This is a genomic window from Paraglaciecola sp. (genome assembly GCF_039943935.1).
GTDB lineage: Bacteria > Pseudomonadota > Gammaproteobacteria > Enterobacterales > Alteromonadaceae > Paraglaciecola.
The window spans coordinates 1-115,343 of the sequence record NZ_JBDUZQ010000021.1 but is presented as its reverse complement, the minus strand read 5'-3'; the positions used below and the strand labels follow the sequence as shown (position 1 = coordinate 115,343).

The window sequence follows — 115,343 nt, the reverse complement described above, 5'->3', positions numbered from 1 at the left end:
GTACAAGTCACGCGCGAAAACGGCCCAGAACAATTAATTGTTGCAAGTGATTTGGTTGCGGATTGTATGCAACGCTTTGGTTTTGAAAACTTTGAAACGTTAGGGGTATGTAAAGGGCAAGCATTAGAATTACAAAAACTTAACCATGCATTTTACGATTTTACCGTTCCTGTCATTTTAGGTGATCACGTTACTACTGAGTCTGGAACTGGATGTGTTCATACCGCGCCAGGTCATGGTGTTGATGATTTTAATGTTGGTAAAAACTACAACCTAGAAGTGGCGAACCCAGTTGGTGCGAATGGCGTTTACCTTGAGGGGACGGAGTTGTTTGCCGGTGAGCATGTCTTTAAGGCTAATGATCATGTTGTTGATGTATTAAGAGAGCATGGTGCGCTATTGCATCATGAAGTGTACAACCATAGTTACCCCCACTGCTGGCGTCATAAGACGCCTATTATTTTCCGCGCGACCCCACAATGGTTTGTGAGCATGGATAAAAATGGCTTACGTGAAGAGTCTATTAAAGAAATACACAATACTCAGTGGATCCCTGAATGGGGAGAAAGCCGTATTGAAACTATGGTAGCTGGACGTCCTGATTGGTGTATCTCTCGTCAACGTACTTGGGGCGTTCCCATTGCTTTATTTGTGCACAAAGACACTGGGGACTTACATCCTCGTACAGATGAACTAATTGAACATGTTGCAAAGTTAGTTGAGAAAAAGGGCATACAAGCTTGGTGGGATATAGACACCGAAGAGCTACTTGGAAAAGACGCAGAAACGTTTGTTAAAGTTCCAGATACTCTAGATGTATGGTTTGACTCTGGCGTTACCCATTACTTTGTTGTAGATGCACGAGATGATATTCCTGCATCAGCAGATCTATATCTAGAAGGCTCGGATCAGCACAGAGGTTGGTTTATGTCTTCCTTAATGACATCTGTAGCGACAAAAGGAAAAGCCCCTTATAAGCAAGTGTTGACCCACGGCTTTACAGTCGATGGTGATGGCAAAAAAATGTCAAAATCATTAGGTAATACAATAGCGCCTCAACATGTTACGGGTAAGTTAGGTGCTGATATTTTACGTTTGTGGGTAGCCTCCACCGATTACCGAAGCGAAATTGCTGTTTCTGATGAAATTTTAAATCGTTCTGCAGATGCTTATCGCCGTATCCGCAATACCGCTCGCTTTTTATTAGCTAATTTAAACGGCTTTGACCCTAAGAAAGATCTTGTGGCCATTAATGATATGGTTGAGTTAGATAAGTGGGTTATGGGCAGGGTGTATGATATTCAACAAGATATTATTGGCGCTTACGAAAAGTATGACATGTTAGTGGTAACACAGAAGTTAATGCATTTTTGCTCGATAGAACTTGGTAGCTTTTATTTAGATATCATTAAAGATAGACAATATACTGCGAAAAGTGACAGTCACGCTCGTCGCTCATGTCAAAGTGCCTTGTATCATATTATCGAAGCTTTGGTTCGTTGGATGGCACCAATTACTAGCTTTACTGCTCAAGAGTTATGGCAAGAAATGCCATGGCAGCAAGAAGAGTTTGTATTTACTGGCAAGTGGTATAAAGGGTTGCAAGAAGTGAAGTTATCTGGTGAGTTTGATAATCAATTCTGGCAGCAAATATTAACGGTAAAAAATGAAGTGAACCGTTGTATAGAAGCCACCCGTAAAGAAGGTAATATAAAAGGCTCATTGCAAGCAGAGGTTACGTTATACGTGACTAGTGATTTGTTTGCGACACTGTCAAAGTTAGAAGATGAGCTGCGTTTTGTATTGATCACTTCAGGCGCAAGTGTTGAAGAGGTGACTGAAGCACCAAACGAGGCATCTAAAACAGAGCTTCCGGGCTTGTGGGTAAATGTAGCCGTCTCTTCTGCTGAGAAGTGCAGTCGTTGCTGGCATCATAGAGAAGATGTAGGGCAAGATGAAGCTCATCCAGAATTATGCATTCGTTGTGTTGATAATGTAGAAGGAGAGGGTGAAGTTCGATCTTATGCTTAAACTGTTTAAACTAACAGGTTGGCGATTTCTATGGATTTCCGCTTTGGTATTTGCAGTTGACCAGTCTACCAAAGCTTTAGTTCTGAGAGATATAGAGTTGTATCAGGCTATTCAGGTTCTGCCTTTTTTTAACTTAACTCATGTATATAACTATGGGGCTGCTTTTAGCTTTTTACATGATGCTAATGGGTGGCAACGCTGGTTTTTTACGGTGATAGCTTTCGCGGTAAGTGGTTTTGTTCTTTGGTGGTTAAAACAAACAACTAAGTCGCAGATACTGTTGCCGGTAGCATTTAGTTTAATTATAGGTGGGGCATTAGGAAATGCTTATGACCGCTTGTTTTTGGGTTACGTAATAGATTTTTTAGTATTGTATTACGAGCAATGGCAGTGGCCTGCATTTAATGTCGCCGATAGTGCAATATGTCTGGGAGCTTTGTTATTGCTCATTGATATGTTCAAAAATAAAGAGGAAAAAGATGACTGAATGCGCGAAGAGTGCGATAACTCAAGGAAGTGAAGTTGTGCTTCACTTTGATTTGAAGTTAGCCGATGGTTCTGCTGCTGATAGTACTAGAGTGAATGATAAGCCTGCAAAACTAGTGATGGGGGATGGAAGTTTAACTGCTAGTTTCGAGGCGTGTTTATTAGGCTTGATTACGGGCGATAAAAAATCTTTCACTTTAGAAGCTGATGATGCGTTTGGTATGCCTAATCCAGATAACATTCACCATTTAGAGCGGAGCAAATTTGGCTCTGATACACCAGCTGAAGAGGGAATGATTATTGCCTTCGCACAGCCAGATGGCAGTGAACTGCCTGGTATTGTAAGGGATGTGACGGGTGACTCTGTGACCGTTGATTTTAATCATCCATTAGCTGGACAAGTCATCACTTTTGATGTGGAAATATTGTCAGTTAGCTAAACTCTATTGAGTCGAAACTCACTTTTACATTATTTATTGAGGAATATACATGCACATTCATCTAGCTAACCCTCGGGGATTTTGCGCTGGTGTTGACAGGGCGATAACCATAGTAGAGCGCGCCTTAGAAATGTTTCCTGCTCCTATTTTTGTTCGTCACGAAGTTGTTCACAATAAATTTGTAGTTGATGGCTTAAAAGAGCGTGGAGCTGTCTTTGTTGATGAATTGTCAGAAGTGCCGGATGATTGTATTGTCATTTTTTCTGCTCATGGTGTCTCTCAATCAGTCAGAGTTGAAGCTGCTTCTAGAGGATTGAAAGTGTTTGATGCTACTTGCCCGCTAGTGACAAAAGTGCATATGGAAGTGATGCGAGCTAGCCAAAAAGGCATTGAATGTGTTTTGATTGGTCACAACGGTCACCCTGAAGTGGAAGGAACTATGGGGCAATATGCTAATGCTGAAGGAGGAATTTACTTAGTAGAGTCAGCTGCTGATGTAGTTGGTTTAACCGTTAAAAATGAAGCTGAGTTGTATTATTGCAGTCAAACTACTTTGTCTGTAGACGATACTGCTGATGTGATTGATGCGTTACGCGCTAAGTTCCCAGCTATTAAGGGGCCACGTAAGGATGATATCTGTTATGCAACGCAAAACCGCCAAGACTCAGTTCGAGAGTTAGCCTCTGATTGTGATTTGTTATTAGTAGTGGGGGCCCAAAATAGTTCGAATTCAAATCGATTAAGAGAGTTAGCTGAAAAAATTGGTGCGAAAGCGCACCTAATTGCAGACGCTAACTGTATTCAGAAAGAATGGCTTGAAAACTCTAAAAATATTGGGATTACAGCTGGGGCGTCGGCACCTGAAGTGTTAGTCCAAGGCGTGGTTGATAGATTAAAGCAATGGGGCGCTAGAAGTGCTACCGAAAGAGCCGGGCGAGAAGAGAATATTGAATTTGCAGTTCCGAAAGAGTTAAGAGTAAAACAAATAACTTAAATACAGATAGCCCACCTACTAAAAGCATTCCTTGGGTGTTTTTAGCATAGACTGATCAATACTAATATTTATACATTGAGCATCGTCAATTTGCATGTCAATGGCAGTGGCGGTCAATGTGTACTCAGTTGCTGACTCATTACTTACACTAAACTTATAATACTTACTGACAGGCAGGGTTAGTTCTGTTGCGGTTGCGTAACGAATGTTTTCCAACCTGAATGCTTCTTGTTGAATCTTTAATTGCAACAATTGTGTGATGCCATCACCTCTCCTAGAGGTCAGTATCTGACTGTGAAAAGATGGATAAGCGATTGTTGTTATTATCCCAATGATAACAACGACAAACATTAATTCCAATAACGTCATACCCATTATCGGGTTCAGTGAATAACTTTCCGTGTTTGAGGTTTTTCTTCGTTTTAGTGACATTTCCCTTCCTGTGTTATGCCTTTTTTAAGAATTGAACTATTGTTGAACCAATGGATTGATTAAATTATAGGCTTATTTTTTATAAGCGCTAATGCATGGATGCTTATTATGTTCAAATATCAAGGTTTAACACTTCTTGAGCTTCTAGTTACTATTTCGATACTTGCCTTACTAGTGACACTTGGGATACCAAGTATTAATAGTGCTCAAAAGAGACTGCAGTTAAAAGGGGCTGCTGAAACTTCTTATTTTGCTTTTCAAAAAGCTCGCTCGTTTGCCATCGCTAAAGGTATCGATATCTCCATTTCATTTAGAGAAGGGGATGAGTGGTGCGTTGCGTTGAGCAAAGTTGGAGAGTGTGATTGTTTAATAACTACAGAGTGTTTAGTTGATGATATCGACTATTCAGTCAACGCTAGTGATTATGGCTTTATTTCAATGCAGCAGCTTAAGTTTGGAAAGTTAAAACTCACTACCTTTGATGCCGCGAGAGGACTTTCGATAGGACATGCAGGTTCACTGGTATTTTCTGATGGTATAAATCAATTAAAAGTTATTTTAAGCAATATGGGACGAGTTCGAATATGTTCAGTAGGCAATGCTTGGGGAGGGTATGCCAAATGTTAAATCAACAATTTAAACAAAACGGCAATAGCCTAGTTGAATTAATGATCTCCATTACTTTGGGATTTGCATCTATGACAGCAATGTCATCGTTGGTAGGACATGGTATTGCTTTAAACAGTCAATTAATGACGAAGTCTAGATTGAATGCAGAAGTAAATGCTGTTTTAGCTGTTATAAGTCAAGACTTGGGAAGGGCTGGTTATCAAGCTTTTACTAAAGAGTTATTAGATGATTCAAATACCTTTATTAATCCATTCCATAAATCTGTGGCGCTGTCCGAGTATGAGAATGAGTCAGTTAACAGCTGTATAACATTTGCTTATGACAGAAATAAGAATGGAAAATTGGATGTCATAAATACTAACGAAAACTATGGTTACCGGTTGAGGGATAATGCGATAGAAATGAGAATTGATGGACTAGGATGTGATAAAGGCGGCTGGCAAGACCTTACTGATTCTTCTCTCATTAAGATAAATACTTTGAGTTTCGAGTCATACAAAATTGCTCATAATAACATTGAACAAACTAGGGTTACGATTCAATTGGAAGCCGAACTACTAAGTGAACCAGACCTGTCTCGTTCTGCTAAGCTAAGTGTCAGTGTTAAAAACTATGATTAGTCGCCTAACGTCAACAGCCATGTTTAGCTTGAGGTTTCAGCGAGGTGCAATTGTCCTTTTAACGGTTACTTTGTTATTGATAATTGTAAGTCTGGTTACACTTTATACAGGCAAAATTCAAACCTTTGAACATAAAATCACTCTTAATGAACAGAGTCTAGTTTTAGCAAAAGCAAAATCAGAGGAAGGCCTGCAAAGAGTCATAGCCCTTCTAAATGCTGATAAAGCTATTGTTACAACAATTTCAAATTCGGCAATAGTTTCTGATGGTTTTACAGCTGTTTATGGAACGGTAGAAACAATAACTAACAATAGACTTTTGGTAAGTTTAACTTCTTATGGGACATCTCCAGATGGCTTGGCATCAGTAAATACGCAGCAACAAATTTTGATTTATCCATTAATGTTCAATAACCTTATTTCACCGCTCATAGTTCAGGGAGGGGTTTTAAATGAAGGAGAAATCGAAGTCGTAGCTAATCCCGACGGCTTAGGAGTTGGAAAGCCTCTGAGTATATGGTCTGATTTATCCATCGATTTTATATCGAGTGACCATCACTCTTGCTTAAAAAGTGAATTTGATCATGGGCAATGCAGCAGCTCAAGTATTTCTAATAAGGTGATACAAACGACTGATTTGGTTGAGTCTTCGGTGACTTTTCCAGGAAGTTTGTCAGAGTATCTTTTTAATATCGAAACTACAGATATATTGGAATTAAAATCACAAGCTAAGTTTGTTTTTTCTGGGTGTGAGCATCTCTCTGATATGAGCTACGGCATGATATGGATAGAAGGAGATTGTGAAGTGGATTTTAGTACCACTGTGGGAAGTCCTTCAAAACCAGTTGTGATGATCGTGATGGATGGGGACATTAATTTATTGGATGATGCGACTATATATGGCCTAGTGTGTTCATTTCGTTCCAGTAACTCAGTTTTGAGTTTATCGGTGAATATGCATTCAGGTGCATTGATTAGTGGAGGACTTGTATCTAACCATGCCTTAGGCGTTCACAGTACCACTACTCGGGTTGTTTATGATGCTCAGGTTGCCAATGCATTAGTTACTTTAGATAGTTTGCAAATGTTGGCTAATGTCCCTGGTAGTTGGAACAACTTTTAGAGGATAACATGTTCAATCATAAGGGCTTTTCTTTGGTCGAAGTATTGGTCGCGTCACTTGTAATTGTTCTGGGGGTGACAGGTTATGTTACGTTACAAAGTCAATATGTGGTTGCCAATTCCAATCTAAATTTACGAAGTATAGCTATTCGACTTGCTACGGATAAACTTTCTGATCTGCAACTTTTCGAGCAACTAGGAGGCTCCGGTTTAAGTTATAGGTCAGTAGGTGATAATACCGGTGGCAGCATACCGTTTGGAGACAAAGATATATTGTTATCGGCTAATCTGGCACAAGCCCACTCATTTAATATTAGTTGGCAAGTAAACGAATACTTTTATGTAGATAGTGATTTTGATGGCTTTTGTGATAAGTGGGTTAAAAGTGGTGAACAAGGCTATCCTGATCCTGAGCCGCAGTATTCAGACTTAAAATCTGTCGATGTAATTATAGAGTGGATGGATTTGGCTGGGTCGCAAAAAACATTTCTACTTTCTGGAGTTGTACCCTCTGTAGCCCCGGGAAATAGCTTTCAAGCTTTATACAAAACATCAAGCTCAACGGCACTTCCTTAGTTCATTAAAAGAGATAGCCTTCTCTTCTTTGCTATGTCTATTATGAAGGTAAATTTTGATCAGATAAAAATATATACCTTTAGACGGTCCCTCATAACTTAAATTTAAAAATTTTAGATAATATAGTTCAAGTAAGACAGGATATGCATGTCTTTTATTTTACTTTGAGAGTGGACTGTGAAAAACAAACAAAAGACAAATTCCAAACGTGCTCAATATGGGCTGGGTATGATCGAAGTGCTAGTCACTTTGTTTATACTATCAGTTGGCTTGTTAGGTGTGGCGTATTTGCAGTTTGTTGGCTCTTTTACAAATTCAGAAGCGCTGAGCCGGTCTCAGTCTGTGTTAGTTGCACAGCAACTTACAGAAAGGCTGCGGGCTAATGCTACCTTTTCTGCAATAGGCAATGGATTGATTGTTGACAACACCTACTTTGATCAAGATATCTACAACTTTGAGACCTTAAGTTGCACTTCTGGTCTTCCTCATGAGTGTTACTGTCTCGCGCGGCCTTCAGCCATTCCCAACTGCAATGATAATACGTGTACTGAAGCGGAAGTTGCTGAGTTTGATGGATATGAGGTTTCATGTTCTGCTGTCGCAGCTAATCCAGAACTAGAGATATCTTTAAGTTGTGAAGACAACAATAATGGTGATTCGGCAGCTTGTAGCGTGGGCTCCAAACATATAGTGAAATTAACTTGGCCTGTTGAAAACTGGCAAAATATAGACCGTACTGTTAATAGTGAATGTAACTCCAGTAAAAGTACTCCACATGAGTGTGTTTTGGTTGAGGTAACATTGTGAGAGAAAAAAGGAAGCAATCTGGTTTTACATTAATTGAGTTAATGATAGCCCTTGTTCTTGGGTTAATTCTATCTTCATCTATCATTCAAATTATGATTAGCAATAATATGACAGAACGCTTGAATAGAGCTATTGCATCTGCACAAGAAAACGGTCGTTTCATTATCGCAAGAATGCGAAATGAGCTATTGATGACAGGGCGTTATGACACTTTACAACCTACACTGAACGCGGATGTTGATACGATAGTTGAATCTGCTTTTGTTAAGAACAACCCTGTGCCTTTAGTTGGTGACTTTACAAATGCAGCAACAAAAGGGTCGATTGAAGGTGCTGATGGAGCCAGTGACATTCTAATGGTTGGCTTTCAGGGATTACAAGATTGTCATGGAAACAAGCATAGCTATTTAACTGATGAAGAGTTTTATGTTGTAAATGAATATTTTGTTGAAGATAGTACTTTAAAATGTCGGGGATACGACGGTAGAGTTTTAAGAGGCCTTAAAGCCTCTGCATCTACAAATGATTCGTATGCAATTTTAGACGACGTATATAGCTTTCAAGTACAATATGGTGTGACTGATACACTTACATCTCAAGACAACTCTGCCCGTCCTGTTAAGTTTATTGACGCTGACACCTTAGGTGCTGAAAAAGCCGCGGGATCGCAAGTTGTAGCTATTCGCTTAGCTATTTTGTTGAAAGCCGATTCAGAAGTGTTAATTGATCCGGTTCCCCTCTTTAAACTGTTTAGTGAAGATTCAATACAACCTTCAGAGCAAAGGCTCTATAAACAATTTGAAACCACTATCACCTTGCGTAATAGCAAAAATTTTATTCGAAGTAGAAATATATGAATTATGTACCCTTAAAAAAACAGTCTGGCATGGTAATGGTTTTTGCTCTTTTAATTTTAATGAGTATGACCATTTTAGGCGTTTCTTCAGTTTCAAGTAGTTTAATGCAGAGTAAAATGGCGTCATCTATGCAAAGTCGCTCTCTAGCATTTGACGCCGCAGAATCAGCCATCGCTGGCGTCATGTTTGAGTCAGAAGATGAAGTTATTCTCAGTGACGATGATTTAAATGACCCTCTCTCAGAGGCTCGTTCAGGCGTAGCGCTTGACCTAGAAATCCAAGAGTTAAGTTGTTTTGAAGATGCGACATGGACAAATAGAAGTCTTACAAAAGATGGCTTAACTCAAGGTCAACAACATGTTTCTCAAGGCAATTACTCTGATTCGCCTAAAGTAAATAGTTGGTCTAGAGCTGCATTTGTAAGAGAGCAACCTTGTGTTGGTTCTAGTAATGTTATAGGTGGAAGTAACATTAATTGCCATGTGTTTATAGTCAAAGGATGTGGACAGCTAGAAGATAGTAATTATGCAGTCGCAAACTCTGTAAATGCTTCTGTTTTTGCTCCGGCAACTAATTAAGTGGAGAACGATATGACTTTTAATAAAATGCTTGGAGTTGTGCTGTTAACATGTTCATTTTGTTCTTTTATAACTTTGGCGGATGACTTAGAAATATACTTGGGTACCGCTGGAAATGAGGTGACGTACGATCCAAATGTTTTGTTTATAATGGATACCTCGGGCAGTATGACTGGTAAAGACGGAACCTCAGAGACTAGGATGTTACGGGTACAAAATGCTCTTAAAGAAACTCTGAATTCAGTAACAAATATTAACGCTGGGCTAATGAGGTTTTCAGATTACGGAGGACCAGTTTTATATCCTGTTAGACCAATAGATGATCCTGTATCCCCTGAGATAATTACGTCAATAATTCAAAGTACTGATGATGCATACGAACTATCATCATATGTTGATACTAGTAGTAACATATTAAAAATGTCCGAAGGTTTAAATAAAGTTACTTTGGGGCTTAGGTTTCAGGCACTTAATATCCCAGCGGGTGCAACTATTACCAACGCTTATATTCGGTACAACTCTGAAAATTTTGATAGCAGTGCAACTAATTTAACGTTTAGTGGGGAGTTGGTTGGGGATTCAACGACCTTTACTACTGCGAATAATGATATTTCTAACCGTACAAAAACAAGTAACTCAGTGATATGGGAAAATGGCAATGCTTGGCCTGTTTCAGGCGAAACCATTTCTAGTCCTGACTTGAGCAGTGTGATTCAAGAAATTGTAAATCAGTCTGATTGGTGCGGTGGTAACTCTCTTAATATTATTGTAGAGGGAGAAGGACTTACTTCAAGTAGTGCAAGATTAGCTACTGCGTTTGAAGAGGGGAATGGTTTAGGGCCACAGCTTGTTGTTGTATATGATGACGATACGGCGACAGGTTGCGTAACAGGAAGTTTAAGTTATCAGGTGGCTTCACAAAATGATAATGCTGAAGAACGTAATGATGGTTATGAGTCTACGGGAACCGAGCTCACACTTAAATCAAGCTCAAATGCATATATAGGAGTGCGTTTTAATAATGTAACCCTACCTCAAGGAGCTACTGTTTCGAATGCTTATCTTGAGTTTACAGCATATCAAACGAGCTCTTCAACTACTGCTAGTTTCAATATATCCGGTGTAGATGAAGACGATCCTAATAACTTTAAAAGCTACTCTAGATATCTATTAAAAAATAAAAGTAAAACAGCATCGGTGCCGTGGACAAATATTTCCAAATGGACAAAAAATTATAGCTATCAAAGCCCTTCTGTTGCCTCAATTGTCGAAACTATTGTAAGTCGCCCAGGATGGAATTCTGGCAATGACATGATGTTTGTTTTTTCTGATTTCGTTGGAACGCGAGGTGGGTTTACATACAATGGTAAGCCCTCCGGAACAGTTCGTTTGATTATAGAATATCAAGGCGCTGCCACACCAGGTAGCACCTCTACTGTAAGAGAATATCTAGTTAGTCAGGTAGACTCTCTAGCTGCCAGTGGTTTCACTCCCATTGTTGATACCTTATATGAAGCAGCCAGTTACTATGGTGGTTTAGATGTTTATTACGGGTTAACCAGAGGTCAAAGTGGTGTCTCTAATACTGTTAGAAAAAACACTAGAGTAAGCCATCGTCTTTCATACGCGGGGAGTGATTCTGTATTACCTAATGGCTGTACTGAAGATAACCTGAGTAGTAGTGATTGTATAAATGAATATATTCCAAGTGGCGCTAAATATATTAGCCCTGTAGTGGATAAAGTCTGTCAGACTAATAATCACATAGTATTGCTTTCAGATGGTGTCGCTAACTATAACCATAGCGTAGGAGAAATTGAGTCGTTATTGGGGCAATCATGCTCAGGTAGTGGTGGTGAGGAGTGTGGGGTAGATCTCATAAAAAATATTGGCGATGGTGATGACTCTAAAATTGAAACACGAGTGTTCACACATACCATTGGGTTTGCTGCTAGTAACACTGCAAATGACTTTTTGAGTGACCTTGCGCTACATGGAAATGGTGGATTTTATACTGCCGATAATACGGAAGACTTGGTCACTGTTTTTCAATCTATTTTAAAAACCGTAAAAGATGTTAATGCTACCTTCGTTTCGCCAGGTGTGGCTGTAAACCAATTAAATAGGCTAACTCATAATGATGAGTTGTATTTTGCTTTGTTTAAACCTGCAGAAGGGTCGCTTTGGCCTGGTAATGTTAAACGTTATCGTTTAGATGGCTCAGACATACTCGATAAAAATGGCTTGAATGCCATTGATAGTGTGACAGGTTTTTTCAACGATAATGCACATAGTTTTTGGTCATTACTAGAGGATGGTAATGATGTACGTGAAGGTGGTGCGGCGGGTCAAATGGACTTACCAAGGAATGTGTATACCTTTGAAGATACCGGAACCATAATTAAAACAACTAATGTGTTAGATGAAGATAACAACGAAATTACGATTGATGATTTGGCTGTAGGAACAACAGCTAACCCTGAAGAAACCCGAGAAGTTTTATTGAAATGGGCGCGGGGCGTTGATGTCAAAGACGACGATAATGACGGTAGTGCTACCGACGTTCGATTATCTATGGGCGATCCTATACATTCTCAACCTGTAATCGTTAATTACTCTACCACAGATAGTGCAGTGTTAGTGGCTACTAATCATGGTTTCTTGCACTCATTTGATCCTGATACAGGTGAAGAAAATTTCGCCGTTATTCCCAAAGAATTATTAATAAACTTGTATGACCTCTACCAAGATTCATCAACGTTTAGTCACATATATGGCTTAGATGGCGATATGGTCTTACGCACAGAAGGTTCAAATATCTACCTGTATGTTGGGATGCGTCGTGGCGGTGACAATTACTATGCTTTCGATATCACAAACAAAACTTCACCAAAGCTCATGTTCAAAATTGATGGTGGTGTTGGTGACTTTGCTAATTTAGGGCAAACCTGGTCTAAACCCACTATTACTAAAGTTAAAGTTGGGACGGCAATAAAGAATGTTTTGATATTTGGTGGCGGCTACGATGAAGACCAGGACAGCAAAGCTGTACGAAGCGCCGATTCAGTAGGTAACTCTGTGTTTATAGTCGATGCTGATAGCGGTGATTTGATTTGGTCTGCAGGCAAACAAAATGCTGACCTCATCCTAGATGATATGGAATATAGTATTCCAGCACGAATTTCAGTTATTGATAGAAATAATGATGGATTGGCTGATCATATGTATGTTGTAGATACAGGCGGGCAGTTGTTTAGGTTGGATATTATGAACGGCGAGTCGGTGAGCGACTTAGTTAGCGGCAGCTTACTTGCTGACTTTGGTGGTGAAACCGAAGAAGACAATAGGCGTTTTTACTATGGTCCAGATGTCGCTGAAATTAATCTTAGTTCAGATTTATACTATGCAGTAACGTTGGGGTCTGGGTACCGAGCTCATCCATTAGATGACGTTATTAACGACCATTTTTACATGGTAAAAGATACAGGTATCTTTAATTTCGATGAAAGTGGGTATTATACCTATCCAAGTACTGCAATTGGATTAAGTGACTTATATGATGCAACAGACCACTTGCTTACTTCCTCTGATTCAGCAGCGCAGCAATTGGCTACAGACGAGTTTGCGGATTTAGATGGTTGGTATATACGACTAGACTCTGGTGGAGAGAAAGTACTAGCATCTCCATTAATACTCGACTATCAGGTGGTGTTTACCACGTATCTGCCAGCTACAGCTAATGAAAGTTCATGTGCGCCACCAACAGGTAATAGCAGAGCCTATTTGGTTGAACTTACTAATGGTAATGCTGTTGTTGACCTCAATGATGATACGTATACAGAGCACGAAGATAGATATGCATTATTGAAGCAAACAGGTATCGCTCCAGAAACAAAGATCTTAATAGAAGACATTATAAATCCCGTCATATGTTTAGGCACTGAATGCGCATCCACTGTAATTGAGCTAGATGAAGATGGTAATCAAGTTAAGTGCGGGTCAGATTTCGAGTGCCTTGCAGAAAACATATACAGTAACTTTGAAAGAGTGCAGCAAAGTAGCTGGAAAACAGAGACAGAAAGAGAGTAATTAATAAAATGAGACCAAATAATAAAGTAAAAATGAAAGGGTTCACCCTAGTAGAGCTGATGATTACAGTTGCAATTGTTGGGATCATTACCGCCATTGCATTTCCTAGTTATCAAGGCTTTATAACAAGCACTAACCGAGGTGCAGCCCAAGCTGATTTAATGAGTTTAGCATCAGCTCTTGAAAGGCATAAAGCAGCATCATTTACCTACAAAGCGGCGGCAGAGTCATCTGCTGATACAGGTAAACCAGAGATCTTTCATCAACATTCACCATCGAATGAACCTTACGATGACCGTCAGTATGACTTATATATTAGTGAGGCAAGTGGCAGTGCTTATGTTATAGATGCTCGACCTGTTACCGGTAGCCTTCAGGCTTCAGATGGCAAGCTTGTTTTTTATAGTGATGGCAGAAGAGCGTGGGACGAAAACAACAATGGTAGTATTGGTAGCGATGAATATTGTTGGAATTGCTAACTGACAAGTACTAATTTTTAGCTGTGGATAGCTTGAACGCGACCCACAGCACCATCTTCAAGTTTAACTTTTATTCCATGGGGGTGTTGTGGTGAATATTGTTAATATTCTTGCTACATAACCTTCTGTTAACTTGCCACTGCTTTGATCTTGTTTCATAACAATAGAAACCATATCACCTATTTTTATATTTGCACGTTTATTACCTTCCATTTATATACCCCTTTAATCGTCGCTTGTTTTATCTTTAAATTCACACAAATCTTCTATGATACAACTACCACAGCGTGGTTTACGGGCAACACAGGTATACCTACCATGTAATATTAACCAATGATGAACGTCAACTTTAAACTCAGCAGGCACCACTTTCAGTAGTTTTTGTTCTACTAAATCGACGTTTTTACCCATAGCGAATTTAGTACGGTTAGAAACACGGAAAATGTGGGTGTCTACCGCTATGGTAGGCCAGCCAAAAGCAGTGTTCAGAACGACATTAGCAGTTTTGCGTCCCACACCAGGCAGAGCTTCTAGGGCTTCTCGGCTCTCGGGCACTTCACCATTATGCAAGTCTACAAGCATTTGGCAGGTTTTCATGGTGTTCACTGCTTTGGTGTTAAATAAGCCAATGGTTTTTATATAGGACTTTAAGCCCTCTAGCCCAAGATCTAATATGGCTTGAGGAGTATTGGCAATCGGGTATAGCTTATCTGTTGCTTTATTTACCCCAACATCGGTAGCTTGTGCCGATAAAAGCACTGCTATAAGCAGTTCGAAAGGGGTGCTGAAGTTAAGCTCTGTTGTAGGGTGAGGATTGGCATCTCGCAAGCGAGTTAATATTTCTAGGCGTTTTTGTGTATTCATGTTTTAGTCTATATTTAACTGCTTTTCGTCTAGTTTTCTGTTGTTACTCTAGCCCGCTCAACTACTTTTGTTTCTTTGTTCACTGCAAAAAGGTTTTCCATATGGCTATCAAGTACATTTTTTAAGGCGATTAACAAACCCATACCTAGGAACGCCCCTGGTGGCAAAATAGCTAATAAAAATGGACTATCTGTTTCAAACACGGTGACTTTTAAGCTGGTGGCCCAATCACCCAAAAGTAGATTCGCCCCATCAAATAAAGTACCGTAGCCCAATACTTCACGAAACCCACCAAGTAATATTAATACCGAAGTAAACCCCGTCCCCATCATTAAACCATCAAATGCTGATTTACCAACAGTATTTTTAGATGCGTAGGCCTCCGCTCGGCCAATAATGGCGCAGTTTGTCACGATAAGGGGGATAAATATCCCTAAAGCTTGATATAACTTAAAGGTGTATGCGTTCATTAAGAGTTGAACTATGGTTACAAAAGCAGCAATTATCATTACAAAAATAGGTATTCTAATTTCACTCGGAACCCAGTTTCGTATTATAGATACACACGTGTTGGAACCAACTAGCACTAAGGTCGTAGCAAGCCCTAACCCCAAACCATTGGTTAGCGTTGCTGTAACCGCAAGCAATGGACACAAGCCAAGTAATTGCACCAAGGCCGGGTTGTTTTTCCAAATGCCTTGCCAAGTTAACTCTTTAAGCTCATTCATCGTTAGAAACCTTTTGAGTGGCCTGCTGGGTAATTGAGCAGCCATTTACCTTGCTTGAGATATCTATTTGATTAGCGAGGTAATATTCGACGCTCTTTTTAACTGCATTAACAACTGCTCTTGGGGAGATAGTTGCTCCTGTAAATTGATCAAATTGACCACCGTCTTTTTTAACATCCCAATTTGACGATAACTCGTCTGAAAAGACTTTTTCATTAAAAGACAATACCCAGTCATTTATTCGTAAATCAATTTTATCTCCTAAACCTGGCGTTTCTTTGTGCTTGATTACGCGGACTCCGGTCACCATAGCTTCACCTGCAACAGTTGCTGCCTTTATGCCTACCAATAACTCTATTTTTCCGCTATATCCATCAGGCGCAGTAGTCTCAATGGCTACTGCTGTAGGCTCACCTTCTAGTGTTGCTCGATAGATGTGCTTTGGTAACTTATCACCGAGTAAAGGAGCTGAACTTACAATAACGCAATCAAACTGTATCTGGTTATCATAAGAATCTCTGTCAATTACAGCATTCAGTGTAGCTAATAATTTCTTTTGTTTTTGAGCGGCAATTTGTTCTACTGTCCCAAAATAAGTGATAGATATTAAAGCCGTAGTAAGTAGCGCGAATAACGCTAAAATAATGCCATTTTTCCCCATGGAGTTCTTGATAGTAGTGGGCGTTTCTGGTTGTGCCTCCACTTGATCACTTTCATGTTCATTCATTATTTGCACCTCGCTTCTTAGTGTTGCTATGACCATAAGTACGAGGTCGTGTGTAATAATCGATAAGTGGCACAGCCATATTCATTATCAAAACGGCAAAAGCCACTGCATCTGGGTATCCGCCCCAGGTGCGAATAACGTATACCCAAAAGCCAATTGCGGCCCCAAATACTAATCTACCTTTGTTGGTTGTACACGCTGATACCGGATCTGTTGCAATAAAAAATGCACCAATAATGATACTGCCATTTAAAAGGTGAAATATGCCAGAAGGGTAAATATCAGCGTCAAAAATTGACATCATAACCGCACAAATTAATGTCGCGGCCAACATACCCGCAGGTATGTGCCAAGTAATGACTTTTTGCTTGATAAGATATAAACCACCTAATAAATACCCCAGGCTTATCCAGCTAGACGCGACTCCTATGCCAGGGACTAAGCTATCAAAAATTGGCAGCTCGATACTTTCAGAGTAAGTTAAATTCTGTGCAATGGCTGTTTTTACTGTATCTAATGGTGTGGCCATGGTGACACCATCATAATTAGTTTTTAGTTGCGCAATACTAAAACCGTCTACACTAAAGCTTGTAAAAATAACATATAAGGCATCATGAAAATTGTGACCATACTGTGCCAGCCCTGTAGGAGGGATCCATTGTGTCATTTGAACCGGAAACGAAATAAGCAGCATGACGTAAGCTGCCATAGCGGGATTAAATACATTAAACCCTAAGCCACCATATAACTGTTTAACGATGGCTATTGCAAAAAAACTACCAATTATCACAACCCACCAAGGGGCAAATGGAGGGAGGCTTATCGCTAGTAACACGGCTGTTAAAATAGCACTGTAGTCTTTAATCGCACTTTCAAAATCTTTCTTACGTAACTCCAAAATGGCAGCTTCTGTCACCACTACGGTAATAATTGCTAACATTATTTGAATTAGGGTTCCCCAACCAAAAAACCAAGTTTGCAATAAGATCCCTGGCACCAAGGCAATAATAACCAAGCGCATTACCTGACCGGTATTTCTGCGGACATGTTGGTGCGGAGAGCTGGCTAATTTAAAATTCATGATTTATCGTCTTCTGTATTCTGTGAAGCATCTTTTAGGGCTTTTTTTGCTTTTGCTTTTGCCACTGCTGCTGCAATTCTGTGTTTCTTTAACGCTAATGCTTGTGATTCACTATGAGTATTTTCACTTTGTTCTGGTGTTACGGATTTTGATGTCGGCTTTATCTCTTTTGATTCTGAGCTTTCTATAATTTGTTGCTTTGCCTGTTTTTTTGCCTTAGCTTTAGCGACGGCAGCGGCCACTCTTTGTTTTTTAAGTGTTAGTTGCTGAGCTTCAATATCTTCAACTTCTTCAACCGGTGAATCATTTACCTGAGTTGCTTGTAGGTCTTGTCCAATTCTTTGGGCTTGTTTCTTGGCTTTCGTTTTGGCAATAGCAGCTGCAATTTTTGCTTCTTTATCAATAGCTTTTTTTTCCGATATTTCTTTCGCGTCAGCTGCTTCATCAGAACTGCGTTCTATATTTTTGCCTTTAGGAAAACTTTCTTTTTCCTTAGTTTCAGCATTTGACTCGTCTTTAGTGAGTGTTGTTGACGCTAAAGCTTGTTTAGCAGCCTCTTTTTTAGCCTTAGCTCGAGCAATAGCCGCTTGAACTCTTTCGTTAGAGCTTGCTGGCGTGACAGTTTTACTTTCAGGCACATCATTCATTTCTGTTTCAGCTGCCATACTCGACTTATTTTCTATTGTTACGTTTGCTGAATCCAATTTTTTGGCTTTGGCTCTTGCCAAAGCGGCAGCAATTTTATCTTTTGCGTTATTGCCATTATCAGACATAGCTTGTTTTCTTGCTTCAGCTGCTAGGCGATGTTTTTCATCTCTGGCTTTTTGTTCAGAGATTAATCTAGCCGCTCGTTTTTCAAAGCGCTCTCTGGCCTTGTCTGCTTTGACTCGTTCTTCTTGTTCTATTTTTATCTCTGATTTCGCCACTCGGTAGTAATGAACTAGAGGGATATCACTTGGGCAAACATAGGCACATGCGCCACATTCAATACAATCAAATAAATTGTAATCTTGCGCCTTGTCTAATTCTTTGCCCTTAGCATGCCAAAATAGCTGTTGGGGGAGTAAATTTGCTGGACAAACGTCTGCACACGCACCACATCTTATACAGGCTTGCTCCTTTCGTGTTTGGCTTTCTTTGGCGTCAGGTAACAAAATGCAGTTAGTAGTTTTCACCACAGGGACATTTTCATCTGTAATACTAAAGCCCATCATAGGGCCACCCATAATGGCTTGGGTCGCTTCTTGAGCCTTACTGTTGTAGTTTGCTTCATCAAATAAATGAGACACAGGTGTGCCAATAGGAGCCCAAAAATTCCCCGGGGTTTTGGCTGCTCCACCGGTTACCGTTACGACTCTTTGTACTAAGGGTTTCCCTGAAAAAATCGCATCAGAAACTGCAAAACAGGTGCCCACATTATGCATGAGAACCCCCACATCAATAGGTAAGCCTTTTGCTGGAACTTCTCTGTTGGTTAACACCTGAATTAGTTGCTTTTCGCCACCAGCAGGATATTTAGTGGGAATAGTAACTACTTGATAAGTAGAATTTTCTTTACAGGCCACTTCCATTGCTTCTATGGCTTCAGGCTTGTTATTTTCTATGGCAATAACAACACATTTTGGCGTTAGTAGGTGACACAAAATATCAATCCCTTGCCTAATTTGCCACGCGTGTTCTCGCATTAATCTATCATCGGATGTAATGTAAGGTTCACACTCGACACCATTGATAATTAAAAATTCTACAGGCTTAGTTGTGCCTATTTTTATGTGAGTTGGAAATCCTGCTCCTCCCATGCCGTTGACCCCGGCATTACAAATGGCAGCAATTACGTCCATCTTAGATTGTTTTTGATAATCAACCATAGGCTTGAGTGGCAACCATTTGTCTTTTTGATCAGTCTCAATTGTTATCGTTAATTCAGGCAACCCAGAAGGGTGGGCAGAAACATGTTCACCTATAGATATTATTTTACCAGAACTTGGGGCATGTACTGGCACCGCAAAGGGGTTAGAACTTTTAGTAAGTGGTTCACCCTTTAAAACGACTTGTCCTTCACAAACAATCAGTTGGCCTTCGATGCCTATATGTTGTTTAACCGCCACATACAAATATTTAGATAAGGGTAACTGTGCAATAGGGGTCTGATTCGAAAGTTCTTTCTGCTCAGCAGGAAAGACCCCTCCATGAAAATCCCAGAGCTCGTTTTTATCTAACTTTTTAACTATATCATCGAAGTTATTTTCCATACTTATACTTAGTTCACCTGCTTAATGGGTATACTTTTATCGATATCCCAGCGCCAAGTTGCAGTGCTAGGTGGAACAGGAACCATATCAATACAGTCTACAGGGCAGGGGGCAACGCATAAATCACAGCCGGTACATTCATCAGCTATAACCGTATGCATTTGTTTAGCTGCACCTAAAATGGCATCAACCGGGCAAGCTTGAATACATTTAGTACACCCTATACATTCATTTTCACGGATAAAAGCGACTTTTTTAACATCTTCTGTGCCATGGGCTTCGTCAAGAGATTTAGCCTCAACTCCCATCAAGTCAGCAAGTTTTTTAATTGTGGCCTCACCACCTGGTGGACACTTGTTAATATCATCGCCATTGGCGATAGCTTCTGCATAAGGCTTGCAACCAGGATAACCACATTGCCCACATTGGGTTTGTGGTAGGATTTCATCTATTTGTTCAACTAACGGATCCCCCTGCACTTTAAATTTTACAGCGGCATATCCTAATACTAAACCAAATATCAGGGCTAAGATCCCAATGGCACACAATGCGGTAAAAATGGCAAAACTTAATGACATTAAAATTTCACCAAGCCAGTAAATCCCATAAATGCTAACGACATTAACCCTGCTGTTACCATGCCTATAGATGCTCCCTTAAAAGGTTTTGGTACATCTGCTATAGCCAACCTTTCACGCATAGCTGAAAATAATATGAGAACTAAAGAAAAGCCTACTGCTGCACCAAAACCATAAATAATAGACTCTACAAAATTGTGATCGTGATTGATATTAAGCAAGGCCACCCCAAGCACGGCACAATTGGTAGTAATTAGTGGTAAAAATATTCCTAGTAGACGATACAAGGTGGGGCTGGTTTTATGCACTACCATTTCAGTAAATTGTACAACAACAGCAATAACAAGAATAAAGCTTAAGGTGCGTAAATAGCCCAAACCTAGAGGCAATAAAACGTAATGTTCTACTAAATAACTAGATAAAGAGGCAAGGGTGAGAACAAATGTTGTTGCCATGGACATACCGATAGCCGTCTCTAGCTTTCCTGACACTCCCATAAATGGGCATAAGCCGAGAAATTGTACTAATACAAAGTTATTGACTAGAACTGTGCCGATTAAAAGTAGTAAAAATTCACTCATCTTAAATGGTATGTGCCTGAGGTTGTTATTTAGTACCCATTATCTTTATTTCAGAGCATATTAACAACTTGATATTCAATTGTTTATTTGGAAAAGTCGAATAGTGAGAAAAAATTGTAATTTATTAAGATAAAGACGATTGTGACTGGAGTGTAGAAACTTGAATTGGCTCCCCCTCCCCGACTCGAACGGGGGACCTGCGGATTAACAGTCCGTCGCTCTAACCAGCTGAGCTAAGGGGGAATTCAATTTGCGTTGAATACAAATTATAAAATTTATTTTCTGTTTGCGATAATTGGCTCCCCCTCCCCGACTCGAACGGGGGACCTGCGGATTAACAGTCCGTCGCTCTAACCAGCTGAGCTAAGGGGGAACATATATCGCCACTTCAAAACAGGTGATTAGTAAACCAAGCTGCTTTTCAACGGTGGCGAATCTTAATGAGCATACCGCTCCCTGTCAATACTCGGTGGCAAGTATTTTAATGTTTTTAATGAATTAATTTTTTATGGCAAAATCATTGTTTTATTTTTGTGCAAATCGTTTAAATTCTAAGTGTTTTTACATAAAGACTATTTTTTTATTTTGTTATAGCTATTTGTTATTAATAATGTGTTGAGTGCTGTAGTTAAATACAGTGTTTAACGAAACTGTAACCTTTGAAGGCACTGCAAAAGGTTAGTGATTACCAACTTAAATTTTGAGGTAACCTATCTTCACGCAGCGTAATATAAAGAGCCTAGGCAGTTATCCACTTAACCTGTGGATAAGCCTGTGTATTAAATTGTAACTGGATCGAATTAGATCACTGATTCCTTGTCAATAGATCAAATTAAAAAGATCTTATTTATTTTAAAAACCCTTTAAAATCAATGGTTTAATTTTTTTTAAGAAACAGGTATGAATAAAAAATAAAGATTATATTTTTATTTACAATTTCTTGTGTGTTGTTTTTAAAGAAAAAAATAAAAGTTGAGTTATATCTGCGTTTTAAAATTCGAGATTAGGGGTGTCTTTTTTGGTCATTTTATAATATGCCTCTGCCACTTAACCTAAATAGTATAAAAGTGTCAAAAATTAGACATAAATTATGTCTTTCATTTGCTACACTTTAGTTGTTTTTTAAATTAACAATTAAATAACATTATTTACTATTAAATTTGCCAATAATTCAGTCTAAATCGCGTATTATAAATCACAATTATCATGTCTCGCTGTCATTAGACAGATTTGAAATTTAACTAGCCATTTTACTGTCATATATATGATCCGATCTTTAGTTCTATTTCTATATAAAACCTATTCAAAATATAGTGAGTATCTTTAGTCTTGAAAACACAAACCAAGCAGCCCCCCGATTTGTTAAATAGCAATATTACTGTCACGCTCCGAAAAATGACCACGCCTATGATAATTGGCATGGTAGTGATGATGACATTTGGTTTAGTTGATACTTTTTTTATCGGTATGTTGGGCACCCAGGAGCTTGCTGCGATTAGTTTTACTTTTCCTGTTACTTTTACTGTGATTAGCTTGAATATTGGACTAGGCATAGGCACTTCTGCAGTGATTGCAAAGTTATTAGGAGCAGGGAAGCAAAATCAAGCAAAAGAAACAGCTAGCGGTGCATTGATGTTGACTATGTTAATGGCTGTTGTGCTTGCATTAGTCGGTGTATTCACTATTGACCCTATTTTTAGACTAATGGGTGCAGATGATTCTCTATTAACATTTATTCGAGAGTATATGGTGGTTTGGTATGGCGCTGGTATCTTTCTATCAATACCTATGGTGGGTAACAGTGTACTTAGGGCCGCAGGTGATACAAAAACTCCAAGTATTGTTATGGCAACCAGCGGTGTTATTAATGTGATTTTAGACCCTATTTTAATTTTTGGTTTTGGACCAATATCAGGAATGGGAATTCAAGGGGCAGCTCTTGCGACACTTATAGCGTGGGCGCTGGCGGTTGTTTACATACTCTATATTTTGGCGATACAACGACAGCTAGTAGAGCCTAGGTTGCTTAGTTGGCAAGAATTGAAACGTAGTTCAGGTGATATTTTGAAAATAGGCCTGCCGGCTGCAGGTGCTAATATGCTGACACCCATTTCAACGGGCGTGGTAACGGCGATTGTTGCGGGGTATGGTCCTTTCGCAGTTGCAGCCTGGGGAGTAGGGGGGAGGTTAGAGTCCATAGCATCGATAGTTGTATTGTCTTTGTCCATGTCACTGCCTCCTTTCATTAGTCAAAATTTAGGGGCGAATAAATTGGAGAGAATAAGTGAGGCTTTTTCAGTATGTGCTAAGTTCGTGTTGCTCTGGCAGGCACTTATTTTTATATTGATTGCATTACTGTCTAAGATGATCGCTGATATTTTCACTTCTGAGCCAGAAGTCGTCACAATTATAGTTTTATTTTTAGTTATTGTCCCTCTTGGCTATGGTTTCCAAGGACTTACAATTCTAGCAAATTCGTCTTTTAACGCGATGCATATGCCAATGTCTGCTCTTCTTCTCAACATTATTAGACTCTTTGTATTTATTGTACCTTTTGCTTTTATTGGTAGTTATTACTTTGATTTAGTTGGGCTATTTTGGGGGGCTGTCGCCGCAAATGTTATTATTGGATGTATTGCGTTTATATGGTTTAAAAAAGTATTAAAAACACATATGGCAGTTGAAAATATGAAGAGAGAGTTAATATGAGCAGAGCATTTGAAATCTCGTCAGACTATTCACCAGCAGGGGATCAGCCTTCCGCCATAAAAGCGTTAGTTGAAGGTTTGGAAGATGGACTTGCTCGGCAAATTTTACTAGGAGTAACTGGGTCAGGTAAAACGTTCACCATGGCAAATGTTATTGCGAAGGTGCAACGGCCTACTTTAATCCTAGCCCACAATAAAACATTAGCGGCACAGTTATACGGTGAAATGAAAGAGTTTTTTCCGAACAATGCAGTAGAATATTTTGTCTCTTATTATGATTATTATCAGCCAGAAGCATATGTACCCTCCAGTGATACCTTTATCGAGAAAGATGCCTCCATTAATGAACATATAGAACAAATGCGTTTGTCAGCTACAAAATCGTTAATGGAAAGACGAGATGTCATTATTGTGTCAAGTGTTTCTGCGATCTACGGTTTAGGTGATCCAGAGTCTTATATGAAAATGTTAGTGCATTTTCGTCAAGGCGATATTATGAATCAAAGGGATATCTTAAGACGTTTAGCTGAAATCCAGTATACCCGCAATGATATCGCTTTTGAGCGTGGCACTTTTCGTGTTCGTGGTGATGTAATTGATGTTTTTCCAGCAGATTCTGAACGTCATGGTATTCGTGTTGAATTGTTCGATGAAGAAATAGAAAGGATCAGTATTTTTGATCCCTTAACTGGAGCAGTAGAAAAAACAGTTACACGTGCGACTGTGTTTCCTAAAACTCATTATGTGACACCTAGAGAAAAGATTCTAGATGCTATAAAACATATAAAAGTCGAGCTAAAAGAACGTCAAGAGCAGCTTAAGTCTGTTAATAAACTTGTGGAAGAGCAAAGAGTATCGCAGCGCTGTCAATTTGATATGGAAATGATGCAAGAGCTAGGTTATTGCTCTGGTATTGAAAATTACTCTCGTTATTTGTCAGGCAGAAATCCTGGCGATCCTCCTCCTACACTAATTGACTATTTTCCTGCTGATGGTTTGATGTTTATAGATGAGTCTCACGTTACTGTTTCTCAAATTGGAGCTATGTACAAAGGTGACCGCTCACGCAAGGAAACATTAGTTGAGTATGGTTTTCGTTTGCCATCCGCCTTAGACAACCGGCCGTTAAAGTTTGAAGAGTTTGAACAAATTACACCACAGACTATTTATGTGTCTGCTACCCCAGGTAAATTTGAACTAGCTGCTGCTCCAGACGACATTGTAGAGCAGGTTGTAAGGCCTACTGGGTTAATTGATCCCGAAATCGAAATACGTCCAGTTGCGACTCAAGTTGATGATTTACTCTCTGAAATTCATATTTGTGTTGCTAAGAATGAGCGAGTTTTAGTAACCACGTTAACCAAACGTATGGCCGAAGATCTCAGTGATTATTTAGACGAGCACGGTGTGAAAGTTCGCTATTTACATTCAGATATAGATACAGTTGAACGTATTGAGATCATTAGAGACTTACGTATTGGTAAGTTTGACGTGTTGGTGGGTATTAACTTACTTCGAGAGGGGCTAGATATGCCAGAGGTGTCATTGGTTGCAATACTTGATGCCGACAAAGAAGGTTTTCTGCGCTCTGATAAATCACTGATACAAACTATGGGAAGGGCCGCTAGGCATATTAATGGTCGAGCTATTTTGTACGGAGATAGAATTACAGGGTCAATGCAGCGTGCGATTGAAGTCACAGAAGAGAGGCGTGAAAAACAAATTGCTCATAACCTAGCTAATGGAATTACGCCGCAACAATTAAATAAACCAATTACCGATATAATGGATTTAGGAGATGGCTCCTCTGATAACAAAGTCAAACTCAGGTTGGTTGCCGAAACTAGTAAAAAGTACCAAGCTTTAAGTACGCCACAGATTTTGCAGAAAATTACTGAATTAGAGAAAGTCATGTTTAAGGCTGCTAAAGAGCTAGAATTTGAAAAAGCGGCTAGTTTGCGAGATGAAATTGAAGCATTTCGGGCTCAAATTGTAAAAAATGCATAATTTTTTTTATTCCTCTAATGCTATATAGAACGGGACTTGAGTAAGATTTTAGGCACTTAGAAGTAGGAGAGATTACATATTAAGCTAAAATTTACGTTGTAATCCTCTCAAGCCTTTTTTAATATGGGTATTAGTATCAATAAACATACCTATATATGGATGCGCCATGTTAAATCGCCTTCAAGAATCAGATATCAAATTACTACGAGTTTTTTATGCCGTAGCCTCATGCAATGGTTTTACTGCTGCTGAGCCAGTGCTTCGTATGCAGCGTCCTAATATTAGTGCTGCAATTAAAAAATTAGAAGAACGTTTAGATTTAGTATTGTGTCACCGCGGTCGTGGTGGCTTTCAAATGACAAAAGAAGGCGAAGTGGTTTTCCAAGAAACCAAACGCATATTCAACTCTTTTGATAATTTTGTGTTTAACTTAAAGAGCTTGCACGATGATTATTCTGGCCATATTACATTGGTAATGATGGCTGGTTTTCCATTGTCATACCATCTGGCAGTTAGTAAGTCTGTTAAAAGTACCATGAAAAAGTTTAATGACATTCATGTCAATATTCAGACTAGATTGTATAATGAAGTAGAGCATGTTGCTCTGTCAGGTGAGTGCCATCTTGTACTGTCAACTTATGATATGGTTAAACCTGAATCGGTCACGTTCCATCCTGTTGACCTTGCATGTAAAGGCCGCTTGTATTGTGCGCCGTCACACCCTCTAGCAAAATATAAAGATGGTTTGCCAGCCAGCATTAATATTAGTGATTATCCTGCGATAGGTATTTCTGGCTTGTCATCTGCAAATTATATTAGTGATGATATACGTATGGGTATACAAACATTTTCTGATTCCTATGATGCGTGTTTATCGGCAGTTATGACTGGTGAATATGTGGGCTTGTTACCTGACTATATGTTAACGAATCAAGCCGCCGGATTAGGATTGGTGCCAGTTGGTGGTAATATGTTCGAATTTAGTCATGACTTGTTTGTGATGAATGGCAAAAATACTCGTTTAAATCCAGTGCTTAGGCATTTGATTAAAGAAATCACTTACTTTATTCAGCAAGTTTAAGTTCATTCTAAACTTTGTAGAGTGTTAACTTCTGTAACACTCTACAGACTCTCTACTTCTTCGCCTCTCTGCAGGTAGTAATTCTACTTATCGAATATAAATAACTGATGTGAATATTGATTATTTTAGTCACCTCTTCTGCAGCAACTTCAGTATACTGATGACCCCATTTTATGTACCAAGGAAACACTGTGCGTATTAAGTCGCCTGATAATATTTTGTCGTTAGATAATATTTTACCTGAAGAGCCTCTACTTATGATGGGAGCCGGACCTGTGCCTATTCCTGCCAGAGTTGCGGCGGCTAATGGTATTGTTATCAATCATTTAGGTGATACCATGGCGCAAATTATCGAGCAAGTTAAACAGATGTCTAGATATGTTTTCCAAACCGAAACTGGGCATATTTTAGGGGTGGCTGGCCCGGGGTCTGCTGCGATGGAAATGGCTGTGGCCAATTTAGTGATACCGGGTAGTAAAGTATTAAGCGTGTGTAATGGTTTTTTTAGTGGCCGTTTAGCTGAGATGGCTGAACGTGTCGAAGCAGATGTAGTTCGTTTAGTGGTAGAAGAGGGGAAAAGTGCAGATCCTCAAGTCGTTGCTAAGTATATTGAAAAGCACCAGCCGCAAGTTTTAACCATAGTCCAAGGTGAAACCTCGAGCACAGTATGTAATTCTCAGTTGGCCGCAATAGCAGCTACAGCAAAAGAGCACAATTGCTTAGTGATTGTTGATGCCGTGTGTACCCTAAGTACCATGGAGTTCGATATGGACGCTTGGGGAATAGACGCAGTTATTACCGGAGGGCAAAAGGGTTTGTCGTGCATACCTGGGGTGTCACTTATTGGGTTTTCAAATAAAGCGTGGGAGCATATCCAATCTCGTTCAGATCAATTACGTCATTGGTGTTTAGATGCTAAGTTGGCTGACCAGTTTTGGTACAAAAAGTCTTATCACTATACCGCACCCGTATCTGGTATTTTGGCCATTCATGAAGCGTTGCGTTTAGTTTGCACTGAGACTCTAAAAAGTAGATTTGATAGACATCAACGTAGTTCTTTAGCCCTGCAGGTTGGTATAGAAACAATGGGATTATACTTATATGTTAAACCCGCTGCCAGACTCAACTCAGTGGTAGGGATCACTGTACCAAATGGAATAGATGCAAAACAGCTATTAAGTACTATGTCTAACCGATACAAGGTTGAAATATCAGGTTCTTTTGGTGCAAATATAGTGCGTATAGGGCAAATGGGAGAGCAGTGTAGGGCCCATAATCTGTTTCGAACCCTACACGCTTTTGGTACGAGTTTTAATGCCCTTGGTCACAAACTCGATGTGCCTGCTGGCATGGCGGCTTTAGAAAGCTCATTAGATAAAAGTGGCTTTGTGGATCACATCTGATTGTTGAGGTAGGCCACTAATTTCTGGCCTGCCTGACTAATATGTTGTTTCAGAATTTGTTGGGCTTGACCTAGTTGCTTTTTCTGCAAGGCATTTAATAATTGATAGTGTTCTTTTTGACTGTTTTTTTGATAGTTTAATTCCATATTTTGAAAGCCGATATATCTAGAACATAATTGATGTAAGTTGTTTATATTATTAAAAAGTGTGGGCCTGTTTGCAGCTTGATACAAGACCCCATGAAACTGCCAATTCAATTCACCATGGGTTTGTATTGTGAGCCCAGGCTCTTCTAATTGCTCTAATATGTCGGTTGCTTTGCCAATTTTTTGATGATTGAGATGGGCCATTGCGTAGCTCAAAATAAGAGGCTCTAAGTGGCTACGCATTAGATATAGGTCTTCAGCTTCAGTGGCGTTTAGTGGATTAACCATTGCCCCTCTTTTACCACTCGTAATAAGCCAACCTTCATTTTTTAATCGTTGCAATACATCTCGTATGGGAATTCGACTTACCCCATATTGATTTGATAGTTGCTCTTGCTTTAGGGGCGTTCCAAGGGGCAGTTTATTGTCTCTAATATCTTGCTTCATCTGTATGTAGAGAGTCTCTGCAGGTTGTTTAGATATCATCTGACTATCCTTTATTACTCAATGCCAAGGCGGCCAAGCCGATTAATATTCCCCAGAATGCCGATGCAACATCAAAAAATGATACCCCAGAGGCAGTCACCAAAAATGTGATGAGTGCCGCATCTCGATATTCGAGCGCTTGAAACGTCCCATGCAAACTGGCACTGATTGTACTAAGTAATGCTAAACCGGCTAAAGCAGAAATCATGGCAGTGGGAAACGCTGCAAATAGGCTAACAACAGTGACACCGAAAACACCAAACAAAATATTAAATAGGCCAGCAAATACCCCTGCAATATAACGTTTTTCTGGGTTGAGATGGGATTCAGAGCTGGCACAAATGGCGGCTGTTATCGCTGCTAAGTTTAAAGAAAAAGCCCCAAATGGTGCAAATACTATATTAAGTAAGCCTGTCCAACTAAGTATCGGTGATATGGGTGTTTGCTCATAATTAGCAGAGCGCAAGATAGCAACACCGGGCATATTTTGTGATGTCATAGTAACAATAAATAAGGGGATCCCAACACCTATTAGTAAGCTTAAATTAAAACTAGGTGTAGTCCAAATAGGAGTAGATAGTCCCCATTTTACTTGATTCAAATCGACTAAATTAAAAAAGTAGGCACATATAAAGCCACTGAGAAGCACCGCTAGAATCGCATATCTAGGTAACCACCTTTTAGCAATGAATAAGGTGAAGATCATGATCCCTACCATAAGCGGTTCGGCTTGCAAGGATACAAATGTATTTAGGCCAAATTGCACTAAAATACCCGCTAGCATTGCTGAAGCAAGTGGCATAGGGACACGTTTAGTCAGCGCGTCAAACCAACCAGATAGGCCAGTCAACAAAGTTAGAGCGCCAACAAAAACAAAAATACCCAATGATTCAGAGATAGTTGTTCCCGTTAAACTGCTCGCTAATAATGCCGCTCCCGGAGTAGACCACGCAATAATAATAGGGCGTTTGTAATATAAAGATAGCCCTAAGCAGGCTAGGCCCATACTGATACCCAAAGCCCATATCCAAGAATTTATCATTGCTTGGCTTGCACCGGCGGCAACCGCAGCTGTATATACAATAACCCAAGCACTTGCATAACCCACTAATACAGCTATAAACCCTGCACTTATTGCAGATAGACTAACGTCCGAAATCAACTCTTTAATTTTCATTTTGTATTCAAATATTAAAAATGTATACAAAATTTAACATTGATTTGTATATGAATAAAGTAAATGGAAGAAAAATCATGAACCATTCGCTGCGACCCCATTACGTGCTTATATGCTGCAGCCATTTTGAATAACTCCTGAGGGTTTTAAAGCTATTCATTATTGTCACGGTTGAATCCGCTTTTCACCCTTCCTTGCTGTTTAAGTGTTTCATTGGCAAACGTTAGTTTTGTAACTAATGTTGACGAAGCAGCTAAATAAATTGGTGTTAACGAAACTGAATTATAAGCGCCACGGCGGCCTCCCAAATAAAACTTTTTACTTCACTGTGAGAGATTTTGCTTGGTACTGGTGCTTGGTGTGTGCAAAATGTTTGTATCGTAAAGTCGTAGTTAATTTTTTAAGGAAGTATGTTTTTGACTTCTCATATCCTATTTCGAGGCCCACAAGACCGTAATGATTGTTGGCGGGCAATGTTCGCAGATGCTTTACCTAATTTAGTATGGCAACACTGGCCTAATGTAATAGACAAGGCCGCTATCGAATTGATGATTGCTTGGAAATTACCAAGAGATTATCAACAAGATTACCCCAATTTAAAAGTCATATTTTCAGTAGGGGCAGGGGTCGACCAACTCGACTTAGCCACGGTACCTGAGCATATTCAGATAGTGCGTATGCTTGACTCTGGGATAGCAAAAGGTATGTCTGAGTTTATTGCGCTACATGTGCTCAATATTCATCGGGGAACGTTCCAGTACATCAAAGCAAACTCAACCGCGACCTGGAAGCAATTGCCTACATTAGCTAATTCACAAAGGCGAATAGGAATACTGGGCTTAGGGAATTTAGGGCAAGCTGCAGCTAATACCCTATTAAACCTTGGCTTTAGTGTTAATGGTTGGAGTCGAAGTGCAAAACAGCTAGACGGTCTCAGGTGCTTTAGCGGTATGGAGCAACTTGAGGATTTTTTATCGCAAACTGACGTTCTGGTTAGTTTGTTGCCCTTAACTAAACAAACTCAAGGTATCCTCAATAACAAGACCTTAAGTCAATTACCCCAAGGGGCCAGTATTATCAATGTGGGGCGCGGTGAGCAATTGGTATCAGAAGATCTACTTACATTACTTGATGAAGAGCATTTGAGCTTTGCGGTATTAGATGTGTTTGATACCGAGCCTTTACCTGATTCAAATAGATTGTGGCAACATCCTAATGTATTAGTTACCCCACATATTGCTGCCATTACCCAAAATGAAAGTGCTGGTAAGGTGTTAGTAGAAAATGTGCTGCGTTATATCAAAGGCCAAGCCATGATAGGCACAGTGGATAGAGCTGTAGGATACTGAACTAAGTGATTGTCTTATGGCTGGCTACTTAATTATTGAGTCACTTGTTTGTTAGCGCCAAATTCAAAACAAAATTTACTATTTCCAGAATGCTTGATGAAGCGCGGCTATTTCAGGTACGACTTGGTCTATAGGGCCCCAAACACGGATTGCCTTTTGACCTTTTGAAAAGACATATCTGCTGGGTACATCAAGTGTCGGGTTTTGCTCGTGATTACCTGTAAAATCAAGAAGTTGTCGCTCCAACATGCCATAAACTAGCCTACCTATATTCGCCCAATACTGTGTGCCTGCGCACATAACACAGGGCTCTGCTGTAGAGTAGAGGGCCATACCCCATAATTGCTCAGGGCTAAATTTCTCGGCGGCACGTTGTGCTAGGGTCGATTCTGCATGAGCCACAGAGCTTACATTTCCTTGCTCAAGCACAACCGCTTTATTGTCTGCATCAATCAGTACAGCTCCGAAAGGATGGTGCCCATTTTTAACTGCTGTATTTGCCACTTCATTTGCTCTTCGCAAGTGCTTAATCATCTGCTGAAACGGTAGGGCTAACATTTTCAACTATTGGGTTCCTCGCTGAGTCACTAGAACCAGCATTATCCCCTGAACTACCAGAGCCTCCACCACAGCTGCTTAGAATAAAAATCAGAGCTATAACCTTGACGCTCAGATCTAGATGTCACGAAATCATACCGCTTAGGCCCATTTGTCTTTCCTTATTATCTTTACGACAGCTTTTAATAAAATTAACACATAAAAAATAAAGTCTTGGGTGGGCTATAGGGCTTTAATATTTCATTTGCTCATTCACGATTATAAAGACCTAACGCACAGCGCACGGGCATTATTATCTTTTGAGCCATTACTCCAATGGGCAGTGCCATTACCATAAACTTTATAGGCATTTAATGGATTATCAGGTGGCTCAGTAATTGACCATAGTGGAGTTATGGAAACATTTTCTTCTACAGTGAGCATAAATAACGGTTCTTCAGCAAACTGCAGTGCAGCTCTAAGCTCTTCTATTCGGGGTAAACGCCAGTCTTGGTTTGCATTTAACGTTAATTCCTCGCAATATGTTACAGCGCTATACCAATTAATCTCAGGCCCTTCAGATAACTTGTTGTCTTCCCATTCTATTAATGCGTCTGGGTTATATGGTTCAACCACGGCAACATTAAGGCCAGACAAATCAATAACTTGTTTCTCGAAATTAGTTTCAACAATTATAGAAGCATACACCCCAGTCAACCCGACACGCTCGATTGATATTGAACATTCATCTCCAACATCCAACGTGACAGCAGTGCATGCATCGGTTTTTACTTCAAATGCATCAGCATTTCTGCCAGTCACTTGTACTGAAGTAACTTCACTTTGTTCTGCTTTTACGTTTTTAACAGAAAACGTTTTCTCTAAATCATCAGGGTCAGAAAATTCGTAAACACGTTGGGGGGCAACAGCAAATCTTGGTACATCTATCTTGATGTCAGCAGCGAGTGAGCTACCGCTTCCATACAAAGACTCTACAGAAAAAGAGACCCCTCTATACTCATCGACATAATCTAATCCTACGTCGAATAAAGTTGCATATTGATACAAATCTCTTAGATCATCGGTGCCATTAAAGTCTGAGAATCTAACTATAAACTCATAATCACGAAGAAATGTATCTAGCTTTTCATTGTCAAACACACCAGATTTATTACGTAATTCCAAATAGTAATAAAGCGGCTGTTCATGTAGCCCTGTCCCAATTGGAATTTTAATTAATTTAACCCCTGATGAAGACGACGAGGACTGTTCAATAGTATAGATACCAGATTCTTCTACAGTCACAACTTGTGAATCCTCAAACCACCCAGCCTTGTCTCTCCAAACATTAGCAATCATTGGGTTGTAGGTATCCCCCCCCATAGTGTCGTAAAAATTTGAATAAGAGTCGAAGAAACTACATTTTCCCAAATAGTCCGTGTCGAGAAAACTGACTGGGCTCACACCATCACACCAATGAGAGCTTGAATGGTCAAATCCAAAGGTATGTCCAAATTCGTGAGCTATGCGGCCAGCTCTATTACAACTCATGTCATAACCACCAGTTACAGTTAGATACCCTGTAAATTCATCATTGTTACCCAATGTAATAGGGGTTTTATATGCATAACAACCAGGATTTCCAAGGTAGCCATCTTTTACTATAAGCATAATTCTATCAATATTAGTCAGATCCGTTATTTGGCTCAGTTTGCTAATAGAATCATTATGGAAATCGTCTTTATAATAACCAAACTCTGCGCTGAAGTAGCTTGAAGAGTTTCGCTCTAACGTAGTCCAATCTACAAATTCAGTTTCAATCCAAGTTTTTCCGTTCGAGTTTTTGATCAAGAATTGGTTTAAAGAATCGTCATTGTCGCGAATTAAGTTTTTCATATCCTCTAAAGACATGGTCTCATCTTTATTATCAGGAAAGTTAATTAGTGCAACCAGTGTTCTTTGCGCACCGATCTTGTCTGAGGTGGGCTCCTGCTCGTTAGGTGTAAAAGTCGCATCAACTGAACAATCTTCACTATTAGATTGATCAATTTCAAAAATGTTTCCTTCTAATGTGCCAGTACAACCTAATACAGAATCAATGGCATAACCTGCATCAGAAGTTAATGTGAAATATGCTGTTTCACCTGATTTAAGGGTTTTTATTGAAGGAGTTATCAATCCACCCGTTGACGAAGAAGTTGAAATTTCGTAATTAGTAGCCTTGAAATTAACAGTGATAGTGCAATTTGCTGTAATCGCGCTAGTAGTGTAAGTGTTGTCAACCAATGAGCCTTCACACCCATCTATCATGTCAATAGTGTAACCCTCATCTGGTGTTACAGTGAAAGAGAATGCAGTTTGAGCATCCACAGTCTGAGCAGACGGGTTAATAGTCCCCTCTCCAGCCACAGATGATATAATTGTGTATGTTGTAGGCGTTTGAGTAGAGCCTCCTGTCGCTGTTCCTCCCGAATCACCAGAGTCACCGCCACAGCTACTTAGTATCAAAATCAGAGCTACAACCTTGACGCCTACACCTAGAAACCTCGAAACCTTACCGCTTAGGTCCATTTGTCTTTCCTCATTATTTTTACGACGGCTTTACATAAAATAAAGACCATGAAAATGTTAATTGTGTATATTTACGGAGCTTATTAATTCTTTATTTAACAAGCTCTGTGGTGACATAAATCATTAATGTCTCTCATTTAATGGAGTGATTTATTTTATTGTTTGGCTGAATGCCTATAAGGAATAATTAAACAATTGTATGAGAAGCGACATTTCATAGGTTTCCTTTTAGTATGTGATATTCAAAAAATTTCAAAGTTTGGAAAATAAAACTACTTGTAGTGTTGGTATAGCTGAACTGGAAGATAGTGCTTCTACAAAAAAACGAGCTTATCGTTAGAGCTGATAATGCACTATACGTTTCTGTAAGCAGAGTGAAGAACCGAGTCATAGTATGGTCTTCTAATTTGTCAGAACACTAAAAGACTTTTTGAAACTTACATATGATCATCACTGTGAAAAATTCTACTATGGATAATTTCTAGGTACACTCTAGTTACATTTTACTTTAGTCGTTATTGGTTTAAGGAGAGTTATATGTTTAGCCATGTCATGTTAGGTGCTAATGATATTCAAGAGTCTAAAAAATTTTACGACGCAATTCTGGGTACATTAGGTTACGAAGAGGGAACAATAGATCCTAAGGGTCGTTGTTTTTATTTTACTAAAACTGGAGTGTTTGGGTTAAGCGTACCCATTAATGGTGAGCCAGCTTGTCACGGTAATGGCAGTACCCTAGGGTTTGCAATTGAAAATGAAGAACAGGGGTTGGCATGGCACCAAGCGGGTCTAGCAAACGGTGGCACGGCCTGTGAAGATCCTCCGGGTGTTAGAGAAGGAGGCGATTTAAAATTGTATTTAGCTTACCTAAGAGACCCAGCAGGTAATAAAATTTGTGTGATGAAAAAAGTGAATTAGTCAACTTTGAACACAACAAAAGTAAGTTAAAGAAAGGGCCAATGAAGGCCCTTTTCGTTATAAAAAATGAACACGATGTTTAGTGCAAATTAACAGTAGGGCATTTAACTTAATATCCGGTCTTTGAACATATTAGCGACATTGTGTAAAGTCTGTTTACGAGAAAATAATCGAGGTACTAAAGAGTTGAGGTAACTAGCTAACCCAGACACTTTATATGTTTTCCCTTTGGCAAAGGCTGTTAATCCATCTTCGACTACTTTACTCGCAGGGGAAAACTTCATGGTCGAGGTGTCAGCTTTGGCTTTAGACATAGAATTTGATTCAGTGAAACCTGGGTATAACGGCATCACTTTTACCTGCGACCCTAGTAACTCACCCGTTAAAGCCTTAGAAGCACCATATACCGCTTGGTAAGGTAAAGGCGTCGAGGCTACATTGATGATGCCACCGCTATGGGTTTGTTTCATTGTGGGTAAAAACAGGTAATGCAACTTGGTTAGGTCATGAATTTTACCCAAATATTATTATGACGTGTGGTTAACTGTTGCGACAGTGCGTTAAGCTCGTGCTTAGAACGTGCAGTAATGATTAAGTTTGCCCCTTTACTTGCAAGTTGTGTGGCACACTCTTTACCGATATCTGAAGAAGCACCTGTTATCAATATTGTTCTATTTTTAATGTTCATTGTAACTCTCTCATAATGAAAGAGCGTACTGTAAACCTTGCCCGTAAGGGCAGAGTCAAGGCACTTTTGAGTAATTCTATTTTGAACTTTTTGAGTTACTTAGCTTGCTCTATTAACTCCATAGCTTGGGTATTTCAGAAAGATACTTTCCTATCGATTCGTGAGTTAATAGGGGCAAAGGGTCCGGGCTCATCTGCTATTTTGGGGGACACCACTTAGTTTAACTCAGCTAAACCCTAAGGTTTGTGCTTTGCGGATCATCGCAATGACTGTAACATCATGTTCATCATAGATTCGATAACTGCCACTTCGTTTAGGCGGGTTGATTAACCCAATAGATTCATAATGGCGAATGGCTTTTCTTCTGGCTCCCGTTAATTCTGATACTCAACTAATAAACATATACTCACGATTTAACCTTTCATGTTGTTCTGTGGGCCAGTATGTGTAATTAACTCATTTTAGCCAGCATACTTAGAGGGGCAATTTTTGCTAAATATCTAAAGAGTGCCCACGGCCATGTGGGTACAAAACTATTAGCGACCTCTTTTTCAATGTCTTTTACCATTGCTTGGCAACCTGTCTCTAAGTCGACGATAAATGGGACTTTTTTAACTTTCTCGTTAATTTCAGTGCGAATAAACCCGGGGTGAATAGTGGTTACTTTGATAGGAGTATTTAATACATCTATGCGGATCCCTTCTGTTAAGGCACTTAACCCCGCTTTTGTGGCGGCATAAACGGTAATGGCGCGTCGAGCCCCACGAATTGCACTCATAGATGAGATAGTCACTAGGTGCCCAGCATTTTGTTTACGAAGCACTTCCATCGCAGCCTCACACTGGGCCAACGCGGATACAAAATTGGTTTCTGCGGTTTGTTTATTGGCATAAAAACACCCAGTACCTACTGGTGCTCCTTTTCCAATGCCTGCATTAATAATAACTCTATCGATAGATCCCATATCTTCAGCAAACCCGTGGATCACCTCAAATACTTGCTCGTGATTATCTACGTCAAGTTGGCGTATAAATACGTTAATATCGGGGTTAATGTTTAAAAGTTCTTGTTTTAGGTTTTCTAAGTTTTCAAGACGACGTGCGCATAAGGCTAGGTTTCGTCCTTTTCTTGCGAACACAATCGCCATGCCTTTTCCTAAGCCTGAACTGGCTCCCGTGATTAAAATATTCTGCCTAGTCATGGTGTAATCGCTTTTTATCAATGTGATTAAGTGATGGTGCGCTTCATGTTACATGAAGCGCTTTTAAAGGGCGGTGTGACTTATTGGTATTTTTTAAGTTCTAACCGAGCAACCATTCCTTTATGAACTTCGTCTGGCCCATCAGCTAAGCGCAATGCTCTTGCTCCTGCGGCAAAACGCGCCAGTGGGAAATCATTACACATGCCAGCACCACCATGAATTTGTATGGCCATGTCTATAACCTCTTCAAGCATTTTAGGCACCGCCACCTTAATTGCAGAAATATCTACCATGGCGTTTTTCACACCTAGATTGTCTATTTTCCATGCGGCTTCAAGGGTTAATAACCGAGCTTGATTGATAGCAATGCGAGCTTCGGCGACCCGCTCTCGGTTGCCCCCTAACATCATTAACGGTTTACCAAATGCAGTACGCGACATACCTCGTTGCATGGCTAATTCTAATGCCTTTTCAGCGCCACCAATTGAACGCATACAGTGATGAATTCTGCCTGGCCCAAGGCGGCCTTGAGCAATAGCAAATCCTTTCCCCATGCCCACTAAGAGGTTTTCTTTAGGAACTCGTACATTATTAAAATGCATTTCGCCATGCCCAAAAGGTGCATCATAATCCCCAAAGGCTTGTAACATACGCTTGATTTCAATACCTGGTGTATCTAAAGGCACGATAACTTGGCTATGCTGATTGTGTTTGTCATTTTCAGGGTTAGATAGGGCCATAAACATAGCGACTTTAGCGTTGGGGTGACCAAGCCCAGTAGTCCACCATTTTTTACCGTTGAGGACTAATTCATCGCCATCTACCTCAACTGTTGCTTGTATATTGGTTGCGTCAGATGAGGCAACATCAGGCTCCGTCATACCAAATACTGAGCGTATCTCTCCGGCAAGTAGCGGCTTGAGCCATTTATCTTGTTGAGCTTTATTTCCAAAATGATAAAGCACCTCCATATTTCCTGTATCGGGAGCGCTGCAGTTAAATATTTCTGAGGCAAATAACACACGGCCCATTTCTTCAGCCAAAGGAGCATACTCTAAAGTGGTTAAGCCTTGACCTAACTCTGCATCCGGTAAGAACAAGTTCCAAAGTCCCGCAGCTTGCGCTTTTTTCTTTAATGGCTCGATAAGCGGGTGAACTTGCCAGTTTTTCCAGTCACCGCCAGGGTTGAGTCTGTGAGTTTCTGAGTAAATTTGTTCTTCAACGGGGTAAACGTGCTCTTGCATAAAAGCTCGCACTCTATTGATGTAGTCTTGTGTTTTTTCACTATGAGAAAAATTCATTCTGGCACTCTGGCGTATTAATAATTGAGTGGAGAATAGTGCTTCTATTCGATTGAATGAAATGAAAAATACTATATGGTTACTGTGAATTTAATTCATTGGTGGTGAGTGTGGCTGATTATAATAAGATCCAGCAGTTAGATCTTAACCTATTAAAGATATTTGAAAGTATCTACCAAGAACAAAATATGTCCCGAAGCGCTGAAGTGTTACACATTACCCCTTCAGCCGTTAGCCATGCATTAAAGCGGTTAAGAGAGTGTTTAGGAGATCCTTTATTTCAACGCAGTAATAATAGGATGTTGCCCACACCCGCATGTCAGCGTATGGCGCCACAGATTATTGATACCTTGAGCAGGCTACGGCAAATTTTACAGCATTGGGGGGATTTTCAGCCTAAAAGTAGTCGACATCATTTTAAGTTGGGAATTCACTATGCATTAGAGCCGTCTATTTTACCGAAATTAGTAAAGCGTTTAGCAGAATTAGCACCTAACACTACATTTGCAAGCATAAAGGTAAATAGAGAGAACCTGACCCGTGAATTAGGAGCGGGCCACATAGATATGGCCTTTGATGTAGCATTGCCCATTAAACCTCCTGTATTTCACACTAAAGTCATTGATGACTCTTTTAGTGTCTTGATGCGCCAAGGCCATCAACTGCAAGAAAGCTTAAGTCAAACTACCTATTTAGATTCAAAGCATGTGGGGGTCTCAAATCGCCCAAGTGGGGCAGCGGTAGAGGACTTATTGTTTCAACAGCAGGGATTGTCTCGACATATCAGTATACGTTGTCAAAATTACTATGCAGCTAAGGCTATGGTTGCAGAGTCTGACTTTTTGTTAACATTACCAACCCAGCTGGGGAGAGAGTTATTAGGCGGGGCAAATCAAACTCATGATTTAATCTTATTAACTATGCCAATAGCGCTAAGTAATATTGAAACCCACCTTTATTGGCATCAAAATACCGAGCAAGATGAAGCCTTAAGTTGGCTTAGGCAAATACTTATTTCACTCACCTAAAGATTATCAGTTATATTAGCCATTAATCACTTTTGTACTTTCTAGAATAGTTTTAGGTAACCTCAAACTGTTGACTTTGGGCGATGGTATGACGTTCTCTGCATGAACAGAGCATGTCTTGGCCATTGTAGCATTTAAAAAGATGCTCCTGAATTCAACATCTAACTGCAGTAGTGCTTCTTTATCGAACATCACTGTCCACTACACTTTCAGTTTTATCCGCCATAGATACAGAAAAGCTCTATCAAGTGATAGAGCTTTTCTGTAAGTCACTTAATTTAACTGCGACCTCTTTTATTTTAAATTTATTGCAAATAGTATTAGTGTATTATATAAATAATACACTAATACTAAAGGGAGCAGAATTTGCAACATTCATCGTTAATCTTGCAATTATCGCCCAGCTCAGGCGAACCGATTTATCGACAGTTGATTGAACAAATAAAACGAATGATTGCTAGTGGCCAACTCAATGGGGGGGATTATCTTCCTTCCGTTCGTCAATTGGCCGTCGAGCTTGAAGTAAACCCTATGACGATATCTAAAGCTTATGGTTTTTTAGAATCTCATGGTGAGGTAGTAAGAATGAGAGGTAAGGGCATGATGATAGCCGAGTTAGTTTATAAAGAGAGCGTTAGCGAACGATTGCAAAAATTAACGCCATTGGCAGATACCTTAATTCAGCAATGCAAAGAACTAGATTTAGATAAACAGCAAACTATTGAATGGTTAACCAACAAGTTAGATAAGGAATTCAAATGAACATTTCTACAGCAACTAATCTAGAAAGCAGTGCTTTGTCCCTCAGTGATGTGTTTAAGAGCTTTGATGGATCCCCCGTATTACGAGGAGTCAATCTAACCCTAAAGAAAGGCGCTGTTATGGGACTGTTAGGTGAAAATGGCGCAGGCAAAACAACGTTATTGAGAACTGCGTTAGGTTTATTAAAAGCCGATCAGGGGAAAGCCGCAGTTTTTGATGAAGATGCTTGGCATATGTCAGCCCATAACAAGCAACGTTTGGGGTATGTGGCACAGACTTTAGACTGTTTTCATTGGATGACGGTACAGGAGTTGTTTACATACACAGGAGCATTCTACGAAAACTGGGATGCCAACAAGGCACAAAAGTTAGCGAATAAACTGAGCCTTGATACAACGCAACGTATTGATAAGATGTCTATTGGCCAACGTCAACAAGCGTCAATCATACAAGCTCTTGGGCATTCACCTGAACTACTTGTTCTAGATGAACCAGTTGCGAGTCTCGATCCTGGCGCACGCCGAGCTTTTATAAAAGAGTTAATCGATATTAACCTTGATGAACAAACTAGTATTATTTTTTCAACACACATTACCTCTGATATCGAAAGAGCTGCGGCTGATGTGGCCATGCTTAAATCAGGAAAAGTAGTTTATCAGGGCGCAATAGATGAACTAAAAGAGCAAGTAGTGCGATTGCGTTTAGAAAGTGAGTCTAACTTGCCTGATGTCAGTTTGGACCCCTATGTATTGAATCATAAATTTGAAGGCCAGTTTGGCCGTTTAACCGTTAAAGGATTTGATGTTAAAAGTTTGGATATATGGGAAAAAGAGCTCAAAGCTAAAGTCACTGTTGAATCTCTGGGTCTTGAAGATATCTTTTTGGAGTTAAATGAATGAATCCGTATTTAGCTATTATAAAAAGAGACTATGGAGCTAATGGCGCTGGGACATTATGGCTACCAGCGCCGATATTTAGTGTGCTATTTGTCGCTTTAATGACATGGGGGGGGACATTAGTGGGTTGGGATACCCAAGCTTGGTACTTTTGGGGACTGACTTTGCTATGTACCTACAGAATACTCTGTGATCTTGATTTATCTCATGCACATAACTTAGGGGTGCTTGCGCCTAACTACAAGGCGTATCAATTCAATTATTCAACCAGTTTAGTGTTCATTAGTAGCGTTATGAGTTGCGGAGTATTCGCTGATTCTTGGTATGAATTTTTTGTTTGTTTAAGTTTATTTTGGCTTTTTATATCTTTGATGTTCTTTTTTGTGAAAAAAGAAATCTGGAAGTTAGCGTACTTTATGATTTTGGGGGCTTATGTCCTAATCAATATTTTCTGGATGATTTCTGGTGAAATTGAAAATATGTTTACTTTTTTACCAAAGGTATACATGAGTGCTTGGTCCATATTATCCATACCTATTGTCGGTACATTTACTTCGTGTGTGTGTTTAGTTGTTTCCTATAAAAGTTTTTTGGTAGCAAGAAAACACTATTTGCAGCCACAAGAATATAACTCAGATTTAGCTCCAATTACATGGAAGAAGTATGGAGAAACAGCACATTCTAGTAAGCTTTTGCTTTTATTAAATGCTAAATGGTCGTCAACATCTTGGGGCAGACTGGAAAGTCGTATTTTATTTGGTCTGAACCTTGGCCGGCATCAAGACTTGGTTTATCTGGGGCTATTCGGCGCTAAAACGCATGGTGGACTTTTGAAGTTCATCTTCGGCTTCTTACTTCTTATTTTACTACTACCTATGCTCTTTATGACAAGTATTAATCAAGAAGCGGCACTCATACCGCTTTGTATTTTTATGCTGTTTTATTTGGTGGTTATTTGTAGTGTAATTAGTCTTGAGTGGATAACTAATCGTAAAATGATTTTTGAATTATGGCTTTTTGATACCAGTAAAAGCCGTACACGCTATATGTTGAAACTCGCGGTGTTATTTGTAGAGCGAATTGCCCGGGTAAGCTTTTTGTCTTGTGTTGTGTTTTTGCTATTAGCAACAATAATCTCTGGTGTGAAAGGTTTTATGGTGGTCGGCATTGTAGCTTTTTTAGGGATATCTCTTAGTTTATTGTTACAAATGACTTATGTGTTATTTGTAACGCTAAAAGTAAAAAACACAGGGTGGTTGCGATATCCTACGGTTTTATTTACAGGCATCAATTTTGTGGGCTGGTTGTCAGTCGTATTTTTTAGTTTTCATCAAAAATTTTATTGGGGATTGTTTTTAGCGATAGGTTTGGCTCTTGTACTTTGTTTTCTCAGTATTAAATATTGGTGTAATTATGACAAAGAGTTAGTAACATAAACCCAATTCAATTGATTGAGTCATCTTTCAATTTAACGGTGTAAATAAAAAGCTTTTAAGTTTGAGGGTGTGGTTTGGCAATTAGGCAAACAAAGGCGATTGCTAATCACCCCGTCAGGCTTGGTTATAAAGGTTTAAGCCGCGACATGAGTAATAAGTTGACATATTTCCCATTCTTGAAGGAGGCACTGCGTTTCTCGCCTTCTATTTCAAAACCTAATTTTTTATATAACTTACAAGCCGTTTGATTATCTGTGTATACCTCAAGTTCGATGCGTAATAAGTTTAACCAGTTGTCTGCTTGATTAATGGCGGCTTCGATTAACTTTTTGCCGATACCTTTACCGTGAAAGTCAGGGGGTACAGCAATGGCTAGGCTAGCTGAGTGTTTTTCTCTTTGCTTGGTACTTAAAATTAATGTCACATGACCTAGCGCTTTGCCCTCTGCTTCAGCCACTAAAATAAAGTGATTATCAGGTTTAAAAAAACTTTTGATAGTTTCAGAGTCTAGGTATAAAAGTTGTGAGGTGTGTTGGGTAACAGCTGGGTAGCGGTATATCTCAACTAAGTCATTATGGTCAGTTATTTCGGCGCGTCTGATGATAGTTTTCATTTGCTTGTTGCTTTGGGCTGATAAAAGGTTTGTTTATTGGTTGTTTAAAATAAGCTCTTTGATTTTTTGCGCTTTTTCAAAATGATCTAATTTGTGGGTCTGTATCCACCACGTCGCTGCTTCCATAAGTTGCTCAGGATCGTTGTTTTTATTAGCGAAAAAGGCGTAGAAAGATAAGCCTACATTGTTGCCTTTGGCGGCTATTTTCTTATCACAAACGTCTATTATTTTAGTTCTTAATTGCTCACGCATAGTTTTGTTTTGCCTTTTGGGTGAAGGTGGCAGAGATACAGGCTCTAACTAACACGTTAAAACGTTATCAATAAAGTTATCAAGGGTGACGTTATGATCTGCTAATTTGAAATCACTAGGGCAACTTAAATAAAGCATTTCTTTGTAGTGCATGCCTAAATATTTAGCTGTTAATTCAAATGGTTGCCAAAGACAATCTGGCGCATTGCTATCGTAACCTGAAGATATCAAAGAGCACTGCTTACCTCTAAGTTGGCGGCCTAAAGGTTTATCGATGGTGAGTAAATCCGATAACCTGTCTATAAACACTTTCATTTGAGCGCACATCGAATACCAATACATGGGAGTCGCAAAAATAATATGCTCAAACTGAACAAGCTTGGCCATTAAAGGTAAAAAGTCATCGGCGTTATTTTGATGTTCATAGTCGTAAAAAGAAATATTATGCTCTGATAGGTTAAACATTTGAAATGCGCTGTTATCAGATAAATATTTAACTATTTGAAAGGTGTCACCTGCCGCTCTAGATGAGCTAAAAAGTATAGCTATGGTCATAATCATTCGTCTTTGGTTTTATTATTTGTCTAAACACCTGCTTACTTAGTAGGTGTTTAAACTATTACTTAGCTATGCGAGTCATTAAAAAATACAGTGTGTTGCGAAGTCTTTAGCTTCTGCTGCCGTCCATTCACCTTTCGGCTTTTGTTTCATATCCGCACACCATTCTTCGCTTCCAATTTCAGGGGCGCAAGCAGTTAAAGTTAGGCTAACAATAAACAGTGCTAGTATTTTTTTCATAACGTTTTATCCTTGAGTTGTATAAAGCTGTCTTTCATACGTAAATTTATCATCAATTGCTTTAAGGTGTTAGTATTCAAAAATGTCTAACCAGTGAATTAGTTTTTGGTTTTTTCTGATTAACAATTGGGAAATGTAGCCTTTTAATATGCGATATGTGAAGAGTGTTTCTTGTTAACTATTATTATTCCAACCTTAAATGAATCTAAATCTGGCTATCTGAAAAAGTTATTAGAAGCCTATAAGCCAACTGAAAAAATAGAGGTTATTTGCGTTGATGGGGGCAGTCTTGATAGTACTCTTGAACTAATAAAAGAGGCGGGGGTACGTTTAATCGAAACCCGTTTAGCATCGCGCGCTGCTCGATTAAATGCAGGTATTCAAGAAGCTAAGTATGAAATGGTACTGCTAAACCATCCAAGAAGCCTAATAGAAATAGCGGGTATCAATGCATTATCTAAAGCTAATAAAGACTTAAGTTGGGGAGCCTTTACCCATAGGTTTGATAATTCACACCCACTACTTGGTTTTACCTCTTGGTACTCAAACCATATACGGGGCGACAAGCGAGGCATATATTACTTAGACCACTGTATATTTGCTAAAAAGCAAATTTTACTTGAGGTTGGCTTATTACCCGCTATTGATATTTTTGAAGATACAGAACTGTGTTTACGCTTGAACAAAAAAGCCAAGGGTATACGTTTACCTTATATCAGTGAAACATCTGCAATTCGCTTTGAAACTGGTGGGCTATATTCACAAGCTATTAAAAATCAATATCTTAAATGGCTTTATTACTTTAACCGTTCAGATAAGAAAATGAACAGTATGTATGAAAAAGGCTTAGAGCTTAATACTGAATATAAGATAAACAAAAAACAAAAGTAGATTTGAATTCTAAGGCTAGTCAGCAGAGGCAAATAGTATAATGTGGGTACATGTATGTGTTGAGATAAAAGTACTATAAGTCTCTGTAGCTAATTCATTTTACTAAGTGAAGGGGAAGGTTATACGGCATCTTCATCTTCTTCACCCGTTCGAATCCGTATTGCTCGTTCCATGTCGTATATAAATATTTTCCCATCTCCAATTTTACCACTTTGAGCTTTTTCGATGATCACTTCAATACAGCGGTCGACCTCTTTATCAGTAGTAATAATTTCAAGTTTTACTTTGGGGATGAAGTCGACTTTATATTCTGCGCCTCGATAGGTATCTATATGTCCCTTTTGTCTTCCATATCCTTTTACTTCGGTAACCGTGAGGCCTACCATTCCTGCTTCTAACAACGCTTCCCTTACTTCGTCTAGCTTAAATGGCTTGATTATCGCTTCAATCTTTTTCATAGATACTCTACTTCTCATTATTTTCTGATAATACAACAACTTGTGATTGTTGTTTGCTATCTCTATTGACCCTCTAGAATTAATATATAGCATACTATTTACAAATCCATAACAAAACCTTTTCACAATTAAATGCATTACTTGATAGACCACACCGTGAGTAACATGAAATAATTGTTCATTAATCCTTAAATCTTCCCAAAGAAAAGTAATCCACTATGAGTATGATAAAACGTCTGATTCTGTTAATTGCCATTACCTTTGTCAGTGTTGGCATTGATCAAGGCACTAAATTGTTTGCTGCTAAAAACTTACCTAAGTACGAGATGACCAGTTATCTTGCGGACACCTTACGTATTGGCTACGTCGAGAATACGGGAGCATTTTTAGGGCTAGGCAGTGACTTACCTGATAATGTCAGGTTTTGGATATTTGTATGTGCGGTAGGTGTTATTTTATTCGTTTTAATGGTTTACATAATACGAACAACCACACAAACAACGTTTGGTTTGAGCGCTTTATCTCTTATTTTTTCTGGTGGCATCAGTAACTTTTATGATCGCGCTTTGAATAATGGTGCGGTGATAGACTTCTTAAATATAGGAGTAGGGTCGCTAAGAACGGGGATATTTAATGTTGCTGATATGGCAATCATGCTAGGTGTTTTTTTATTATTGTTTGCTAAAGAAAAGCAGGACACCCCTCCTGAAGGTCCATAATTTTGTCTGTTAAAAAAAGTGTCAAAAAGGGCGTTTATCAATCGCCTTTGAGCAAGCTTTACGCCAGACAACAACCTAAGGTGAAAGCTAAAAAGGGCATGACTAGGTTGTTGTTGGCCTACGCTGAAAATGACTCTAAACGCATAGCAGCTTTGATTCAAAAATGGATGAAAGAGTGAAATGAGTATCTTAATTAATGATATCAGGTATTGAGAGTAGCATTTAATGCGGTTAGAGGTAGGTACAGAGAATGCATTTAAACAGTGATTTTATTTTACATCCAAATAGCGAATTTGAACGAAAAAATGAGCTTCAAACATTGTTTTTAAATGATCTCAAATTAACTACAGATGATCACAGTGTTTTGAAAATGTGTACAACAGAAGATCACGAATCCGTTGGCCTAATAGGGTGTTTATTAAATGATAACACCTATGTCAATAAAGCAAGGCTCATTATCGCTAGCAACAATCAATACAATGATGAGTTAGCAAATAGGGCAACCGAGCTTTTATCTTGTTCAGAAAGCGAGCTTCAGGCACTTATTGAGGTTTTATCTGATATTTATATTATGAAGTTTGAACAGATTAGTGCATACGAAAATAAAGTCTATGGAATACTTTTTGACGTACTGAACTAGATACTAGCTGAAAGAGTACTGAAGTTTCCGTGACTGTTGGTATGCACACCATGCTCATCATACAAACAGAGTGGATAGGTTTAGTATTTAATTGAATCGAAGGTAAATATGAATCGTTACATCATGGCTGCAACAGGTTTAATTCTGTTTGGTTTACAATCTGCTTTCAGTACGCCAGCTCCACAAGGCCCTAAGTCTGTAATAAACACAAATGGTCTTGTTGTTATTGCTTGCGATGAGTTTGAATGGAACGATATTGCTAACCTAGTTGCTCCATACCAAAGTGACATCTTACAGGTGGCCTTGCTGCATCAGGCACAATCAAGTGGTTATCGTTTATCAGCCGCTGCAGAGCAAGCCTTGGCTGATGGCGAGCACATGCCTAAATCGGTTAGAGCATTGCTGAAATCTATTGTCGACGCAACGTGTTAGCCACCAATAGCTTTTGACTCAAACCTTACATATTAGGTTCGTGTGTTTAAGGTTAAGAGGTGATTTAAGCTCGGGTGGCGAAGTTAGGAATCACTAAAATAACTTGATAGAGCTGATTAATTTATCCTGAACAAATTCATATTCTAAGTATCAGAATAATCGTTTTTTAAGGTTTGTTTTCTACTAAAGGAACGCTATTAAACTTTACTTTCTCCCACCCTGTTTTCATAAAGTTTCTTATGTTGCCATGATCACCACCATCTGGGTTTTTAAGTACATCATCACGATAGTAGCTACCAAATAATGCTAACGTTTCAGATACTGTTAAGTTCTGTATTTTGGCAAAATAAAATATTTTACAAGAACCCTCATTAGTACCTGCTAAGTTAGTAATATCATTGTTGGTAAACTGGCTTGGTGTATATTCGTAGTAGTCAGTTATAACACCCATTACTTGCTTAAATTCAATCGTATCTGGAGAGGTTTTTACCTGGTTTAATAAGTTTTCTTTGGTCATTTAATTTCCTTTTTGGGTTTAATTTTACACATTTTTATAGTGATTGTGCAATCAATATGTTTGAGCAGCTTGTTGACAAAATGAGGTATTTGAATAGGCGAGCAATCCAAAGAGCAGTCCACTTTAATCAGAATATCACATTGGTCTATAGTGATTTGTTGGCGTACGAAGAAGATATTGAGATCGTCTAAATTCTCTAATGATTTGGTGATTAATACTGAGCCAATACAATTCTTGGTATTAGGTATTGGGGCATAACTTGCCCCATTAATTTCTCGGCTTAAGGTTACCCCTTGAAATTTGTCTAATTCCAGCATGCGGAAAAATACTTCGACTTTAGTATTGGTTTCTTCTGACATTTAATTTTTAATCCTTAGCTTTCGTATGCTAAAGGATCAGTTACACCATTTTCAGTGAAAGCTTCTAATCTTTCTTGGCAAGCGCCGCACTTTCCACAAGCTTTTTCACGGCCGTTATAGCATGTCCATGTTAGGTTGTAGTCTAAGTTCATTTCTAACCCAGCCGTTAAAATAGCAGTTTTGCTGACGTCTAGGTAAGGTGTGACAATTTCAACTGCTTCGTAGTTTGCAATGGCGCATACGTCATTCATTTTATGGACAAATTCAGGTCTACAATCAGGGTAGATGGCATGGTCACCAGAATGAGCTCCATAGAATACTTTATTTGCGTTAATCGAAACCGCATAACCCACAGCCATAGATAACAAAATCATGTTACGGTTTGGCACCACTGTTGTTTTCATACTGTCTTCTTCATAATGGCCTTCTGCTACATCAATACTGTCAGATGTTAGTGATGAGCCACCAATTAACTGATTAATAGCCGATATATCGACTACTTTATGATGTACACCTAATCCAGCGCATGCTTTAGCAGCATACTTTAATTCTTTTTTGTGTTTTTGACCGTAGTCAAATGATAAGGCAAAAACTTGAAAACCTTGTTTAACCGCTAGGTTCAGGACAGTAAAAGAGTCCATACCCCCAGAAAAAATAACGACTACCTTTTGTGACATGGGCTTAGCTTCTTTATAATCTATCAATAGGTTTGATTTTAAGTGATTTAGCGTTGAATTCCCAGAACATGAGACCGTTCAATCAAAAGGAAAGTGTGTGAATTTGTACAAAATTAATGAAGTATTTGAATCTTTGCAGGGTGAAGGTAGTTACACAGGTTTGCCGTCTATTTTTGTGCGTTTGCAGGGTTGCCCCGTAGGATGCCCATGGTGTGATACTAAACATACTTGGGAAGTTAATCCTGATTTACATGTCAATAGAGATACTGTTATGGCCGAATCTGGTGAATCTGATAAGTGGTTCGAAACAAGTAGTGAGCAATTGTTAACTTTGTTTTCAAAATATGGGTATGTGGCAAAGCATGTAGTGATTACAGGTGGTGAGCCGTGTATTTACAATTTAACGGAGTTGACGAGTTATTTAATTGGGTTAGGGTATTCGGTACAAATAGAAACAAGCGGTACTTATGAAATATATTGTCATGAAGATACATGGGTAACTGTGTCACCTAAAGTGAATATGCCTGGTGGTAAACACGTGTTAAAAAGTGCCATGTTAAGAGCCAATGAAATTAAGCACCCAATTGCCATGCAAAAACATATTGACGAGTTGGATCAAGTATTAACATTATTAGAAGGTGGGTCTATGCCACAAATTTACCTACAACCCATAAGTCAGCAAAAAAGAGCCACAGAGCTGGCTATTGAAACCTGCATTGCCCGAAATTGGCGTTTGTCGTTACAAACCCATAAATTTATTGGCATTGAATAGTGTTCTGTCATGAGAGTATGTTGCAATCTAAGGGCATTAAATCAAAGGCAATCTATATGAATGTGTATTTAAAGGGGCAATTATGGCGAGTTTAGTAAACCTAAAAGCAATGAAATTCTTAACCTGTCTATCCGCTTTAGTTTGTAATGCAGTGTTTTCTGCTTCTTGGCAAATCACTTACCCAAAGCCAGCCTTAGAGTCGGATATCATGACGATATATCCTATTGAGTTATTGACTCTAGCTTTGGAGCAAACGGGGGTGAACTATGAATTACTTCCTTCAAGTAATTTGTTAACGAAAGTAAAAGCGTTGAACCGCCTAGAAGACAATAGAGAAGTTAATCTTGTTTGGGCAATGACTAATCAAGAAAGAGAAGATGATTTGCTCCCTATTCGAATCCCTTTATTCAAAGGGTTAATAGGTTGGCGCTTGTTACTGATACGTGATGATATGTCTGAACGTTTTAAATACATTCAAAGTTTAGAGCACCTCGTTAAGTTATCTCCCATTCAAGGTCGAGATTGGCCAGATACAAAAATATTAAGAGCGAATGGTTTTGACGTTATCGTTAATTTAGGTCAAGACAATCTTCTAAATTTGTTAGCGACAGCCCAAGGTGATTTTTATCCCCGCTCTATGGCTGAGATTTGGCATGAACTAGAAACCCTCGAGAATACAAAAGGGTTGTCTGTTCAACCATCTCTTGGGGTTTATTATCCTGGCGCTGTTTACTTTTTTTTAAATAAGAATAATCAGCCCTTGGCGCACCTAATAGAAGTAGGCTTAGAAAAAGCCATCGAAAATGGAACATTTGAGGCTTTATTCAAGAAGACTTATCAAGAATATATAAAAAGAGCACAACTAGAAGAGAGAACATTTTACCAATTAGATAATACCTTCTTGCCAGAGAAAACACCGTTGCAACGAAAAGAGTTATGGTTTCAACAGACACTTCAATGAATGGGTTCATTTAGACCAATGCTGACGTTAATATCATGGTTTTTGGTTTGTTATAGATAGCGGTGTATTGTTTTAGCTTTATTGTGAACCTTCTTTAGGTATAAGCCGAGATTTTAAACAATCTATTGAGTTAAGGTGGGATGAAAACGTCCCAAGCGGCAACTGCTGCCACTTGGGAGTTGTCGGTACTATTTCTTCTTGATCACTGTAACGTTCATTTCTTCGACTTTCTTAGCTGATAAGAGTGAAGGTGCGTTAAATAGTAAGTCTTCGCTGGTCCCTGTTTTAGGGAAAACCATGACTTCACGAATCGAGTTTTTCTTACCTAACAACATCATTAAGCGATCGATACCCCAAGCAATTCCACCATGTGGTGGTGCGCCATAATGGAAGGCTTTATACAAAGTGCCGACACTTTTCAGCATGTCATCTTTGTTGTACCCCATGTTTTTATAGGTCGCTTCTAATATCTCAGGTTTATGGGCTCGGACTGAACCGCCACCAATTTCGTAACCATTTAGCACTAAGTCGTATTGTTGGGCAATGATAGTCCCAATTTCGTCTTCTTTACCGTTCATGTGTTTTTCTATGTCAGCAATCGCTGGCATTGAGAATGGATTGTGAGTGAAAGTCCATCTGCCATCATCGGTCTTCTCAAACATAGGAAAATCTACTACCCAAGCCGGTCTAAGCTCTTTGGGATCGATTAACTTGAGCATCTTACCAAGCTCTTGACGTACAACATCTAATGCCTTGTTTGCTACGGCATAACTAGCAGCCGAGAAAAACACCACGTCGCCCACTTGCGCAGCGCTTGCGGCAATTATTTTGGCTGCAATGTCTTCACCTAGAAACTTAATAATGGGCGATTGCAGGTCGTTTTCGTTGACAAATATATAAGCAAGCCCACCCAAACCATTTTGCTGAGCAAGGGCCGTAAGGTTTTCGATTTGTCCTTTGGATAAACGCTTACCGCCTTGTTCTTCGGCAGATACCTTAATGCATTTAACAATACCACCTTGTTCGATAGGCTTACTGAACACTTGGAAGCTGGTATCTTTAACAATATCGGTAATGTCTTGCATTTGTAGACCAAAGCGTAAATCTGGACGGTCACAACCATATTTGTCCATAGCATCTTTGTAAGTGATTACCTCAAATTCACGCAATTTCCATTTTTTACCATAAATTTTTCTCACTATGGTATTAAACATCTTAGTGTTCAAATCGATGATGTCTTGCATACTGGCGTAGGCTAATTCAATGTCTAACTGAGTAAACTCTGGCTGACGGTCACCCCTTGAGTCTTCATCTCTGAAACAACGAGCGATTTGGAAGTACTTTTCGTAACCACTGACCATTATCATTTGTTTAAATTGCTGTGGCGCTTGTGGCAGAGTATAAAAGGCACCAGCTTCTTTACGACTAGGGACAATAAACTCCCGAGCACCTTCGTCAGTTCCAGCACTCAAAATAGGGGTTTCCATTTCTAAGAAGCCTTCCTCATCAAGCATGTCTCTAATTAGTTTGATCACCTTGTGGCGGTCAATAATGACTTTGCGGACTTCTTTGTTTCTGTGATCTAAATACTTGTGCTGAAAGCGAATGTTTTCGTTGGTTTTTGTGGCTCTGGCGATTTCAAAAGGCAAGCTTCTCGCTAGGTTTAAAATCTCTAGTGTGCTTGTTTCAAGCTCAATAGTACCGGTTCTTAAACCAGGGTTGTAATCGTCTTCTCGGCGCTGAACTACAATACCAGTAGCAGCTATGACCGATTCAGCTTTTAAGGTAACTAGCTCATCAAAGTTAGGGAAGCTCTCGCGACTTAAGCGTACTTGGAATATTTGGTAGCTAGAGTCTCGTAAATCGATGAACATTAAGTCACCGTGATCTCGGACACTGGCGACCCAGCCGGATAGGGTGACTTCCTGAGTGAGCGACTGCTCGGATAACTCAGAAATTTTATGGGTGCGATAGTGATCTTTAACAATAAGTGGCGTTTCTGGCAGCACTTCTTCTGCTTGTTTCACGCTTTGCTTGTCACTGCCTTTTGATGTGTTTTGGGCTGCACTCTGAACATTGTCTTCAGACGCCGAAGTATCACTGCTGCCAGAGGCATTCACCGCTTTTAAAATGCCTTCACGAATGACTTTACCCGACGCGCCTTTACCAATAATGGCAATGACTTTACCTACTAGAATTCCGGCTTTACCTTGGTTACCGGCTTTTATGTCGCTGGCAATGGCAGCATTGTTCTCGATAACACTATCAATCGCATCAGTAATTTGCTGTTCTGAAATACTGTTTTCTTGGAAGTACTTCTTATAATCAAAACTTGTGTCTTTTAAATAACTGCTCACGGCTTTCTGGACTAATACTGAGTTAACCTTGCCGTCTTTAAATTGGCTGAAAATATCCGTAAGCACTGCCGTGTCATGGATATTTTTGTAGTCGTCAGCAGGGATAACATTGACTAAAGTACGTGCGATAAATAAAGGATCTTTTAGGACATTATTGATATCCATAAAGGTTTTAGCTCGCACAGAGTCGGCGGTAAAAAACTTAGCGTCTTGGGGCACTACGCCGCCATCAATTAAGATAGACTCTATAGCAAAAGGTAAGCTCTCTAAATCCACTTCAATTGCGCTAACTACCTGTGAAATATCCACAAAGGGTAAGTCTGGTTCAGAGATAAAACGGTAATCCGCTTCAAACTCTTTTTTACGCATGACTTTAGTTTGTTTTAGTTCTTCATCCCATAGCACTGTGGTTTGGTCAGGGCGAAATACTTCGTGCTCAATGTAATAGTTAAGCTGTTTTTCAACTTCTTCTTTTAACGATTCGACCATAAACTTAAATGAGTTTAAGTTTTTGATTTCAGTGCGTGGATTGAGATCGTTGGTATTTCTTTTACGCAAAGACACAGACACATCTGACTTAAACTCACCTTTTTCAAGGTTAGCTTCAGAGATACCAATACTTTGCACTATACGCTGAATATATTGAGCGTAGGTAGATGCATCTTCGATGTTGCGCATACAAGGATCGGTCACGATTTCAATAAGCGGCACGCCGGCTTTATTGAAATCAACCAAAGATACATCTCGTTCATGCATAAGCTTAGCGGCATCTTCTTCGATATGTACTTGAGTTAAACTAACGGTAAATTGTGAACCATCTTTACGGAAACACGACACTTCACCATCTGGAATAACCGGATTATGAAATTGGGTGATTTGAATATTTTTGGGATTGTCAGGATACTCGTAATGTTTACGGTCCCACGAAATCACCGGATTGCTAAAAGTAGACTTTACCGCTTTACCAAAATAAATGGCTTTAGTAATGGCTTCTTTATTAATGGCTGGCAGCACGCCCATTTGCCCGGTACAAACAGAGCAAATATTGTGATTAGGCGTATCAGACTCTTCATTTGGACACGCACAAAACAACTTAGTTTTAGTGTTTAAGCGCACATGAGTTTCAAGACCAATAACCAGTTCTAGGTCGTGCTTTTCGAGTAAATCGTTTAAATAATCCAGTTCCATTATAGTGTTTCTTCTAGCAAGTGAGCGAACTGTAAAACACGCTCATCGTCGGTTTTAGCTGCTGTAATTTGAATACCTGTAGCGGTACCATGGGGCACGGTTAACGTGGGTAATTGACCTAAACTAAATCCAACCGTGAATGCATCCGATAAATACATCGCCATTGGGTCTTTCAAACCGTCTCCGACTTTGGGTGGTAAGCTCGGCGTCACCGGTGATAACACAATATCCACATTTTCAAAAAAGCCTTCGAAATCAGCAGAAAGCTTGTCTCGAACCGCCAAACTTTTAAGATAAATGGCGTCTGAGAAACCCTGAGATAACACTTGGTTACCGCCGACTATTCTGCGCTTACTTTCTTCTGAAAAATTCTCAGAGCGGGTCACTGCATAACTTTCAATTAAGTTTTCTGCCTCAATACGATTACCGTAATTGGTGCCATCGAGTCGCGATAGGTTAGATGCGGTTTCTGCCATGGCTAAAATGTAATAGGTTGAAATTAACGCCTCTGCATCGATGAAATCGAGAGGTTTAACTTCAATTCCTTTGGCTTTTAATTTTTCAAGCGTTGCCATAAAGTCAGCTTTAATAGATGCGTCCATCGCATCGTTCTCAAGCAGGTTTTTAAAATAACCAACGGTTTTAATGCTGTCTTGATTAGTTAACGAAGCTTCATCTATTGGCGCTGACTCATAAGTAGTTTGGTCTTTTACATCTTTGCCACTTATGGTGTTAAGTACAATACGAATATCTTCTACGCTTTTTGCTAACGGGCCCACACAATCGGTTGAGGAGGCATAAGCCATTAAACCATAGCGAGAAATACGCCCATAAGTGGGTTTTAAACCATATACTCCATTGTAACCAGCAGGTTGGCGCACTGAGCCACCTGTATCACCACCGATAGAAAATACCGTGTAATCTTTGGCGACATTAACCGCAGAACCACCACTTGAGCCGCCTGCCACTAATGACGAATCTTTGGCATTGTTAACTGGGCCAAAAATACTATTTTCGTTAGATGAACCATGACCAAAGCTGTCGCAGTTTTCTTTTACAATTGGAATCGCCCCCGCATCGATAAGCTTCTGTATCGCACTTGCGGTATACGCTGATTTATATTGTTTTAGAAAATCAGAACTGGCAGTGGTAAAAGTGCCTTGTAGCATAAAGACATCTTTGACCCCAAAAGGTATGCCTTCCAGTAGCTCTATGTTTTCTCCATTAGCAATTTTTGTATCCACTGCTTGGGCTTGTTTTAGTGCGTTTGCATCAAGCAAAGCATTAACACTGCCGTGGGAGTTTTGTTTTAGCATATCGAGTCGTTGCTGAACTAAATCAACACAGCTAATTTGCTTGCTGATTAATTGTTGGTGAATGTGTTTTATTTGAGATTGCATAGGTTAGGATTCTATTACTTTTGCCACGACTAAATAGCCGTTTTTTTCTTTAGGAAAGTTTTCTACTATGAGCTGCTTTTCTAGTGCACTTGCTTTTACAACTGTATCTTCTCTGAGTTGTTCCATTGGCACTGCGTTGTGATTGTTATTACCCGATGAGCCAGTGGTCGATAAATCAGAATTTTTAATCACTTCAAATAACTTGTTAATTGTCTCTGAAGGCTTTGCGCCTTTAATACTCGACAATACATCGACAGTCATAGTTTTATTCATTGTTATTTCATTACCTTGTGGCATTTTCGTGCAATAAGCACATCTGACTAACCAAAAAAAACCTTCCGATTTGGAAGGTTTTTTGTTTTTAAATATTGAGAAACCTTCCGAACCTAATAGTTAAGATTATTACCATTCCAATTATTATTTTGCGTGCTGTTTAACATGGAATTTAGCTCTATTAGTCTAGGTTGGTTGAATTGCGTAGGAGTATACACTAGTTCCTATGGCAACTTTACAACTTTTTGGTGGCTATTTGAGCATAGGTTATGCAATTTTTATGAAGCTCTCGCTTGGTTTGCTTATGTGCTTGGCACACTAAGCAATCACTTCGTTGACCGCAATTCATTGCGTTTTTGATAAAGCGTCCATGCTTTACCAGAGACTTTTTTCAAACGATAAAAGAAGTAACCAAGAAAGTCTCTACTTCGATCAAATTTACTGCGAGCTGTTCTTGCTCTGCTTGAGCCAGCTAAAGTTGTTCAAAAGTTTGCCGGAACCTTTTGTCTACTCCACAAAATACTTGGCTTTGATATTTAGACAGAAACAGGCCAATAATTTGATGGGGGATTTGTTTTTGCGGGTAAATCAAAAGAATGCTGACGTTATAAAACACAATTTGGATTCAAAGAAAGCTAAATGCTCAGAATCCTTATTTGGATCTGCCCCTTAAAATTTACGAATCAGAAAGTTCGATTGTATTAGCATCAAGTTCGACACCCACTTTAATGATTCTATTAGCGAATGGTTTACTAGCAACTTACAGAGATAGCCTTAATTAAAATGGTAGAATTGTTTAACTTAGACTCTAATCGGTAGTGCAATATTTATGACGATTTAAGACCTCACTTAAGTTTAAGTATGGATACATCTGACAAAGTAAATGTAAAAGTGCATTTAATAAAAAGCCAGCAAAGTGCTGGCTTAGGAACTGTCAACTTATTCAAGGAAAGGACAAATCGTTACTACTAGAAGTTTCAAGTGTTAAGAGTAAGCACGCTTGTCTTACTAATACGATGACGATAAATTTCTCGAAGATATTTAATCGCATTCTTCACATGATTGACATCTAGACGAATATCATTAATTGATACAAAGTTTTGCGGGCTTTCGATCAACTCTCGATATTTCTTCTCGTACATTGGTTTAATCGCATACCAATTTGTATCGAGAATTTTTGCTGGGTTTTCATAAGCAGTAAAATACTTGTCAATAATAGCATCATCAAATACATCTTCTTGAATCATATTGATGATGGCTTGATCGATTTCATTGGTATACCGATACTCATCACGGGCAAAACAACGCTTCATATAAGCTACCATGAGGGTTAAAAAGTCATCACTTAAACAAGGGCTCTTGGCAATAAGTGTCGTCAAAGATAAGTTTGCCGATGCGCCTATTACCAATGCATAACGCTTCAAGGTTGTATTAGGAAACAGTTGATTCAAATGCATTTTTAGTCGATTTAATGCTGTGAACGACAACTTATAGTCTCGCGGTAAAGAGATAATCGATACGACAGACGAACAGTTTTTAAAGAAGTGCAAATGATTTAGTGTACTAGCATCAAACCCACTTTTTCGATACACCTTAATGGCGTCACGATACTTTTCTGATTCCACAGGCAGCACACTTACCCCTTCGATCGCAGAGGTTGCTGAGTTAAAATGTGGTAACTCTATAGAGCGGCAGAACAAATCATCTATATCTACGCTATCTTGGCGAACATCCTGATTAACCACACTTTCAGCATAAGCAATAGCGACAGGGCCTGCCAAGCTCATAAATAAGTCATTGGCATCAAGACGAATTGTTTCAGAGATATCAATACCCGCTCGACGGAAATAATCCTCGTCATAATCGGTTGTAACAGCTTGAGCGGTAAGAATGTTAAAAATTTGCTGAGAAATGTATTGGTTAGCATATTTTTCCATTAAATTAACATCTATGCTATCAGCATCACCTCCATTTTCTTCTTCTGCATAACGCATTATATCGTTAGATATCAACATCATAGAGTTCCAAGGGCGAATGCGGCCCATTACATCGGCTGGTAACTCGTCATTGTTTCGCTCTTCATTATAAGAAAAATTCCATTCTTCAGAGATATATTTTGTTAGAAGGCGACCTGCATTGATGTGAAGTGCTTCAGATATATCTACATTTTTCCCTGATATATTCGGTAGTATACAAATACCAGACGTAAAAATAGGTTCAAATACAAAACTATGACGCTTGTCGGCAAGTTGACTTTGACCTGAATGATAATCAAATGTTTTACTGAGATAAGAAAACTGCTGTGCCAAACCAAATTCAGATGCCATACCCGAACCAGTCCCTCCGCCGGCACTAAATATATAGAAATACAGGCGAGATTGATTAGCTTTGATACCACAGGAATCAACAAGATAAGAATGAAGTTGTCTCCATTCTTCATTTATAAAAGTTGTCGCATCTTTATTAAGAATAATTTTAGCTAAATACTGACCTAATATAGGTGCATTACCTGCACCACCAGCATGAACTTCAGAAAGGTCCATGAACTGCAACTTTTTATATTCCTCTAAAAACTGTACGCGGCCTTCATCGTTAGAAAAACGAATTCGGCCTTCTATGTCTTTATCTAAGTCGCCTAATAAAACAATTGGCTCAATGAGGAAAACAGGCTTAAATCCATCTTTATTCTCCATTGGTAAGTGTTTACGAATCCAGCGTAATGGACGAAATTCTTGCTCGTTATCTGCAAGATCTTCGTTTTCCACCTCTTTCATATAATTTGCCCTTGCTTCATACACCAATGAAGCAAGGTCTAACGCAATATTAGAACCACAGCGCCCTAAGCCTATAAGACAAACAGAAGGAAAAAAACGATCTGTGACGTCTTCTTCATCTGTTATAGGAGGATGAATTTTGTTTCGGACGGCATCTAAGTTTTCTAAAATTTTTTCTAGATTTGTCTCTGTAAAATAGAGATGTTCTATTGGCGTTTTTTCTTGACTCATGCGGCATCCTTATTCAAAGCAATTTATTAAAAGAAGCAGTGTGTATTAGCAAATTAATAACAACTAAATATGTAGTCTAAAAAAGACCCGAATACCTAGTTTTATTTCAACAAACATTATCATCCTTGTATGATAATGACACTAACATGCTCAATTGGAATATAAAATAAATATAAATTTTGGACAGTTGCAGGTGACCAGAACATTCTGCTAGAGAATAAATAGTTTTCAAGGGTGCCCAACAAATTTATGCAATATGCCAATAATTTGATGGGGAAATTGTAGCTGCAGTAAGTTAAAAACATCGGCTTCGTCATTGATTAATCAAGAGTTTGAGGTGGATAAACTGAGATTATAGTTGAGTGTTTGATTTGTGAGGCTCTCCCAGGCTGCGAGCCAATTGATTGAAAAGCCAAATGCAGCCTATATTTAGAGAACGCCTGATTGAAACGATTTTTATGAATATTTCTAAAACTTAGATTTAAAATAAACAGATAAATTTCTGACTTTATTATTAATAGAAAGAATATCAGTTTGATAATCAATGTTTATAATTTTGTACTCTAACCCGAACGCATCGTTATCATTGTGATCATAATCTAGACTCAATGCATAATACACATTGTTATCATCTAATTGATTATCTTCATTGGACAGTGCTGTGGTATCTTTTTTTATATTCATCCTCCATGAAGAGACTCCTAAGTGACCATATAAAGTAAAATTCTTCAGTAAATTTACCCCATACTTGATACCTATATCGAACGACTTTGTTGTGATGTGGCTATCTTGTTCTATCGATTCTTCATCTATGTAACTACCGGCAGACTCCTTGTAGTCATTTAAGGATAGTTCTAACTTTAAGTTTTCAATTAACCTATATTCAGCTCTTATTCCAAGTGAAAAATCATCTCCTTTTACTGAATCATTACCATTAAAGCTTGTACGTTGATGTGACTGGCCTAGTGATATATCTAATGAAACATCTTTAGAGGCAAGGGCGGAAAAAGATAGAGTTGCAAAAGCAACACCTAAAAATAATATTTTCATACAGTTCCATTTAGAAAAAATAATATGCAATTGTGTACTAAAAGCCTGTCAGCTTATAGCTAAATATTTTGCCATAAACCATTGGAGTAGGGAAGTATTTAAACCGTATTGAGAGTGGTTTCTAAGTAACCGATATAGAGTGACCACTTGTTTGGCAAGTCGCGGAGGTATTAAAACTTAGCTGGAGCGTGAACTTTTTGAGCACTTCTCTTATTTTAAAAAAGTTATTCGCCCGGCAGGGGGGGGTGGACGAATATTCACAATGGATTGCGGTGGGCGAAGAATTATTTAATAGGACACACACGATATGTTTTCGAGGTAATCCCATTTATTCTTGTGCATAATTTTTGTCAAATAAACTACAAGAAAGACATTAATTTTGCACAACTAATTAAATTTAATAACCAGAAGCTGATATTAATCTATAACTTACAGCTTTTTTGACGATTGTAGTTTTGACATTTTTCACATTGTGAACGGGGTTAGTTCGCCACTACACGTTCGGACTTAGCTCTTGACTTGTGCCGGATATTTCAAGTAGTTTAATCTAAGTTGGCAGTCAATACTTAAAGTTGAATGGATTTACGAAATTACAATTATAAAGTAGGCGATTGGTATGTTGACGTAAGTTCGTCTGTCTTGTTTGATAGCGTCAGTCAGAGCTCGGCTAATAACACCACAGAAATTTCTCTAGAGCCCAAAGCATTGGCAGTGTTGACTATTTTGCTCGAAGCACAAGGAGCTGTCGTAACGCGTGAAACACTTTTGGACAGGGTGTGGTCTGGACGTTTTGTGACTGATTACGCACTCAACAATGTCATCTCCACTTTACGTAAACATCTTAGCCCAAATGATAGAAGTAAGTACATCGTCACCCGTCCAAAAATCGGATATCAATTAGCGGTTAAAGTCAGCTATTTTGAACAGCAAAGCCCTACAAGTTATGTCTCTGATGCGTCAAGTACACAAATTACTGATGCCAATACCAACAACACAGCGCATATAAAAAAGATCTCGGCAAACTACCAAAATGTAGGTGATGGTACACTTTCTGTTAGCCCAAAGCGATGGCGGTCCCATTTAGCATGGTTTGTTGGTATAGCTATACTTATTAGTGTTGGCGTATTTTTCTCCATCGATGATACCAACAGCAACGATAACACCCGTATTCCAAGTCCGCAGATATCCATTGCAATACTACCCTTTGACTTAACAGACAAAAATGCCGAGCTGGCATTCTTAGCAAGCGGCTTGCCGCGTGAGGTAATCTCTGAATTGTCCATAAACTCGAATATTTTAGTGTTGGATCGACGCAGTACGTTTTCATTAAGAGAAGAGGATAAGAATCCGGTTACAGTGAGCGAAAATCTCGGAGTTGATTACATACTCACAGGTTCTCTGGCCAAAGGTACAACAGAAACTGAAATAAACGTGGTATTGTTTGATGAACTCGGCAATGAGGTGTGGCAGGCTAATTATCAGGTTGACGCAAGCACCATTTTTACGGTGCAAGATGATATTGTACAAAGTGTATATGAAAAAATAAACGAGCCACCGCCAACCACCAACGCTCAAAACACAAAATATATTCGTTCAGACAATCCAGAGGCGTTTATGCATTGGATGAATGGCCGCGCATTAAATCAAGATCCTACGCGACAAGCCAGACAACAAGGAATTTTAGAGTTTAAAAAAGCCATCACCCTGGACCCAAATTTTGCAAGTGCTTATGTTGATTTAGCAATCGCGTATTTAGTTGTGCATTCCAACAAAGAGTTGAGTTTAGAAGACGCTAATGCTGCGGCGAAACCCTTATTAGATAACGCTGATTTGATTTCTCCAAGTTTACCCGCTATCACGTCTGCTAGAGGAGTTTTTGCAATGTATAACGGGCAAACCAACAAAGCAATTGGGTACTACAACGAAGCACTAACACTGAATCCGAATGATTACTTAGCGAGGTCAAATCTTGCCTATTTGTTTAAACGAGAAAACCAACGTGATGAGGCTCTTTATCATTATCGACTCGCACGACAACTTGCCCCACTGGCGCAATACTCGAACTGGGCGATTGGACGGCTGTTGCTCGAACTAGGAAAGGTAAAAGAGGCAAACGACCAACTTGAAAAATGTGTATTGTTTGTGGCAGTCGCAAAGTCTTGCCATCTTGAGCTCGCTTTTTTACAAAGATTAATTGGTGAACCGGAAAATGCAGCCGCTACTTTTGCACAAGTGTTGGCGAACGAAGCAAACAAAGGCGACTATTGGATTAAGCAAAATAAGGGCTTTCATGCTTGGTGGAATGGTGACGCTCAGTCAGCCTTAGCCGTTTTTGATGAACTTTATGAGCAGCACGGTTCTGAGTATAGCTTTATCGCCACATACGCTTGGATAAAGTGGCAGCTAAATGACTACGAGACGCTGCAACAAAATTTGCAGCAAAATTACTTCGAAAATTCGGCAGCACTATCAGTAGATGGTGTAGAAGCGCTTATGTTAATGGCTTACGCCGACGGCGATTGTGACACCGTATTTACCTTGTTTGATAAACGCAACACCATGAATCCGAGCAAGTCTGAGAATTTCACTGCTTACATGGAGGGCTTCTCCTACGATCTCAATATCGCAGCATGTTACATAAAGCAAGGGCAACCTCAATTAGCCTTACCGTTAATTCGCTCGGTTGAGGTTAAACTTCAGGCGACTAAAGATACAAATATGAATGCTCCAGGTGTGTTGTTGATTCAAGCAAAGCTCGATAAATTACGGGGTAAAAGTGTTGATATTGAAGCGCTTTCTGAGCGCCTGGAAAGTCAGTTTTTTCCTCACATCTGGATGTTTCAAAAAGATTGGGCGTTTGATTAGGCCAGCGAGCATTTATCAAGAGAGGATTGGTTACATCACTCACTCAGCGTCGCTAGCCTGTATTGTTAACTTATTTATCTCTGACTAAAAGTAATTGAACTTTAAAATCAGATGGGTCGGATGAAATGTCCATTCTTCTAACCTCGCCACGACTACTTGTATAGTAAAAAACTGACTTTAACGTATTCATGCTTATGTTTGCATTGGGATCCGAGTATGACAATCGGGTACTAGATAGATAATTGGGCGCTTCTGCTTCACTGGGTAAACTGTCAAATACACTTAGTGGAAAAGCATTAATATTCACTGCGGGTATTCTACCCAGAGCAGCAAGTGACGCAAGTTCCTTGATATTTGGGACTCTCCAATCAGTGTAGCCCGCATAAGCAGCGAGTAGAGCCATATTGTGCGCTTCTGCCCAATCAACAAAAACTTGCTCTCCTTCACAGAAGTTATCCCTCAAGTTTGTGCCTTCAGGGCATTGCTTCCACATCAAATCAGTGACTAAATCAGTGACAGTGTCATCATTACCCAACTCGAAACGGCTTTCAGACCAACTATCACTATAAATGCTTGTTCGAATATCCTGATCGATTTGAACACTCTGTTCGACTTGGCTAAGGGCCAAACCGCTTACTAATAAGACCTTAATAAAGACGCAACTTTTAAACAAAATTGACATAATTTATACACTCCGAATTAGGGTTGGCTGCAAGTGAACACATCTTCTGTACCTTCAATAACCATACTTTCTACAAGTTCTGTCCAGTCTTCAATAGTTAGGTCAGGAATTTGCTCGACAGCCCAAAGAATTAGATGATCTTCCAACAGATGATGGGCAGGGTCAATGAGTCTATTCATCGCCTGACAGACTACATCCGGGGTTGCTCTTGATGTTAAGAAATTAGTGTCATCAATACCCGGAAGTGGTGGCCTCCAATCATCAACATACCCTGTTGCTTCTGTATGGCACGCCACACAATCAGAATCTCTAAACGACAGCGGTATTCTACCTTCATCAATATGCCTCAGGCGAACATCGGTAAAGGATCCAACTTCATTGCGAAGTCTGAACTCATGGCAATTTATACATTTCTCATGTCTGGCAATCGGCAAGAAGTCGTTTCTAAAAATGCTGTATGACTCGGCCTTTTTGATCTTCATCTCAAAGGTTTCTGTATTATCAGGTTCACCTAAGGGATCTTCCCCTGAAACAAGCATAGCTGCTCCACGCTGGTCTATACCCAATGTTCCGACCGACGAGTAAGCTCTATTAAAACTTACAGTCCACACGGATTCTTGTGTTGTAGAAGGATAGTCATTCGCTGCCATTCGAGTGAAATAAGCGCGTTCTGCATTAATATTAGGGAAATAATCTGTATCAATCAGAAGTTCTGGTAGGCTATTCGAAGGGTTGGCACCATAATGAACCAGCCCATGTAGTTCATTTACGGATGGTAATCTCCATGAATTTATACCGCATAAATTATCTCCGTTTGCACGTTCTACATAATTTGAAGTATAACATTCCTTAGTCCGTGTGCTCCCGATTGAAGCGTGACACCATGGAAAAAACCTATCAACATAATTTTCATCGACGTCGTAGACACCATTACGACTTGCGTCAACGCTATGCCAAATATAAAGATCATCGCCATCCCGTTCAGATTCATTATAAATACCGTTTATGGGCTCTTTCACTTCCCAAATAAGTCCTGTGTGATTATCACGTACACAGGTCCATGGTTCTGTCTCATAGTCACCAGAGCCAGAGTATTCGGTACCATCATTGTTTAGTCTTGTGAAATCAAAGCCCGCGGCACCCGCCCCTATTTTTGGTAGTAATGAAGCGCTATCAACAGCATCTCTTCCGTAGTGAGCGTCTTGACCTGCAGGAACTATGTTTCCATTAACATCTGCACCATTTTCGGACTGAGTAGACGGTATCGGCTGCATTGCACAGTCAAGATTATCTAAATAAATCGACAGCGAACCTGTTCTAGTTTCATCATAACTGCTACAAGTCGTTATACCTGTGTCATGTAATAGCGACTGCTGAACAAACTCAACTACCACAGAGCAATGTTCATTTATCGGTGCGGTCTTGTAGGTAGTGCCAGTCAATACTCCACCGCAGCCACTTACACTTCGTAGAACATAATCTTCGTCTTCATCATTATAAATTTCAAAATCTATGGTCTTATTTTCAATGACAATTTGGGTTTCACTTGGGAATATAGAACCGCCTGTGCTCGATATAGGCACCACAGTAAAATCTGTTGCCACTTTAAACGTTGCGGTAATCATACAATCTTCAGTGATTGCGGCAGCTTCATAAATTAAGCCGTCTAAAGTACCCGTGCAACCTGTAATAGAATCAATGCTATAACCATCGTTTGGTGTAACAATTAAGCTGATTGTTGCACCAGAAACAATTAATTGCGGGTCTGAAATAAGCTCATTCGACAGCTCCATCGTTCCGTTTTCGCCTATGTCAAACGAAACAAGATGTTCGACCAATGGCGTAAAATTCGCAGTGACTGTGCAGTCAGATATGAGAGCCGAAGTGCGGTATGTCGCGCCGGTGAGTAAACCATCACAACCGGAGACTGAGCTGATTATATAGCCTGTATTGGGGATAAGCATAAATTCAGCTACCTGCCCGTGAGTATAGGTTTGAATTGTATCAGGGCTAACTTGACCTCCTGCACTAACCATAACTTGAACGTCGTATTCGTTTGCTTCAAATAGAGCGGTTATGGAGCAATTGGATTGAACAGAAGAGGCTGTATAAGTTGTGCCAGATAACGCGCCATCACATCCAACAACGCTATCAATACTGAAACCAGGATCGGCTATAACAGAGAAGAAGACACTTTCACCAAAGTTTATGAGTTGTGGGGAGGTAGCATCTACTATTCCATTTTCAGAAGTATTAATGTTAATGGTGAATGATTGGGGTATAAAATTAGCTGTTATTAAGCAACCACTAATGATTGAACCTGTTGTATAAATTGCACCATTGAGGGTGCCGTTACAACCCGAGATATCAGACAACTCCCATCCCAAATCTGCTTCAATGGAAAAATCAATACTTTCACCACTGGTAACTTGAAGGGGTGGGGAGGCAGAAAGCGAGCCGTTACCATTAACAAGTAATGAAATTTCATAGACGGGAGCGGGAGCCGCGTTAGGCTCTTCTGGTTCATTAGTATTTGTTGTTCCGCCTCCGCAAGAAGCGAGATACGTGACTAACAATGCCATCCATAATGCTCTTGAAAACACTACAAAACTTCCTGTCAATTTAGTGATTCGCTGTAACATATTGATTCCTTTCTTTATTATATTTAACACTAGTGCAGGTAATTAACTTTATAATTATAATTAGGAAATTACTTTAAACATGTTTTTAGCCGGACGATAATATTTTGTGAGAAAAATAAAAACCTACGGTTTATATAATATTAATATAAGGAAAATATAATTTTAGTAACTTATTGTTAATAAAGGGTATTTTCATGCATGTTAAAATAACTGTGACACTAGATTGGTACTTTGACTTTGCTCGTATAATAGTAAGTACGGTGCAGCAGAGTGCGGGCTGTCGCTTTTGGTCAGACTCTCTATTTAAATAGAGCGCCTTTGGTCTGGGCCAATACCAATTGCGACATGATTGTTATTCGATTGGTACCTCTTTAAATTAATGCGTCCATTTTGCCGGTAACACAGAAGAAACTCCGCCTTGGAATTTCACTTCAGTGCGGGTCTATATACCAGCGGTAGTATTAACCAAGACAGCCATCATTAAAAAAGTAAAAACAAGGTTTTAGTTATGCTATTTTCCGGAACATTTTTTGGTTGGTGAGTGATTATTTTTAGGTCTTAAGGCGTATTTAAGTAAACTTGAATTGTTTCATTTGTAAATCTAGCTAAACACCTAAATCCCAGTCGAGTTTGACTCTCCAACTTATGTCGAAGCTTACGCAGACACCGATTTAAAAAGGAAAATCAGCTTATTTGGGGGGCGACCTCCGGTCCAAATTAAGAAATTAAGTACTAAAGAGTAAAGGCCGTCATTCAAACAGGTTCAACCCAATACTCTTAATGAGCTGCAACTTATGATGTCTAGTCGTTACAGCGGTTGTCGATTATCTCAGCTCCAAAGCTCTGTAGGAATAGATTGTGAAATTTTATATTTGGCTGTTTTTGGATAGCCAGACCTTTTATGTAAAAGAGCTGACTACCTAAATGTTTTGTTAGAAGCTAGAAATATAGTTACTTTTGTCTTTGAAACTCACTGGTTTCAGCCCAATTTGGCCAGTCTTCAGAAGATACCAATTCGTAGCCTACTTCAAATAATAATTGTGCGTCTTCTTCAATACCTGATAAATCCCAGCTTTCACGGAATTGATCGCAGACTTGGTGATAGCAGCCTCTAACGATAACATTAGTTCGTTTACGGTATTGAGCGGTTGCTTCGTCAATAGGTACCTCACCGCCTTTAGCGTAAAGTGCAGGCACGCCTTGTTTAGCGAAGCTGAAGTGATCAGAACGATAATAGTAACCTGCTTCTGGGTGCCCTTCCTCAACAAGATAACGGTTTTGGCGTTTTGCAGCTTTTGCTAGGTAGGTTTCTAGCTCTGATTTACCCATACCGATAACAGCAACATCTTTGGTTTTACCTAGTACGCTCATGGCATCCATATTGATATTAGCTACTGTTTTGTTCAGCGGAATAATAGGGTGTTCAGAGTAGTACTTTGAACCTAGTAGACCTTGCTCTTCAGCGGTTACAATTAAAAATGTGGTTGAGCGTTGCGGTTTAATATTTAAGTTTGCATAGGCTTTAGCCATGACTAAGGCAGCTGCAACGCCAGTGGTGTTGTCATGGGCGCCATTATATATTTGGTCGCCTTCTTTGGTTTCGTCTTTACCCAGGTGATCCCAATGTGCGGTAAATATTACGTGTTCATCAGGGCTATCTGCCCCAGGCAATGATGCAATAACGTTGTAGCTTTCAGACGTTTTGAAACTATTTTTAACGGTTACTGAGGCTTTTGAGTTTAATGCTTTGCTATAAGGGCCTGCTTTAGCTAGTTCTTTTTCAGCCGTAAAATCTAACCCTGCATCAGCAAATACTTTTTGTGCAGATTCTAAGGTTAACCACCCCTCAACAGCTACTCTATCGGCATTACCATTTTTACTGACTAGACCATATTGTGCACCGCTCCAGCTATTCGCTACCACTGACCAGCCATAAGAAGCTGGCTCGGTTTCGTGAACAATAATGGCGGCTTCTGCTCCTTGACGACTGGCTTCTTCATACTTGTAGCTCCAGCGCCCATAATAGGTCATAGTCTTGCCTTGAAACTTACCACTTTCTGGGTTTTCAAAGCCTGGGTCATTAACTAATATCACTACTGTTTTACCTTTTACATCAAGGCCTTGGTAGTCATTCCAGTTATATTCCGGCGCATTTACGCCGTAGCCAACAAAAACTAAGTCTGATTCTTTAAGCTCAACTAAACTCTGTTCTCGTTTAGTAGAAGCAATCATGCCTTCTTTGTATGTGAAGTGGTTGTCGCCGATAGTAAGGGTCATATCTGGATCTGCAGTCATTTCTATCAATTTAACGGGTTGCAGGTAACTTTCACCATTACCCGGTTGATAGCCAAGGGCTTTAAATTCAGATACTAGATAATCAAGGGTTTTTTGCTCACCAATGGTGGTGGGTAGACGGCCTTCATATTCATCAGATGCTAAGGTTTTAATGTGTGTCTTTAAGTCTTGGGTATTAATTTGGTTGTAGACGTCTTCAAAATTGTCAACTGGAAGTGTTTTTGTGGTTTGACTATTTTGACAAGCAGATAATGTAAAAATTGTGATTATGCTAAGTGCCCACATCATGTTGCAAGTTTTCATGAAATTGCTCTTGTAGTTTCTAAGTTAAGTGATTATAAAGCGTCTTTTATACCCACGCTATTTTATTTGTTAGGTGACATTACCCTCTATGTTTTGGTTAGAAGACTGGATAAAACAACTACCTATGTTGCCTCTGCAACAGCTTGAAGATAATTTTAAGTTGACTCAGTTTTCTGACTGGCCGAATGCAGCTGGCTTAAATCTGTTAAAAAAATATATTCCCAATACCATTACTGATATACCAGAGTTTGTATGTCAGTCTGAGCTTGTTGCTACAGATAAGTACTATGAACAAATTATTTACGAGCAAGGTGTCATTCCTACTAGGCCCAATGGTTGGCATGACTTTTTCAATGGTCTTATTTGGCTGCAGTTTCCTAAAACTAAGAGGCTACTTAATAAGCTTCATATAGTGGACATTAATCGGTGCGGAGTATCGCCAAGAACTTTGAGGCGTAATAATTTAACGCACTTTGATGAATGTGGTGTGGTTATTACTTATCAAGCGAGCACTTTAAATGAAGAACTGATTGCCGCTTTAAAATCACACCAATGGTATCGAGTGTTTGTTGAAAATAGACAAAAATGGGGTAAAGAGTTAAATAGTTTTATGTTTGGTCACGCTAATTTAGAAATGCTGTTACAGCCATTTATTGGATTAACAGGGAAGTGGTTAGCACTTGAAGTAGAACCAGGTTTTGAGTTACAGCCATACCAACAACAGCTTCTAGAAGTGGATAAAAAATTAGTTTCAATTATTGAAAACCACAATCTATTTTCTCAAAAGAAGCCTTTATCACCTCTACCATTATTAGGCATCCCTAACGTATGGGATGCCAACGCAGAACCGCGTTTTTATGAAAACACAGATTACTTTAGGCCTAAGCCTAAAACGTTAAAGTAGTACCATTAAAGCCCAAGCTCCCCAGATTGCTAAGTAGGGTGCGGTGGCAATAAAGTAGGTTTTTTTAATGGGTAGTTGTGTCCATTGACTCAAGCCCACTGCAATCAAATACATTACCCAAATGGACTCTAAGCGAATAGATTGTGCTAATGAAAACCAAGCAGAATTCATTTCAACGCTAAGGATAAACGCTAAAGATGTTGGCCCTAAACTGATGGGAGCTAATTGAGGATCGTTTGAAAACCCTAAAATGAGTAATGCCAATAAACTGGTAAAAATTGACGGAATACTGGCCCACCATGTAAAGCCATACCAATCGGTATATCCTTGAATACATTCTTCGTCTGATTTAGTGGTGATATTAAGGTACAGAGCCAAAACTGCATTGGCGATAATATTTGCTATAACCGCTCCAAATACACTAGCCCATAATAGCTGCGGTTGCTGCATGGCCTTGGTCATATTTTCTTTTTCTATCGGGCTTAAGTCCCCTCCTGTAGACTGAATTATCAAGTCTCTATACCAATCAAAGTCAATAAAGTTAAAGTATAAATAAATTGGAATTACGGTTATTAAAGAAATGACAATGAACGGTATCCAAGACCAGTTATGTGTTTCTTTTATTGTAGCAAACACTTGATTTGGCTTGATAAATACATCTTTCATCGCCTGAAATGGGTTGCTGACTTGTTGCATAAAACTCCCTTATATTGTGCTTTTATTATGGCATAGTAGACTGCTGCTTTTTTAGAGCTTTATTGTTACATAAATTTTTTCATGAACGTATGTAATAATTTTTTGAATTGAGTGATTATAGATAACGTCAGTTTTTAATTAGGAATATGGAATGATAGAAATCAAGCAACTTTCGAAGAAGTTTGCTGTTGAAAACCCTAAAAAGTTAAGCGAACAAGAAAAGAAAGATCCAAGGTTAAAAGGGCGCTTTTTTCATTCGGTACAAGATGTCTCATTTAGTTGCCAAAAGGGTGAGGTTTTGGGATTGCTTGGGCCCAATGGAGCGGGTAAAACTACGACATTACGTATGCTATCTACGGCTTTGAAACCTGATGGGGGCAGTGTCGAAATAGCAGGTGAAAATGTATTAGCTCAGCCTGTTATTGCTCGTAAAAAAATTGGATTTTTATCGGGTACTACTGGGCTTTACGGTCGTTTGACTGGCCGTGAAAATATTCATTATTTTGGACAACTTCATGGAATGTCAGAAGAGCTTATCGCTCAACGTATTGCAGAGTTAGCTGATTTGTTAGATATGCATACTTTTCTAGATAGGCGCTCTGAAAACTTCTCAACAGGTATGAAACAAAAAATAGCCATAGCACGAGCTGTGGTTCATTCTCCAGAGTTAGTGATTTTAGATGAGCCTACCACTGGGTTAGATATTATGGCGACCCAAACTGTACTCAATTTTATCAGAAGGCTAAAGGCACAGGGTACCCCTGTTATTTTCTCAACTCACCACTTAGATGAAGTAGAAGAGTTGTGTGAAAAAGTCACCGTGATTGATCAAGGTAAGACCATGTTCGATGGCGATATCGACGCCTTTAAGAGTCTAGCTGATGGCTCGTTACATCAGTCATTTATGGCCGCCATCCAAACAACAGCTAGCGAATAGGGAGACAGGAATATGTGGTTAGTTTTTTTTAAAGAGCTTAAAGAGCTTCTCAGAGATCGTAAAACGTTGTTTTTTATGATTGCACTGCCGTTACTTATTTTCCCTGTTATTTTTGGTATTGCAGGTTTTGTTGGTAAACAAGCAATAGATAAGGCAGAAACCAAAATCCTTAATTACGGGATTATTGGAGCTCAATATGCTCCAGACATTGTAAAAGAGTTACAGCAACCGGATAAGTTTAATTTAATTAACATAGCTGCAGATGATGATTACAAATCCATTATTCGTAATGAAACAGTAGATTTTGTATTGGTTATCCCTGAGAACTATTCAAGTGATGTGCTTCAAAATGGACAAGCCACGATTAAATTGTACTTTAATGATGCCGGATTAAACCTAGTTTATCGCCGAGTTAATGAGATAGTAGAGAGTCAGTCAGAGCTGTTTCAGCAAAACGCCTTTGATACCTTAGGGTTAGATGGAAACCAGCAAGACGCATTAATTAAACCAATAGAGTTAGAAAAGGTAAACACTGCCGATACCCGTGAAAATTGGGGAGAAAAAATTGGAGGCATGCTGCCGTATTTACTCTTTATTTTGTGCCTGCAGGGCGCTATGTTCCCTGCGACAGATATTGGCGCAGGTGAAAAAGAGCGTGGGACCTTAGAGACTCTGCTGATTTCACCCATTGATAGAAATAAGATTGTTTTAGGTAAATTTTTAACAATTAGTTTTGCAGGCACTATGACCGCTTTGATCACGGTAGCGAGCATGGCCATTTGGGGATTGGTGCTGAGTCAAGGCATGGCCATTCAAATTGTGGCTGATTTCATGGCACAAATAGGTGTATTAGATTTTGTATTAATATTTTTAATGTTGGTCCCTGTAGTGGCGATATTTGCGGCTGTGTTACTCAGTATCTCTATTTATGCTAAGAGCTTTAAGGAAGCACAGAGTTACATGGGACCTATGATGATATTTGTTATTGTTCCTATCATGCTGTCCATTTTACCTGGAGTAGAATTAAAAGGTGGCTGGGCTTGGGTGCCGATTACTAATGTGTCTTTAGCGATGAAAGAATTGGTTAAAGGCACGATGGATTATTATCAGTTGTTTGCAATTTTTGGCTCAACTGTGGTGATCGCAGGAGCACTGTTTGCATTTTGTGTGTATTGGTTTAACAAAGAAAAGGTATTGTTTAGGTAGTACATAAGCAGATAACAGATAGCCATGCTAACTAACATGGCTTTTTTTGTTTATATTTGAGGGCAAATAGTTGCCGCAACAACACAGTTTTTACCGGATCGTTTAGCTTTGTACAACGCTTCGTCAGCCCGAGAGAAAATGCCAATTTGTGAATCTCCCTCATGATAGGTAGCGGTACCTATGCTGCTTGATATTTTATGCTTAACTAATAGAGGCTCTTTAGCAATTGCATTTCTGATACGTTCGGCTATTAAGGCATTCACATTTTCATCTGCATCGGACAGTAAACAACAAAACTCGTCTCCACCAAACCTAAAGGCAGAATCTGACTCTCTTAAGCTAGACAATATAGTGTTAGCACACGCCACTAAAACCTTATCGCCTTCGTGGTGGCCATGTGTGTCGTTAACTTGTTTAAAGTTGTCCATGTCCATTACGAGCAACCCAAAAGGTTCATGACGCCTGTCCGCTTGACTGCCTAGTCTAGCGATAGTTTCATTGTAGTTTGCTCGATTTCCTAACGAAGTTAAAAAATCTTTCATCGCAAACTGCTTCATCTTGTAATGCTCTAAAGCATTCTTAAATGGGTAGTTAAAATTCATATGCATTTGCTGCAAAATTTGCCATGCTCGAATCGATACAGGCTGGCTAAAAGTGTAATGCATAGTGGCAATGTTTATACCTAAGCGGGTACAGTTTAGCGATTTGATGTAAGGTTTTTGAGGCGTCTTGCCAAAGCATACTTGATTGTCTTCAAACTGGATCTTTAGTTCGGACAATTGTAGGGTGGTACTTAATTGTTGAAAGTACAGCTCGCTAAGCTCACTCAAGTCAATGGTTGTGAGTAATGTTTGTATGAATTGGTTGAGCTGATTATGATCGAGTTTATGCTTTGATTCTTGGCTTGATGGCTCAAGATTAAAGAATGATTCTTTCAGATCAGAATCATATACTTGATTAAGGTGCTCCACTATATTCTCCTGCCAAAAATTTGGCGAATTGCTTAACTAAATTTGCTGCTTCGCAGTCATTCAGCAAATATTGTGCCTATAGCTAATTTTGTTTGTTTTAGTTTCTTTTGGAATCGTTTTGGAAAAGGGGAAAATTTTGTCATGCATGGAAATTTAGGCAACGTTCTTATTCTAATGTCCGTGGCTGTAGTGGCCGTCTGGTTATTTAAACGAATAAACCTTCCTCCTATTTTAGCTTATTTGTTTTGTGGAATTTTAGCTGGACCAGACCTACTCTCGTTGTTTGAGCACCCCGAAGACATGCAGAATTTTGCTGAACTAGGGATAGTCTTTTTACTGTTTTCATTAGGCTTAGAATTCTCTTTACCAAAAATGTTAGCCATGCGGCATTTGGTATTTGGGGTAGGGTTAGGGCAAATGTTGCTTACCACATGTGTATTCATGGGGATCGCTTACCTCATTGGTTTTGATGTGAAAGCATCTTTGGTCATGGGTGGCTTAGTGGCGCTCTCATCAACAGCTATTGTAATAAAACAAACTAGTGATTTGGGCATTTTAAATACGCCCAGAGCACAAATCGCCGTGAGTATTCTGTTGTTACAAGATTTAGCAGTGGTCCCACTTTTAATATTGGTACCTTTACTTGCTGCGGACTCTGAACAAAGTTTAAGTATTGCTATATCTTTGGCCTTTTTGAAAGGGGTAGTAGTCGTTGGGATTTTATTATCCATTGGGAAATGGGTGCTGCCTAAAGTGTTTAGTGAAGTAGCAAGAACCAGAACGGATGAGCTATTTGTACTTACTACGATTATGGTGGCACTAATGGCCGCTGGGTTAGCTTTTTCTTTTGGCTTATCTATGGCGTTGGGCGCATTTTTAGCTGGAATGATGTTGGGAGAAAGTCAATATAAGCATCAGTTAGAGGCGGATATTAGACCTTTTCGTGACATCTTAATGGGGTTATTTTTTATTACAATAGGGATGCGTTTAGAGTTACACAATATACCGAGCCAGTTACACTTGGCGCTTGTAGGATTAGTAGGCATTGTAATAATAAAAATATTACTTATCAGAGTATCAGCCTGGATCTTTAAATTAGGTAGTCAAGACGCTTGGGCTGCAGGAATTAAACTGTGTCAAATGGGGGAGTTTAGTTTTGTCATTGCTGCTCTAGCAGTTGACCACAATCTGTTAACTTCAGAACACGGCTCTTTATTGTTAACTATAGGTGTAATGAGTATGGCCATTACTCCATGGTTAGTGGATAAAAGCCCTGCTTTGGCCAGATCACTTAGCCCAGAACCATTACCTCACTGCAAAGGCGCAGAGCAGCTTTCATCTCATGATAAAGAAATAACAGATCATGTACTTATTTTTGGTTTTGGCCGAGTAGGGCAGTCGGTCAGCAGGTTGTTAAAGATAGAAGCTATTCCTTATAGAGTGGTTGATGCTGATCCTACTCGAGTGCAAGAAAGCCAAAGTGCTGGAGAGCCAGTTTATTTTGGTGATGTTAAGCAAAAAGATATTTTACGTGCGGTTGGCATAGAGCGAGCTAAGCTAGTGTTGATTACCTTTGACCAACATGAGAAGGCCATGGCAGTCATCCAGTTAATCTCAAGTTTGTATCCTGACTTACCTGTAGTGGTTAGAACACGTAAAGACTACCGCATGGATGAACTACTAAATGCCGGTGCAACGCAGGTGGTACCTGAAATTTTAGAAGGGAGCTTAATGTTGGTAACGCAAGTGCTACAGATGTCTGGCGTTCCTATGTCACGGATCCTAAAGCGAGTGCGTAAAGAACGAAAAGGCCATTATGGTAATATGCATGGTTTTTTCCCCGGTGAAACAACCGAAATGGGCTATGCGAGGCAAGACAAATTGGAGTTCATGCATGCAGTCATTTTAACCACTAACGCATTTGCTGTAGGTAAACCATTACATGTTCTCGATACACAGCGCATGCGAGTTAGCATTAAAGGTTTAAGACGTGATAACAATGAGTTGCCTAGTCCTGATGGTGACATTGAGTTACTAGAAGGTGATGTATTAGTTATAACCGGTAAACCCCGAAGAGTAGAGCGGGCTGAACGTTTTTTACTAGAAGGAAGCTAAAAGGTTAGGGTACAGACGTCATCACAGTGTTTTCTTAAAATGATGACAGATTAGTTAAATTTGTAAATTTTTATTGCACAATAATTAAACGATATTATACTGTATGTATAAACAGTTATTTGTTGGAGGCATTATGCACAGACAACCTAATCTCAGTACTTCTGCCAATAGGTATTTTTTAGATTCACCGTGCTACCTTGATAGTGATTTATGTACCCAAGCTCAACTAAGTGTTGAGTCGGAAACAGGCCAGCATAGTGTGTTATCACGAATGGAGAATCTAAGAGCCTTTGCCAGAGTGCAGCGGAATGAGAAGTTGAAAGCTGAAGGAATGCAAACTAGTTTTTGTTTTTAATATTTGTTTGAGTTCTGGTTTTATACACAGATACTTTGCTGCGTTGCATGTTCGTCGTGAAAGTCTATTAGGTTATGTCCCTACTATTCTTAGTTGTGTTTATAGAGCCAGACTCTAAAACCTCGCATTATAAATCTGTGTTAACCAATGAAATTAGCTTAATCGGCTAATAAAGTAAGTCATTCGTCGTGAAAAGCTTTAAACTATGCGAATATTTAAGGTTACCTTAGCTAACCATTACCTAGGATTTTTATGATCAACAATGATGTGATGCGCCGAGTGCGTTATATCTTCGACTTTAACGATGCAAAAATGATAGATATTTTTGCCCAGGCTGACTATCCCGCTACCGTTGCACAATTGCATTCTTGGTTGCGAAAAGATGATGACCCGGATTTTGTTGAAATAACCGATATTCAATTTTCGTTATTTCTTAATGGCCTGATCAATACTAACCGAGGTAAGCGCGACGGAGTTGAAGCGCCTGTTGAGCGTAGGCTAACTAACAATATTATCTTTATGAAATTGAAAATAGCATTGAATATGCAAGCTGAAGCCGTGCTTGAAGCGATGGATTTAAGTGGTTTCAAAATTAGTAAACATGAATTGAGCGCGTTATTCAGAAAGCCTGAGAACCGTCAATACCGTGCTTGTAATGATCAAATTTTACGTAACTTTTTAAAGGGCTTACAGTTGAAGATACGAGGCGACGGTTAAGCCAGCATATGCTTTCTTATCTTATGAAAAACTGCCTTGATGTGTACCTATCGAGGCTTATTCTTGTGTAATAGACTCAATAACATATTATTACAGTATTACCTTTGTGCTACGTTGTTAAATAGCTAAAAAGCTCCTTAGTTCTTCTTGCCTGGTTAGGCCATCTTTCATTCCTAATTCGATAAGCTCTCGACAAAATTCTTTTTCGAACAATAAATAGCTAAGTAAACTAGTGTCAGACTTATCATGTAACCCTAACATACGCAGTAGTACTTTTATGCCAGAAGGCATTTTATGAAAATGTTTCGCTGCCATTTCGTTAAAATTAGTTGATGGATTCACCACCATGCAGTCAATGGCTTTTAGCTGAGTTTGTTGCTGTTGCTTATAGGTCATATGTGCGATGGTTTGATTTATTCTGGTTAATCGTTCTAAATCTGCATTCAGGGTGTCTGCAAAAATGGTGTCTAGCAAGTGACCAGCAATGGCTATGCTACTAGGATATTTACTTAGATCTGTGAATCGAGAGCGTTTTTCTGGTTGCTCAACCCCAATGATGAGTATTTTCTCTGCACCTAAGTGTATCGCTGGGCTAAGTGGAGATAATTGATGTACAGACCCATCACCCATAAATTCTCCCATCATTCTTACAGGTGGAAATAGTAATGGTATAGCGGAAGAGGCCATTAAATGTTCAGAGTTGAGCGTACATGGTACGCCTCGTCTTTTTTCTCTGTGCCAAGGTTGGATGTCATTTTGCCCCTGATAGAAACTAATGGAATCATGGCTTGAATAGCTAGAGGCATTGATGCTGATCGCTCGTAAGTATCCTCTGGATATATTTCGGTCTATGCGGTGGAAGTCTAGCCTTTCTCGGATCAGTCGCCTAAGAGGTTGATTATTTAATAAGCTAGAAGGGTTCTTTTGATTTTGTTCGGTCTGAAAACTACTTAAAAAATTAAGGGATAAGTGTTTAAAAACATCTCGTATGCCGCTGTCGTAGACTTGGCGAGTGTTAAAGTTTTTCCAGACCCATTCTAGTTTTCTGAGCCCTAGATGATAACAAGAGGCATAACAAGCTAAACCAGTAGCATTAATTGCCCCTGCAGAATTCCCACAAACAATAGGAAACGGTAAGCCTTGATTTCTTGGTAAGAAAGTAGCAATGGCTTTTAAAACACCTAATTGATAAGCGGCTCTGGCGCCGCCACCTGATAATAATAATGCGTATTGATTGCGGTCTGACAACAGTTTTTCCTTACAAAGTGAGGCTCAGTCCTTCTGCTGCGGCAAATAGCTGTAAGTCTGCACCGCCTAATTCTATGACATATTGGCAATGATTTTCAATTTCTTCAATTTCGTCATCAGTTCGGATATGGTCATGACTATATAGAGCCATACGTTTAGCTCTGCAACCCATTGCTAATTTGACAGCCTCTTCTGCCACTGAATGGCCCCAGCCTGCTTTTTCTGGCATGTCAGCAAGCATATATTGAGCATCATGGATCACTAAATCAGCGTCTAAGCTAAAATTAACCCAATCTAAAAAATCGGTATTTTTTTTATAAGGAGGGTACAGCTCATTATCTGTAATATACGCCACTTTTTTGCCGTCCGCTTGAATACAAAATGAACTGCCGCCACCTGGGTGATTCATAGCTAATCGGGTGACAGTAGCAGAGCCAATTTTCCAGCTGTTCACTTCTTTGTCTTGAGGCAAAATTTTTATATTAGAGCGTAAAGTTTTGTAATCGACAGGGAAATAACTACCACTCATTTGTTCAAGGATTGCGTTATGATCATTGTGAGTGGTTTGTCCTGGGGTAATTAAAATATTTCGATTAGGTTGATATATCGGAGCGAAAAATGGAAAACCTTGTATGTGATCCCAATGGTTATGTGTAATGAGCAGATGAATATCATTAGTTTGCTTGATGAGTTTATCACCTAGCTTTTTAATCCCAGTTCCTGCGTCTAAAATAATGTCTGTGCCATCATCCAAATTAATGTGTACACAAGCAGTGTTACCGCCATATTTGATAAACTCTAGCCCTGGAGAAGGGCAGGAACCCCGAACACCATAAAAGGTTACTTGCATTTATTGTCTCATTTCGAAATAGATCACATCCGTGAAGTTAAACATTATAACTAAAAGCATAGGCCTATTAAGTATAAACTTAAAATTATTCGTATGTGTTGGCGCAATTAAGTACTGACATATGAGCATTTTTTACTTAATAAAAAAGCGCCTCAAGGCGCTTTTAGTATATTTTTACAAAGTGAGGCTTTTTTATAAAGAGCTAACGAAATTAAGTAATTTGTCTAACTCAAGAAGCTGTTTCTCACCATTTCTACGATTTTTGTATTCTACTTTTTGTTCATCTAAATTACGCTCACCAATTACGATTGTATGAGGAATACCAATTAGTTCCATATCGTTGAACATTACACCTGGACGCTCTTTTCTATCGTCAAATAATACGTCAATACCCGCATCAGTTAGTTGGCTATAAAGGGCTTCGGCAGTTTCTTGAATGCGATGTGACTTATGCATGTTCATGGGGATCAACGCTATTTTGAAAGGCGCGATGGCGTCTGGCCAAATAATGCCATACTTATCATGGTTTTGCTCAATAGCAGCCGCAACGATACGAGACACTCCAATACCATAGCAGCCCATAGTGAGTATTTTATGTTTGCCATTTTCATCTAATACTCCACACCCTAAGGCTTTGGAGTATTTATCACCAAGTTGAAATATATGTCCGACTTCTATTCCACGTTTGATTTCTAAGGTTCCTTTGCCATCTGGAGATATGTCTCCCACTTCAGCATTGCGGATATCAGCTATTTCAAAGCTTTGTACATCTCGAGACCAATTTGTACCTGTATAATGGAAGTCAGTTTCATTTGCTCCGCAAACAAAATCAGCCAAATGAGCGGCATCTCGGTCAACAATAACCGGCACTTGTAAACCAACTGGACCAATTGAGCCAATTGTACAGTGTAATGTGTCTTCAATTTGTTGCTCAGATGCCATCGTTAGAGGTGCAAATACGCCTGCTAACTTCTCTGCTTTTATTTCGTTCAGTTTATGGTCGCCGCGCAATACCAGGGCGGCTAAGCCTTGTTTACCATTTTCATCGGGGGTGGCTAAAACCACTAACGTTTTTACTGATTGGTTAGCGGGCACATCCAAAAACGCTGATACAGCTTCAATTGTTTTTTGGTTAGGTGTCGCCACCTTTTCAAGAGATTTTGTGGCTGCAGGACAATCACCTTGAGGTGCAAGCCCACTTGCCATTTCAATATTAGCGGCATAGTCAGACTGATTACTAAATACAATATCGTCTTCACCGGACTCTGCTAAAACGTGAAATTCATGGGATGCACTACCACCTATTGAGCCTGTATCTGCAATGACTGGACGATAATTCAATCCAATTTTTTCAAATACATTACAATAGGCTTGAAACATAGAGTCATATGTTTTCTCGAGGCATGCTTGGTCCATATGGAAGGTGTATGCGTCTTTCATGGTGAATTCGCGACCACGCATAATGCCAAATCTGGGACGAATTTCATCGCGGAACTTAGTTTGTATTTGATATAAATTAAGTGGAAGTTGTTTATAACTATTGACTTCATTTTTGACTAAACTAGTGATGACTTCCTCATGGGTGGGGCCTAATACGAAGTCTCTAGAATGTCTATCTTTTATCCTCAGAAGCTCTGGGCCGTATTCATCCCAACGACCTGATTCTTGCCACAAATCAGCGGGTTGCACTACTGGCATTAATACTTCAATAGACCCTGCGCGATTCATTTCATCGCGCACAATATTCGCGACTTTATTTAACACACGCAAACCAGATGGTAACCAAGTATAAAGTCCTGATGCTAACTTTCTGACCATACCGGCACGTAACATTAGCTGGTGGCTAATAACTTCTGCATCGGCTGGGGTTTCTTTTTGCGTCGATAATAAATATTTACTTGTGCGCATGAACGGAAAAATCTCTAAGGGTTGAAGTGAAAAAATGGACGCCATTCTATCAGCAGCATCTCGTCTGCTAAAGCCATTATTTTACCTATCGATAAATTATTTTTGCTGAACCGTTATTACGGTATTTATCTGGTTTGAAACTCGCCATTGAATATTCAAATCATATAAGCTCATACCATATATTTTTTCTGGTTCAGTCGTCTTGTGGTATGCAGGGCGAGGGTCTTGACTTAATACTTCTTGTATTAGTGTTTTCAAATTAGGGTAGGTATGCTCTATCTTAGTAATTTTAGCCTTTGCTTCAGTAGAGAACTCAACTGTCATTGATTCGGGAGCATACTGTGCTACTTCACTGCTTGCCTGATTAATATTGTCTGCATAGGGTACATACGGTTTTATGTCTAGAATAGGAGTTCCATCTATTAAATCGACTCCGTTTACAGTTAGGCTCAACTGATTGTTGTGGTGGTGTATTGAATCAAACTCCACGACAGACATGCCAATACCATTAGGCCGAAAAGTACTGCGGCTAGCAAACACTCCTTGTTTATTATTCCCTCCTAAACGAGGAGGGCGTACCAGTGGTTTAAACCCTTGCTCAGCGGTTTTGTGAAAGTGAAATAGTAGCCATAAATGACTAAACTTTTCTAAACCCCGTAAGTAATTGGGATCGTTAAACTCTTTCTCAAAATAGATGATGCCATTGGCACTTTTGACTAAGCCTGGTTGACGAGGGATCGCGAACTTTTCTGGGTATGGTGTGCTGATTTTGCCTATAGGATTGATGGCAATATTCATGTGGTTCATTACTAGGGATTATCGATGCTCGGATTATAAGGATATAAATAAATAAAAACAGGCATAACCCTTTCATAGCAATTATATAACCCTTTGGATACCATACTTTTACTCTGAGCGATAAGGTTGTTATTTGTGTTTGAATTGAAGATCTCTAAATGTAATTTTTTATCTCATATCTTTTTGGAAAAATTGGTAAGTACTCATGGTTTACAGCGGTTTACCTTAGTTGATGACGCGCTCTATTCAGCTCAACCGGTTACTGATGGCATTCACAACGAGAAATTGTTGCCTGTGTCAGGCGATGATAAGGAGCACCATAATTTATTAATATTCTCTGAAGGTTTACATTTACAGCAATTACAATTAATTACCTTTGCGCTACAAGATTACTGTGAAGTTAATAGTTTTAAAGTAGTACAAGTTCAGGGAGTCGCTGGCTTTTCCATATGCGCTAAAGTCCTTATGAAAAAAACTGATGGTATAAAAAATAAGATAGAAGAGACAGCAAAACAATTAAGTGTTGAGCTATGCTGGTTTAAACGCTCACCGACATTGTCTGAGCCTGGGGTACTTCTTATGGACATGGATAGTACTGTCATTGCTGTTGAGTGTATTGATGAAATCGCTGAATTAGCCGGGGTAGGAGAACACGTTTCAGCCGTCACTGCCCGGGCGATGAAAGGCGAGTTAGATTTTGCAGAAAGCCTGCGTACTAGGGTGGCCTGTTTACAAGGTGCCAATGAATTAATTTTGCAGCAAGTACGAGATGCTTTACCTTTAATGGCGGGAGTGGCTAATCTTGTGTACATATTAAAAAAACACCAATGGAAAGTTGCCATTGCTTCTGGCGGTTTTACTTACTTTGCTCAATATTTACAACAAAGGTTAGGATTGGATGCCTCAGTGGCAAACGAATTAGAGATTGTTGCAGGAAAGTTAACCGGAAAAGTAAAAGGGCGCATTATCGATGCAGAAGTTAAAGCTGAAACCTTAGTCTCACTTGCCACACAATGGGGTATTCCTGGGGCTCAAACTATCGCTATGGGTGATGGAGCAAATGATTTAGTGATGATGAACGCTGCGGCCTTAGGTGTAGGGTTGCATGCTAAACCTGTGGTTCGTGAAAAGGCCGATATTGCTATTCGCCGTGGTGGTTTAGATGTTTTGTTGTGGGTATTAGCAGTGAACTAAATGGAACAGAACCTCAAAGCAAAATATTTTGAGGTTCTTTCATCTGCATTTGATTAGCCAGGCGTGTTTAACATTATACCTTTCGCCATATAAATATCATCATACATCAAACCGCCATTACCATAGGGCTTTTTAGCCGATCCTGTATTGCTAATTGTCATAAAATACCCCAAGGGTAACTCTCGTTTCATTCTAAATTTAGCATGTTCGAATACTTTCTCTTGTTTATCAAACTCTCCGCCACGAACATATAAATCATAACTTTGCCCTCCTTTGGTGTGAGGCGAGTTATTAATGACATACCATAATTCATACCATTGATTTGTTGCTAGTGGCTGAGCTGCTTTTCCAGAAGCTAAATGATGTATGTTGTGATAAGCCTTGTTGTCACCCATTACCATTAGGGTGCCGTCATTTTTAAAGCCATTAGATTCAAGTTTATCTGTTACTCGTATCATAGGCTCAAAACTGTTGTAATGGTTTTTCTCAATCTCAATAGGGGACAAGTTAGTCAAACCAAAAGAGTGGTTGTTTGGAAAATATTCTATTTTAATGCGTGTATAAAATGTATAAGTTTCACCTAGCTCAACTGCTTTTGGGAGTGGTTTTATTGTGATGGCTTTTCTGTTTCCAATGACGCCCTCTGCTGCAGGTTTTTTTAGTAGATAATGATTACTTGTCGCGTCTTCTTGGTGTACCTCTGTTATTTGAGGGGCATCTACATATGGAGACGTTTGATTGTCTGTATCCATTTTATGCCATGTATCCATAGTATGTTGCTGCTCAAAGTTATCTATGAGTAACCATGGGGATACTTTGTTTACTGAGTGACATTGGGTCAATAAAACCATCATTGAGCTACTGATTATTATTTTCAAAAAAATTTTCATCATAAGGCTTCTTTTACGTTTTTAGGAGTTGCTCTATACCCACTTGCTTTATTTTGTGGGTTGGGGGTGTTTTGTGGTTAATTAAAACGACACTTTCGGTGAACTCAAAACGTCGTAATACCTCATCAGTCACATCAATTAAATCACCCGTGCCAGACACGTTCCACAGTTGATCTTCTAGGGCTTTAGCTTTGTGTAATGCGTAGATACCCACATACTGTAATTCAGCTTGCATGGTTTCAAAATCTGGCCTGCCGGTGGGGCCAAGGAATACTTTTATCGCAATAAATTGCCCTCTTTGGAGGGCTTGGGCTATAAAATCTCTGCGGTGTTTGGTACTGGTGAATTGTTCTGAAAATACACTTTCTATTGCTTCTCTTCTTGTTTCTTGACTTGGGTCAAAAGCTACAAATAACTCTCTCATGTCGGGTTTATCACTAGGTCGCTTCGTTTTCATAGTACGAGTGATAAACTCATGTTTTGATTTATTACTTATAAATAGGGGATACAAGTCAACCATATTTGGGGCTGTCTGAAACGTTAACAAGTTATGAATTCGGTTGTTCGTTGCGCCAGTTGCCGCAGCGTCCGCTACATAATTACTGCCATCTTTACTAAGGAAAAATGCAGTATTGACTATGTTTTCTGTATAGATATTACGTAAAGCCTCGCCAATTCCCGGCACCTCCTCCTCATCTCTAAAGGACTTTAGTTTTGAGCGATTAGATTTAATCAATGCTTCAAAAAAGCGTCTGGCGGTTTTATTCTCATCAGTCACTATATTTTGTAAATGTAAAACAAAGCTGTCTTTTGAAACATTGCGGACAACATAAGGTAAATCCGATAGCTTAAATTTACTGGTAACTTTTTGTAACTGCGGAAAAGTTAAGGATATTTGCAGCTCTTCAGAAGTAGGCAAGGGGGCGTTCAATTCTACCCTTAAACCTTGTGTAGAAAAGTCTTCTGTATTTCCATCAAAAACGTTATTGGCTATTTTAACTTTTACAGAGGTGCGCAGTAAATAACGAGTCTCACGTCTTTGGTTAAAATATTTAAAGCGATAAACCGTAACCACTGCCGGTGGTTTATTCCTAGGGTGGCCAAATATTTTTAATTTTGCTAACTGTTCCCGTTTAATTATATGTTTTTGGTAATGCTCTGTACTTATGTCATCTGTGACATTGGTTAAAACTGCAATATATGACAGACTTTTTAACCTCGACATGAGACGTGGGGAAGGTTTTTGGTTTTGGTTTTTTATGTTGTCGTTGATTGAGTTAGAAATGGATAAAGGACGATAACTTTGTTGAGGATCCATTTCTGTTAACTGCAATTTATAGACACGCCAACTAACTTTACGAGACCCAAAGCCTAAGAATAAATTTTTCAAAGTAGGCTTTTGGTCTAACTCATGATGAGAAGCAGAGTAAAAGTAAATTTTGCCATCATTAATATGATTAAACACAAAAATAAATAACTCTTGTTGGCCTTTATTAAGGGACAGGGCATGTTTTAAGCGTTCTTCAGTTAACAAATATCCGATTTTTAGATCTTGTATTTCATTGGCCCAATATTGAATTTCTTCTCTATTGCAATCATTAGCCAAAGCATATCTAGGGATGTATTTACCATCCACATGGTCTATAAAAACAGGAATAGAAGCAAAGTTTGGGATGTAATATTGTTCGTAGGTTTTATTTTGAATGGCTGTGAAAGTATTGTCTAAGTTAACCTTATAACGCCTTTTATTACCATGAATGAAGTGCTCAAAGAACTTATCAAATACAGGGTTAGGGATATCAGTTTGACGCACTAAATTAATGCGTTGGTCGTGCTGAGCTGTTTCCACTTTCTTGATTACATAAGCAATACCTTGACGTTTATCTAGGGAGTATTCTTTTTCTAACCCTCTAAATTGAACCGCAAGACGCTCCCCTTCTTTTAGTAAGTGCTCTTTACTGGTTTTCACTTTTAAGCCGTTAACAGAAACATCTATCGTTGTGGCTTGTACACTTTTATTTTGACTCGTAAACATTTCAATACTAACTGAAAAGTTCATTCTTTCTTCGTCTCTTTGAGCGAAGTTACCAAATTTTAAAAGCGGAGCTCCATACGTTTCAGCAGGTTGTATTTCCTTGCGAGGGTTGTTTTTTTCATGCTTGGCCTGTTCCTGATCTTTTTTGTGCATCACCCGGTAGTTGTTTTCGGTGTTGGTAACTGCTTCATAAACTCCTATTGTGTATTCGCCAAAAATTCTAACTTGTCGTTCAAATGTTTCAATTGCTATATCATCTAAGAAGTGCTGTTTATTTAGATGTTCAAAGGATCTACATTTTCCTGAGACTAAACCTCGCAAGTCAATTAAACGCATACATGGACGTGCTAGACGCATTAATTCCATTTTAATTAAAAATCGTTTCTCTTTCGGAATTGTAGAGGCGACTTGATTAAGCACTTGATTAAACTCAGGCTCATGTATCATGGGCTTAAGTTGTTCAATAATGTTGGCGTATTGCTCTATATCTTGGCTCATGGAGTAGGAATTAACTTATAATAATTGTTATCGGTGTCATGTCAGAAAAGTTGACTGGTTTTTACCAGGCTATTTTTAACAATTCATTCTATAAAATATGATATTAAATTTGATAATCATTCTATTTAATATCTTTGCATAAAAAGACAAAAATAATATGGCGAAACAAAAAACTGCCTATGTATGTTCTGATTGTGGAACAGAGTATCCCCGTTGGCAAGGGCAATGTAACGATTGTAAGGCGTGGAATACCATCAGTGAGTTTGTACTATCTAGCAGTGCGACCACTAGTCGCAATCTAGGTGGCTATTCAGGCCAAACTCAAGCTGTGGTTGAGACGCTAGACAACATAGACTTACAAGCGCTACCAAGGTTTGCATCAGGTTATAAGGAACTAGACCGAGTCTTAGGTGGAGGAATTGTCCCAGGTTCAGCCATGTTGATAGGGGGCTCTCCAGGGGCAGGTAAAAGCACCATGTTATTGCAGGTTATGTGTCAAATGGCTAGTAACAAAAATGCATTGTATGTAACTGGTGAAGAATCTTTACAGCAAGTTGCTCTTCGGGCTCAGCGTTTAGGTTTAGCGAAAGATAAGTTGAAGTTATTGGCGGAAACGAACGTTGAAACTATCTGCCAATTGGCTTTACAGCACAAGCCTGAGTTGATGGTAATAGACTCTATTCAAGTTATGCAAGTTGCAGATGTTCAATCTGCTCCCGGCAGCGTGTCGCAGGTTAGAGAAAGCGCTGCATTTTTGACACGCTTTGCTAAGCAGCAACATATTGCCATGTTTTTAGTCGGGCATGTTACTAAAGAAGGGAGTTTAGCTGGGCCAAAAGTGTTAGAGCACTGTATTGATTGTTCAATGATGTTAGAAGGTGAAAGTGATAGTCGTTATCGCACGCTTAGAAGCAATAAAAATAGATTTGGTGCTGTGAACGAGCTCGGTGTATTTGCGATGACTGAAAAAGGCCTTAAAGAGGTGAGTAACCCTTCAGCTATTTTTTTGAGCAGAGAAGAGCAACAGTCTCCAGGCAGTATCGTAATGGTGGTATGGGAAGGCACCCGCCCACTGCTTGTAGAAATACAAGCTTTAGTAGATTATTCACAAATGGCTAACCCTAAACGAGTTGCTGTCGGCTTAGAGCAAAATCGTTTGTCTATGTTGTTAGCAGTATTGCATCGTCATGGTAGCGTACAAATGAATGACCAAGATGTATTCGCTAATGTTGTGGGAGGGGTAAAGGTCGCTGAAACTAGTGCTGATTTAGCGCTGTTGTTAGCCATAGTGTCTAGTTTTCAAAACAAAATTTTAGATAAGGAACTCATTGCATTCGGAGAGGTAGGGTTAGCGGGTGAAATTAGACCTGTACCTAATGGCTCTGAGCGAATCAGTGAAGCTGCAAAGCATGGGTTTAAGCGAGCTATTGTGCCTAAAGCGAATGTGCCTAAACAAGGTGTTGCTGGTATTGAAATTATAGGGGTGTCTCGTCTGTCAGATGCACTAGATGCTTTATAAATCGCACTCAGTACTCATTATTGAGATTTTAAAAATAGCCATTCATAAAAAGTAAGCTATATGCTTTCTAGATATAGCTCAACTTGTTGCGTTTCATAATCTAAAAGGCTGTTTATAGCCTCCATTGCATTACTTGCTATGATGAAAAAAGTATCAGAGGTTACGTTTACTTCGGTACTGTCTATAAACTCCAATTTTATAGTTGAAGTAAGATTTGAACATTCTTCTGAGGCTTTAAGTAGTAAGGTAGACTGTTTTCTCGAATGGGCTCCTTTGTTTTTGAATTGTTTAAAAACAGTAGAAGACAGTTCTGTGATTTTTTTTTCTAAATAACCTAATTTTACTTTATCGACCTGAGTACTTGCCCCCGCAGCCGCAATAGCAACTCCCATTGCTCTAGACTGCCCAATATACTCAACCGTAAAAGGTAGTTCTCTCCATAGCAATGAAATATTAGGGAGTGACTCAAAGCTGCTTTTATTGAAATGCTCGTGTTCGGCAATATCTTCAAGTAAATAGAGTAAGTTAGCTATCATTTCAGTGTGTTGTACATAACTTTTTTCAATAGATAAGTCACCAGCTGTGCTTGCCAAGCGTGGCCAATGATCAGAAAACCCAAGCCAACGTTCTTGAGTAATTATTAGTTGCTCTGCATTTAACTCTTCAATTATTGGTTTCAATTCAACCTTTATCCCAGCTATTATGGGTTTAGCTTGGGCATCACCTTGGATGTAAGCGGCGTTCTTTCCGCGGTGTTTCTGAAGCAAAGAAATTAATAATTTTATTTTTTTTACTTTAGACAAAATGCGTTTATGTTGTTGCCATTGTTGTTTTGTTTTCCAACTATTAAAAATAAGCAGTGATATAGCAATAATACTTAGGCTTATGACCATCAATGTTAGGTTCACTGAGTGATGTCCTTATTTGAAGAAGTTACGTTTTTAAGATGTCCTGCCAGTTCTGTTGTTTGTTCGGCAATTTGAGCATTGGCTTGGGCGATTTCTACCACTTCCGATAAGTGTTTTGATATCTCTTTAGTGGCTATACTTTGCTGTTCTGTATTGCTTGATATCACTGAGATTTGAAACTTAACTTGATCTGATTCTGAATAAATATCTGTTAAATTGTGTTTAGCTTCATCGGCTTTTTTTACACAAGCTTGGGTAAGTTTAAACACTTTAGACATACTCGTTTCTACACTGGCACTACGTTTCGTTACTCCTCCCATGCTGCCAATAATATTTGTCGCTGTTTCTTGGCTAACGCTCGCTAAAGAGCGTACTTCATCAGCAACTACAGCAAAGCCTCTTCCTTGCTCACCAGCTCTAGCAGCTTCAATTGATGCATTTAATGCGAGTAAATTGGTTTGCTCGGCGATCTTCTGAATATCATTAGTTAGTGTTAACACATGTTCACTACTTTTATTGAGCTCTTTAATTGCAGAGAGTGTTTGAGCTGCTTCTTGCGTGACAATATCTACCTCTGTACCTAAGTCATTTAATTGAGTGGTGCCACCTTTTGCCAAATCGCAGGCTTTTGATGCAGCACATTCAACTGTTGATATTTTTGCAACAACATCTTGCAATGAGTTACTCATTTGCGTAACTGCAGCAGCGCTTAAATTTGTAGAGTCTGATTGTTTAGCAACGTTATCTGATACTGCTAAAGCAGACTCTGTAACCTGCTTTGATGAATAGCGAATTTCTGCAACTTGTTCTTTCAGTTCCGCTATGCGCCTGTCTGCTTCTCGAACTAAAGTTTGAAATTGGTTAATTAACCCATCAAAAAAAATTGTGTTTGAGCTGAGTTCACGATAATCATGCTCTGGTTTTGCGGCTTGAGATAGCTGCACTTCAAAGTTATGTAAATCATTAGTAATGCAAAGAAACGAGGCAGTGATGAGCCAAATAACAAGCCCGCCAATAAATATATCAATAGCGTAATGGCTGTAAAACTCATTTTGAATTAAAAATAAAATAGAAAACAGAGTAATAAACCAGATACTAACTAGAGTTGCTTTTACATTCATTAGTTTGAACATCAGCATAACCGGATAACCTAATAGGTTGTTCATTACATCTCCATTTGATTAAATTAACTAATGAATAGCTAAAATTAAAGAATTTTCTTTTTAATCTTAATTAACAATACCTTACCTTTAGATAACGGTAAATAAAATTCTTTTTGAGTCAGAGGCATAAATTTTACGCGAAAAAAAAGCCAGCAAGTGCTGGCTCCTAGATTAATTTCTATATATTTAAAAGCGTTTCTTCAACGTTAAACCAAATGTCGCAGGCTCAGACATATAGGCGTTTAATTTACCATCCTGAAGCGGAGCATTGAAGTTAGTCCGATTAATATACTCTTCGTCTAACACATTACGGCTCCATGCTATTAAATCCATGTCATATTCTTCAAAGTTCATGAAAAACCGAAGGTTGACAACATTATAGGCGTCTTGCACCGCATAAGGGTCATTGCTGCCATCAAGAACCATGTCGCTAGTGTGGCTAAAGTCACCTTGTACATATGCATAGATGCCGTCAGATACTTCGAAGTCTTTCTTAACACTTAACACCGCATAATGTTTTGGCTCGCCACCAGGTCTGTCACCTGAGCGGTCGCAGAATTGGTCATCCTCATTTTGACGCCCTGGATCGTCAATACCGGTATGCCAAGTGTATGCTACCCAACAGTTTCCACCTTCGAAGGTTTTATATTCGGCATCAACAAATGCATAAGCTAAGTTAACTTCTAAATCTTCAACCGGAAGCCACGTAGCTTCTACTTCAAACCCTGATATCTCGTAGTCACCAGCATTTTGTAGGTTAAAACCGTTACCTGTAAAGGTATTCGCTTGAAAGTCTTCAACTGTAGTGTAGTGGGCCGCGGCATTCACCCTTAGGTTGTTTTTGGGGAAATCTTTTTTGATGCCAACTTCTAATGATTCTGATGTTTCTGCGTCAAATAAAGGATCAAAGCCATCAGCTATACGGTCAGTATTGGTTCCCCCAGATTTATAGCCAGTACCGTATGAACCATAAATTAAGGTGCCACGGCTAGGCTGCCAGCTTAATTTTAACGAGCCTGTAATTTGGTCATCTTCTATGGTTTCGATTATATCAGAGCGACTTGCAGTGGTTGCACCAAGCGACTGAAATCCCCAGCCCGCGGTTTGAAAGGGTAGAAGAGCTGCCATGTCTTCAGCACTAGGAGCTTGCCCCCCCGCTAATGCAGCACCAATATTGCCCGCCGCAACTCCAGCTGCTCCGGCTCCTATAATTAACTCAGTGGTACTATTAAAAAAATCAGGTGATTGACTGCCATTCGCAAGGTTTTCACTAAAAATAGTCACTAAGTCTTTTGTTTCGTCTGTATAACGTAAGCCTGCGGTTAAGGTAAGCGTGTCGCTTAACTCGTAGTCAAATTGCCCAAAAATAGCATAGCTTTCATGTTGTTGTTTGGCTTGGTGATCAAACCCTGTTCCTGCTGGTGCTGCATCTGCAACAGGAGCAACTGCGCCACCAGTGGCTGCACTGATAGCATTAATGCCAGCAAATAAGTCGTCTAATGCGCCCCCTAAAGAAGACATATAGAACTCATTAAAGAAAGTGTCAGTATATAAACTATAATCTAAGTCTAAATCCTGGGTAAAGTAATAGGCACCTAAAATATAGTTTAGGTTATCGCCAGTGTAGTCGATGCGTATTTCTTGAGAGAATGAGCTCTGTTTGGAGTCGTTGTATGTTCCGAACAAGTTGGCGTCGGTAAAGTCTGTGTCGATATTATCGAAAGACTCAAAGTTACGGTAAGCAGAAATTGAAACTAATGTATAATTTTCATCTAGTTCCCAGTCAACTTCTGCAGATAACCCTTTGTCAGTCATGGTTGACTCGGGTAAAAACGAAACGGCCACTTCTCTGTCGTAAAATGCATCACCACCGGCAAATGCTGTTCCCCCGAGTAATGGTAGCGCTAAGTCAGAGCCTATTTCACCATCAGGATTGATGGTAGCATTACTTAATTGAACTGGTGCACCACAGCAAATTTCATCAATGTCTGCATAATCAGCAATTATACGAACAGATACATCATCATTGGGGGTATATAGGGCTTGAATGCGTGCCCCCCAACGATTTCTATCGTTTAGTAAATTTTTTCCAGTTTCTGAGCCATTACCTACGCTGTCTATGGTGCCATCTCTTTGGCTACCAAAAGCGGTGATACGAAAAGCTAGGATATCATCAATGGCTGAAATTGATGCTGCACCAGATAAGTTAGTTAGTCCGTAGTTACCAACAGTGGCTTCAACAAAACTATCTCCACCATCATGGCTTGGTGCTACGGATGAAACTAATATTGCACCTGATGGTGTGTTTTTACCAAAAAGTGTACCTTGAGGACCTCGTAATACTTCAACTGCTGCCACGTCTACTAGGTTATTGATCATTGAGTTTTGGCGAGCGCGATACACGCCGTCTACATATAAGCCTACTGATGACTCAAGGCCAAAATTCTGAGAAGACGTACCCACCCCACGAATTGAAAAACTAGAGTTGGTTGCACTTTGACTTTGAAATGCTCCCAATCCCGGTACATTGGTTTGCAGGTCGTACATGTCTTTGATGACGGCTTCTGCCATTTCATCACCGGTAAATGCTGTGACCGATACAGGGACCTCTTGGAGATTTTGGGTACGTTTTTGAGCGGTAACTGTGATGGTTTCTAGAGCTGTTTCAGGTTCCGCTTCTTGAGCAAAACTGACAGAGTTATTTAACGTAAAGGTTAATCCGATTAAAGCAGCTATAGCTTTAGGTTTAAAATTTTGAGGTAACTGTTGTTTCATAGTGGCTCTCTTATTCGCTTGTGATACAAGTCTAGTTTTCACTTTCTACTTGAGATTTTTGATACTCGAATCAACTTCAGCTTCATTGCTCTTTCAGATTCACTCATCAGACCTGTACCTTATCAAGCTTACTTGTGAAAAGTAAATGTTAAGTTCTATAAATGTTAATAATATTATTTTGGATTAACTAATAAGTTACATTTATCGGAGTTAGAAAACATCCATAAAAGCTAGTGAGGCATTAATGAAAACTAGTGGTTGCTTATAGAGTCACTATTTCGTTGGTTTCACTATAATTTAAATAAATGAATTTTAATTAAAATAATAAATTCAACTAATAATTATATAGAGAATAGTATCTAGTGAATTAGAGAACATTAGTTGGAAATCATGTGGCTGAGTTTTACATAGCGCGTCATGGACAAGCGTCTTTCGGAGCAAAGAATTACGATAAACTTAGTGAGCTAGGGCATCATCAAGCTAAGTGGCTTGGCAGTTACTTTCGTCGGAAAAACATTGTGTTTAGTCAAGTCTTTAGAGGCGATATGGTTCGCCATAAGGAAACAACGGAAGGCATATTTTTAGAATCTGAAAAAAAACCTAAGGAAACAATAAACCTTGGATTTAATGAGTTTGACTTTGAAAATATCGTTCAGGCCTATTTATCACTTCATCCCGAACAAACGTTAACCGCTGACGCAGAGCCTACGTTATTTTACCGATTACTAAAGTTTTCAATGTTGTCTTGGTCACAAGATGCACTTCCTCATGATTGCCTCAACGAAACATGGAGTGATTTTAAAGCGAGGGTAGGTAACGCATTGGATCTTGTCTGCAAAAGCCCATCAAAACAACCTATTTTAATTGTAAGTTCTGGTGGCGTAATAGCCATGCTGCTCAGTTTGGTCTTGGAGTTACACACTCATCATGTAATGGAGCTCAATATGCAAATAAAGAATTCCAGTTTTAGTCACTTTTACTTCAACAAAAATGCTGTGCGATTGTCTAGTTTTAACAATGTCCCACATCTGGAAAACTTGCATAAACCAGACGTCATCACCTTTAGTTAAAAGGAAAATATTATGAATTTTGAATATTCAAGTAAATCTCAAGAATTGATTCAGCGTTTAGAACGTTTTATGGAAGAACATGTATACCCTATAGAACAAGAATATATTAACACTCTACATAATAGTCAGGAGCGCTGGACAACGCCTCCTATTATGGAGGAGCTGAAACGAAAAGCTAAGAGCGCCGGTTTGTGGAATTTATTTTTACCTAAAGATTATCTACCTTATGGTGCGGGGTTGAGTAACCTTGAATATGCTCCGCTGTGCGAATTAATGGGCCGCTCATTGTGGAGTGCTGAAATCTTTAATTGTAGTGCACCAGACACCGGAAATATGGAAGTGTTGGCACGTTATGGCTCAGAGGAAGATAAGCAAAAATGGTTAATACCTTTACTTGAAGGTGAAATTCGTTCTGCTTTTGCGATGACAGAGCCAGCGGTTGCCTCATCTGATGCGACTAATATCGAAACCTCTATTCAAAGAGATGGTGATGAATACGTGATTAATGGCCGCAAGTGGTATACCAGTGGCGCGATGAATACGAATTGTAAAATTATGGTGGTGATGGGCAAAACCGACCCAAGTGCGCCCAAACATCAGCAACAATCTCAAGTTTTAGTGCCTTTGGATACCCCCGGGGTTACTGTGGTTAGGCCTTTGGCTGCTATGGGGCATTATGATGAACCCATTGGCCACGCAGAGATCTTGTTTGAAAACGTTAGAGTGCCTGCTGAAAATTTACTCGTTGGTGAGGGTGAAGGGTTCGCGATTGCGCAAGGACGTTTAGGACCCGGGCGAATTCATCATTGCATGAGACTTATAGGGTGTGCGCAGCGAGCCTTAGATATGGCGTGTGAACGGGTTGAATGTAGAGTTGCTTTTGGTAAGCCCTTGAGTAAACAGCAGTCTATCAGAGAGCGAATTGCACAAATGCACTGTGATATTGAGCAAGCAAGGCTTCTGACATTAAAAGCTGCCGATAATATGGATAAACACGGTAATAAGGTGAGTAAGAATATAATTGCGGCTATAAAAATTGTTGCTCCAACTATGGCATGTAAAGTCATAGATCAAGCTATTCAAATGTTTGGTGCAGGCGGAACCAGCCAAGATTACGTGTTGTCTGCGACTTATGCTTACGCGCGAACTATCAAGCTTGCTGATGGTCCAGACGAAGTTCACATGATGCAATTAGGGCGTAACTTGATTGCAGAAAAAAATGCGTAGGCCTGAAATATTAATGAGTAATTTAAGGATCTTATGATGAGCAATATTGCCACTGTAGATAAACTAGACGAGCTAAAACTCACTGAATATTTAACCCAGCATATTGATGGCTTTAGTGGTCCATTGAAAGCCACTAAGTTTGCTGGGGGGCAGTCTAACCCTACGTTTAAACTAGAAACGCCTAAAGCTACCTATGTGCTTAGACGTCAACCTCCAGGCAAGCTGCTTAAGTCTGCCCATGCCGTAGACCGTGAATATCGAGTGCTAGATGCGTTAGTAGATTCTAGTGTTCCTGTCGCTAAGGTCTATCACTTCTGCGACGACACGTTCCTAATTGGCAGTATGTTTTATGTGATGGAATATGTTGAAGGCAGGGTGTTTTGGAACAGTGCGCTTACAGAAATTTCAGGTAACTCTACCCGTACGCAAATGTATCAAAATATGGTCGAGGTTATGGCTTCGCTGCATAGTGTCGATATAGAAAAAGCAGGGCTACATGATTACGGAAAACCAGGAAATTATTTTGAACGCCAGTTTAGCCGCTGGAGTAAACAGTATCAGTTGTCTATAACCCAGGATATCCCAGAGATGGATAAGCTTATTAGTTGGCTTGAGAAAAACCTACCCGCTGACGATGGCAAAGTGTCTTTGGTGCATGGCGACTATCGTATGGATAACTTGATGTTTCATCCGAGTGAGCCAAAAGTTATTGCTGTTTTAGATTGGGAACTATCAACTCTAGGGCACCCTTATGCTGATCTTGCTTATCAATGTATGCAATTACGCTTGCCAGATAATCTTGGTAAGGCCACAGGGCTTGGTGGTATTGACCGAGCAAAATTAGGTATACCTGATGAGGCTGATTATGTTGCTAGCTACTGTGATTTGATGGGTATCGATAAAATCGAAAATTGGAATTTTTATTTGGCATTTAGCTTTTTTAGGTTAGCTGCGATTGCTCAGGGTGTAGCGAAGAGAGCTGAAGATGGCAATGCTTCAAACAAAGAAGCACAAGCAGTGGGAGGCATGGTAAAGCCTCTTGCCCAATACGCCTTAGAATTAACCTGGTAAGAATTAGGAATATGTAATGAAAGCAATTGTGTGTAATGAATTTGCTTCTGTAGAAGCGCTACAGTATCAAGAAGTTCCCGAACCTAAAGCCAAAGAAGGGCAAGTGGTAGTCGACATTAAAGCGGTGGGAGTGAATTTTCCTGATGGGTTACTAGTTCAAGGGTTATACCAAATGAAACCGGCTTTCCCATTTATACCTGGCAGCGAAGTGGCCGGTGTTATCAGTGAAATCGGTGAAGGGGTGAGCCACTTAAAAGTAGGGATGCGTGTTATCGCCCTGTGTATGCTCGGAGGCTATGCTGAAAAGGTGGCATGCCCTGCGACCCATGTATTACCCATACCTGATGAAATTCCAGATGAAGAAGCTGCAGCTTTAGTTACAGCACATGCTACTGCTCATCATGGATTAAAACAAAGAGCGGAAATAAAGCCAGGCGAAACCCTACTGGTCACTGGAGCTGCTGGTGGCACTGGATTAGCTGCAGTGCAAATTGGTAAAGAAATGGGGGCAAAGGTGATTGCTGTTTGTTCTACCCAAGAAAAGCTAGATATCGCTAAAGCGAACGGCGCTGATATTCTGATTAATTACACCAACACTGACCTGAAAACGGCTATTAAAGACGTCACAAATGGCAAAGGTGTTGATGTGGTTTATGAGTGTGTAGGTGGTGATACGTTTCATGCTTGTTCACGAAGTATGGCTTGGAACGGTCGCTTGTTGGTGGTGGGCTTTGCTGGCGGAACCATACCAGAATTTCCCGTAAATTTATCTCTAGTTAAAGGTTACTCGGTAGTTGGAGTATTTTGGGGTTCATTCACCCAGCATCAACCACAAGACTTTGCTGCAAATATGAAAGAGCTGTTAACTTGGTATGTGCAAGGACACGTAAAAGTAGTGGTAGATGAAGTAGTACCGCTTAAAGATGCCAAATTAGGCCTAAATAGGGTCATGAATCGAGAAGTAAAAGGTAAAGTTTCACTTAAGCCGTAAATCAAGAAATTTGAAGTGAAAAAAAGGCCTCAAATGAGGCCTTTTTACGGCATATTACTCAGTTAAAAGTACTACACCCACCATGTTGAACTGCTAGTCCATGGTAGAACGAACTTGGTTCAAATAGCTAAAAGCGGTCGTATAAAGCTGCACTATTTAATATTGTAGAGCGGGGTAAGTTTTTGCCATCACTACAAGAAATATTAGCGTAGAAATGCTCTTTCAGTTTTAATTTAAAATCGGGCTTCACGGATTTTATTTTTTTACCTAGTTCGCCTTTGTTATCTGTCTTCACTATGGTGCAGTTGTTTTCAAATGTTTCACCAATATTAGCATGTGCATAACTGATACTTAGCACAGACATACAGGCAATAGTGATAGACATTCTGACTGTTTTCAACATGGCTAGCTCCTAGGATTTTTTATTTCAATTGTAAGTTGAAACGCTTTATCTTTTCGATAGATCGATTAAAGCTCAAATCACAAGATTTAAAAATCTATATGAAAATACATAGGTATGATGAAATATAAGATTGTTAATTTTTTAGCGATAACCACGTGGCAGTGTACTTTTAATTTACAACCTCCAAAGTCTTATACTGCAAAGGCTATGGTTAGATAACGGACACTAACTCATCGTTATTTAAAAATGTTAAAAACTCGCTGCTACTTTAATTGTGAGCGAGTTATGCAGCAATATTGTAAACACCATGTGATGTATTACAGAGAGTAAAACACCACTGAAATTTGACTATTAAGAATATTTTTGAGTAGATGAATTGATAATACGAACACCAACTCCTAACACATCAAAATATCCACAAAATTCGAAAAACTCAGGAAAGTCACTGAATGAAAAATATAGTATTAAATAACTTTAATAATGCTTGTTTACATCATGGTTTACGACAATTGATGGTTAGTTTCTTGATTATGCTGTGTTGACGAGGCTCACCTTGAAGTTGGGTTGACAACTCAGAGTCTTCGCCTTTGTCTGCTGTTAACAGTGCTTTATGTTTACCTTTTACATCACCTTTTTCAGATATAGCCCAAAGTTGCTTTGCAAACTCTCTGAGATCTTCTGTAGTAGCATGAATAAATATTTCTTCTGCTTTTGAGTCTTTTTCTACGGTTATCATATTGTTCCTAAGGTTTCATAACGCTAGATAAGTTTGCAATGAGTTTATCATGATACCCACTACAAAAAGGAGAAAAACATACAGTTTCCCTCAAGGTTTATAGGTTTCAAACAATCATGAAATAGGGCCTTCTCCAAATCTTAATCGCTTTAATCTCAAGCGCTTATGTGACAAAGGGGGCTGAAATTTTATATTATTTAGTCAGCGGCAAGTAGTGCTTTAGGCATAGATGCTAATAAAGAACTTCAACAGCGCCTCTCTATTTTTTAAGTAATCAAAAACTGAAATCAATTAGAAGAATGACTAAATGAAAAACGTTGTTTTGCCCAATTTCTAGAATGAGGGTGTTTGTTATAGACAAATCACATATCGATTTAGCCGGAAAATTATTGTAGTCGGGTGTAATACATAATTTGAAAGTACGGCTAGTGAAGTTATAGCTATACAGTCAAGGGTAAAGCATTACTTAAGGTGTTTAAACGCCACCTAACGATAGCAACCTAATGTTAGCGGGAGAGCTGGTCTTAACCAGAGGTATAGAGATTATTAGAATCCTCACAAGAAAAAATACTATTTAAAACCTGAATATATTCTGAAAGTAGAGCCATTAGAAAACGAGTGTATGGGCAACGATTCTCTTTAGCAGAATAAGAGAATATAAAAATATGCCAATGTAGTTGAAAGTTATAAGGGTGATTGCCTGTCTTCGTTTCGTACAAGTAGTTCAAATAAACATCAAAACACATAGTCCTACATCTTAATGACAGGCTAGAAGGGTAAAAAGTGGAACGACATAATGTAATAGTATTAACAGGCGTAGTGGGTTTAATGGCTGCCATATTAGTAGGTGCGGGAGAATTTTTACTGCATTTTGACCCTCTTGCTAGATATTCTGAAACACATTATGACTTCATGTTAGCGACGTCTGACGCTCAACAGACCATTGGGCATTTCTTAGGGGTCCTTGGTGCTCCTCTTTACGTGGTGGGATGTTGGCATATTTATCTTATGCTTAAACCCGCAAACGCAACGTTGGCTTTTATTGGGTTCTTACTTGCTGCATATGGATTTATGATAGGAGCCGACTGGATAAGTTCACGGTCAAGTATTGGTGCTTTAGTTCATGCTAAAGAGCAAGGTTTAGACGTAGAGCATTTAATTAAACTCTATCAGCTTCGTTATGAAAACTTATTAACTGTTACGCGAATTACCACTCTTGCCATATCTATCATATTTGCTTATTTGGCCTTTACTGGCAGGTCAAATTATCAAAAGTGGCAAGCCTTATTTAGCCCTATTGTTTTGCTACTTTTATCTTTTATCGTTTACCTAGTTGCTCCTTCAATTGGAAAATACTTAATGCCAATCGCACTGAATGTTGGGTTTGGTTTATTTTTTATCATGTCGTTAATTCAAACAAAAAAACAAACTGCGCTTAGATAGCGCTAGAGGAATGTATGAAAAAGTTATTACTAGCGCCCGTCGTTTTGGTCGCAATTATATTAATTGTGGTTACAACACGATTCACCTTAGACAAAAATAACCCTTATGAAATTTCTACGGAAGGTGTATTGATACCAGAGTTTGATTCATACTTTTTAGATTTTGACCAAAAGCTAAAAGATAGTGAATCGCTGCCTTTTACCGCCAGTGCAATTATAGATATCGACAATGATGGTAAAGAAGAGTTGTTTATTGGTGGTGGCCCTAATCAAAAAGATATTGTGTTTGGCTTTAAGCAAGAAAAATTACAACCATTAGGCTTGGAAATCATCAGTAAACCAGACTTAAAAGATGCCACGTTCGCAGCAACGGTACTAGACGTAGACGGCAACGGCTTTTCTGATTTAATTGTTACTCGTACTACAGGTATTTGGTTATATTTAAATGAATCTGGCCAATTTAAAGCTCAAAAACTTGATCTTCCTCTTCCAAGTGACACCACTCCTTTATCTGTCGCTGTCGCTGATATCAATAGGGATGGCTATTTTGATATGTATGTATCTGGGTATATCAAAAAAGAGCTAGTTGAAGGGCAGAATATATTTAACAAACAGGGCTACGGCGGTGACAGCGTGATGTTACTGAATAATGGTGACAATTCTTTTTCTGATATTACCGATGCTTCTGGTTTGAGATATAAGCACAATACATTTATGGGTATCTTTGTTGATATTGATAATGATGGTTTAGAAGACTTAGTTGTAGCTCATGATACTGGTCATGTCAAAACCTGGAAAAACTTGGGTAATAACAAATTTAAAGATCATGTTAACCCAAATAGTAGCGAGTACGGCTATCCTATGGGAATTGCGGTAACTGATCTTGAAGATGACGGGTTTGCAGATTTCTTTTTCTCTAATGTCGGCAGTTCTGCTCCTAGCTTCCTTGCTAAAGGTGACTTACGAGACGATCAAATATTCAATCCCAAGTGGATTATGTTCAAAAACAAAGGTGGTTTTGAATTTGATGATGTTGCTGAGCAAGCTAAAATTGCTGATTTTGAATTTTCTTGGGGAGCTATCTTTGAAGATTTCAACCTAGACGGGCTAGATGATTTAGTGGTGTCTGAAAATTATATTGGTTTCCCCCCGCATCGCATCCCTTTATTTAGACTGCCAGGGCGGTTTTTATTGCAAAAAGAAGACGGGCAGTTTGTTGATACTGGCGAGGCAAGTGGAGTGATTAATAAAGGGTATAGTATTACGCCAATCACAGCAGACTTTAACAATGATGGTTACCCTGATGTAGTACACATAAATATAGCGGGTAAATCTCAAGCTTTTATCAACAAAGGTGGCGATGCTAATTTCTTGAAAGTAAAACTTCCTGATACTGTGAAGTCTGTAGCAGCAAAAATCACTGTAAAAAGAAGCGATGGAAAAATACTGCGCCGAGATTATGTATTGGGAGAAGGTTTAAATTCTGATCAATCACATACTCAAATATTTGCTTTAGGTAGTGCAACTGCTACTGAAGTTAGTGTGCAATATATCAGCGGTGAGCAAGCAGCACAATCAGGAAGCTGGGTGAACTCAACGGTTATCTTTTAGTGCCCAATAATTTAACAACATTGCTCCACATTTCATTAGTAATGCTTATTATTTTTGGTTTGTGGGGTGGCTTAAATATATCTTTGTTAACACTTACAAAAGAAGCGCCATGCCCGAATGCATTAGGGGTACCTATTTGCTATTTAGTGAGCCTAGGTTATTTAGTGATGTTTGTTAGCGCGTTACTTTTAAAACACAAGTTTGCAAAAAAACTGTTCTATGCAGGATGGGGTAGTGTGTTTGTTATTGCATTCATTGGTGTTGTGTCTGAAATATCAATTGGTAATGTGTGCCCAATAAATAACTCGGGAATACCCCTATGTTATTTATCTTTAGTGTTCTCAGTCATAATCGTTATTTTGTATCGGCTCGTCATATCGAGGATTCAAAAACAAAAATCATTGTTTAAAATATAGCTGAAATCAAGTAGGTAACGCCATAAGACAACCGGTGTCACCTGCTTGTTTTGTTTTTAGTGGATATTTGACTGTCGTCGGTTGTGGGCTAACTGGCCGTAAGCAAAAAATACTCAAGAAAATGTAATAAAAACGCTACTTTAACTTAATTTAAGAGTGGCGATATTGGTTGTGTTTTCTAATTTAAAAACAGTTTAAACTGATTTTTTGCTGTTTTAACACCTGAAAAAATTTGCAATTACTCAATCTCACTAACCTCTTTTTTGTTAAAAACGAAAAACAAACATAATTTGAATTCGATATGAAAAATAAACTAGTAATCCTTGTTAGCATTCTACTTTTAATATCTTGTGACCAAGCGTTAGATGAAAAATATAATGCAGAAGATAGTTTTGTAAAATGGGTTAATGACAAGCAAGTGCCTATAACATCACTAGGAAACAGTACAGACAACCATGATTTAGATCTGATTTTTAAGGATATCGATAATTACAAAGTGGTCGCGCTCTCTGAAGGGTTTCATAACAGTAAAGAAATGATGCAATTACATGAGCGTATGATCAAATATCTCGTAGAGAACCACGGTTTTAATACGGTTGCCACTGAGACTGGTTTGCCAGAATCTCGACTTATCTATAATTATGTTCAAGGCAGCCCTCAGCCAGAAGGTATGTGGAAAAATGGCTTGAATAGTGTGTACAGTGAATGGAAAGAAGCTCACGACTTAATAGAATGGATGCGCAGTTATAATTTGGCTAACAATAGTGAATTAGAATATTTTGGCATCGACATTGGCGGGTTTTATGACAACTGGGAAAGACCATTAGAAAAAATCATTGCATATCTTGAGCTTGTTGACAGTGACTACAGTTCAAAAATAAGTGCTGAGCTTTCTCCACTTATCAAAGATTTAAAAAAGAACGCTAGAGTTAATTACATAAATAAATTAACCCAAACTCAACGAGATGATTTGGCACGTGTTTTAGACGAAATGGTAGCGCACTTTACAGCTCAAAAAGACAGTTTTATTGGTCTTAGTGATGCTAGGGAATATCAGTGGAATCGACAAAGCGCGGTTGCAATGCAACTAGCAGAAAACTATTACAGAAACTATATGGACCAAGTTTATTCTGACACAAGCAAGTATGTAGGGCTCAATGGCAGAGAGATAGCTATGGTAACTAATCTTAATTGGATTTTAGAACAGCGTAAGGATGCAAAAGTCATTTTGATTAACCATGTATTGCACACTCAAACTGCAACAAAGCTTCAAAATGGTTATTTGGGGCATTTTGTGCCAGCAGGTCAACTGATCAAAGAAGAGCTAAAAGACGATCTCTTTGTCATTGGTATGGCTTACGGCAAAGGAGAGTTTTGGAATAACTGGCAAAAATCAGAGAACCGCTTTGTAGATAAAATTCCAGCGAGCCGAGAGAATGAAATAGAACAAACACTTGGAAGAGTGGAGTCAGAAAATTATTATATTAATTGGGAACAGGCTCCAGAGGGCCCTGCACAGTGGTTGGATTCATCATTTTTATTACGTGAAAATGACTACTTTATAGAGTTAAAACCGAAAGAATGGAACGCTATTATTTACCTTGATAGTGTTAGCCCAGCTACACCCGCCAATTTAGCCAATTAAGTAATCACAAAATCTGATGGGCTAAAGCCCAACCTACAAAAAAGAAGACAATTGTTGGCGGGTTAAAAAATTATCAGATTTACATGGGCAGGCATAATTATTACTAAAATTATTTTGGCTCAAAAGACTAATGAAATGACGGTGTAATGATATCAAAGCCATGGATGGCATAAGCGCAGTGCACAGGTAAATCCAGTGAGTTATCTCAGTAGGCTCAACTCATATCTCAAACTAAACGCTAAAATCAAAAAAGCGAAGCCTAGGCTTCGCTTTTTATAATCAGTTTACTCGCTTAATGAGAGTGAATTACTTGCTGTGTCTCTCTTTTAACACGTCAACCACATCTGACAAGTTCAAGTCACTGGCTTGAAGCAATACAAGTAGGTGATATAGCAAATCGGCTGACTCATTTTTTAGCTCATCTAAGTCTTTTACAGTGGCGGCAAGGGCGGTTTCTACGCCTTCTTCACCTACTTTTTGTGCAATGCGTTTTATGCCTTTGCTAAACAAGTGAGCGGTATAGCTAGAGTCGGCATCGGCACCTTTACGTGACGCAATCACTTGTTCTAATTCTGCGATAAAACTGACATCGGGAGACTTGCTGTCGAACCAGCAGGTTTCTGTGCCTGTGTGGCAGGTTGGGCCTACTGGGTTAACTAAGGCAAGGATTGAGTCATAATCACAATCGCAGGTGATTTCAACTAAATTTAGACTGTTTCCAGACTCTTCACCTTTGGTCCATAGGCGCTGTTTTGAGCGACTAAAGAAGGTGACTAACCCTGTGTCTAGGGTTTTGTCTAGGGCATCTTGGTTCATAAACCCCTGCATTAATACTTTGCCGCTTATGGCATTTTGTACGATACAGGGCATAAGATTATCCATTTTATCCCATGCTAATTTTTCGACATTCTGCTTTGTAATAATCATCTTAATCTCTTATGGCGACTTGCTGTTGGCGCAAGTAGGCTTTTAATTCTGGAATGGGAATAATACCTTTGTGAAATACCGATGCGGCGAGTGCGCCATCAACATCGGCCTGCTGAAATACATCGGTGAAATGTACTTTTTCACCAGCACCACCTGAGGCAATCAAAGGTACGCTGCAATTGGCGCGAATCGTTTTCAATTGCGCTAAATCGTATCCTTTACGCACACCATCTTGGTTCATGCAGTTGAGTACAATTTCACCGGCACCACGCTGTTGTACTTCTTTAACCCAATCGGCAGTTTCCCAAGCGGTGACTTGAGTACGGCTTTCGTCACCAGTGTATTGATGCACTTGGTATTTACCGGTTGCTTCGTTGAAAAAGCTATCTATGCCTACTACTACACACTGCTGACCATAGGTGTCATGCAAGCGTGTAATAAGCTCAGGATCGGCTAGTGCAGGGGAGTTAACCGATATCTTATCTGCACCCATTTCAAGTATTTTACCTGCGTCGGCCACGGTCTTTATGCCGCCAGCCACACAAAATGGAATATCAATGACTTGCGCAATGCGCGTAACCCAGCTTTTGTCGACTACGCGTTGGTCACTTGAGGCAGTAATATCATAAAATACTAATTCATCAGCCCCTTGCTCAGCATACTGTTGTGCCAATGGCACTATGTCGCCAATAATTTCGTGATTGCGAAACTTGACTCCTTTGACTACCTTGCCGTCTTTTACATCTAAGCAAGGGATAATACGTCTAGTTAACATAACAGGCCTTATTTAACTCGGGTTAACCAATTGTGAGTGTCTGGCGCTTTACCCCATTGGATATCATTTAGCGCTTGGCGTAATTTTTGGGTGATAGGCCCATGTTCACCGCTACCTACTGTGTGCTCTTTATCATTATGAATTAAGGTGCCTACAGAGGTTAATACTGCAGCGGTGCCCGACAGTGCTGCTTCTACGCCAGGTTTTGCTGCTCGTTGTAAAAGCTCTTCAACACTTAATTGGGTCTCGGTGACTTTCATCCCAAGATCTGCGGCTAAGGTTAAAATAGAGCTACGAGTAACACCGTGTAAAAAGCTAGAATCGAGTGCTTTAGTGATGATTTCGTTGCCGTCTATTAATAAAAAGTTAGCCGCGCCAGTTTCTTGTACGTCGCCGTTAGGGCAAAACAAAATTTGGTCGGCTTGAACGTCGTTTTTAGCCGCAATAATGGGCCCTAGTGCACTGGCATAGTTACCACCGCTTTTTATCATGCCCATGTGCGGCGCGCAGCGCATGCCTGTCTCGTCAAGCAATACTCTAAGTGGCTTAGCGCCGCCGGCAAAGTAGTCACCTACAGGTGAAATAAGCACATATAGCATGGAATTAATGCTTGGGGCTGCTGCTTTACCTATGGCCGCTTCGGTACCAATATGGGTTGGGCGAATATACATTGACCCCGGAGGCTCAGGAATGTCGTTACTGTATTGGCTGACTATGTCTAGGATCATTTGCGATACTTGAGACTGGTCGATATTGGGCAAAGATAGCAAACGGCTGCTTTGATCAAAGCGATTAAGGTTTTGATCCATACGGAAAATATGCACACTGCCATCGGCATGTTTAAAGGCTTTAAGACCTTCAAAACAGGTGCTTGAGTAATGTAATACGTGAGCGCCGGGATGTAATTGAATGCTATCGGAGTCAACAATTTCAGATGTGCTCCATTGATTATTTTCAAACGTAGCCAGAGCCATTTTAGGCATAAACACTGTACCAAAAGCCGCCATGATAATTTCCTAATTCGTTATATATAAATTTGTTGTTCGCACGTTTTATTATAAAGCAATCTTGGTTTTACTCGTTAGTATTCCAACATGCTATTGCTTGTTCTACTGTAAACTTACCTTCTAATAAGGCGCGGCCTAAAATAACACCGCTTACGTTAGTGGGTTTAAGCACTGCAATGTCATCAAGCTTGCCAATACCACCAGAGGCTTGCCAACCTACCGTTGGAAACTGTGCTGTCATTTCTGTATAAAGTTGGTGATTTGAACCTTGCAAGGTGCCATCACGGCTAATATCTGTGCACAGTACATGTTTAGCACCCACTGATAAAAAGTCTTCGAGTAAAGCCTCGATAGATACCCCTGAGTTTTCTTGCCAACCATGGGTGGCGATGAACTTGTTACCAGACTCATCAATATTAATGTCTAGGGCTAATACTATGGCATCTGCGCCATATTTAGTGATCCAGCCTTTTACTAGTTCAGGCTCTTTGACTGCCAATGAGCCAATTACCACGCGCTTTACGCCTATCTCTAATAATTGTGCTACGTCTTGCTCGCTACGAATACCACCGCCTGCTTGAAACTGCATACGTCCAGTGGCAACCATTTTAGAGATTAAGTCTAATTGGCGTTTACTGGTATCTTTGGCACCTGTTAAATCAACAATATGTAACCATTTAGCGCCTTGGTCTGCGTAGCTATGTACGACATCAATAGGGTCTAATTTGTATTCTGTTTTCTGTTCGTAATCGCCTTGATATAAACGTACGACTGAACCTTCAATTAAATCTATGGCTGGGATGATCATCTTTATTTATTACCCTTTTTCATTCGCTGGTGTTTATAACTCAATGAAATTTTTCAATAGCTGCGACCCTACATCACTTGAACGCTCTGGGTGAAATTGCACACCAAAAAAGTTGTCTTTGTGAAGGGCGGCCGAGAAGTCCATGCCGTATTGGCAGCTTGCCATAGTAAAGTCTGATATACCGACTGCAAAACTATGCACAAAGTAAAAGTAACTGTTTGCATCTATGCCTTTAAATAAAGGGGCATCGGCCACAGGGGTGACGGTATTCCAACCCATGTGGGGTAAGCGTAACTCGCCTACTTGCATACGTTTTACTTGGCCAGGTATTAAACCTAGGCAGTCTGTGCTCTCGGTTAAGCTTTCTTCTGATGTTTCAACCATCAGTTGCATACCTAAACATATGCCAAGCACCGGCTGGGTTAGCTCTTGTACGCAGCTAACCAGTTGCTTTTGTTTAATGCTAGCCATAGCCGCATTGGCACTGCCTACGCCGGGCAAAAATACTTTGTCGGCAGTTTCAATGACTTGGGTGTCATCACTTACCGTAACTTGTACCCCTAAGCGTTCAACGGCGAACCTTAATGATGAAATATTGGCGCAGCCTGTGTTGACTATGACTATTTGTTGAGCAGGCACTTTTTGTATTGGCATAGTTACAATGCCCCTTTACTGCTAGGTAAGGCTTCACCTTGTTTATGAATTGCTTGGCGTAACGCACGGCCAAACACTTTAAATAAGCTTTCGACTTGATGATGCGCATTGCCTTCTGTGGTAGATAAGTGCAACGACAGCCCCATAGCTTGTGCAATTGAGTAGAAAAAGTGAGGTACCATTTCGGTTGCCATTTCGCCTACTTGGTCACGGCTAAATTCAGCTTCAAATTTTAGGTGAGGGCGGTTAGAAATATCTAAAATACATTCTGCGCGGCACTCATCCATAGGTAGGGCAAATCCAAAACGGCCAATGCCGCGCTTATCGCCTAGGGCTTTTTTCATGGCTTCACCTAGGGCTAGAGCGGTATCTTCAACACTGTGATGGTCGTCAATGTGTAAATCGCCATCAGTGGTTAGGGTTAATTCAAAACCACCGTGAGTGGCGATTTGATCTAACATGTGATCAAAAAAGCCTAGACCAGTTTCAATGGTTGATTTTGCACTTGAGTCTAAATCAACAGTGACATTAATGTTGGTTTCTGAGGTTTTACGGACCACAGTGGCCACTCGGCTTGATGCAAGTAGCTGCTTTTCTATGGCTAGCCAGTTGTTATCTTGTGGGTGATATTTAATGCCCACTATGCCCATGTTTTCTGCAAGCTGCATATCTGTATCACGGTCGCCAATCACAAATGAACGAGTAAAGTCGACTTTGCCTTGTTGCAAGTAGTCTTTTACCAACCCCAGTTTAGGTTTACGGCAGGTGCAGTTGTCTTCGTCAAAGTGAGGGCAAATGAGTATGTCGTCAAACACCACACCTTGGCTGCTAAAAAAGTCCATCATTTTATTGTGGGGTAAATCAAAGTCAGCTTGAGGAAAGCTATCTGTGCCCAGTCCGTCTTGGTTAGATACCATTACAAGGCGAAAGCCGTTTTGTTGTAATTTGAGTAGTACTGGCAAAACTTGTGGTTCGAAAACCAGTTTTTCTAAGGTATCAAGTTGTTTGTCGATAGCTGGCTCTTCAACTAAGGTGCCGTCTCGGTCGATAAAAAGAATAGGCTGTTGACTCATGCTAGTGGTTCCTGCTGTGCAAAAAATTCTGTCATTAACGAAAGAAGTTTTTCATTTTGTTGTTGATTGCCAAGGGTAATGCGTAGGCAATTCTCTAAATTAATTTGTTTGGACTGGTCGCGGATCAACACTGAGTTGGCAACCAAGTAGTCCATTAGTGCTTGTTTGAGCGGGTGACGAAACAATATAAAGTTGGCTTTGTCATCTCCCACAAGTGTTACTTCAGGAAACATTGCCAGTTGTTGTTTCAACGCTTCTTTTTGAGTGTGGAGATACGCGACCTGCTCAGCCATTAACGCTAACCCCTTTGGGCTTAAGGCTTGGGCGGCAATTTGTGTCACAGGCTCTGGCATAGGGTAGGGCGCGATAACTTTCATTATACTTTGAATAACTTCAGAATTAGCTAAGGTAAAGCCGCAGCGAATACCAGCTAAAGCAAAGGCTTTAGACAAGGTGCGAAATACTACCAAGTTTGAGTATTGGGCTAGTTCTGTGGCCCAAGTATTGGCGGCATCAAACTCAATGTAGGCTTCATCAACCACGACTAGAGCTGAATCTGCAAAGTGCTCTAGCACTTCAGTTAATTGCGCTTTGTCTACCGATGTTCCGGTTGGGTTATTAGGTGAGCAAATAAAGACTAAATTAACTTTGTCTTTAAAGCTTTTAATGGTGGCAATATCTAATGAAAAATCGTCATTGAGTATCGCTTTGTTCACGCCTACGTTGCAGGTCTCGGCACTGATGGCGTACATGCCATAGGTAGGCGGACAAATTAATATACTGTCTTTACCTGGCGTACAAAAGGTACGGATCAGTAATTCAATGCCTTCATCTGCTCCACGGGTGACTATTAGTTGATCTTCTTGAACCCCTGCATAGGCAGCGTAAGGGCCAACCACACTAGGTGGCTGACAATCTGGATAACGATTAAAGTGCGAAGAGTCAACGCTGTAGTCATTAGCAAATGGAGACTCATTAGCGTTTAGCCATATTTCGCTGTCGCTATCGCCACCCGCAAAAATGCGCCTTGCTGACTCGTAGGGCTTTAAGCCTTTGAGGTTTTCGCATACTAATTTATCGACTAACTCACTCATTCTTGAATCTCACTATTTAACCTAAGTGCGACAGCTTGCCTGTGGGCATCTAAGCCTTCAGCATCGGCCAAGTCCATTATGGCATTGCCAATATTTTGAAGGCCTTGGTGGCTAAGCTCTTGCACTGTAAATCTGCGCATAAAATCTGCTAGGCCTAAGCTAGAGTAATTGCGAGCATAGCCATAAGTCGGCAATACGTGATTGGTGCCACTGGCGTAATCACCAGCTGACTCTGGCGACCATTTACCCACAAATATAGAGCCTGCATTCGTCAATTTGCCTAAGCTGTCTCGGGCATTGTCGATTTGTACAATTAAATGCTCCGGGGCGTAGCGGTTACTCACTTCAAAGGCTTCGTCTAAGCTTTCAGTTAAAATATAACGGCTGTGCTGTACTGCTTTTTCAGCAATGTCTTTACGGCTCAGCGTAGCAAGCTGCTCTGTCACTTGCTGTTTTACGGCTTTTATTAAGGTCTCGCTATCAGATACTAATACCGCTTGTGAGTCAGCGCCGTGCTCAGCTTGAGAGAGTAAATCTGCCGCAACAAAAACAGGGCTGGCGTTTTTATCTGCAATCACTAGCACTTCAGAAGGGCCTGCGGGCATATCTATAGCTGGCCCAGCTGGAATACGGCTCACTTGTTGTTTGGCTTCGGTGACAAAGCTGTTACCAGGGCCAAAAATTTTATCAACTTTAGCAATTGACTCTGTACCTAATGCTAAGGCCGCAATCGCTTGTGCTCCGCCTACTAGGTAGATTTCGTCTATGCCACAAAGACTGGCTGCGTAACGAATTTCTACCGCGATTTCACCGTCTTTATTGGGAGGTGTACATAAGACTTTGCGTGGGCAGCCAGCAACTTGCGCAGTGGCTCCGAGCATTAATACCGTTGATGGTAAAGGTGCCGTGCCACCAGGAATATATAAACCAACAGATGCCAATGGAGCGTGTTTAAGTTCGCAAATCACACCAGGAGTGGTTTCTACTTCAATATCTTCTGGGTACTGGGCGGCATGAAAAGTATGAATATTGGCATAGGCTTGATCAATGGCCCATTTTACTTCTGGCTTTAACGCGCTGGCAAAGGTGTCTTGCTCGTTTTGGGCAAAACGTAAGGTTTCTAGTGTTGTGCCATCAAAACGTGCAGTTAATTCTTTTAACGCATGATCACCTCTGTCTGCCACCTGCTGAATAATATCGGCAACCGTGTCGCTTAATGCGCGGTTGTCAGATAGTGCCGGTCGGCTAAGTAATTTAGCTTGTTGCTCAGAATGTAAATTGGCCCATATTTCCATGATTAATACTCGCTTAGTATCTTAAGACATCATTTTTTCGATTGGCATAACAAGGATAGAACTGCATCCAAGTGCTTTTAGTTTTTCCATGGTTTCCCAGAATAGGGTTTCAGGGCTTACTACGTGAATAGCCACCGCATCATCGTTACCCGCTAGTGGTAAAACCGTAGGGGTTTCTGAGCCTGGTAATAAACTTTTTACTTGCTCTAAGTACGCTTTAGGTGCGTGAAGCATGATGTATTTACTTTCTTTTGCTTGGGTTACACCGTCCATACGGGGTAGCATTTTATTAATTAGCGCTTGTTTTTCTTCAGACAGCTTGCCAGCACGTTGAATGAATACCGCTTTTGATACGAATATTTCATCTGCTTCTTGTAAGCCGTTGGCTTCTAAGGTCGCGCCAGTAGACACCAAGTCACAAATTGCATCGGCAACACCTGCGCGAGGCGCGACTTCAACCGAACCTGTTAGCATCACTGTGCTGGCGTTAATGTTTTTCGCTTTGAAAAAACGCTCTAATAAATAAGGGTAAGTTGTGGCTACTTTTTTACCTTCTAGTGACTCAATGCCTTGGTAATCCATTTCATTAGGAACCGCAATAGATAAACGACAACCACCGTAATCTAGGCGTCTAAGTTCAATATACTCTGCTTGTTTACCTGAAGCTTGGCGCTCTAGCATTTTTTCTTCTAATTCGTTTTGACCGATGAAACCTAAGTCAACCACACCATCCATCACTAACCCTGGGATATCGTCATCTCGCACCAGTAGTAGGTCGATAGGTTGATTAGTAGAATGAGCTATTAATAAACGGTCGCGAATTTGTAATTTAATGCCAATGGCTTTTAACAGCGAAATACTGTCGTCACTTAAGCGGCCTTTCTTTTGTATTGCAATACGAAGTCTGTTGTTATCACTCATCTTTTATTCCGATTTAATATCAATAGTTAATTGTTAGTTTGATGTGGCTCAACGTTGGCTATTGTGTACCTAGTGTCGGTACAAAAACCTTTAAAAATGAAAAACCCCCGAAAGTTGCCTTCCGGGGGTTTAGAAAAATTCTGCGCCGCTAGAAGGATTCAATACACCTTCCAGCCCGAACCTGAAAGGTTAAGCTTTATGATGGTGATGAATAGCTTGCAGTACGTTTTTCAAAATTTTGTCTTACCCTATCGTGGTTAGTGCGTAAATATTTATGACGCGCTAAATTATGGCGCATACATTATGCAATCGGCCTAGGTAATGCAAGGGCATTTACAGGGAAAGTGGCTGCTTTCTTACAATTAAATCGACTATGATAGGTTTGATTGAATGATATGCTTATTTTGTTGTCCAATTATTGAGCGTTTGTACATAACGGCTTAAAGGAGAGAGACAGATGGTTAATGATTTATTGTTTTCTGTGTTACCTCGAGAAGGCAAAGAGCCTATTGCCCATGACACTCAGAAAATTGAAAAAATAGATAAGTTAGCAAAGGCGCGAGCATTAAAAGAAGAAGATGAAAAACTAAAAGGTCAGCAACAAGACGCCAAAGAAAAAAAGCAAAATCAGACAAAACAAGCGTCTGATGAACAAACCGCAAAAGAGCATGACGCTGAACAAAGTGCCGAAACCGCCCCTAAAAAGCCAAAGGGCCCCAAGAATTTAGATGTTTATGTTTAGTCTTATTTGCACCGTTTTATTATCACAGTGGAAATTTTGATAGATACGTCATGACCTAGTCTAATGAGCCGCCTTGAGCGAAGAGCGGACGATTACCAAAATAGCTGTAATGAATGATGATTATGAGGAAGCAGACATTCAGCTGTTTATTAAATAATTTTACCATCGATGTATTTTAGCTAATTGAAGGTCTGTCAATACATACAGGTATAATGGAAATGGTAAAATATCGTCCTTATTGCTTCCTATTATGTAAATTTTCTAAGTCTCACTTTGCTTTTCATAAAATCTCTAAGTTATTAATTTAACTATGGATAATATTATTCACATGGTTTTTAATAGGAAGCAGAAAAGTCGCGTTAAAGTCAGGTCTCCTTTTGCTTTTGCAATTCTTTGTGATTTCGATAGCATGAAGGTTAAAAATATTTAATAAAATCAAAAGGTAAGAGTTGGAAATGACGGGAATTAAAATCAAATCGAGAAGTTACATATACGACATGCTCGATAATAAGCGTTATACGCCATGAAGACTGAAACCAAGCTTTTATTACAATACTTATTTTTGTACCCGTTTTGTTATGTGGTCGCGATGCTTGGTGCCTCGATTATCCTGTATTTTTTAATGTCATGGTCTTATGTTTTCACAGTTAAGTTTTTTCTAATAATGGCGTTTATTATGGGTGGTAGTTCTTATTTCATTCATTGGCGTATCGGCTTTTATGCCCTCACTGAATTTAAGAGATCTTAAACTGAAACCTATGTACCAAAAGGCATATAACAAACGCATCAAACCTGACTCCGCTAGCAGGCCGGTTTTTTGCAAAATACACGGCGCAAAAAAGCGTCCAACTTGCCCCGCTGTTTATGCGAAGCGTTATGTTGCAAAAGGAGTTTTGAGTAAATGGCTGCGTTCGCGTTTCTATATCTAACCTTAATCATTTACTCTATTGTTCTCAGGTTAAGTGTGCGATCTCAAATTAGAGAAAATGGAAGTGTAGGTTTACTATATAAAATTCAAAGTGCTACTGTAATCGTAATCTCATTAGCCTCTGGTACGGCTCTTGCTGGTTCCTCGCTAATTTTAGCCAGCTATTTTATTGCCGCTTAGCAAAGCGTTATGTCAATGTCAAATGACGAAGCAACTGGCGGCATGTGCCCAGCATTTTAAAGAGGATATTTATGTTATGCACGAGCAATGACTATTGGAAAAAACAAATTAGTGAGGCAATCTATCCGATAGCAGAGCGAAATAACCAAAGAATTAAATCCCTCACTCAATTAAACATTGATTCGCACACTGTCTTTAGGCGAGCGGTTGAAAGCAATTTGAAATGCAGCCAACTTGATTTTATTGAGCTTGATAAGCTAGATGTCGAAGCATGTAAGAGATTACTTAGTAAAGGCGGCTATCGTTCTGAGTGGCTTGACGAATTGAGTAAATCCAAAAATGAAAAATACGCTCAATCTAAAGATATTCTTGACTTATCAAAAACAGAGTTACATAGACGCTTAAAAAGCTGGGATATGCAATCGACACCGGCTTTTTTATCTTGGATTGATATTGTGCAAAGTAGATATCAATTAAAATTCAAGGAGCGCGCTTCAGAATTTAATAAACAACATTCAATATCTGACAACAAGAAATATATTAGAGACTGGATTAAATTCCATGTGTTTCCTGATTGTGAATTTGCTTTTTGTAGAAAGCGAAGCTCTGGAAAAAGACTAGTTTTTTCGAAAGAATTAAACCATGAATTGGATATTCTTTTTGCTTTTTTTGATGATACTGGACTTGGATATACTGGACATGGAGTAGAGTCTTATCTAGTGATAATTAAAAAAAATTGCAAAAAATTCAGAATTGATCTCCCTAGTCCTGATTTTGTAGAGTACCCACTATACTTATTTTTTGGGGAGCTTCCCCCTCCATTTGGCAGGCCTTATAGCTACTACGTAGAAAAAAATGATTTAAATTATTTGTTTTTCATTCATGCAACAATGTTTAAATTAATGTTAGATGATCTACAATTTAATTTGAGTAATTTATAGGACATACTGCTAAAAGGACATATATGGACGCTCCCTTGCAAATAACCGAGACACCCATTTTTAAAGTTTGCTAAATCACAGCTTTGTTCTAAGCTTTAGGTTATTCAAACAACCAAGGATGGTGTGTTATGCCTCAGTCCCGTAAAAGCCAAATTAGTCTTGTCGATACCCCTTATTATCATTGTGTTTCTCGCTGTGTTCGTCGCTCTTTTTTGTGCGGTGAAGACAAGGTTACAGGCCAAAACTATGAACATAGACGTGGCTGGGTTGAAGATAGACTTTTATTCTTAGCCTCTGTGTTTTCTATAGACATAGCAGCTTATGCGGTGATGAGTAACCACACTCATGTGGTTTTGTATGTGGATAAATCCCAAGCCGAAGGTTGGACGCAAGAAGAAGTCTTAAGCCGGTGGTGTAAGCTGCATAAAGGCACGTTAATTACACAAAAACATATGAGAGGTGAGGACTTAACGAACAGTGAGCGTATCGTCTTTGATGAAACGATTCATGTATACCGCCAGCGTTTATATGACATAAGTTGGCTGATGCGAAACCTGAATGAATATATAGCCCGTGAGGCAAACAAGGAAGACGGTTGCACGGGTAGGTTCTGGGAAGGACGATTTAAATCACAGGCTCTATTAGATGAAAGTGCCGTGTTAGCCTGCATGGCCTATGTTGATTTAAACCCTATTCGCGCCAAAATGGAAACCACACCCGAAACGTCAAATCACACCAGTATCCAATATCGCATTCAGTCCTTAATCAAAGGTGAGCAACCTAAAAAGCTCATGCCGTTTGTGGGTAATCACAGGCAAGATATGCCCAAAGGCATTGCGTATAACGTAATAGATTATTGTGAATTAGTAGAGTGCACAGGTAGATGTATTCGCGAAGACAAAG

Annotated in this window: 104 protein-coding genes, 2 tRNA genes, 1 pseudogene and 1 other annotated feature (1 of these 108 running past the window's edge); of the genes and pseudogenes, 50 read left to right on the top strand and 57 right to left on the bottom strand. The window is 39.5% G+C overall.

All coding sequences use genetic code 11. From position 1 onward, the window contains the following. The 4 genes in view from ileS to ispH are tightly spaced (at most 49 nt apart) and all read left to right on the top strand, a layout consistent with a single transcriptional unit that may run on beyond the window. Positions 1-2,031, top strand: partial view of an isoleucine--tRNA ligase gene (gene ileS / locus ABJD71_RS12540; protein ID WP_348169688.1) — the 3' portion only. Its footprint begins 789 nt before the window's first position; 2,031 of the gene's 2,820 nt are visible here — the last part of the coding sequence; the start codon falls outside the window, past its left edge; it ends in the stop codon at positions 2,029-2,031. Continuing rightward, positions 2,024-2,518 carry a signal peptidase II gene (gene lspA, locus ABJD71_RS12535; RefSeq protein WP_348169685.1) on the top strand — a complete coding sequence of 165 codons (495 nt, stop codon included), beginning with the start codon at positions 2,024-2,026 and terminating at the stop codon, positions 2,516-2,518. The genes ileS and lspA (ABJD71_RS12535) overlap by 8 nt, the downstream gene beginning before the upstream one ends. Then, positions 2,511-2,957 carry an FKBP-type peptidyl-prolyl cis-trans isomerase gene (gene fkpB / locus ABJD71_RS12530; RefSeq protein ID WP_348169682.1) on the top strand — a complete coding sequence of 149 codons (447 nt, stop codon included), beginning with the start codon at positions 2,511-2,513 and terminating at the stop codon, positions 2,955-2,957. Before lspA (ABJD71_RS12535) ends, fkpB begins: the two co-directional genes overlap by 8 nt. Before the next feature lie 49 nt (positions 2,958-3,006). After that, a complete protein-coding gene (gene ispH / locus ABJD71_RS12525; protein WP_348169679.1) occupies positions 3,007-3,951 on the top strand; it encodes a 4-hydroxy-3-methylbut-2-enyl diphosphate reductase in 945 nt (314 codons plus the stop codon). A gap of 18 nt (positions 3,952-3,969) precedes the next feature. Here ispH and ABJD71_RS12520 read toward each other — a convergent pair whose 3' ends face one another. Further along, positions 3,970-4,383, bottom strand: a complete 414-nt coding sequence (locus tag ABJD71_RS12520; protein ID WP_348169676.1) for a type IV pilin protein — start codon at positions 4,381-4,383, stop codon at positions 3,970-3,972. Between the two features lie 108 nt (positions 4,384-4,491). Between ABJD71_RS12520 and ABJD71_RS12515 the strand changes: the two genes are divergently transcribed. The 9 genes from ABJD71_RS12515 (at position 4,492) to ABJD71_RS12475 (ending at position 14,141) form a co-directional block, all read left to right on the top strand. After that, the gene (locus ABJD71_RS12515) at positions 4,492-5,010 is read left to right on the top strand and encodes a prepilin-type N-terminal cleavage/methylation domain-containing protein (protein WP_348169673.1); all 519 of its coding nucleotides are present in this window, start codon (positions 4,492-4,494) and stop codon (positions 5,008-5,010) included. Next, on the top strand, positions 5,004-5,633 hold the full coding sequence (locus tag ABJD71_RS12510; RefSeq protein WP_348169670.1) for a prepilin peptidase dependent protein B: 630 nt from the start codon (positions 5,004-5,006) through the stop codon (positions 5,631-5,633). The genes ABJD71_RS12515 and ABJD71_RS12510 overlap by 7 nt, the downstream gene beginning before the upstream one ends. Further along, positions 5,614-6,756 carry a hypothetical protein gene (locus tag ABJD71_RS12505; RefSeq protein WP_348169667.1) on the top strand — a complete coding sequence of 381 codons (1,143 nt, stop codon included), beginning with the start codon at positions 5,614-5,616 and terminating at the stop codon, positions 6,754-6,756. Before ABJD71_RS12510 ends, ABJD71_RS12505 begins: the two co-directional genes overlap by 20 nt. Before the next feature lie 8 nt (positions 6,757-6,764). Further along, positions 6,765-7,331, top strand: a complete 567-nt coding sequence (locus ABJD71_RS12500) for a prepilin-type N-terminal cleavage/methylation domain-containing protein (RefSeq protein ID WP_348169664.1) — start codon at positions 6,765-6,767, stop codon at positions 7,329-7,331. 177 nt (positions 7,332-7,508) lie between these two features. After that, positions 7,509-8,138, top strand: coding sequence for a prepilin-type N-terminal cleavage/methylation domain-containing protein (locus tag ABJD71_RS12495; RefSeq protein WP_348169661.1), 630 nt, complete (start codon positions 7,509-7,511; stop codon positions 8,136-8,138). Beyond that, entirely contained in the window at positions 8,135-8,995 is an 861-nt protein-coding gene (locus ABJD71_RS12490) for a PilW family protein (protein ID WP_348169657.1), read from the top strand. Before ABJD71_RS12495 ends, ABJD71_RS12490 begins: the two co-directional genes overlap by 4 nt. Further along, complete coding sequence (locus tag ABJD71_RS12485; protein WP_348169654.1) at positions 8,992-9,573, top strand: PilX N-terminal domain-containing pilus assembly protein; 582 nt, start codon at positions 8,992-8,994, stop codon at positions 9,571-9,573. The genes ABJD71_RS12490 and ABJD71_RS12485 overlap by 4 nt, the downstream gene beginning before the upstream one ends. Positions 9,574-9,600: 27 nt before the next feature. Then, positions 9,601-13,662 (top strand): PilC/PilY family type IV pilus protein, encoded by a 4,062-nt coding sequence (locus ABJD71_RS12480; protein ID WP_348170492.1) that lies wholly within the window; start codon positions 9,601-9,603, stop codon positions 13,660-13,662. 8 nt (positions 13,663-13,670) lie between these two features. Then, on the top strand, positions 13,671-14,141 hold the full coding sequence (locus ABJD71_RS12475; RefSeq protein ID WP_348169651.1) for a type IV pilin protein: 471 nt from the start codon (positions 13,671-13,673) through the stop codon (positions 14,139-14,141). Between the two features lie 17 nt (positions 14,142-14,158). Here the strand turns inward: ABJD71_RS12475 and ABJD71_RS12470 are convergent. The 10 genes and pseudogenes from ABJD71_RS12470 to ABJD71_RS12425 all read right to left on the bottom strand — a co-directional run bounded on the left by ABJD71_RS12470 (position 14,159) and on the right by ABJD71_RS12425 (position 21,325). Next, positions 14,159-14,354: pseudogene (locus ABJD71_RS12470) on the bottom strand (YwbE family protein). 12 nt (positions 14,355-14,366) lie between these two features. Continuing rightward, positions 14,367-15,005: an endonuclease III gene (nth, locus tag ABJD71_RS12465; RefSeq protein WP_133468463.1), complete on the bottom strand. Its 639-nt coding sequence runs from the start codon at positions 15,003-15,005 to the stop codon at positions 14,367-14,369. A gap of 29 nt (positions 15,006-15,034) precedes the next feature. Then, positions 15,035-15,733, bottom strand: coding sequence for an electron transport complex subunit E (locus tag ABJD71_RS12460; RefSeq protein WP_348169648.1), 699 nt, complete (start codon positions 15,731-15,733; stop codon positions 15,035-15,037). Further along, positions 15,726-16,406 carry an electron transport complex subunit RsxG gene (gene rsxG / locus ABJD71_RS12455; protein WP_348170489.1) on the bottom strand — a complete coding sequence of 227 codons (681 nt, stop codon included), beginning with the start codon at positions 16,404-16,406 and terminating at the stop codon, positions 15,726-15,728. Before rsxG ends, ABJD71_RS12460 begins: the two co-directional genes overlap by 8 nt. Positions 16,407-16,452: 46 nt before the next feature. Continuing rightward, positions 16,453-17,541 carry an electron transport complex subunit RsxD gene (rsxD, locus tag ABJD71_RS12450; RefSeq protein WP_348169645.1) on the bottom strand — a complete coding sequence of 363 codons (1,089 nt, stop codon included), beginning with the start codon at positions 17,539-17,541 and terminating at the stop codon, positions 16,453-16,455. After that, positions 17,538-19,793: an electron transport complex subunit RsxC gene (rsxC, locus tag ABJD71_RS12445; RefSeq protein ID WP_348169642.1), complete on the bottom strand. Its 2,256-nt coding sequence runs from the start codon at positions 19,791-19,793 to the stop codon at positions 17,538-17,540. Before rsxC ends, rsxD begins: the two co-directional genes overlap by 4 nt. Positions 19,794-19,801: 8 nt before the next feature. Continuing rightward, positions 19,802-20,371, bottom strand: coding sequence for an electron transport complex subunit RsxB (gene rsxB / locus ABJD71_RS12440; protein ID WP_348169639.1), 570 nt, complete (start codon positions 20,369-20,371; stop codon positions 19,802-19,804). Beyond that, complete coding sequence (rsxA, locus tag ABJD71_RS12435; RefSeq protein WP_348169636.1) at positions 20,371-20,952, bottom strand: electron transport complex subunit RsxA; 582 nt, start codon at positions 20,950-20,952, stop codon at positions 20,371-20,373. Before rsxA ends, rsxB begins: the two co-directional genes overlap by 1 nt. A 166-nt stretch (positions 20,953-21,118) precedes the next feature. Then, a tRNA-Asn gene (locus ABJD71_RS12430) sits at positions 21,119-21,195 on the bottom strand. 53 nt (positions 21,196-21,248) lie between these two features. Further along, positions 21,249-21,325, bottom strand: a tRNA-Asn gene (locus ABJD71_RS12425). Between the two features lie 1,022 nt (positions 21,326-22,347). Between ABJD71_RS12425 and ABJD71_RS12420 the strand changes: the two genes are divergently transcribed. The 4 genes from ABJD71_RS12420 to ABJD71_RS12405 all read left to right on the top strand — a co-directional run bounded on the left by ABJD71_RS12420 (position 22,348) and on the right by ABJD71_RS12405 (position 28,151). Then, the gene (locus ABJD71_RS12420; protein ID WP_348170486.1) at positions 22,348-23,661 is read left to right on the top strand and encodes an MATE family efflux transporter; all 1,314 of its coding nucleotides are present in this window, start codon (positions 22,348-22,350) and stop codon (positions 23,659-23,661) included. Next, entirely contained in the window at positions 23,658-25,667 is a 2,010-nt protein-coding gene (gene uvrB / locus ABJD71_RS12415) for an excinuclease ABC subunit UvrB (protein WP_348169633.1), read from the top strand. The genes ABJD71_RS12420 and uvrB overlap by 4 nt, the downstream gene beginning before the upstream one ends. Before the next feature lie 166 nt (positions 25,668-25,833). Further along, positions 25,834-26,748 carry a LysR family transcriptional regulator gene (locus tag ABJD71_RS12410; RefSeq protein WP_348169630.1) on the top strand — a complete coding sequence of 305 codons (915 nt, stop codon included), beginning with the start codon at positions 25,834-25,836 and terminating at the stop codon, positions 26,746-26,748. A gap of 191 nt (positions 26,749-26,939) precedes the next feature. Continuing rightward, a complete protein-coding gene (locus tag ABJD71_RS12405; RefSeq protein WP_348169627.1) occupies positions 26,940-28,151 on the top strand; it encodes an alanine--glyoxylate aminotransferase family protein in 1,212 nt (403 codons plus the stop codon). Here the strand turns inward: ABJD71_RS12405 and ABJD71_RS12400 are convergent. Then, a complete protein-coding gene (locus tag ABJD71_RS12400) occupies positions 28,142-28,783 on the bottom strand; it encodes a GntR family transcriptional regulator (RefSeq protein ID WP_348169624.1) in 642 nt (213 codons plus the stop codon). The genes ABJD71_RS12405 and ABJD71_RS12400 overlap by 10 nt on opposite strands. Before the next feature lie 4 nt (positions 28,784-28,787). Next, complete coding sequence (locus ABJD71_RS12395) at positions 28,788-29,960, bottom strand: benzoate/H(+) symporter BenE family transporter (RefSeq protein WP_348169621.1); 1,173 nt, start codon at positions 29,958-29,960, stop codon at positions 28,788-28,790. A 416-nt stretch (positions 29,961-30,376) separates the two neighbouring features. Here ABJD71_RS12395 and ABJD71_RS12390 point away from each other — a divergent pair, with 416 nt between their 5' ends. After that, on the top strand, positions 30,377-31,309 hold the full coding sequence (locus tag ABJD71_RS12390; RefSeq protein WP_348169618.1) for a glyoxylate/hydroxypyruvate reductase A: 933 nt from the start codon (positions 30,377-30,379) through the stop codon (positions 31,307-31,309). 78 nt (positions 31,310-31,387) lie between these two features. Here ABJD71_RS12390 and ABJD71_RS12385 read toward each other — a convergent pair whose 3' ends face one another. Both ABJD71_RS12385 and ABJD71_RS12380 read right to left on the bottom strand, forming a co-directional pair. After that, positions 31,388-31,867 (bottom strand): nucleoside deaminase, encoded by a 480-nt coding sequence (locus ABJD71_RS12385; RefSeq protein ID WP_348170483.1) that lies wholly within the window; start codon positions 31,865-31,867, stop codon positions 31,388-31,390. 258 nt (positions 31,868-32,125) lie between these two features. Beyond that, on the bottom strand, positions 32,126-34,417 hold the full coding sequence (locus ABJD71_RS12380) for a DUF1566 domain-containing protein (RefSeq protein WP_348169615.1): 2,292 nt from the start codon (positions 34,415-34,417) through the stop codon (positions 32,126-32,128). A gap of 537 nt (positions 34,418-34,954) precedes the next feature. Here ABJD71_RS12380 and ABJD71_RS12375 point away from each other — a divergent pair. After that, entirely contained in the window at positions 34,955-35,335 is a 381-nt protein-coding gene (locus ABJD71_RS12375; RefSeq protein ID WP_348169612.1) for a VOC family protein, read from the top strand. Between the two features lie 104 nt (positions 35,336-35,439). On the opposite strand, the gene ABJD71_RS12370 is transcribed toward ABJD71_RS12375, so the two are convergent. From ABJD71_RS12370 to ABJD71_RS12355, 4 genes are all read right to left on the bottom strand, one after another. Continuing rightward, positions 35,440-35,805 carry a hypothetical protein gene (locus tag ABJD71_RS12370; protein WP_348169609.1) on the bottom strand — a complete coding sequence of 122 codons (366 nt, stop codon included), beginning with the start codon at positions 35,803-35,805 and terminating at the stop codon, positions 35,440-35,442. 29 nt (positions 35,806-35,834) lie between these two features. After that, the gene (locus ABJD71_RS12365) at positions 35,835-36,023 is read right to left on the bottom strand and encodes an SDR family NAD(P)-dependent oxidoreductase (RefSeq protein ID WP_348169606.1); all 189 of its coding nucleotides are present in this window, start codon (positions 36,021-36,023) and stop codon (positions 35,835-35,837) included. Between the two features lie 451 nt (positions 36,024-36,474). Further along, positions 36,475-37,224, bottom strand: coding sequence for an SDR family oxidoreductase (locus ABJD71_RS12360; RefSeq protein WP_348169603.1), 750 nt, complete (start codon positions 37,222-37,224; stop codon positions 36,475-36,477). A gap of 80 nt (positions 37,225-37,304) precedes the next feature. Then, the gene (locus ABJD71_RS12355) at positions 37,305-38,525 is read right to left on the bottom strand and encodes an acyl-CoA dehydrogenase family protein (RefSeq protein WP_348169600.1); all 1,221 of its coding nucleotides are present in this window, start codon (positions 38,523-38,525) and stop codon (positions 37,305-37,307) included. A 110-nt stretch (positions 38,526-38,635) separates the two neighbouring features. On the opposite strand from ABJD71_RS12355, the gene ABJD71_RS12350 reads away from it, so the two are divergent. The 4 genes from ABJD71_RS12350 (at position 38,636) to ABJD71_RS12335 (ending at position 42,647) form a co-directional block, all read left to right on the top strand. Next, positions 38,636-39,553 (top strand): LysR family transcriptional regulator, encoded by a 918-nt coding sequence (locus ABJD71_RS12350; RefSeq protein WP_348169597.1) that lies wholly within the window; start codon positions 38,636-38,638, stop codon positions 39,551-39,553. A 366-nt stretch (positions 39,554-39,919) separates the two neighbouring features. Then, a complete protein-coding gene (locus ABJD71_RS12345) occupies positions 39,920-40,315 on the top strand; it encodes a GntR family transcriptional regulator (protein WP_348169594.1) in 396 nt (131 codons plus the stop codon). Next, positions 40,312-41,214, top strand: coding sequence for an ABC transporter ATP-binding protein (locus ABJD71_RS12340; RefSeq protein ID WP_348169591.1), 903 nt, complete (start codon positions 40,312-40,314; stop codon positions 41,212-41,214). Before ABJD71_RS12345 ends, ABJD71_RS12340 begins: the two co-directional genes overlap by 4 nt. Beyond that, positions 41,211-42,647, top strand: coding sequence for a hypothetical protein (locus tag ABJD71_RS12335; RefSeq protein ID WP_348169588.1), 1,437 nt, complete (start codon positions 41,211-41,213; stop codon positions 42,645-42,647). The genes ABJD71_RS12340 and ABJD71_RS12335 overlap by 4 nt, the downstream gene beginning before the upstream one ends. A gap of 124 nt (positions 42,648-42,771) precedes the next feature. Here the strand turns inward: ABJD71_RS12335 and ABJD71_RS12330 are convergent, their stop codons facing one another. The 4 genes from ABJD71_RS12330 to ABJD71_RS12315 form a co-directional block, all read right to left on the bottom strand. Beyond that, complete coding sequence (locus ABJD71_RS12330; protein WP_348169585.1) at positions 42,772-43,260, bottom strand: GNAT family N-acetyltransferase; 489 nt, start codon at positions 43,258-43,260, stop codon at positions 42,772-42,774. 33 nt (positions 43,261-43,293) lie between these two features. Then, a complete protein-coding gene (locus ABJD71_RS12325; protein ID WP_348169582.1) occupies positions 43,294-43,512 on the bottom strand; it encodes a DUF6500 family protein in 219 nt (72 codons plus the stop codon). Positions 43,513-43,560: 48 nt separating this feature from the next. Beyond that, on the bottom strand, positions 43,561-44,067 hold the full coding sequence (locus ABJD71_RS12320; RefSeq protein WP_348169579.1) for an NAD(P)H-dependent oxidoreductase: 507 nt from the start codon (positions 44,065-44,067) through the stop codon (positions 43,561-43,563). 84 nt (positions 44,068-44,151) lie between these two features. Next, positions 44,152-44,310 (bottom strand): DUF3012 domain-containing protein, encoded by a 159-nt coding sequence (locus ABJD71_RS12315; protein WP_348169576.1) that lies wholly within the window; start codon positions 44,308-44,310, stop codon positions 44,152-44,154. A gap of 171 nt (positions 44,311-44,481) precedes the next feature. Between ABJD71_RS12315 and ABJD71_RS12310 the strand changes: the two genes are divergently transcribed. Beyond that, positions 44,482-45,201: a glycosyltransferase gene (locus ABJD71_RS12310; protein ID WP_348169573.1), complete on the top strand. Its 720-nt coding sequence runs from the start codon at positions 44,482-44,484 to the stop codon at positions 45,199-45,201. 119 nt (positions 45,202-45,320) lie between these two features. Here ABJD71_RS12310 and ABJD71_RS12305 read toward each other — a convergent pair whose 3' ends face one another. After that, positions 45,321-45,659 carry a P-II family nitrogen regulator gene (locus ABJD71_RS12305; RefSeq protein WP_348169570.1) on the bottom strand — a complete coding sequence of 113 codons (339 nt, stop codon included), beginning with the start codon at positions 45,657-45,659 and terminating at the stop codon, positions 45,321-45,323. 218 nt (positions 45,660-45,877) lie between these two features. Here ABJD71_RS12305 and lspA (ABJD71_RS12300) point away from each other — a divergent pair, with 218 nt between their 5' ends. The 4 genes from lspA (ABJD71_RS12300) to ABJD71_RS12285 all read left to right on the top strand — a co-directional run bounded on the left by lspA (ABJD71_RS12300) (position 45,878) and on the right by ABJD71_RS12285 (position 47,450). Next, positions 45,878-46,378 carry a signal peptidase II gene (lspA, locus tag ABJD71_RS12300; RefSeq protein ID WP_348169567.1) on the top strand — a complete coding sequence of 167 codons (501 nt, stop codon included), beginning with the start codon at positions 45,878-45,880 and terminating at the stop codon, positions 46,376-46,378. Between the two features lie 2 nt (positions 46,379-46,380). Then, complete coding sequence (locus tag ABJD71_RS12295) at positions 46,381-46,557, top strand: hypothetical protein (protein WP_348169564.1); 177 nt, start codon at positions 46,381-46,383, stop codon at positions 46,555-46,557. 71 nt (positions 46,558-46,628) lie between these two features. After that, on the top strand, positions 46,629-47,018 hold the full coding sequence (locus ABJD71_RS12290; protein ID WP_348169561.1) for a hypothetical protein: 390 nt from the start codon (positions 46,629-46,631) through the stop codon (positions 47,016-47,018). Positions 47,019-47,126: 108 nt separating this feature from the next. Next, positions 47,127-47,450, top strand: a complete 324-nt coding sequence (locus ABJD71_RS12285; protein ID WP_348169558.1) for a hypothetical protein — start codon at positions 47,127-47,129, stop codon at positions 47,448-47,450. Positions 47,451-47,616: 166 nt separating this feature from the next. Here ABJD71_RS12285 and ABJD71_RS12280 read toward each other — a convergent pair whose 3' ends face one another. The 3 genes from ABJD71_RS12280 to queC are packed head-to-tail and all read right to left on the bottom strand — an operon-like array spanning position 47,617 to position 49,003. Further along, positions 47,617-47,967 (bottom strand): HopJ type III effector protein, encoded by a 351-nt coding sequence (locus tag ABJD71_RS12280; protein WP_348169555.1) that lies wholly within the window; start codon positions 47,965-47,967, stop codon positions 47,617-47,619. Further along, a complete protein-coding gene (locus tag ABJD71_RS12275) occupies positions 47,964-48,326 on the bottom strand; it encodes a hypothetical protein (RefSeq protein WP_348169552.1) in 363 nt (120 codons plus the stop codon). Before ABJD71_RS12275 ends, ABJD71_RS12280 begins: the two co-directional genes overlap by 4 nt. 14 nt (positions 48,327-48,340) lie before the next feature. Next, positions 48,341-49,003, bottom strand: a complete 663-nt coding sequence (gene queC / locus ABJD71_RS12270; protein ID WP_348169549.1) for a 7-cyano-7-deazaguanine synthase QueC — start codon at positions 49,001-49,003, stop codon at positions 48,341-48,343. 97 nt (positions 49,004-49,100) lie between these two features. On the opposite strand from queC, the gene queE reads away from it, so the two are divergent. Both queE and ABJD71_RS12260 read left to right on the top strand, forming a co-directional pair. Continuing rightward, on the top strand, positions 49,101-49,775 hold the full coding sequence (queE, locus tag ABJD71_RS12265) for a 7-carboxy-7-deazaguanine synthase QueE (RefSeq protein ID WP_348169547.1): 675 nt from the start codon (positions 49,101-49,103) through the stop codon (positions 49,773-49,775). Between the two features lie 82 nt (positions 49,776-49,857). Continuing rightward, on the top strand, positions 49,858-50,736 hold the full coding sequence (locus tag ABJD71_RS12260) for an amino acid ABC transporter substrate-binding protein (RefSeq protein WP_348169544.1): 879 nt from the start codon (positions 49,858-49,860) through the stop codon (positions 50,734-50,736). A 188-nt stretch (positions 50,737-50,924) separates the two neighbouring features. On the opposite strand, the gene gatB/aspS is transcribed toward ABJD71_RS12260, so the two are convergent. The 5 genes from gatB/aspS to ABJD71_RS12235 form a co-directional block, all read right to left on the bottom strand. Then, complete coding sequence (gene gatB/aspS / locus ABJD71_RS12255; RefSeq protein WP_348169541.1) at positions 50,925-54,281, bottom strand: bifunctional amidotransferase subunit GatB/aspartate--tRNA ligase AspS; 3,357 nt, start codon at positions 54,279-54,281, stop codon at positions 50,925-50,927. Next, complete coding sequence (locus ABJD71_RS12250; RefSeq protein ID WP_348169539.1) at positions 54,281-55,681, bottom strand: amidase family protein; 1,401 nt, start codon at positions 55,679-55,681, stop codon at positions 54,281-54,283. The genes gatB/aspS and ABJD71_RS12250 overlap by 1 nt, the downstream gene beginning before the upstream one ends. Before the next feature lie 3 nt (positions 55,682-55,684). After that, entirely contained in the window at positions 55,685-55,954 is a 270-nt protein-coding gene (locus tag ABJD71_RS12245; RefSeq protein ID WP_348169536.1) for a hypothetical protein, read from the bottom strand. A gap of 977 nt (positions 55,955-56,931) precedes the next feature. After that, positions 56,932-58,959, bottom strand: a complete 2,028-nt coding sequence (locus ABJD71_RS12240; protein ID WP_348169533.1) for a hypothetical protein — start codon at positions 58,957-58,959, stop codon at positions 56,932-56,934. A gap of 468 nt (positions 58,960-59,427) precedes the next feature. Continuing rightward, positions 59,428-60,009: an outer membrane beta-barrel protein gene (locus ABJD71_RS12235; protein ID WP_348169530.1), complete on the bottom strand. Its 582-nt coding sequence runs from the start codon at positions 60,007-60,009 to the stop codon at positions 59,428-59,430. A gap of 576 nt (positions 60,010-60,585) precedes the next feature. Between ABJD71_RS12235 and ABJD71_RS12230 the strand changes: the two genes are divergently transcribed. Next, positions 60,586-62,874 carry a winged helix-turn-helix domain-containing protein gene (locus ABJD71_RS12230; protein ID WP_348169528.1) on the top strand — a complete coding sequence of 763 codons (2,289 nt, stop codon included), beginning with the start codon at positions 60,586-60,588 and terminating at the stop codon, positions 62,872-62,874. Positions 62,875-62,944: 70 nt separating this feature from the next. Here the strand turns inward: ABJD71_RS12230 and ABJD71_RS12225 are convergent, their stop codons facing one another. From ABJD71_RS12225 to ABJD71_RS12215, 3 genes are all read right to left on the bottom strand, one after another. Next, positions 62,945-63,556, bottom strand: coding sequence for a DUF1566 domain-containing protein (locus ABJD71_RS12225; protein ID WP_348169526.1), 612 nt, complete (start codon positions 63,554-63,556; stop codon positions 62,945-62,947). A gap of 17 nt (positions 63,557-63,573) precedes the next feature. Further along, complete coding sequence (locus ABJD71_RS12220; RefSeq protein WP_348169523.1) at positions 63,574-66,198, bottom strand: DUF1566 domain-containing protein; 2,625 nt, start codon at positions 66,196-66,198, stop codon at positions 63,574-63,576. A gap of 951 nt (positions 66,199-67,149) precedes the next feature. Then, positions 67,150-68,796 (bottom strand): M28 family metallopeptidase, encoded by a 1,647-nt coding sequence (locus ABJD71_RS12215; protein ID WP_348169520.1) that lies wholly within the window; start codon positions 68,794-68,796, stop codon positions 67,150-67,152. An 88-nt stretch (positions 68,797-68,884) separates the two neighbouring features. Between ABJD71_RS12215 and ABJD71_RS12210 the strand changes: the two genes are divergently transcribed. Continuing rightward, positions 68,885-69,700, top strand: coding sequence for a DUF3025 domain-containing protein (locus ABJD71_RS12210; RefSeq protein ID WP_348169517.1), 816 nt, complete (start codon positions 68,885-68,887; stop codon positions 69,698-69,700). Here ABJD71_RS12210 and ABJD71_RS12205 read toward each other — a convergent pair. Then, a complete protein-coding gene (locus ABJD71_RS12205) occupies positions 69,692-70,396 on the bottom strand; it encodes a YIP1 family protein (RefSeq protein WP_348169514.1) in 705 nt (234 codons plus the stop codon). The two genes, ABJD71_RS12210 and ABJD71_RS12205, sit on opposite strands and share 9 nt — an antisense overlap. Positions 70,397-70,547: 151 nt before the next feature. Here ABJD71_RS12205 and ABJD71_RS12200 point away from each other — a divergent pair, with 151 nt between their 5' ends. Then, positions 70,548-71,333 carry an ATP-binding cassette domain-containing protein gene (locus ABJD71_RS12200; RefSeq protein WP_348169511.1) on the top strand — a complete coding sequence of 262 codons (786 nt, stop codon included), beginning with the start codon at positions 70,548-70,550 and terminating at the stop codon, positions 71,331-71,333. Positions 71,334-71,345: 12 nt separating this feature from the next. Continuing rightward, positions 71,346-72,539 (top strand): ABC transporter permease, encoded by a 1,194-nt coding sequence (locus tag ABJD71_RS12195; protein ID WP_348169508.1) that lies wholly within the window; start codon positions 71,346-71,348, stop codon positions 72,537-72,539. Between the two features lie 50 nt (positions 72,540-72,589). Here ABJD71_RS12195 and ABJD71_RS12190 read toward each other — a convergent pair whose 3' ends face one another. Next, positions 72,590-73,510 (bottom strand): GGDEF domain-containing protein, encoded by a 921-nt coding sequence (locus tag ABJD71_RS12190; protein ID WP_348169505.1) that lies wholly within the window; start codon positions 73,508-73,510, stop codon positions 72,590-72,592. Positions 73,511-73,651: 141 nt separating this feature from the next. Here ABJD71_RS12190 and ABJD71_RS12185 point away from each other — a divergent pair, with 141 nt between their 5' ends. The 3 genes from ABJD71_RS12185 (at position 73,652) to ABJD71_RS12175 (ending at position 76,697) form a co-directional block, all read left to right on the top strand. Beyond that, positions 73,652-75,625, top strand: a complete 1,974-nt coding sequence (locus tag ABJD71_RS12185; RefSeq protein WP_348169502.1) for a cation:proton antiporter — start codon at positions 73,652-73,654, stop codon at positions 75,623-75,625. 133 nt (positions 75,626-75,758) lie between these two features. Further along, positions 75,759-75,980, top strand: a complete 222-nt coding sequence (locus ABJD71_RS12180; RefSeq protein WP_348169499.1) for a hypothetical protein — start codon at positions 75,759-75,761, stop codon at positions 75,978-75,980. Between the two features lie 252 nt (positions 75,981-76,232). Continuing rightward, a complete protein-coding gene (locus ABJD71_RS12175; protein WP_348169496.1) occupies positions 76,233-76,697 on the top strand; it encodes a DUF1456 family protein in 465 nt (154 codons plus the stop codon). Positions 76,698-76,814: 117 nt separating this feature from the next. On the opposite strand, the gene ABJD71_RS12170 is transcribed toward ABJD71_RS12175, so the two are convergent. The 4 genes from ABJD71_RS12170 to tsaA form a co-directional block, all read right to left on the bottom strand. Continuing rightward, positions 76,815-77,945: a patatin-like phospholipase family protein gene (locus ABJD71_RS12170; RefSeq protein WP_348169493.1), complete on the bottom strand. Its 1,131-nt coding sequence runs from the start codon at positions 77,943-77,945 to the stop codon at positions 76,815-76,817. Positions 77,946-77,955: 10 nt separating this feature from the next. Further along, positions 77,956-78,795, bottom strand: coding sequence for an MBL fold metallo-hydrolase (locus ABJD71_RS12165; protein ID WP_348169490.1), 840 nt, complete (start codon positions 78,793-78,795; stop codon positions 77,956-77,958). 192 nt (positions 78,796-78,987) lie between these two features. After that, positions 78,988-80,703, bottom strand: coding sequence for a proline--tRNA ligase (locus tag ABJD71_RS12160; protein ID WP_348169487.1), 1,716 nt, complete (start codon positions 80,701-80,703; stop codon positions 78,988-78,990). 96 nt (positions 80,704-80,799) lie between these two features. Then, positions 80,800-81,501, bottom strand: coding sequence for a tRNA (N6-threonylcarbamoyladenosine(37)-N6)-methyltransferase TrmO (gene tsaA, locus ABJD71_RS12155; protein WP_348169484.1), 702 nt, complete (start codon positions 81,499-81,501; stop codon positions 80,800-80,802). Between the two features lie 135 nt (positions 81,502-81,636). Here tsaA and serB point away from each other — a divergent pair, with 135 nt between their 5' ends. Further along, positions 81,637-82,695 carry a phosphoserine phosphatase SerB gene (gene serB, locus ABJD71_RS12150; protein WP_348169482.1) on the top strand — a complete coding sequence of 353 codons (1,059 nt, stop codon included), beginning with the start codon at positions 81,637-81,639 and terminating at the stop codon, positions 82,693-82,695. A 53-nt stretch (positions 82,696-82,748) separates the two neighbouring features. Here the strand turns inward: serB and ABJD71_RS12145 are convergent, their stop codons facing one another. After that, a complete protein-coding gene (locus ABJD71_RS12145; protein ID WP_348169480.1) occupies positions 82,749-83,588 on the bottom strand; it encodes a hypothetical protein in 840 nt (279 codons plus the stop codon). Between the two features lie 10 nt (positions 83,589-83,598). Further along, complete coding sequence (locus tag ABJD71_RS12140; RefSeq protein ID WP_348169478.1) at positions 83,599-86,118, bottom strand: PilZ domain-containing protein; 2,520 nt, start codon at positions 86,116-86,118, stop codon at positions 83,599-83,601. A 157-nt stretch (positions 86,119-86,275) separates the two neighbouring features. Here ABJD71_RS12140 and radA point away from each other — a divergent pair, with 157 nt between their 5' ends. Continuing rightward, positions 86,276-87,637: a DNA repair protein RadA gene (gene radA / locus ABJD71_RS12135; RefSeq protein WP_348169475.1), complete on the top strand. Its 1,362-nt coding sequence runs from the start codon at positions 86,276-86,278 to the stop codon at positions 87,635-87,637. A 56-nt stretch (positions 87,638-87,693) separates the two neighbouring features. Here radA and ABJD71_RS12130 read toward each other — a convergent pair whose 3' ends face one another. From ABJD71_RS12130 to ABJD71_RS12120, 3 genes are all read right to left on the bottom strand, one after another. After that, entirely contained in the window at positions 87,694-88,545 is an 852-nt protein-coding gene (locus ABJD71_RS12130; protein WP_348169472.1) for a hypothetical protein, read from the bottom strand. Further along, positions 88,542-89,711, bottom strand: a complete 1,170-nt coding sequence (locus ABJD71_RS12125; protein WP_348169469.1) for a methyl-accepting chemotaxis protein — start codon at positions 89,709-89,711, stop codon at positions 88,542-88,544. Before ABJD71_RS12125 ends, ABJD71_RS12130 begins: the two co-directional genes overlap by 4 nt. Before the next feature lie 183 nt (positions 89,712-89,894). Continuing rightward, positions 89,895-92,483 (bottom strand): TonB-dependent receptor, encoded by a 2,589-nt coding sequence (locus tag ABJD71_RS12120; protein WP_348169466.1) that lies wholly within the window; start codon positions 92,481-92,483, stop codon positions 89,895-89,897. Positions 92,484-92,875: 392 nt separating this feature from the next. On the opposite strand from ABJD71_RS12120, the gene ABJD71_RS12115 reads away from it, so the two are divergent. From ABJD71_RS12115 to ABJD71_RS12100, 4 genes are read left to right on the top strand one after another with little or no spacing between them, the layout of a single operon-like run. Then, positions 92,876-93,553 (top strand): histidine phosphatase family protein, encoded by a 678-nt coding sequence (locus tag ABJD71_RS12115; RefSeq protein ID WP_348169463.1) that lies wholly within the window; start codon positions 92,876-92,878, stop codon positions 93,551-93,553. A gap of 12 nt (positions 93,554-93,565) precedes the next feature. Next, positions 93,566-94,780 carry an acyl-CoA dehydrogenase family protein gene (locus ABJD71_RS12110; protein ID WP_348169460.1) on the top strand — a complete coding sequence of 405 codons (1,215 nt, stop codon included), beginning with the start codon at positions 93,566-93,568 and terminating at the stop codon, positions 94,778-94,780. Positions 94,781-94,816: 36 nt separating this feature from the next. After that, complete coding sequence (locus tag ABJD71_RS12105) at positions 94,817-95,851, top strand: phosphotransferase family protein (RefSeq protein ID WP_348170480.1); 1,035 nt, start codon at positions 94,817-94,819, stop codon at positions 95,849-95,851. A gap of 16 nt (positions 95,852-95,867) precedes the next feature. After that, positions 95,868-96,842 carry an NADPH:quinone oxidoreductase family protein gene (locus tag ABJD71_RS12100; RefSeq protein WP_348169457.1) on the top strand — a complete coding sequence of 325 codons (975 nt, stop codon included), beginning with the start codon at positions 95,868-95,870 and terminating at the stop codon, positions 96,840-96,842. 127 nt (positions 96,843-96,969) lie between these two features. Here the strand turns inward: ABJD71_RS12100 and ABJD71_RS12095 are convergent, their stop codons facing one another. Both ABJD71_RS12095 and ABJD71_RS12090 read right to left on the bottom strand, forming a co-directional pair. Beyond that, complete coding sequence (locus ABJD71_RS12095; RefSeq protein WP_348169454.1) at positions 96,970-97,245, bottom strand: hypothetical protein; 276 nt, start codon at positions 97,243-97,245, stop codon at positions 96,970-96,972. Between the two features lie 493 nt (positions 97,246-97,738). Next, positions 97,739-97,981 (bottom strand): hypothetical protein, encoded by a 243-nt coding sequence (locus ABJD71_RS12090; RefSeq protein ID WP_348169451.1) that lies wholly within the window; start codon positions 97,979-97,981, stop codon positions 97,739-97,741. A 783-nt stretch (positions 97,982-98,764) separates the two neighbouring features. On the opposite strand from ABJD71_RS12090, the gene ABJD71_RS12085 reads away from it, so the two are divergent. The 3 genes from ABJD71_RS12085 to ABJD71_RS12075 all read left to right on the top strand — a co-directional run bounded on the left by ABJD71_RS12085 (position 98,765) and on the right by ABJD71_RS12075 (position 103,095). Continuing rightward, the gene (locus ABJD71_RS12085) at positions 98,765-99,424 is read left to right on the top strand and encodes a DUF6796 family protein (protein ID WP_348169448.1); all 660 of its coding nucleotides are present in this window, start codon (positions 98,765-98,767) and stop codon (positions 99,422-99,424) included. 14 nt (positions 99,425-99,438) lie between these two features. Next, the gene (locus ABJD71_RS12080; protein WP_348169445.1) at positions 99,439-101,034 is read left to right on the top strand and encodes a VCBS repeat-containing protein; all 1,596 of its coding nucleotides are present in this window, start codon (positions 99,439-99,441) and stop codon (positions 101,032-101,034) included. A 717-nt stretch (positions 101,035-101,751) separates the two neighbouring features. After that, a complete protein-coding gene (locus ABJD71_RS12075; protein WP_348169442.1) occupies positions 101,752-103,095 on the top strand; it encodes an erythromycin esterase family protein in 1,344 nt (447 codons plus the stop codon). A 306-nt stretch (positions 103,096-103,401) separates the two neighbouring features. Here the strand turns inward: ABJD71_RS12075 and hisIE are convergent, their stop codons facing one another. From hisIE to hisG, 9 genes are all read right to left on the bottom strand, one after another. Beyond that, the gene (gene hisIE / locus ABJD71_RS12070) at positions 103,402-104,022 is read right to left on the bottom strand and encodes a bifunctional phosphoribosyl-AMP cyclohydrolase/phosphoribosyl-ATP diphosphatase HisIE (protein ID WP_348169439.1); all 621 of its coding nucleotides are present in this window, start codon (positions 104,020-104,022) and stop codon (positions 103,402-103,404) included. Position 104,023: 1 nt separating this feature from the next. Then, positions 104,024-104,797: an imidazole glycerol phosphate synthase subunit HisF gene (hisF, locus tag ABJD71_RS12065; protein WP_348111705.1), complete on the bottom strand. Its 774-nt coding sequence runs from the start codon at positions 104,795-104,797 to the stop codon at positions 104,024-104,026. 8 nt (positions 104,798-104,805) lie between these two features. Next, positions 104,806-105,804: a branched-chain amino acid aminotransferase gene (locus tag ABJD71_RS12060; RefSeq protein ID WP_348169436.1), complete on the bottom strand. Its 999-nt coding sequence runs from the start codon at positions 105,802-105,804 to the stop codon at positions 104,806-104,808. Positions 105,805-105,871: 67 nt separating this feature from the next. Further along, positions 105,872-106,612 carry a 1-(5-phosphoribosyl)-5-[(5-phosphoribosylamino)methylideneamino]imidazole-4-carboxamide isomerase gene (gene hisA, locus ABJD71_RS12055; protein ID WP_348169433.1) on the bottom strand — a complete coding sequence of 247 codons (741 nt, stop codon included), beginning with the start codon at positions 106,610-106,612 and terminating at the stop codon, positions 105,872-105,874. Between the two features lie 33 nt (positions 106,613-106,645). Then, positions 106,646-107,266, bottom strand: a complete 621-nt coding sequence (gene hisH, locus ABJD71_RS12050; protein WP_348169430.1) for an imidazole glycerol phosphate synthase subunit HisH — start codon at positions 107,264-107,266, stop codon at positions 106,646-106,648. 2 nt (positions 107,267-107,268) lie between these two features. Then, entirely contained in the window at positions 107,269-108,339 is a 1,071-nt protein-coding gene (hisB, locus tag ABJD71_RS12045; protein ID WP_348169427.1) for a bifunctional histidinol-phosphatase/imidazoleglycerol-phosphate dehydratase HisB, read from the bottom strand. After that, a complete protein-coding gene (hisC, locus tag ABJD71_RS12040) occupies positions 108,336-109,433 on the bottom strand; it encodes a histidinol-phosphate transaminase (RefSeq protein ID WP_348169424.1) in 1,098 nt (365 codons plus the stop codon). The genes hisB and hisC overlap by 4 nt, the downstream gene beginning before the upstream one ends. Continuing rightward, positions 109,430-110,728: a histidinol dehydrogenase gene (gene hisD / locus ABJD71_RS12035; RefSeq protein ID WP_348169421.1), complete on the bottom strand. Its 1,299-nt coding sequence runs from the start codon at positions 110,726-110,728 to the stop codon at positions 109,430-109,432. The genes hisC and hisD overlap by 4 nt, the downstream gene beginning before the upstream one ends. A gap of 21 nt (positions 110,729-110,749) precedes the next feature. Then, complete coding sequence (gene hisG / locus ABJD71_RS12030) at positions 110,750-111,649, bottom strand: ATP phosphoribosyltransferase (RefSeq protein WP_348169418.1); 900 nt, start codon at positions 111,647-111,649, stop codon at positions 110,750-110,752. A 98-nt stretch (positions 111,650-111,747) separates the two neighbouring features. Beyond that, positions 111,748-111,863, bottom strand: a sequence feature (His leader region). Between the two features lie 243 nt (positions 111,864-112,106). On the opposite strand from hisG, the gene ABJD71_RS12025 reads away from it, so the two are divergent. The 4 genes from ABJD71_RS12025 to ABJD71_RS12010 all read left to right on the top strand — a co-directional run. Next, complete coding sequence (locus tag ABJD71_RS12025) at positions 112,107-112,391, top strand: hypothetical protein (RefSeq protein ID WP_348169415.1); 285 nt, start codon at positions 112,107-112,109, stop codon at positions 112,389-112,391. Positions 112,392-113,292: 901 nt separating this feature from the next. After that, the gene (locus ABJD71_RS12020) at positions 113,293-113,499 is read left to right on the top strand and encodes a hypothetical protein (RefSeq protein WP_348169412.1); all 207 of its coding nucleotides are present in this window, start codon (positions 113,293-113,295) and stop codon (positions 113,497-113,499) included. Between the two features lie 44 nt (positions 113,500-113,543). Continuing rightward, the gene (locus ABJD71_RS12015; RefSeq protein ID WP_348169408.1) at positions 113,544-114,440 is read left to right on the top strand and encodes a hypothetical protein; all 897 of its coding nucleotides are present in this window, start codon (positions 113,544-113,546) and stop codon (positions 114,438-114,440) included. Positions 114,441-114,568: 128 nt separating this feature from the next. Beyond that, positions 114,569-115,343, top strand: a 775-nt coding sequence (locus ABJD71_RS12010; protein ID WP_348169405.1) for a transposase, incomplete at its 3' end; no start/stop codon positions are given.

Bases quoted from the DNA above. Each gene is read 5' to 3' on its own strand.
- ABJD71_RS12500 (WP_348169664.1), top strand. From the start codon at position 6,765: ATGTTCAATCATAAGGGCTTTTCTTTGGTCGAAGTATTGGTCGCGTCA.
- ABJD71_RS12120 (WP_348169466.1), bottom strand. From the start codon at position 92,483: ATGAAACAACAGTTACCTCAAAATTTTAAACCTAAAGCTATAGCTGCT.
- ABJD71_RS12250 (WP_348169539.1), bottom strand. From the start codon at position 55,681: ATGCAATCTCAAATAAAACACATTCACCAACAATTAATCAGCAAGCAA.
- hisD (WP_348169421.1), bottom strand. From the start codon at position 110,728: ATGGAAATATGGGCCAATTTACATTCTGAGCAACAAGCTAAATTACTT.
- ABJD71_RS12370 (WP_348169609.1), bottom strand. From the start codon at position 35,805: ATGAAACAAACCCATAGCGGTGGCATCATCAATGTAGCCTCGACGCCT.
- ABJD71_RS12195 (WP_348169508.1), top strand. From the start codon at position 71,346: ATGTGGTTAGTTTTTTTTAAAGAGCTTAAAGAGCTTCTCAGAGATCGT.
- hisB (WP_348169427.1), bottom strand. From the start codon at position 108,339: ATGAGTCAACAGCCTATTCTTTTTATCGACCGAGACGGCACCTTAGTT.
- ABJD71_RS12510 (WP_348169670.1), top strand. From the start codon at position 5,004: ATGTTAAATCAACAATTTAAACAAAACGGCAATAGCCTAGTTGAATTA.
- ABJD71_RS12075 (WP_348169442.1), top strand. From the start codon at position 101,752: ATGAAAAATAAACTAGTAATCCTTGTTAGCATTCTACTTTTAATATCT.
- ABJD71_RS12235 (WP_348169530.1), bottom strand. From the start codon at position 60,009: ATGAAAATATTATTTTTAGGTGTTGCTTTTGCAACTCTATCTTTTTCC.
- tsaA (WP_348169484.1), bottom strand. From the start codon at position 81,501: ATGAATATTGCCATCAATCCTATAGGCAAAATCAGCACACCATACCCA.
- ABJD71_RS12215 (WP_348169520.1), bottom strand. From the start codon at position 68,796: ATGAAAACTTGCAACATGATGTGGGCACTTAGCATAATCACAATTTTT.
- hisA (WP_348169433.1), bottom strand. From the start codon at position 106,612: ATGATCATCCCAGCCATAGATTTAATTGAAGGTTCAGTCGTACGTTTA.
- ABJD71_RS12375 (WP_348169612.1), top strand. From the start codon at position 34,955: ATGTTTAGCCATGTCATGTTAGGTGCTAATGATATTCAAGAGTCTAAA.
- ABJD71_RS12180 (WP_348169499.1), top strand. From the start codon at position 75,759: ATGCACAGACAACCTAATCTCAGTACTTCTGCCAATAGGTATTTTTTA.
- ABJD71_RS12175 (WP_348169496.1), top strand. From the start codon at position 76,233: ATGATCAACAATGATGTGATGCGCCGAGTGCGTTATATCTTCGACTTT.
- ABJD71_RS12340 (WP_348169591.1), top strand. From the start codon at position 40,312: ATGAACATTTCTACAGCAACTAATCTAGAAAGCAGTGCTTTGTCCCTC.
- ABJD71_RS12240 (WP_348169533.1), bottom strand. From the start codon at position 58,959: ATGAGTCAAGAAAAAACGCCAATAGAACATCTCTATTTTACAGAGACA.
- ABJD71_RS12320 (WP_348169579.1), bottom strand. From the start codon at position 44,067: ATGACCATAGCTATACTTTTTAGCTCATCTAGAGCGGCAGGTGACACC.
- ABJD71_RS12475 (WP_348169651.1), top strand. From the start codon at position 13,671: ATGAGACCAAATAATAAAGTAAAAATGAAAGGGTTCACCCTAGTAGAG.
- ABJD71_RS12230 (WP_348169528.1), top strand. From the start codon at position 60,586: ATGGATTTACGAAATTACAATTATAAAGTAGGCGATTGGTATGTTGAC.
- fkpB (WP_348169682.1), top strand. From the start codon at position 2,511: ATGACTGAATGCGCGAAGAGTGCGATAACTCAAGGAAGTGAAGTTGTG.
- ispH (WP_348169679.1), top strand. From the start codon at position 3,007: ATGCACATTCATCTAGCTAACCCTCGGGGATTTTGCGCTGGTGTTGAC.
- ABJD71_RS12325 (WP_348169582.1), bottom strand. From the start codon at position 43,512: ATGCGTGAGCAATTAAGAACTAAAATAATAGACGTTTGTGATAAGAAA.
- ABJD71_RS12285 (WP_348169558.1), top strand. From the start codon at position 47,127: ATGAATCGTTACATCATGGCTGCAACAGGTTTAATTCTGTTTGGTTTA.
- ABJD71_RS12125 (WP_348169469.1), bottom strand. From the start codon at position 89,711: ATGAACAACCTATTAGGTTATCCGGTTATGCTGATGTTCAAACTAATG.
- ABJD71_RS12330 (WP_348169585.1), bottom strand. From the start codon at position 43,260: ATGAAAACTATCATCAGACGCGCCGAAATAACTGACCATAATGACTTA.
- radA (WP_348169475.1), top strand. From the start codon at position 86,276: ATGGCGAAACAAAAAACTGCCTATGTATGTTCTGATTGTGGAACAGAG.
- queC (WP_348169549.1), bottom strand. From the start codon at position 49,003: ATGTCACAAAAGGTAGTCGTTATTTTTTCTGGGGGTATGGACTCTTTT.
- ABJD71_RS12290 (WP_348169561.1), top strand. From the start codon at position 46,629: ATGCATTTAAACAGTGATTTTATTTTACATCCAAATAGCGAATTTGAA.
- ABJD71_RS12385 (WP_348170483.1), bottom strand. From the start codon at position 31,867: ATGTTAGCCCTACCGTTTCAGCAGATGATTAAGCACTTGCGAAGAGCA.
- ABJD71_RS12245 (WP_348169536.1), bottom strand. From the start codon at position 55,954: ATGAATAAAACTATGACTGTCGATGTATTGTCGAGTATTAAAGGCGCA.
- ABJD71_RS12365 (WP_348169606.1), bottom strand. From the start codon at position 36,023: ATGAACATTAAAAATAGAACAATATTGATAACAGGTGCTTCTTCAGAT.
- ABJD71_RS12140 (WP_348169478.1), bottom strand. From the start codon at position 86,118: ATGAGCCAAGATATAGAGCAATACGCCAACATTATTGAACAACTTAAG.
- ABJD71_RS12395 (WP_348169621.1), bottom strand. From the start codon at position 29,960: ATGAAAATTAAAGAGTTGATTTCGGACGTTAGTCTATCTGCAATAAGT.
- rsxC (WP_348169642.1), bottom strand. From the start codon at position 19,793: ATGGAAAATAACTTCGATGATATAGTTAAAAAGTTAGATAAAAACGAG.
- ABJD71_RS12020 (WP_348169412.1), top strand. From the start codon at position 113,293: ATGGCTGCGTTCGCGTTTCTATATCTAACCTTAATCATTTACTCTATT.
- rsxB (WP_348169639.1), bottom strand. From the start codon at position 20,371: ATGTCATTAAGTTTTGCCATTTTTACCGCATTGTGTGCCATTGGGATC.
- hisIE (WP_348169439.1), bottom strand. From the start codon at position 104,022: ATGATTATTACAAAGCAGAATGTCGAAAAATTAGCATGGGATAAAATG.
- ABJD71_RS12225 (WP_348169526.1), bottom strand. From the start codon at position 63,556: ATGTCAATTTTGTTTAAAAGTTGCGTCTTTATTAAGGTCTTATTAGTA.
- ABJD71_RS12355 (WP_348169600.1), bottom strand. From the start codon at position 38,525: ATGAATTTTTCTCATAGTGAAAAAACACAAGACTACATCAATAGAGTG.
- ABJD71_RS12380 (WP_348169615.1), bottom strand. From the start codon at position 34,417: ATGGACCTAAGCGGTAAGGTTTCGAGGTTTCTAGGTGTAGGCGTCAAG.
- ABJD71_RS12280 (WP_348169555.1), bottom strand. From the start codon at position 47,967: ATGACCAAAGAAAACTTATTAAACCAGGTAAAAACCTCTCCAGATACG.
- ABJD71_RS12275 (WP_348169552.1), bottom strand. From the start codon at position 48,326: ATGTCAGAAGAAACCAATACTAAAGTCGAAGTATTTTTCCGCATGCTG.
- ABJD71_RS12420 (WP_348170486.1), top strand. From the start codon at position 22,348: ATGACCACGCCTATGATAATTGGCATGGTAGTGATGATGACATTTGGT.
- lspA (WP_348169567.1), top strand. From the start codon at position 45,878: ATGAGTATGATAAAACGTCTGATTCTGTTAATTGCCATTACCTTTGTC.
- ABJD71_RS12485 (WP_348169654.1), top strand. From the start codon at position 8,992: ATGAATTATGTACCCTTAAAAAAACAGTCTGGCATGGTAATGGTTTTT.
- nth (WP_133468463.1), bottom strand. From the start codon at position 15,005: ATGAATACACAAAAACGCCTAGAAATATTAACTCGCTTGCGAGATGCC.
- hisH (WP_348169430.1), bottom strand. From the start codon at position 107,266: ATGCCAATACAAAAAGTGCCTGCTCAACAAATAGTCATAGTCAACACA.
- lspA (WP_348169685.1), top strand. From the start codon at position 2,024: ATGCTTAAACTGTTTAAACTAACAGGTTGGCGATTTCTATGGATTTCC.
- ABJD71_RS12165 (WP_348169490.1), bottom strand. From the start codon at position 78,795: ATGCAAGTAACCTTTTATGGTGTTCGGGGTTCCTGCCCTTCTCCAGGG.
- ABJD71_RS12025 (WP_348169415.1), top strand. From the start codon at position 112,107: ATGGTTAATGATTTATTGTTTTCTGTGTTACCTCGAGAAGGCAAAGAG.
- ABJD71_RS12095 (WP_348169454.1), bottom strand. From the start codon at position 97,245: ATGTTGAAAACAGTCAGAATGTCTATCACTATTGCCTGTATGTCTGTG.
- ABJD71_RS12100 (WP_348169457.1), top strand. From the start codon at position 95,868: ATGAAAGCAATTGTGTGTAATGAATTTGCTTCTGTAGAAGCGCTACAG.
- ABJD71_RS12105 (WP_348170480.1), top strand. From the start codon at position 94,817: ATGAGCAATATTGCCACTGTAGATAAACTAGACGAGCTAAAACTCACT.
- ABJD71_RS12210 (WP_348169517.1), top strand. From the start codon at position 68,885: ATGTTTTGGTTAGAAGACTGGATAAAACAACTACCTATGTTGCCTCTG.
- ABJD71_RS12360 (WP_348169603.1), bottom strand. From the start codon at position 37,224: ATGACTAGGCAGAATATTTTAATCACGGGAGCCAGTTCAGGCTTAGGA.
- rsxA (WP_348169636.1), bottom strand. From the start codon at position 20,952: ATGAGTGAATTTTTACTACTTTTAATCGGCACAGTTCTAGTCAATAAC.
- ABJD71_RS12520 (WP_348169676.1), bottom strand. From the start codon at position 4,383: ATGTCACTAAAACGAAGAAAAACCTCAAACACGGAAAGTTATTCACTG.
- ABJD71_RS12060 (WP_348169436.1), bottom strand. From the start codon at position 105,804: ATGGCGGCTTTTGGTACAGTGTTTATGCCTAAAATGGCTCTGGCTACG.
- ABJD71_RS12260 (WP_348169544.1), top strand. From the start codon at position 49,858: ATGGCGAGTTTAGTAAACCTAAAAGCAATGAAATTCTTAACCTGTCTA.
- ABJD71_RS12410 (WP_348169630.1), top strand. From the start codon at position 25,834: ATGTTAAATCGCCTTCAAGAATCAGATATCAAATTACTACGAGTTTTT.
- ABJD71_RS12315 (WP_348169576.1), bottom strand. From the start codon at position 44,310: ATGAAAAAAATACTAGCACTGTTTATTGTTAGCCTAACTTTAACTGCT.
- ABJD71_RS12160 (WP_348169487.1), bottom strand. From the start codon at position 80,703: ATGCGCACAAGTAAATATTTATTATCGACGCAAAAAGAAACCCCAGCC.
- ABJD71_RS12400 (WP_348169624.1), bottom strand. From the start codon at position 28,783: ATGATATCTAAACAACCTGCAGAGACTCTCTACATACAGATGAAGCAA.
- gatB/aspS (WP_348169541.1), bottom strand. From the start codon at position 54,281: ATGGAACTGGATTATTTAAACGATTTACTCGAAAAGCACGACCTAGAA.
- ABJD71_RS12460 (WP_348169648.1), bottom strand. From the start codon at position 15,733: ATGAATGAGCTTAAAGAGTTAACTTGGCAAGGCATTTGGAAAAACAAC.
- ABJD71_RS12335 (WP_348169588.1), top strand. From the start codon at position 41,211: ATGAATCCGTATTTAGCTATTATAAAAAGAGACTATGGAGCTAATGGC.
- ABJD71_RS12110 (WP_348169460.1), top strand. From the start codon at position 93,566: ATGAATTTTGAATATTCAAGTAAATCTCAAGAATTGATTCAGCGTTTA.
- hisC (WP_348169424.1), bottom strand. From the start codon at position 109,433: ATGAGTGAGTTAGTCGATAAATTAGTATGCGAAAACCTCAAAGGCTTA.
- ABJD71_RS12200 (WP_348169511.1), top strand. From the start codon at position 70,548: ATGATAGAAATCAAGCAACTTTCGAAGAAGTTTGCTGTTGAAAACCCT.
- ABJD71_RS12090 (WP_348169451.1), bottom strand. From the start codon at position 97,981: ATGATAACCGTAGAAAAAGACTCAAAAGCAGAAGAAATATTTATTCAT.
- ABJD71_RS12220 (WP_348169523.1), bottom strand. From the start codon at position 66,198: ATGTTACAGCGAATCACTAAATTGACAGGAAGTTTTGTAGTGTTTTCA.
- hisF (WP_348111705.1), bottom strand. From the start codon at position 104,797: ATGTTAACTAGACGTATTATCCCTTGCTTAGATGTAAAAGACGGCAAG.
- ABJD71_RS12185 (WP_348169502.1), top strand. From the start codon at position 73,652: ATGCATGGAAATTTAGGCAACGTTCTTATTCTAATGTCCGTGGCTGTA.
- ABJD71_RS12480 (WP_348170492.1), top strand. From the start codon at position 9,601: ATGCTTGGAGTTGTGCTGTTAACATGTTCATTTTGTTCTTTTATAACT.
- ABJD71_RS12305 (WP_348169570.1), bottom strand. From the start codon at position 45,659: ATGAAAAAGATTGAAGCGATAATCAAGCCATTTAAGCTAGACGAAGTA.
- rsxD (WP_348169645.1), bottom strand. From the start codon at position 17,541: ATGAATTTTAAATTAGCCAGCTCTCCGCACCAACATGTCCGCAGAAAT.
- ABJD71_RS12205 (WP_348169514.1), bottom strand. From the start codon at position 70,396: ATGCAACAAGTCAGCAACCCATTTCAGGCGATGAAAGATGTATTTATC.
- uvrB (WP_348169633.1), top strand. From the start codon at position 23,658: ATGAGCAGAGCATTTGAAATCTCGTCAGACTATTCACCAGCAGGGGAT.
- ABJD71_RS12515 (WP_348169673.1), top strand. From the start codon at position 4,492: ATGTTCAAATATCAAGGTTTAACACTTCTTGAGCTTCTAGTTACTATT.
- hisG (WP_348169418.1), bottom strand. From the start codon at position 111,649: ATGAGTGATAACAACAGACTTCGTATTGCAATACAAAAGAAAGGCCGC.
- ABJD71_RS12145 (WP_348169480.1), bottom strand. From the start codon at position 83,588: ATGATGAAAATTTTTTTGAAAATAATAATCAGTAGCTCAATGATGGTT.
- ABJD71_RS12080 (WP_348169445.1), top strand. From the start codon at position 99,439: ATGAAAAAGTTATTACTAGCGCCCGTCGTTTTGGTCGCAATTATATTA.